This window comes from Pseudomonas sp. GW821-FHT11G12, assembly GCF_058808055.1.
Genome location: NZ_JBXARH010000014.1, coordinates 1 through 94,537 on the forward strand (window position 1 = coordinate 1; position 94,537 = coordinate 94,537).

The following is a 94,537-nucleotide window of genomic DNA, read 5'->3' on the forward strand; positions in this document are numbered from 1 at the left end:
CCGGCGAACAAGACGCGCACCACTTTCAAGACCCTGAGCTCGATGGGCGGCGGTGGCTTCAACGAACTGCGCATCGAGGACAAGAAAGGTCAGGAACAGATCTTCCTCCACGCCCAGCGCGACTGGGACGAGAACATCGAACACGACCAGAAGATCCGCGTCGGCAACGAACGCCACGACGTCGTGGAAAAGAACAGCTACACGGAATTCAAGGCCGAAGAACACCACACCGTTTACGAAGACCGCAAAGTCGAAGCACGGGCCAACGACCACCTGACCGTGGGCGTGAACCAGCACATCAAGATCGGCACCGGGCAATTCATCGACGCCGGGCAGGAAATTCACCTGAGCAGCGGCATGAAGGTGGTGCTGGAGGCCGGGGCCGAGCTGACGCTGGTCGGCGGTGGCAGCTTCATCAAGATCGACGGCGGCGGCGTGACCATGAGCGGGCCGGCGATCAACATCAACTCCGGCGGTGGACCGGGGAGCGGCACGGGTGCGGCGCCGTTGATGCCGGGGCCGTTGAAGCAGGCGGATGCGGATAAGCCAGGCATGCTTTTGCAGCAGCGTCTGCGTGAAAATGTGCCCATTGTTGAACTGTGCCAAAAACCCAAAGGTGGGACGCCAATGGAATGCCCATTGACAGATTGCCCCTGCAGGAAAGCCTTGATGGCGGGAGCATAGACATGAGTATTTCGGTATTGCTGGAACGCACGGACGACCTATTGGAAAAACTCTACCAACAGTTGCCCGATCCTAATCCAACCCTTTTGTTCGATTCGACTGAGCTGCAAGCGTACTCGGAACAAAGTCCGATCTGGCTCCCTCCCACCTCCAGCTCAATCATCCTTGAGTTAATGCGCCAGGAGCCTACTGAATGGCCGGGGCTAATCATTGAAAGTCACGCCACAGAAGAGGTGTTGCTGGAGCATCTGCGACACATTTTGTTCGTGCATTTCGACACGGAACGTAGAGGGGTGCTTCGCTATTCAAATCCGACGACAGCCAGCTATTTTTTTACGATCGATAACGAAAACACTTCCTGCCTCTGGATGGGACCGATTTCCGGGTTAAGTTGGTTTGGCGGTACCTGGTTTGATCTGGGACATAACCAGCTTCGCTGGTTCAACTCGCAGGCTCCAAACGCCCAACACTGGACCAAACCGGATGATCAGAAAACCTTACATCTGAGCTCAATGCATGAGCAGGCACTTCAGCGGCAACAGAAGGAACATTTCCTTTATCTGTGGTGGCAACGCCAGAGTGATCTCTCACTGACTGACGCCTCACGCTTTCTGGACGAGGGTATGCAATACGGTTTTGTGGAACCCGACGAGCTAAACAATTACCTGACATTGCGCGCAAGTTATTCAGACAAAAAACTGCCTACCATTTCCCCCGATGGTAGCGCCGAGGAGCGCCTGGAGCGTTTACGCCAGCATCTGACCAGTCATCTCAAGGACAAGGAGCTCAGGACATGAGCAAACCCGTTGGAAGCCTGAGTTCCGGCCCGGCCTGCGAAGCCGCAAAAGTAATCGTTCAGGTAATCGGCAAGGATCACCCTTCCGACCAGAAAGTCGTGCTTTGCAATGCTGCCAATCAGGTTCAAAAAGCTCAAATTGAATCTCTTGAAAAAGAAATCTGCAGCAGTGTTCTGCACGTCTGGGACTGCTCTGGGCAACCCAAGCGACGACTTTGGCTGGAAATCGCGTCGACACAAGGCAACCCCATCCGCTTGCCTTTGTTCTCTGACGTTCGTTCGACACCGCGTCAAGAGGACGAACAATGGAATCAACTTGTACCAATACTTCCTTTCGTCCCACTTCCCGGATCGAAGACTCCTTACGACCACGGCACACCGGTGCTCGCTCGACCAGGCTTCGTCTACATATTTTTCGAGAGCAAACTGTGGCGCGAACTGGAAGTTCGTATTGTGGACGGCACAACAACTTTTCACGACGTGGAAGTCGCCCGCTTTCGTCTGGGCAAAACGTTCAGGCCCGGGGCACGTAAAAGTACTGGGGTGGCACTGGAGGATATCTGGATCCCGGCGTCCTGGAACAATAAACCGGCTCAAGTCCAGTTGTGTTTTTCCGAAATACAACTGCCCGCAATTCGATTGCAACGCCTGGAGGAAGATAGCCAATTGCGTAGTCAGCGCTGCAAAAGCTTTCGGAATCTGACGTGCTCGAACAAAGAGTTCAAAAAACGATACACAAGCAAGCCTGATGGCAAGGCGATGCTCGAAGCCTATTCCAACTTCAACGTACGCGACTACACCAACCAAACCAACTGGAGCAAGGCCAACGTCACCAGACTTGAGCTTGAGGGGAGCTGTTTCCCGGTTAGCGTGGCCGCACCTCAACGGCCTCGAGAGCCAGGTTTCGAATGGCTTTTTGATCAACCGGCTTGTTACCTGTGTGACCTCACCGGGCAATTTCCAGTGACGGCAAAGCAGAATGCAGACACGTTTCTCCAGGCATGCACCAAAGGCACCTCCGAAAGAAATGAGCCGGTGCTGCGCACAGAGCTTCTGGAGTTGGATGCCGTTGCCCACTCACTGGCAACATCCATGCTTGCTGCAAAAAAAAACGGCACGGAAGATAAACTCGCTGACCCTTGGCAAGCCCGTGACAATACTGCGGATGCACTGACAAAGGCACGACAGCGGCAACTTTGCGGCGTGTTGCTTGAGGATCCACGCTACCGGCTCCGTCATTTGAAAAGTCGTGTGGAAACCCACCATGACCTATTGAAACTCTTTGCCCTTCGGGCAGCACAGCAAGCCAATCACGCCAGTGCCCTGGTTATACAGCAATTGGTCGTGCCCCATAGCTTGCAAGGCAGCACCAATCCCCTCCATGCAAGCCTGGAAAATATTGGCGAAAAAGGAAAACAGAGTATCAACCGCTGCACGGCTGTTCTGGAGCGGGCCATGGTCTGGCAGCACATGACTAGTGCACATAAGTTGCTCACCGAAAACCTTGAAAAGGACATTACGCAGCAAGCACTCGCCGATCACTTGAGTACAGATGGCTTCGAATATTTATCAGCGATGGTCGTCATCTGTCAGACCGTTGCTGCCGTTGCGGCCCCTCCTTCACGCCTTGACCCATTGGCGCCCAGCGGTGACCTCGTCGATGCCATAAGCGGTGTCAGCCTTTACAGTGCCAAAGCCACGTCCGGCCAGGAATGGCTGTCTAAATTGGCGGTCACTCCTGAAATGCCTCTACATCGGATGCTTTGGCCCAAGCACGAGATGGAGCAAGTCTGCAAACCCTATGAAGTACCCGCCGAGGCGGCAAAAAACAAAGGTGACGGTTATTTCCGTGCCGGCGAGCTTGCAGCACTTGAAAATACGGCTTCTCCTGCGGAGAACCAGCAAGGCACGCTGGATGCGAGCATTGTGGAGAGCCTTCTGGCCGGAGCAAGTTTCAATAGTTTTCTGATCACCAGCGGTAAAAACGTCAACGGCGCACTGCTGAGCATTTATGACACGCTGCAAGGAGCCGTGAACGCTGCGTTTGCCGCCACCGAGCCTTTGAGTGCCGATCTGGATCAGGCTAGATCGGCTGCAGACGCAAGTCGTGTCGAGCAAGCCAGATCAAATGATCGGCTGGAACGCACGCGTGCCCGACTGGGCGCGCGCTCGCGTCCAGTCAACGTGAAACTGCACGCACAAGGAGTGCAACAGCTTCGCAGTATGCTGCCGACCACTTTCGGCGCGGCCTATTTCATGCGCCGTGCTCAAGTTACACAGACCTATTATCTTTTCGGAATGGAAGACCTTCCGTCCCGACAGTCTGTGCCCAGAACGTTTTATGGAGAGTTTCTGGACAAACGTGGAAACCTGCTAGGGAGTACTGATCGCGCCCGCATGACAGGAGCTGCTGTAGAAACCGCAGAGCATCTGGTGCTGGTGATTCCACGCAATCACAGTACGGCGCAACTTGTCGGTAGCATGAACAGACAACTTACAGCCGCCCAGCAGGCGGCCACGGCGAGCAATGCTGCTAACAGTCAAGTGACTCAAGCCAACACAGCCCTCGCCAACGCGATAGAACAACACAATGCCAGAAACAATGCCCTGGCCTTTCGGATACTCAACTCCCGCCCGTTTGCAATTGGTGTGTTGATGATCGAAATGTGGAACGTTAGCGTGGAGATACAGAGTAAAGAACAGAATATCCGCGAAAAAGGAAGCATTAGAACCGTAGGTGGTGTGGCGGGCGCTTATATCGATCTGATCATCGCAATGGAGGCTCTGACGGTAAAACTGGCGGGAAACCAATCTGCCCTCGCTGCCGCACGAACTACAATTTTCACGCTGTCAGATGAGACCGCAAAAAAACTGTTTGGCAAGGTGGTTGCCGAACGAATCACAAAAGCCGTCACCGCACGCTTGATTGCTCAATCGGTTTCCGGAACATTGTTTGCCGGACTCAGCCTTTATGATGCCTGGTATGCCTGGCAGTGGAATGACAATGCCATGTATGGTTATTTGCTGATGACAGGCGGCGCAATGGCCGGTGTCGCCGCCGGTCTGGTCAGCGCAACCCCCGTTCTGGGATTGACCCCTCTGGGGTGGCTGGCACTACTGCTGATCGGTGCTGGTGCAGGTGTGGTCATCCTTTCGAGTAATACGCCGCTGGCGGATTGGCTGTCGAATGGACCGTTCGGCTCCAGCCGAAGCGGGGCCACGCAACATCTTCAGGAACCCGCAGAAGCATTTTATCGCCTGATTGGGCTACTTGCAGGTGTCAGCATTGACGTTAGAAGCAACCCGCTTTTTGACGTCAACGCAAAACTGGATAACCAAAATCCAACGCCATATGACGTGAGGACTTCAAATACAGTAGTTCGTATAGAAAGCCGGCTGCCTGGTCTTTTGGGTAGCGTGGGTAGCATTGGTATTCAAGCTGAGTGCCGGATGAGAAAAAAAGAAATCTCATACGCCAGGTTTATGCCAATGACCACGCAAACCAGCATTCTGAATGAAATTCCACCTATCAAAGCGCAGCGTCCGTTCCCGGACTTTCTGGAGCTATATCTGGACACTCCGGAATCGACAGGATCTGCAATAAAAAAAGCCGTCGGATACGATCTGGCCGTTCGAGCACAATTCGTTCTTAAAACCGCCTCGGAAACACGCTACTTCCCGGCCCCCGGCGTAAAAGACCCCACACGTTATGGTCCGGAGTACGCGAAAGCGGACTTCGTCAAGACCAACCGGCCTTTCTGGGCTGACGAACAGACTAATAAGGCTAACTGATGCCAGCGCTCATGGAACCCTCCACCTATTACTCAAACAAAGCATACGACCCGCGTCGAATACCAAACCAGGTGGACGCATCCGTCCGCGGAACTCTGCATAAGTTGATCGGTACTCGGCTTCCTTGGGGAAATGCGCAAGAAGTAGTTCCAAGCAGCTTATTCCAAGATCCGACTCCCGAAACCCTGCGGTTTTGGGAGAAATGGGAATTGGAAAAAAATGAAATGAAAGTAAGCGATACCTATACGCCACGTCCGCTTGAAGATGTGGAGCTTCACATCAAGCATGACCATGAAGTGTTTCGCCATGCTCAATTGCCTTTTCGCTCGCAATTCTGGCTATTTCTAAAAAGTGCCGGGAAGTGGGCAACTATCATATTGATCCCCGTTTTGATACTGGCTCACATCACAGTGATGTCCGCGTCAGAACAGTCTGCCTGGGATTTCACAACCCATCTGTTTATCAGTTTTTATTCTTGGGCATTAGGTTTACCGCTCATCTGCTGGATGATAGGCCACATCGTCATCACCCGCTTTCCGACAATCTGGTTCCGCCCTCCCCAAGGCCCGAAGTGGGAATTTAACCGGCGTACGGGCGTGGTCAGAATCTTCAATTACAGGAACGCTGCCGATAAAAACGAAGCTGTCGAATTTGAAGCTCCTTTTACTGAGTTCGACGCTTACATCATCACCAGCCCTGACCGGCAGGGCTTGGCCATGAACAGTTTATCGCTGGTCCATCGCTATAACGGTGCCGGGATCAACTTCAACGACCTGATAACTCCAGACAACACGACCCAGCAACCCTGTGCGCTATGGGACTTCCTGCAGAACTACATGGATGTCAGCCGCCCGATACCCGACATACCGATGTTCGAAGCTTCACGTCACCTTGATCCTGTCTCGGTTGCACACGACAAAAAAAATGGACGTAAGCCCCGTTACTGGATTGACATGGCCGACAATGTTTTTAAAGAAAAACTCGCAGAATTACTGGCACGAATCGATGCCATCGATACATTCAGTCGATCCAACTTGATGTTGAATCATGTGAAATATATGGATTGACGTCAGTGAAACCTCAAAGCTGCCACTGCCCAAAGTCCGGATCTTTCAACCAGCCAAGGCCGAATTTGCATTGAAAATCTCCGGCGAGCGAATTCCTGACCTCGCCGGGGATGGAGCAAGCGCTACATAAAGAAAAAATGACAGATTTAATATCTAAAAAATAGATCTGTCACCTTTTTTCTAGTCACCTTTTTTCTATTGAGATAACCAATGAACGCCACCATGTTAAATTTTGAAAAGCCACCAGCACTGCCTCCGCAGCTACATTGGGAGCATGAAAAAGAACCAGCATTATTGGAATGGACAATCCGAGCAAGAAACTACAACACTTTTGTTGCCAATTTAATGTTTTTTGCCTGCCTAATCGCCATAACAGCAGCTTCATTTTTTATATATCAAAGCATGGACGATGATCCTGTTTTCAGTGCAACATTGACCTCTCTATTTTTCATTACAGTGGGCATTTCATTAATATCAATCACCCATCAAAAAATGAATTTCGCTTACCGTCTTACCCGGTCAGGGATAGAATATTGCAAGTGGAAGGACCTCCCCAAATATACTTTCACATTTCCCAAATGGTTCTCCGGAATAACAGCAATCGCTTTCATTCTGCTGGCCGTTATTGATCCTGCTTTTTTGATAGGTGCCCTGATAGGACCGGGCGGCATGGGCTTGACCTACCTCCTGCTGATCAACTCGAAAAACTACCAAGAAATGCACACCCAACATCACCACTACGCATACAGATGGGAAGACATCACCCAACTGGCTATCGCTACAAACAGAGAAGTCGTAGATTTAAAGTACAGCGTCATTCAAGACGGCGACAACCATAAAACGAACTGGAACCTGAACATTTTCTGCGGCAACAAACAAAAAAAAACTGTAGCCAACCTGATTAAACCCTATTTATCCAAAGACGTGCCCTTCATCACCGCCAAAGTCGATGTACCGCTAAGCACTGATTGACAAAAATGCAAGCAAAACGACAAGAAAACCACAAACAATGGAATTAAAAAAACACGACCCCTTCAGAAAAACCATTAAAAAATCATAAAAAGGTGACAGATTTATTTTATAGAATAATAAATTTGTCACCTTTTTAGTACAGAAAAGCCTTAAACCTTTCTACTCAAGAAAAATCTCATAACACAGAGCCAACTTTAGCAAGTCAGAATATCAACTTCTAAAAGTTACAGAACAAGTGAAATATTTGTTTCTAAAAATAGATCAGCTACCTTTTCCTCTGCACGCACCTCTGCTCCCCTTGGAGCCTCTGATGCTGGAATCTGCTACGCATGTCTGAAGCCCTTGTATCGGAGCCGTTCGATCCGAAAAAAACGAAACGCTACCGTGCCGGAGATATCGAGCACTTTCCCTTGGGCAGCACGACCTATCTGGCACCTTTGCCGTTGCCCACTGACTCAACGCCACACAGCCCTCACGTGAGTGATCTCAACGATACGTATCTGGATTTCGGTGGCGGCAAGCCTCAAGTGTTCTCCTGGCAAATGACACTGGGTGGGCCATTTACTGCTGCGCTCTTTATTGTTTTGGGTATTCCGCTGCTGGTCGGACTCATCGTTGCGACGAGCGGTTACGCATCGAAGGACGCTTTGGAGTTCAGCTCGGATCTTTTTATTGCTACTCGAGAGCCCGCCATCTGGATGTTTCTCTCCGGCCTGGGCATCGGTCTCACCGTGTGGTTTTACAACCACAGAAAATATACCAAAGTCATACCGACCCGTTTCAACCGCCAGCGCCGGGAAGTCTGCTTCATGCCAACGGGCGCCGAGGCGCCGGTCTTCGTCCCTTGGGAATCCCTTTGCGCCTGGGTCGTCCAGGCACAAGGCGCCAGCCAATACGGGGTACGTCGCCAGTACGGCATGGGTATGGGTTTTGACCATCAAGGACAATGGGTCAGTGTTGAATTCAGGTGCGGTGGGATGCCATTGGCGATTGCCCACTGGGAAGCCGTTCGCGCGTATATGGAATACGAAGTCCACGACCTCAAAAGCATTCAAGACCCCATGGATTTGCAAGGCCCCGATGATCCGCCCCACGAAGGCATGCACACCTTGCGCAATGCCCGAGCGCGTCTGCATCGCCGTATACGTGAAAAGGAAGTCGGTTGGATTTACGCCTTTTTCTGGTATCTCTACCACGCTATGACGTTCTGGACCTTGCCCAACCTTCTTGTCGAATGGGAAGTACGTCGAATCGCAAAAGTCGGGCGTAGAGCATTGCCTGATGCCATGCGCTCCTGGTCCGAGCCGCTGCCTGAAGAACAATGGGCAAAGCCTAGCGAAGACCTTATCCGTTTGAGCGAGGAAGTTCGAGCGCTCAAGCGGCGCACACCCCAACGAGCCATTACGGAGATCTTTGCCCTGGTTTATCTGAATAAGGGAAGTGGCAAGAAACGTGCGTAGTCATGCCACTCAAGACAACAGGGCTGCACTGATGCAGCCTTGACTCAATAACTTAGAGGGTCGCCACCCTCACCTGCCTCTCCAACTCCACCTTCAACCCCGGCTCCAGCTTCAACTGCTTCGCCAGCTCATCCAGATACGCCTTCTCCATAAAGTTCTCCTCATCCACCATCATCACGCTCGCCACGTACATCTCGGCAGCCATCTCCGGTGTGCTCGCAGCACGGGCGACGTCGGTGGGGTCGAGGGGTTTGTTGAGTTCGGCGTGAAGCCAGTGTTTGAGCTCCTGATCGTTGTCGAGCCGGGTGAATTCGCCTTCGATCAGTTGGCGTTCGCGGTCGTCGATGTGGCCATCGGCTTTGGCGGCGGCGACCAAGGCCTTGAGGATGGCCTGGCTGTGTTGTTCGACTTGCGCCGGTGGCAGGCGATCCAGGGTTTGCGGTTCGCTTTGCGGGGCGGTGCCTTTTTGGGCGTTCCAGTTGCCGTAAGCTTTGTAGGCGATCACGCCCAGTGCGGCGAGGCCGCCGTAGAGGGCGACTTTACCGCCAACCTTGCGGGCCTTTTTGCTGCCCAGCAGCAGGCCCATGGCGCCGGCCGCCAGGGCACCGCCGCCTGCGCCTGACAGCAAACCGCCAAGTGCGCCATTACTGGAAGATCCGCCCAGCAAGCCGCCCAAACCACCGGCAGCCGGTTTGTTCTGCGCCCCGCCCGCCTTGTTCTGCAGCAGATCCTGGCCGGACTTGAGGAGTTGATCGAGCAATCCACGGGTGTTCATGTTCTGCCTCCAAACAGGGGTTATCCGGATCAATAAGGCCCACAGCCTAGTTCGAAAGTGCCCGTCGTTTGGGTGCGAGTGTGCTTCCAGATGTTGCCTGGCTCACCGCGGCCCTTCGCGAAAATAGATATACACTCGAGGCAATCTATAAAAACCGCCCACCGGGTAAACCTTCCATGATGACCTTGCGTCAGATCCGCCACTTCATCGCCGTGGCCGAGACCGGCTCGATCTCCGCCGCCGCGCAGACCGCGTTCATTTCCCAATCGACCCTGACCCTGGCCATCCAGCAACTGGAGGAAGAAATCGGCGTCAGCCTGTTCAACCGCCACGCCAAGGGCATGACCCTTACCCATCAGGGCCACCAGTTCCTGCGCCAGGCGCACCTGATTCTGGCGACCGTGGACAACGCCAAACGCAGCCTGCAACAAAGTACCGATCAGGTCGCCGGGCAGTTGATCGTCGGCGTGACCAGTCTGGTGGCCGGTTATTACCTGGCGGATTTGCTGACCCGTTTCCAGCGTGCGTATCCCAACGTCGAGATCCGGGTGATGGAAGACGAGCGGCCATACATCGAGCATCTGCTGGTCAGCGGCGAGATCGATGTCGGGGTGTTGATCCTCTCCAACCTCGAAGACCGCCACGCCTTGCAGACCGAGGTGCTGACCCACTCGCCGCACCGTTTGTGGCTGCCGGCCCAGCATCCGCTGCTGGAGCACGACAGCATCAACCTCGCCGACGTCGCCCGGGAGCCGTTGATTCAACTGAACGTCGACGAGATGGATCGCAATGCCCAACGCCTTTGGCGCGGTGCCGGACTGCAACCGAAGATCACCCTCAGAACCGCGTCCACAGAGGCGGTGCGAAGTCTGGTCGCGGCCGGCTTGGGCGTGTCGATCCAGCCCGACATGACCTACCGCCCATGGTCGCTGGAAGGGGACATCATCGAAGCCCGACCAATTGCCGACCTCAACCAGACCCTCGACGTCGGTCTGGCCTGGCGCCGTGGCACCGCACGCCCTGCGCTGGTCGACCCGTTCCTGACTGTGGCCCGCGAACAGCCCCACGGCGGACGCAAGCCATCTATTTAATCGAATGCCACCTTCAGTATTTAGAATTTGTCGACCCCGGAGCCGCGCACTAGTCTTGCTGCATCTATAAGACGGTCGGCTCCCGGAACAGGGAGCAACATGGCCATACAAGAAAAGAGATCACGGAAAATGGCTGGCGCGCAGACCCACATGCACACCGCGTTGCTGATCGACGGCGAACTGGTCGCCGGGCAAGGATTTGTCGAACCTATCCTCAACCCGGCCACCGGTGAAGTCCTGACACAGATAGCCGAAGCCAGCACCGAGCAAGTCGAAGCCGCCATCCTCGCCGCCCACCGCGCCTTTGCCGAGTGGTCACGCACGACTCCGCAACAACGCTCCAACTTGCTGCTGGAAATCGCCAGCGCCGTCGAAAAACACGCCGATCACCTCGCCCGCCTCGAAGCCCTGAACTGCGGCAAGCCGCTGCATCTGGCGCGGCAGGACGATTTGACCGCAACGGTCGATGTGTTTCGCTTTTTCGCTGGCGCCGTGCGCTGCCAGACCGGCCAGCTCAGCGGCGAATACGTGCCGGGCTACACCAGCATGGTGCGCCGTGATCCGATTGGCGTCGTCGCTTCGATTGCGCCGTGGAACTACCCGATCATGATGGCCGCGTGGAAGATCGCCCCGGCCCTCGCCGCCGGCAATACGCTGGTGTTCAAGCCGTCCGAACACACGCCGTTGTCGATTCTGGCGCTGGCCCCGGCGCTGGCCGAAATCCTGCCGCGCGGGGTGATCAATATCGTCTGCGGTGGCGGCGAAGGCGTCGGCAGCCACTTGGTCGGCCACCCGAAAGTACGCATGGTGTCGCTGACTGGCGATATCGTCACCGGCCAGAAAATTCTCCAGGCCGCCGCCAAAACCCTCAAGCGCACGCACCTTGAACTCGGCGGCAAGGCCCCGGTGATCGTCTGCAATGACGCCGATCTCAAAGCCGTGGTCGAAGGCGTGCGCACTTATGGCTATTACAACGCCGGGCAGGATTGCACGGCGGCTTGCCGGATCTACGCCCAGGCAGGAATTCACGACAAATTGGTCGCCGAACTCGGCGCGGCGGTCAGCAGCCTGCGCTTCGCCGGCAAACGCGACGCCGACAACGAGATCGGCCCGCTGATCAGCACTCGCCAGCGCGACCGTGTGGCCAGTTTCGTCGAGCGCGCCCTCGGTCAGCCGCACATCGAACGAGTGACCGGTGCGGCAGTGCATTCCGGCGCCGGGTTCTTCTATCAGCCAACCCTGCTGGCGGGTTGCAAACAGAGCGATGAAATCGTCCAGCGCGAAGTGTTCGGCCCGGTGGTGACCGTGACCCGCTTCGACGAACTGGCGCAAGCGGTGGACTGGGCCAACGACTCGGAATACGGCCTCGCCTCGTCGGTGTGGACGCAGAACCTGGACAAAGCGATGCAGGTCGCCGCACGCCTGCAATACGGCTGCACCTGGATCAACAGTCATTTCATGCTGGTCAGCGAAATGCCCCACGGCGGCCTGAAACGCTCCGGCTACGGCAAAGACTTATCCAGCGATTCGCTACAGGACTACAGCGTGGTGCGGCACATCATGGCACGCCACGGCCAGCATCTCTGACTACGCTAATAACAAGCCGACCACGGCATGCTTCACCGCGTTCACAACTGCCCCGACCATAATTTAAAGAAGAGGGTTCACCATGTTCGTGCACAAGACCGCACTGCTCAGTGCAATCACCACGGCCCTGCTGGCCAGCGCTAGCCTGCAGGCCGCCGAGCCGCTGAAAGCCGTCGGCGCCGGCGAAGGCCAGCTGGATATCGTCGCCTGGCCCGGCTACATCGAACGCGGTGAAAGCGACAAGGCCTACGACTGGGTGACCGGTTTCGAGAAAGAAACCGGCTGCAAGGTGAACGTGAAAACCGCTGCCACGTCTGACGAAATGGTCAGCCTGATGGCCAAGGGCGGTTACGACCTGGTGACGGCGTCGGGCGATGCGTCGCTGCGGTTGATCGTCGGCAAGCGTGTGCAACCGATCAACACTGCGTTGATCCCGAACTGGAAAACCCTCGACCCACGCCTGAAAGACGCGCCGTGGTACGTGGTCAACAAGGAAACCTACGGCACCCCCTACCAGTGGGGCCCGAACGTGCTGATGTACAACACCAACGTGTTCAAGACCGCGCCGACCAGCTGGAACGTGGTGTTCGCCGAACAGAATCTGCCTGACGGCAAGTCGAACAAGGGCCGTGTGCAAGCCTACGACGGCCCGATCTACATCGCCGACGCGGCGCTCTACCTGAAATCCACCAAGCCTGAGCTGGGGATCAAGGATCCGTACCAGCTCACCGAAGATCAGTACAAAGCCGTGCTGGAACTGTTGCGCGCCCAGCAGAAGCTGATCCACCGCTACTGGCACGACACCACCGTGCAGATGAGCGATTTCAAGAACGAAGGCGTGGTCGCGTCCAGCGCCTGGCCGTATCAGGTCAACGGCCTGATCAACGACAAGCAACCGATCGCTTCGACCGTGCCGAAAGAAGGCGCCACCGGTTGGGCCGACACCACCATGCTGCACGCCGAGGCCAAGCACCCGAACTGCGCCTACAAGTGGATGGACTGGTCGCTGCAGCCGAAAGTCCAGGGTGATGTGGCGGCATGGTTCGGTTCGTTGCCGGCGGTTCCGGCTGCGTGTCAAGGCAGTGAGTTGCTCGGGGCCGAGGGTTGCAAGACCAACGGGTTTGATCAGTTCGACAAGATCGCTTTCTGGAAAACGCCGCAGGCTGAGGGTGGGAAGTTTGTGCCGTATAGCCGGTGGACGCAGGACTACATTGCGATTATGGGCGGTAGGTAGCACTCCGGAACGACGCGGTCTGCCCCCTTTCCCCCTCGCCCCCTTGGGGGAGAGGGCTGGGGTGAGGGGGTGGCTTTTGATCTTGCTCTTAATTTCAGGGCAAAGGCCGAAACCGCTGCCCTCACCCCCCGCCCTCTCCCGGAGGGAGAGGGAGCTAAAAGCAGATCGCGGCGTATCGGCCATATGAGTTAGCCAAAAACAATCGCATACACCGCCAAACGATCCAGCTTTTTCAGAAGTCCAGGCAGGGCCGCTGCGACGGCCCTCGCCTTTTTGGAGCACCGCACCATGACGCTTGCAGTCCAGTTCACCAACGTTTCCCGGCAGTTCGGCGAAGTGAAAGCCGTTGACCGGGTTTCCATCGATATCCAGGACGGCGAGTTCTTTTCCATGCTCGGCCCCTCCGGTTCGGGCAAGACCACGTGCCTGCGCCTGATCGCCGGGTTCGAACAACCGAGCGCTGGCTCGATCCGCATTCACGGCGCCGAAGCCGCCGGTTTGCCGCCCTATCAACGCGACGTCAACACGGTGTTTCAGGATTACGCGCTGTTCCCACACATGAACGTGCTGGACAACGTGGCCTACGGTTTGAAAGTCAAAGGCGTGAACAAGAACGAGCGCCACAAGCGCGCCGAAGAAGCGTTGGACATGGTCGCCCTCGGCGGCTACGGCGCCCGCAAACCGGTGCAGTTGTCCGGCGGTCAGCGTCAGCGTGTCGCCCTCGCCCGCGCGCTGGTCAATCGCCCGCGCGTGCTGTTGCTCGACGAACCGTTGGGCGCCCTCGATCTGAAGCTGCGCGAACAGATGCAGAGCGAACTGAAGAAGCTGCAACGCCAGCTCGGCATCACGTTCATCTTCGTCACTCACGACCAGACCGAGGCGCTGTCGATGTCCGACCGCGTGGCCGTGTTCAACAAGGGCCGCATCGAACAGGTCGACACCCCGCGCAATCTGTACATGAAACCCACCACCACGTTTGTCGCCGAGTTCGTCGGCACTTCGAACGTGATTCGCGGCGATCTGGCGCGACAGCTCAGCGGCCATCCACAGCCGTTTTCGATCCGCCCTGAACACGTGCGTTTCGCCGAAGGCCCGCTGGCCAGTCATGAAATCGAAGTCAGCGGCCTGCTCCATGACATCCAGTATCAGGGCAGCGCCACGCGCTATGAACTGACCCTGGAAAACGGCCAGACCCTGAGCATCAGCCACGCCAACAATCAGTGGATCGACAGCAGCGCGCAACACCAGACCGGTCAGCGCATCAACGCACGCTGGGCGCGGGAAGCGATGATTCCGCTGCACGACACCGTTGCGAGCGGGGTGTGACATGACCGCCCTCGCCCTCCCTCAATCGGCGCCGTTGCGCAGGTTTTCCAACCTGCTCTATCGCAAGCCGAACCTCTATCTGTCGATGCTGCTGGTGCCGCCGCTGCTGTGGTTCGGCGCGATCTATCTGGGGTCGCTGCTGGTGCTGCTGTGGCAAGGTTTCTACACCTTCGACGACTTCACCATGGCGGTCACACCCGACCTGACTCTGGCCAACTTTGCCGCACTGTTTCAACCGTCGAACTTCGACATCATCCTGCGCACCCTGAGCATGGCGGTCGTGGTGTCGATCGCCAGCGCCATCGTCGCGTTTCCGATTGCCTACTACATGGCGCGCTACACCACCGGCAAGACCAAGGCGTTTTTCTACATCGCGGTGATGATGCCGATGTGGGCCAGTTACATCGTCAAGGCCTACGCCTGGACGCTGCTGCTGGCCAAGGGCGGCGTCACGCAGTGGTTCGTTCAGCACCTGGGGCTGGAACCGGTTCTGCAATTCATTCTGGGGATTCCCGGGGTCGGCGGCAGCACCTTGTCGACCTCGCACCTGGGGCGGTTCATGGTGTTCGTCTACATCTGGCTGCCGTTCATGATCCTGCCGATCCAGGCTTCGCTGGAACGCTTGCCGCCATCGCTGCTGCAAGCCTCCGCCGACCTCGGGGCCAAACCGCGCCAGACCTTCATGCAGGTGATTCTGCCGCTGTCGGTGCCGGGCATTGCCGCCGGTTCGATCTTCACGTTTTCGCTGACCTTGGGCGACTTCATCGTGCCGCAACTGGTGGGCCCGCCGGGCTACTTCGTCGGCAGCATGGTCTACGCGCAACAAGGTGCAATCGGCAACATGCCAATGGCTGCGGCGTTCACGCTGGTGCCGATCGTGCTGATCGCCATTTACCTGTCCATCGTCAAACGACTGGGGGCCTTCGATGCACTCTGAAAAGGCCTCAATTGGCTTAAAAATCGCAGCCTGGGGCGGGCTGGTGTTTCTGCACTTCCCGATCCTGATCATCTTCCTCTACGCCTTCAACACCGAAGACGCAGCGTTCAGTTTTCCACCCAAAGGCTTCACGCTGCATTGGTTCAGCGTGGCGTTTTCGCGGCCGGACGTGCTGGAAGCGATCAAGCTGTCGCTGCAGATTGCGAGCATCGCCACGCTGATTGCCATGGTCCTCGGCACCCTCGCTTCGGCGGCGTTGTACCGCCGGGACTTCTTCGGCAAACAGGGCATTTCGCTGATGCTGATCCTGCCGATTGCGTTGCCGGGGATCATCACCGGGATCGCGCTGCTGGCGACCTTCAAGACACTGGGGATCGAGCCGGGGATGTTCACCATCATCGTCGGCCACGCGACCTTCTGCGTGGTGATCGTCTACAACAACGTCATCGCCCGTTTGCGCCGCACCTCCCACAGCCTGATCGAGGCGTCGATGGATCTCGGTGCCGACGGCTGGCAGACCTTCCGCTACATCATCCTGCCGAACCTCGGTTCGGCGTTGCTCGCCGGCGGCATGCTCGCGTTTGCGCTGTCGTTCGACGAAATCATCGTCACCACCTTCACCGCAGGCCATGAACGCACCTTGCCGCTGTGGCTGCTCAACCAACTGAGCCGCCCACGGGACGTGCCGGTGACCAACGTCGTGGCGATGCTGGTGATGTTGGTGACCATGCTGCCGATCCTCGGCGCCTACTACCTGACCCGGGGTGGCGAGAGCGTGGCCGGCAGCGGCGGTAAATGATTTCCCTGAACTTCCCCACCCTGAATTTGCAGTAGAAAGAGGACAACAACATGCAAACCAAACTCTTGATCAACGGCCAACTGGTCAACGGCGAAGGCCCGGCGCAACCGGTGCTCAACCCGGCGCGTGGCGAAGTGCTGGTGGAAATCAACGAGGCCAGCGAAGCCCAGGTCGATGCCGCCGTGCGCGCCGCCGACAGTGCCTTCGCCGAATGGTCGCAGACCACGCCGAAAGACCGTTCGCTGTTGCTGCTCAAACTCGCCGACACCATCGAAGCCCACGGCGAAGAACTGGCAAAACTGGAATCGGACAACTGCGGCAAACCCTACAGCGCTGCGCTGAACGACGAGATCCCGGCGATAGCCGACGTGTTCCGTTTCTTCGCCGGCGCCAGCCGTTGCATGAGCGGTTCGGCCGGCGGCGAATACCTGCCCGGCCACACCTCGATGATCCGCCGCGACCCGGTGGGCGTGATCGCCTCCATCGCGCCATGGAACTACCCGCTGATGATGGTCGCCTGGAAAATCGCCCCGGCCCTCGCCGCCGGTAATACCGTGGTGCTCAAGCCGTCGGAACAAACCCCTCTGACCGCGTTGCGTCTGGCCGAACTGGCGTCGGATATTTTCCCGGCCGGTGTGCTCAATCTGGTGTTCGGTCGTGGGCCGAGCGTGGGCAGTCCGCTGGTGACCCATCCGAAAGTACGCATGGTGTCGCTGACCGGCTCGATAGCCACCGGTTCGAACATCATTTCCAGCACCGCCGACAGCGTCAAACGCATGCACATGGAACTGGGCGGCAAGGCCCCGGTGATCATCTTCGACGACGCCGACATCGATGCAGCGGTTGAAGGCATCCGTACCTTCGGCTTCTACAACGCCGGCCAGGACTGCACCGCTGCGTGCCGGATCTACGCCCAGCAAGGCATCTACGACAAGTTCGTCGAGAAGCTCGGCGCGGCGGTCAGCAGCATCAAGTACGGCTTGCAGGATGATCCGTCGACCGAACTCGGGCCACTGATCACCGCCCAACATCGCGACCGCGTGGCCGGGTTTGTCGAACGCGCCGTGGCGCAACCGCACATCCGCCTGATCACCGGCGGCAAGGCTGTGGACGGCAACGGTTTCTTCTTCGAACCGACGGTGCTGGCCGACGCGCAGCAGGACGACGAAATCGTCCGCCGCGAAGTGTTCGGCCCGGTGGTGTCGGTGACCAAGTTCACCGATGAAGCCCAGGCGCTGGAGTGGGCCAACGATTCGGACTACGGCCTCGCGTCCTCGGTGTGGACGGCTGATGTAGGGCGCGCCCATCGCCTGTCCGCCCGTTTGCAGTACGGCTGCACCTGGGTGAATACGCACTTCATGCTTGTCAGCGAAATGCCTCATGGCGGTCAGAAACTGTCCGGCTACGGCAAGGACATGTCCATGTACGGGCTGGAGGACTACACCACGGTTCGGCATGTGATGTTCAAACACTAAAAGCATTCCCCCGGTTTCAAGGCAGAAACCGGTCATCCGCATCACCAGGCATTCAAAACAATAACTACCGATCCGGGCGGCGCTCACCAGGCCCCGCCACGGTTTCGGCCATCCGAAATCTGCCGATTTCACGGAGCAAACACACATGAGTGCATCACCCGATCTCTCAGCCGCCGTTGCCGACAGCGATGCCGAACAACTGCGCCAACTGGGCTACACCTCCAACTTCAACCGCAGCATGAGCCTGTGGGAAAACTTCGCGCTGGGCTTCACTTATCTGTCACCGGTCGTAGGGGTTTATACCCTGTTCGGCCTGTGCCTGGCCGCTGGCGGGCCGCCGATGTTCTGGGCCTATTTGCTGGTCGGTTGCGGTCAATTGCTGGTGTGCCTGATCTTCGGCGAAGTGGTGTCGCAGTTCCCGATTTCCGGTGGCGTTTATCCTTGGGCGCGGCGTCTGGTGGGCAAGAAATGGGCGTGGATGGTCGGCTGGATCTACTCCATCGCCCTGTGCGTGACCATCGCCGCCGTTGCGGTCGGCGCCGGCCCGTACCTCGCGGCCATGCTGGGTTTTGAGCCGAGCAACAACACCAACATCGTCATCGCCCTGGTGCTGACGCTGTTCGCCACGCTGGTGAATCTCAGCGGCACCAAGGTGCTGGCGCGGATCGCCATGTTCGGCTTCCTCTGCGAACTGGTGGGCGCGGTGATCGTCGGCGTGTACCTGCTGATTTTCGAGCGCCACCAACCGATCAGCGTGCTGTTCAACACTTTCGACATCAGTGTCGACGGCTCCTATCTTCCGGCGTTTCTCACCGCGTCGCTGGCGGGGATGTTCCTCTACTACGGCTTCGAGGCCTGCGGCGACGTGGCCGAAGAAACCCCGAACCCGAGCAAGAAAATCCCGGTGGCCATGCGCATGACCATCTACATCGGCGGCATCGCGGCGATGTTCGCTTGCCTGGCGCTGATCCTCGCCGTGCCGGACATGCAAGCGGTGATCAACGGCACCGACAAGGACCCGGTCACCACCATCCTCAACAACGCCTTCGGCCCGATCGGTTCGAAAGTGGTGATGGGCGTGGTGATGATTTCCTTCATCTCCTGCGTCATCAGCCTGCAAGCGGCGGCGAGTCGTCTGCTGTACTCCTACGCTCGCGATGAAATGGTCATCGGTAGCCGACTGCTGAAAAAGATTTCTCCTACGACCCAGGTGCCGGTTGCTGCGCTGTTCGTGTCCGGCGTCCTGCCCGGCCTGATCATCGCCCTCGGCTTCTTCCTGCAAGACGCCGTGGCCACCATCGTCAGCTTCGCCGCCATCGGCATCTACCTCGCGTTCCAGATGATCGTCCTCGCCGCCCTGTACGCCCGCAGCAAAGGCTGGAAACCGAGCGGCAAATTCACCCTCGGCGCCTGGGGCTGGCCGGTGAACATCGGCGCGCTGGTGTACGGCGTCGGCGCAATCATCAACATGGCCTGGCCACGCACGCCGGATGCGGCGTGGTACATCAATTACGCGATGGTGCTGAGCACGGCGATCGTGATTGGTCTGGGGTTGATTTACATGTGGATTGGCAAGCCGTATGACCACGGCAAAGCGCCGGCGGGAGACGCCTGGTCAATTTGATTTCGCAGTGCTTTTCGGCGAGATTACCCGTCGCGTCGAAAGGCACCGAATTCAAAATTTCAAGGAAGTCACACATGCAGATCAGCCAAGGGCAACGGTTGCCGTTATCAAAGATTCTTCAGGGACGCGCACTGACGCTCTCGATCAGGATCGACGCCGCGCAAGTGATCGACTTCGTCTGCTTCGGCGTCGATGCGCAAGGCAAGCTTTCGGATGACCGCTACATGGTCTTTTTCAATCAGCCGAGTACGCCCTGCGCCAGCATCAGGATCACCGATGGCGGCCGCTTCGCCATCAACCTCGATTCGCTCCCGGCATCGATCGAGCGTCTGGTGTTCACAGCCTCAATCGACGGCGCTGGCGCGATGAAGGACATTCGCGCCAGCAGCTTCGAAGTGCTCAGCCCGGTCGGCGAGACGCTTGCAACTTGCCCGTTCTCGGGGGCCGATTTCACTGGCGAGAAGGCGATCATGGTCGCCGATCTGTATCGCAAGGACGGTGAGTGGCGCATCGCGGCCAACCTGCAAGGTTATGCCGAAGGTCTGGATGCGCTGGTTCGACATTTTGGTGGTGAAATTGCTGAAGAATCACCACCGGCGCCGATATCAGCGAAGGTCTCTCTGGAGAAACGCGTCGGCGATGCTGCCCCGCAATTGGTCAGCCTGGCCAAGAAAGCGCAAGTCAGCCTGGAGAAAGCCAACCTCACTGAAACCAAAGCCCGCGTGGTGTTGGTGCTCGACGCAACCGGCTCGATGAACGGCCAGTATTCCCGTGGCCGGGTGCAGGAAGTGCTCAACCGGGTCATCCCGCTGGCCGTATCGTTCGATGAAGACGGCGAACTGGAATGCTGGGCATTCGCCGAGAAACCACTGCAACTCTCCCCCGTCACGCTCAGCAACTATGAGCGTTTCATCGACACCGACAGCCAAGGCTGGAAGAAATGGAATGTCGGCGGTCGCTTCAACGATGAACCGCGAGTCATCGAAAAAGTATTGGCATCGTTTCAGCAGTCCGATGAGCAGACGCCAATGTTCGTGATTTTCATCAGTGACGGCGGCGTGTCGAAAAACCGCGAAATTACCAAACTGATGGTAGACGCTGCCAAGCAGGGGATTTTCTGGCAGTTCGTCGGCATCGGCGGCTCCAACTACGGCATCCTGGAAAAGCTCGACACCCTGAGTGGACGTGTGGTCGACAACTGCGGCTTCTTCGCACTGGATGACTTGCACGACATCAGCGAAGAACAGCTGTACGACAAGTTGATGGCTGAATTCCCCTCCTGGCTCAAGGAAGCCAAAGCCAAAAACATCATTCGCTGATCGACGAAACGCTCAACACCTCAGGCACATCGCAAACGCGGTGTACTGCACGTTATCCACGGAATAGGGATCTCAATTGAATCAGTCACTCAAGCCCGGTGAAAACACCAATCTCAGCCTCGCCCAAGGGCGGGTCGTGGTTACGCACGCGGCAGGCGCCAATCTGGACGTCAATCTGACCGCGTTTCTGCTTAGCGACACCGGCAAGGTGCTGGATGACAGCGGCATGGTGTTCTTCAACGTTCCTGAACATCCGTCCGGCGCAGCTACGTTTGCAGCGCCGGTGGTTCAGGGAAGTGTGATCAGTCACAGCATCAGTTTCGATCTGGCGCGCCTGCCGGCCAACATCACGAAAGTTGCCATCACCCTGACGCAAGACGGCAGTGCCGGCGGGTTTGAAGCAGTCAAGGACCTGCGAGCCACGGTGATTGCCGGTGCTCAAGTACTGGAATTGGCTCCCGAGCCTTTCGCCAAAGAAACCGGGATCATCGTCCTCGATTTGTACGTGCGCAATGGCCAGTTCAAGGCGCGTTCGGTATGGCAGGGTTTCGCTTCGGGGTTGGCGGGGCTGTGTGGTTTGTACGGTGTTGAAGTCGAAGAACAAGCGCCACCTCCGCCACCGGCCAAAGCCGTCAGCATGCAAAAGTCGCTGATTACCCTCGACAAGGTCGGCAGCAGCCACAAGGTCTCGCTGGAAAAAGGCCCGTCCGCACCAAAAGTCATTCGCGTCAGTGCCACTTGGGTGGATAACGGTGACGACTGCGACAACGACGACCTCGATCTGCGCATCGGCATCCTGCGCCCTGATGGGCGGATGTCGATCATCCAGGCACCGGACAAACGTGGCGAGTTCGATCTCGATCCTTACGTGTTCCACACCGGCGATGTGATGAGCGCGAGCGCCGGCGAACCGGCGGTGGAGACCGTCGACATCAACCCGGCGATCTCGCAGCTCATGGGCGGTAAAGTGGCGCTGGTGTGCAGCGTGTACTCAGCGGTCGACAATGGTGCGGTGTCGGTGGCCTCGCTGAAACCGAAAATGCGCATGGAATACGGCAACCAGGTCGTCGAGTGCGCTTTCGAATTCCCCGAAGATCATGATGATGAGGATGAGGACTACAGCGACATGATCTACACCTATGTGATCGGTCTGATCGAAATCGACCAAGAGCACATCGTGCTCAGCCCGTCCGGCGCCACCTCCGAGTCTTGCAGCGAAGCCACGCCGTGGCTGACCCGCACCGGCGAAAAGCTCAAGCTCACAATGGATGGCCCCGAAGTGTTCAAGGGCGAGCCACTGCAAAACAGCGGTTCGAAACGCTACGTTTGAGCCAGCCACTCTGACTGCCCGCGCTGCAACTTTGCTCCGCGGGCATCACACTCAGTCCAGCACCGAGAGCTCCATTGGCAGCACCGGCGTAAAACGAGCTGAACGATCAAGCTTGACCCGTGCGCCGTACGCGTTGAGCGTGGCCGCCGGGTCAATTGCTTCCAACTGATCGAAGTCCAGTGAGTCCCACTGCGATCGTGTTACCAATGCGGAGATCACATAATGTTCTTCGCTCACACCGTTCGCGGCGTTATTACGCTGGATGTAGCCAGACGCCAATACCTTGTCGATCCCCGGTAGCAAAGCAAACACTTCGCCAATTACCCGAAACAGCGAGCCATGGCACAGCGCAACAAAGTCACGCCGCACCTGTGCATCTGTGCGGTTCTTGAATGTCAGCTTGCCATTGCCCCGCGCCTCCGCAACGCGCCGTGGCACGTCCCCCTCATCCGGTAGATCCACATCAAGTGCGACGCCGGTGACGTCCTGCGAGAACGCGTAAGTGACCTGAGTTTCCTTCGGCCAGGCAATTCCGCTCAACACGTAATTCAATGCCTTCTCCATCTGGGCACTAAAGCCGCGCGCGGCGAGCCGAAAGGTTTTTTCAATCTCGCCGCGCTCAAATTCGTGGGCATCCCGAGTCGCCTGCCAACGATTCAGATCCTCAACATATTGCCGCTGCGCTGCGTCCGCATCACGCGCCATCTTGCCACTGCGCAGCAACATTCGGTCCATCAGGCCTGGGGCTTTCTGCGCTGGTTGCTGCGGCTCCTCGATGGCAAACGGCGCGGGGATCAGCGGCATCGACCCAGGGCGCGGCGTGCTCAGGTGCACACCGAGGCAGTCTTCAAGATCGCGATTGATTTTTTCCGCGGCTTTCTCCAGTAACACCTGAATTGAGTCCGCACGCTCCGACTTCACACGCTTGATGATTGCGGGGGACAACTCGTTGTCATCCATGTCGGTAATCAGCAGCAAACCCTGGTCGCTGACCTTGACCTTCAACTGGCCAGCGTAATCGCCGGCGTTGCCAGTAGCCTGGGGATCAGCGGCACGCGACGGCCGATCAATGCGCTCGCGACAGGACAAGCCGGTACCGGGTAAACCGGCATTCAAGAAAGTGCCGTTGCGCGCCATGGTGATGCTCAGGCCGCGCGGGCCAATCGAGGTGCTGACGCCCGAACCGCTGATGTTGAGGCGAACGCCGGGAATGATCGTGATGCGTTTGGAGAAACGAAACCCCATGAACAGCTCCTTGATCCTGAAAGGCCGGGACATCTATCCCGGCCAGCGCTCTGCAGTTCAGGTTCGGCCGGCGATGTAGTCGTCGATCGAAGAGAACTGCCGGTTACGACACATCCAGCCAGAAAGGAAAACGAACGCCGTCGTTGCAAATACCGCCCATCCCCGGCGACGACGTGCGTCTTGCCGGGTACGTGCGCCGCCACACAGCAGCAACACCATCATCAGGAAATAAAAGGTCAGCAAGGCGATTTTGGCAAACAGCGAGAGCAGGAAAAACAGTGACACGCCATTGCTGCGGTAGGTTTGAATGATCACTTGCAGCGACATCAGGCCTGCCAGCACGCAAGCGGCAATCAGCGCGTAATTCTTCGGAATCTCCAGCCAGACGCTAAATACAAAATAAGACCCGATACCCAGAATCGGCGTGATGCTGGTGAAAAGCGCATCGGTGTAGTCCTGATAGATCGTCATCGAGCCTCGTCGGTGTAGCCAGATGCAGATCAGCAACAACACCGCCATGCAGAACAGGGCGATCTTCAGATACAGAACAGCCTGATGATTATCCTGCGCGTTACTGTTTGCCGGGACAGGACTTGCCACCGCTGGTACTTGAGCAGTCGGAGCAGGTACACGCGGTTCAGCACGTTTGATATCGCTGGTGGGTGCCGGTCTGGCGGACTGCGGTATCGCGCCGGAGAGTTGATTGAGTCGCTGCGACATTGATGTGCTCAGGCAACTTTCGGTTACGCAGTTATCGCGCAAGCGCAGCCATTCACGTTGCTCGATACGAACCTGATTACGGTTAGCCGCAGAATCCAGCGCACGCACGTATTGCGAGTTCAGCTGTTCATCGAGAAGACTCAGTGCAGTATCGGCACAAATGGATTTTTCCGCGAAGCTCACCGCTTTGGCGCAGTCGAAACTGGTGGCATGGGCGTGCAATGAAATAAATGCGAGCACCAGAGCAATACCGGTGCTTATGCTTGAGCGAGACATGATCGAGTCCTTTCTTGTTGTTTGTACTGCCCGACCAAGGGTCTGTGAACGACGCCTGAGTCGGGGGGAGAATGCGCTCGCCTCAAGTACCAGGTGATTGCAGGAAGGTAGTGCCGTTCCATGTGAATTTTTGCGTGCTTTCGACACTTGGGCAGCAGTTGGCATCGTCCGGACCGACGCTGAGCATTTTCACTGCGAGGGTTTGCGGCGCGATGACTTCAACGCTTTGCACACCTGATCCCACGACCAGTTTTGCGCGGTGAATCCAGCCCTGAGGTGTCGCGTAAAACGTCGCCAGCGACTGGAAGTAGCCATTGCCACCCCCCTGCCCTTCAAGGGTGTAAAGCACCACCGCGTCGTTGGTTCCGTCACCGTTCAGATCGGTCAAAATGATTTGTCGGGCGTCCTTGTACTCTTCACCGCCGTCCTGTGCGATTTCGCTGGCGATTTCACGGTCAATCGCAGCTTCGAGCAACGCGGTGACAGCAGCAACATCAGGTGCTGCCGGCGGAGTCTCTACAGGAGCTGCAGCGACAGGTTGTTCGGTGATTGCCTGGCGTTGCGCGACCGGATTGGAATCGCTGATCTTCTTCAGTACGGCAGCCTTGAGTGCCAGCATGTCCGATTCGAGAAATAGCTGGTTTCGCGTATCGCCGAACGGCTGAGCGTCGCCCAGTACCCAGCGAGCGAAGATTCCCGGACGTTTCTTTTCCTGGCGATCGACCAGGTCGTCGATCACTTCGTTGGCCGCTTTGGCAAAGCGTTCATAGCCATCCTGGCCAACGGCTTTGATCAACGTATCCTTCTCGCGCGCCACGTTTCTGCGAGCCAGTTCGAGCATGATGATGTTGGTGTCGACCAATTTGCTTTCGCATTCGTTGGTGTAGTTGCCGAAGCAATTCTGCCGGTATTCCTGAACAGCATTATTGGCTTTGAAGTCGTCGTAAGCGCCACAGCCTGACAAGGCTGCCAATACGCCAACCGCCATGACCCCGCGAAGCATTCCCATTGAAAAAATCCTTATCCGTGCTGCATCCTGCTGAACTGCCCGTTTGATCCGACGCAGTCGCGCTTGGCGAAATGGTTGTACATAAGTTCAATAACCAGCGAATTGCCGGTCCGTGGAAATTCTGCAGACAAGAAAAAGCCCCCGGCAAACGCCGGGGGCTCTCGCAACCCTTTCGGGTTAGCCGATGTTCACGCCGTGCTCTTTAGCCAACGGCGCCAGGCCGCCAGCGAAGCCCTGGCCGATGGCCTTGAACTTGAACTCTTCGCCGTTGCGATACAGCTCGCCGAAGATCATCGCGGTTTCGGTCGAGGCGTCTTCGCTCAGGTCGAAGCGTGCCAGCTCTTTACCGTCAGCCTTGTTGACGACGCGGATGTAGGCGTTTTGCACTTGGCCGAAGCTCTGCTTGCGCGCGTCCGAATCGTGGATGGTTACAGCGAATACCAGCTTCTTCACTGTTTGCGCCAGGCCGGTCAGTTTGACGGTGACTTGTTCGTCATCGCCATCGCCTGCACCCGACTTGTTGTCGCCCATGTGCTCGACCGAGCCATCAGCAGACTTTTTGTTGTTGTAGAAAATGAAGCTGTTGTCGTCGAGCACTTTGCCGGATTCGCCAACGATGAATATCGAAGCGTCGAGGTCGAATTCGGTGCCGTCGGTGACGCGTGGGTCCCAGCCCAGGCCAACGATAACTTCAGACAGGCCTGGAGCCTCTTTGGACAGGCTGACATTGCCACCCTTGCTCAGTGATACCGCCATGTTCAAATTCCTCTTGGTTGTGGTGAGTCAGGCCCTGAATTCAGGGCCTTGCAAATCGATTGGCAAGATGCCGAACCTTAGAAGTTCAGACCGAAAGAGTTGGCAACAGCCTTCAGGCCGCCAGCGTAACCCTGGCCAACAGCGCGGAATTTCCACTCGCCACCGTTGCGATACAGCTCAGCGAAAATCATCGCGGTTTCGGTGGAAGCGTCTTCAGCCAGGTCATAGCGAACGACTTCGGCGCTGGATACTTCGTTGACCACACGAATGAACGATCCACCGACCTGGCCAAAGCTTTGTTTGCGGGCTTCGGCGTCATGGATGGTTACGACAAACACGACTTTTTCGACGTCGGCCGGAACACGGCTCAGGTCAACTTTCAGCACTTCGTCGTCGCCGTCGCCAGCGCCTGTACGGTTGTCACCCGTGTGCTCAACCGAACCGTCCGCACTCTTCAACTGGTTGTAGAAAATGAAATCTGCGTCGCTGCGAACCTTGCCGCTGGCGCCTACCAGAAACGCGCTGGCGTCCAGGTCAAATTCCGCGCCGTCGGTAGCGCGCGGGTCCCAGCCCAGGCCAACCAGAATCCTGGTCAGGCTCGGGTCGGTTTTGGTAAGGGACAGGTTGCCACCTTTTTGAAGTGTCAAAGCCATCGGTACATCTCCTTGTGGTTGATGCTGCTACTCAATTGTTTTCGGTTTGGGTTTCTTCCTGACCCGGCAAGATCAGGCTCGCCACTACGCCGATTGCCAGGACCACCATGACAATCAACAAGCTGGTATTCGCGTCAATGGTGTAGCCGTGGTGGAACATGTGGTCGGTGGCGTTCAGGCCAAGTTTCACTGCGATGAAGAACAACAGTGCAATCACCGATTTTTCCAGATGGACCAGGTAGCGTTTCAGCGCTTCGAGCACGAAGTACATGGTTCGCAGGCCAAGAATCGCGAACAGCATCGCCGAGTAGACGATCAGCGGTTCACGGCTGACAGCGATCACTGCCGGCACCGAGTCGAACGCGAAGAGGATATCGGACACTTCCGCGACCACCAGGCACAGGAACAGCGGCGTGGCGAACAGCGTGCCTTTGGCGGCCAGGGTCATGCCCTGGTTTTCCGGCTTCTGCAGCTCACCTTCGAGCACCTTGCGGGTCACGAAGAAATTGTGGCCGTGCAGTTTTGGCCACACCGGGAACAGCTTCTGCGCGAAGCGATACGCCATGTGCTTGGAGTAGTCTTCTTCCTCGTCATCGTCCCCGCCGGCGCGCAACATCATCACGGCCGTCCACGCAACGATCACCGCGAAGACAATTTCCACCCACGGCCCGAAAGCCAGCAGGCCGGTGCCGATCGCGACGAACACGCCACGGAACACGATGGCGCCGATGATGCCCCAGTACAGAACGCGGTGACGCAGGCCATCCGGCACCTTGAACCAGGCGAAGATCGCCATGAAGACAAACAGGTTGTCGACACTCAGGACTTTTTCCAGCGCATAACCGGTGACGAACAGGCTGGCCACTTCAGGGCCGTGCTGCACGTACAGGAAACCTGCGAACGCCAGCGAAATCGCGATCCAGAATATCGACCAGATCGAGGCCTTCATCAGCGAAATAGGCTTACCTCCACGGTGCGTGACCATGTCCAGCAGCAGGGCGCCAAGCGCCAGCCCTACAAACACCGCCATGGTCAGCGGGGGAAATCCGATTTGCGTTTCCACAGGTACCGCTCCTTAAAGATCAAAATCAGCCGGGTTCAGACCCAGCTCGGCGCAGATCAAACGGCACGCCGCTTTTTCCTTGTCATCGAACGTGCCGTCCGATGCGCCGATGGAACAGGCAACACGCACCAACAGGCGAGCAGCACCCGGGTCGCTCTTGATCTTGCCGATGACTTTCAGTGCTTCCGCCTGACCGATCTGGAAGTCGAACTCGAACTTCTCGCAATGCGCCGAGAAGGACTTGATCACGTCTGCCGTGTTGAACACTTTCAATTCAGGCGAGATATTGATGAAGCCGATCATCTTCTGCTTTTCCGCCGAAGAGATATCGCCATCCGCTGCGGAGACGATGGCGCAGCTGGCCGTCATCGCTTCCATGAACTTCTGGTTCTTGAATTTACCGACTTCAGTTGTCAGTTTGTCGCGAGCCGCCGTCGCGTTTTCTTTAAGCCATGCGAGCATGTCAAATCTCCTTAAGGGGCGGGACCGGGAGGCCCCGCCATCCGTATTATTTCGAGCCGGCGCGCCAGCTCATGCCCCAGCCATAAGCCTTGTCGACTGCCGAATGACCACGATGGAAGTCGACGCGGCGCGAAACCTTCACCGCCCCGTCAACGTTCTCGAGCATGGCAATCGCACACATGCCTTCGCGGCCACCTTCTTCATTGAGGCGAACCTCGATGTCCGGCTGGCCGGGGATGTAGATGGTCACGATGCCGTCAGTCTCTTTCCAGTTCGGCGCGCCTTCGTAGATGAAGGCGAAGATCAGAATGCGTTTGACCTCGCCCCACTTCGCGCCGTTGATGTGCATCCACTCGCCACCGGCAACCGAGCCGGTGCGGTCATCGCCCTTGAGCTGGATGTATGGCGCGCCACTCAGGCTGCCGAAGCAGTTGCCCAAGGCCTGCACCACGCCCTTTTCGCCGTCCTGCAGTTCGTACAGGCAGCCAACGTCAAGGTCGACGGATTTGTTGCGGCTGAAGAAGCCACCGCCGCTGCCCTTGTTCCAGTTCAGGTTGACCTTGATTTCGCCGAAACCGCTGGCGGTTTTCTCCAGGCTGATCGACGAGCGAGTCTTGTCGAGCGTGATCTTGCTCAGACTGATCGTCGATTTCGCGGGCGCAGGCACCGGTGCCGGGGCTGGTGCAGGCGGAACGGGCGCAGGCGTCGGTGCAGCGGACGGAGCCGCGATTTCAACACCAAAATGCTTGGCCAGGGGTTCCAGACCGCCGTTGAAACCTTGCGCGACACAGCGGAATTTCCACTCACCCTGGCGACGATAAAACTCGCCAAGGATCAACGCAGTTTCCTTCATCCCGGCAGTTGGCAACTGAGCCTCGATGCCGCCCGAGACTGCCACGGACAAGTGCGAGACGCGCTCGAAACTGGCCTTGTTCTCATGGATCGTCGCCGACAGCGCGACTTTCTCGACCGCCGTTTCAAGACGACTCAGATCGACAGTGAATACCGCGCGCCCGGCTGTCGCCTCGGTCATCTGCAACACGCCGCCGAGCACACTGCTCTGGCCATAGAAGCACATGTCGCCATCGCCACGGACTTTACCCGAAGCGTTCAGGACGAAAGCCGACACATCAATGTCGACGCCCGGAATTGGCGTGTAGTTGATATCCACGCGAAGCTGGCCGCAGGCAACCGGCGCATTACCACCAGGTACGAGAGCGGCCATCAGCTCAGCGCCTGCACGGCCAGATTGACCAGGTCGTCAGCGGTTCGCCCACGAGTGGTTTCGCCGATGGCCTTGAATTCCCAATCGGAACCTTTGCGCGACAGGCTCGCCATCACGATGCCGGTATGACCGCCCTTCTCGGACAGGTTGAAACGCGCCAGTTCCGATTTGTTGCTGGCATTGACGATGCGGCAGTAGGCTTTTTCGACTTTGTCGAAGTTCTGCCCGGTGAAGCTGTTCACGGTGAAGATCAGATGCTTGACGGCGGCCGGCAGACGCGACAGATCAACGTGGATAGTTTCGTCATCACCATCGCCTTCACCGGTACGGTTGTCGCCAGAGTGCTGAATCGAACCGTCCTGCGACTTCAACTGACGGAACCAGACCAGGTCGATCACTTGCAGACTTTCGTCGAGCAGGATGCACGAAGCGTCCAGATCGATCTCTCCGCCGCTGCCCATCAGCTTGCCGAGAAAACCTGCTTTCACCGGGTCCCAACCCAGGCCAAGGCTGATGCGGGTCAACGCGCTGCCGGCCGTTTTTTCCAGAGAAATGCTTTGCTGTTTGCTCAGGGTAAGTGCCATCGTTACGCTCCTTGTTGATCGTCAGTGTTCACGTCGCGATCAGGTCTGATCGCGCTTTTTGCTGTCCGCAGACGTCCACGACGCCATGCCGGATGAAAGTGTCGCCAGTGCGCGTCTTGCGCCGCAGCGAGCAATTCGTGATCGCCACGGGTATCGCCCCAGGCTTTGAGGCGGTATTCAGTCAGCGGTCCATAGACCGCCTCCAGCCGCAGCACTTTGTTCTCGCAGCGGCAGTTGTTGCCGGATATACGTCCGGTCAATTTGCCGTCGATCACTTCAAGTTCGGTGCCGATCAGCTTGATACCCAAGCGATCCGCGAAAGGTTGCAGCACCAGCGCAGGCGACGCCGAGCACAGGGTCACCTGCGAACCGGCGGCGATCTCGCTGGCAATCGCCATCAAGCCTGTCGGGCGCATCAGCCTGGTCCAGAAAGCTGCGCAGTACTTCGCTGCCTGCTGGCTCACCCACTCCGCGTCCACGCCGCTGAGAAAGCGGCTGATCAACTGCGCCTTGAGTTCGTCGCGGCTCATGCGTCGGGCGAGGAATCGAATGCTCGGCAGCGCGAGTGTCAGCACACGCCGGGCGAACTCACGTTTGCCGAAGGCAAACTTCAAGAACGGTACAAAACTGTCATGGCGGGTCAGTGTGCCGTCGAAGTCAAAGACGCAGAGCACCTTTTTCCCCGGCTGGTCAGGGCCGGTATTTGCCTGAGTCATCGAATGGCCTCGGCTAGTCGAATGGGTGCTTCACCGTGGGCGGCATCGGTTTGGCGCACGCCATGCCATTCGGCGCGCTCAAGAATCTTCATCGCCCATTGGTAATGGGTCGCCGGTTCACACATCACATCGTTGTGCTTGAACACGGCCGGGGCCACGTCGCTGACGATCAACTTCGCACTGTTCAGGTCTTCGAGGCTGACTCGCAGCGCATCCTGAATGATGCTGATCTGGCTCGGGTGAATCGCGGTCTTGCCCACCAGACCGTGGGCGATGTCCAGTTCCAGCTCTTCACACAGCAGATTCGGCGTGGCGAGTTGTTCGAACACCGGCGCGGTCAGTGCAAAACCTTGCGACCCCATCACCCCGGCCAACATCGGAATCACGTAACCCATCGGCGTGTTGTACAGCGTGGTCGCCGGGTTACGCCGCAAGCCGAGGCTGCCCATCAGATCATTACCGCCAATACGCAGGGCGATGATCCGGTGATTCAGATTGGCCTTGAGCGCCTGACCCAACTCGAGCATCGCCACCGGACTGAACACCTCGACAGTTTCCAGAGTCGGCATCAGGAACAGCTCAGGACTGGTCACCGCCCGCTCCCAGGCGTCGAGGTTGCGCAGCGTCAGTTTCGGCATAACGAAGCCGTCGACGTGCTTCATCAACGGCCAGTCATTGAGTACCGCCGCCATCGCCGAATCACGCGGACGCACGAACAGCACCGGCCCCTCGGCAGGCCGCCCGCCGCGCTCATCTATTGCCGACAACAGGCAATGCAAGTTGCTCAACGCGGTGCTGACATCGATCTCGGCAACCGCGTCTTCGAGGCATACCACCAGCGAACGCAGTTCCGGCAGCTTGGTGGCGAACACCACATCCAGCAGATCGGCGCGCGTGGCCGGCATGTACAGCGTGGCACCCAAGGCGTAAGGAGAAAGCTTCTTCATCAGCTCACGCTCCGAATGATGGTCACGGCTCGGTACGGGCCGAGTGCGGCGCCGACTTCTTCGACGCAAACGCCAGCGCCTTCGGTGAGGTGCATCAGTAATTGCACATCACTGTCGTTGCGATCTCGCACCAGCACATGATCCGGCACCCGGCGTAGCACCGCGCGAGTGGCCTCGGCGATGCCCGGTTTGACCCGGTTCAGATTGCTGATATCGAAACGTGCAGCCAGCGACTCCACGACTTGCGTGGCGGCGGCTTGCAGCTTGGCACGCGTGTTGGCCGTCCACGGCACCGCAGCAGGCACCGGGCCCAGGGTTTTGCGCTGCTGCTCGATGTGCTCGATGAACTCGCGCGTCACATCGTGTTCAGTCAGGTGGTCGTAGACCACGCAGCCATGCAGCCCGCCATCAGCCGGCCAGATCGAACGCGACACCAGACCCGAGACGGTCGCGCCAAGGATGCCCGACGGAATCACCCAGTCTTCCGCCGAGGCCGCCAGCCAGGCTCGCCCGCAAGGGTCGGCCAGCACCACCAGACGCGGCTCCTCAGGGAATCGAGCATCGCCTTTGAGGCTGCGCTGAATTTCACCGGAGATCGCACCTTTGCCAGTCCAGCCGTCGACGAACACGATGTTTTGCGCGCCGTGGGCCTGAATGATCGCCTCAAGACCGATGAGGTCTATGCCGCGATCCCGCACGATGCTGATGCCGTAATGATGTGTCTCGCGGCCCATGTCGATCAGCGCCCGACGCAGCAGCACACCCAGCGGCAACCCGGCGCGGACAAACGACACCAGAACAATCGATGGGCCTGTGCAAGCGCCATTCAACGCCAGCGCCAGTGCCTGAACGTCGCTGGCCATGCGCACGCCATTCTGCGCGAGCGCTCTCTCGTACAGCGCTTTGTGCACAGGTGTCGGCGCGCTCTCGAAGCTGATCATCTCCGAGTAGTGCTTCTGCTGCGTCTGAATCAGCCGCTCTTTCTCTACGACGTCGGTCACCTCCATCTGCACCGGCTGGAGCAGGAAGTGCACGTCGTCCTGCAAATAGCTGCCGCTACCAACAGTCTTGAGGTCAGCGATGGACTCAGTCATTGAGCGCATGCCCCACAAACCTCGCCAGTTGGCTGCCGGACGGGGTTGCCCACAGGTGGCAGGCATCCATGAAACCGAGGTCGGTAATGCTGTCGCCGAAGCCCAGCACGGGTCGTTCACCGTTGACTTCACGGTCACGGCGCAACAGTTCCTCAACGGCCACGCGCTTCGACAGACCGGCGGGCAAAAAGGCCAGATTGTTGCTGTTGCCGTGGACGTGCATTCCCTCCAGCAAGCCGCGCGCCTGGACTTCAGCCAGCACGGTTTGCAGGACTTCGTCGTTGGATTCGTTGTGCTTGGTCACCACGTAGTGGCGCAGGTTTTCTTCTTCAACTACCCAGCCGCGCAGCGAAATGCCCAGCGCCTTGCCAATGGCCAGGGTCGCAGCGCTCAGATCGGGGAGCCGGTGTTGAAAGTCTGCCAGGACGACAGTCATGTGCGCCTGCCATTGCTCATCGATCTTGCCGTCGGCGCCGAGAATCACCCCGCCGTGCGAGCACACGGCGCCCTTGTCGAAAGGCAGTTTGACTCGGCTGAAAGCTTCGACACTGCGCGCAGTCACAGGCACGACGTCGGTCGAGGACAACAGCCACTCCACCAGAGTTTTCTGCACCGGGTTCATGTACCCGTTCGGTTGGCCTTCAATGTCAAAGGTCGCAGGATGGCGTGGCGTGCCTTCAGGCATTTTGCGCGCGGTCTGGAACAGCGTGTCATCAAGGTCGACCAAGGCCAGCGGACGATTACTGAGCATCGACAATCACCTCGGCGTTCAGGGCGGCAACCAGTTCGGCAGATACCGCCTGCGTCGGCGTTTCCGAGCAGATCAGCACGCGATCAAACTCCCCCGGGCGCACGTTGTAGAGAAAGTTCGGAATGCCCAGACCGTAATTGTCCGAGAACGACAATGCGTGACCGATGGCATGGCCCAGCGCGATCGGCGAACGGCTGGTCGAGCTGAAGTGCACGTCGGCACCGGCACGCTCCAGACGTTCGGCGAGCAGGAACGGACGCCAGACAAACTCGCTGGTGCCGACCACCAGCACTCGCTCGCCAGCCTTGATTTGCAGATCGGGGGCCAAGGTGTCTTCGACCTTGCGCACACCGAGCCGGCCCCAGTCGTTGTGTGCCGACAACGGCCACTCACCGGCGGCGACGGTGCCGACGGCCGGCATCTCCGGCAGCGGCGCTTCGAGGTCTTGATGGAAATCGTAGGAGCCTTGCAGTAACGAGACTTGATGAGCGGACTCGCCAATGGTGTTGCGCACCGCGTTGCTCGACCAGTCGGTCAGCACGCAGGTCACGACACGTTCGACCTGGGTCAGGCCCGAGTCGACCAAGGCGCGGTGCAAATTGATGAAGGTCTTGCCGGTGGAGGCTTCATCGTCTACCAGCACCAGCGAGCGCGCATTCAACATCATTTCGCGCACATCGGGATCGACCGGCAAGTGGATCAAATGGGCACTGGCGTGGCTGTGTTCTTCTTCGAAACGAGTGAACAGTTCGGTGCCGGTCGGGTGCCGTGTGCTGACCATGTACACCGTGTCAGGCCGGGTCGCGCTGAACGCGCGGTGCACGCCAGCACCGAGGCCAACGGCGGTCTCGGCCATGCCGATCACCAGCACCGGGCCGGGCAGATCCGCAGGGATCTGCGCCGCGAGGCTTGCGAAACTGCTATTCATTGCCGAGGGGCGTACCGGGATATGGCGGCCAAGCACTTTGGACACGAACAGGAACGCACGCTTGGGGTTACGGCGCTCGGCAAAGCCGAACAAAGCGTTCGGAGCGATGAGTGAATCATCTACTTTGACATCGAGTCGCCCGCGCATCAGTTGCGCACTGAGCGTTTGTGTAGCTGCGTTACTTTCCATGAGCAAAAATTCCTAAATGGCGCTGGGGTATTAACCGCGCGCCGGTACCAAATGTTTCAAATCAAGAGAAGTCAGAAATTTCGCGCTTCGACACGCCACATTGAAGCCTGGGCTTCACGCGCCAGTTCCGCTGTTGTGAAAGATTTGCCGACAGGGATCTTGCTGGCCTCGACGCGACAAGCGTCAAGGAATGAGAGGAGCAATGGCGCCTTGACCGCAAAATTCATGTTTTGCGCATCCGGCAGAGTTGAGGTCACCAGACCGACCACCGCACCCGAGGAGTCAAAAAGAGGGCTGCCACTGGAACCGGGCTGAATCGGGGCAGTAAACTGCAGCAGGCTCGAATCATTGTGCAGGCCAAACAGACCCGACACACCACCCTGCGTCACTTGCACGCCGCCGCCAGCGAACCCCGCAAGCGGGAATCCCAACGCCACAACGTTGTCGCCGAGGTCGCAGCCAAAACCTTCCTTGAACGCCACCGGTTTCAGCGGTGGGCAATCCAGCACTCGCAACAAAACGATGTCGTTGCGCCGATCGACCACAACGGGTTCGACACGGTAACGTCCTTCGAAGGAGGAGATATGAATTTCCTGCATGTCCTCGATGACGTGAGCACAGGTCAGGATGTGATTTCTCGAAACGGCAAAACCGGTGCCGGTCGCACTGCCGCGTCCGGATTCGGAAGGACTTGAGCGTCCCTTGGGATGGGCATCGTTGATATCGAGGCCGATTCGCCGGCCAAAAGCCGCCAGGCCATAAGCTGAACCTTCAGCCAGAGCCCGGAACTTCCATTGCTGATTGCGCGTGTAAAACTCGCCGATGATGATCGCCGATTCGCCGTTATCACGCAGATCGAGACTGTAATCGAGCTGGCCATCAACCTGAAAACGCAGGGTCTTCAGATCACTGACCGGACCAGCAGCAGAGAAGGTATAGACGATGATCAGCACACGATCGCTGCCTGACGGCAGTTCTGCCAGGTTCATCGCACAGCCGACCTTTTCCTGATCACCTTTCCACTCCATCCAGCCATGGGAGGTCTGGAACAGGGCGGGATCACCTGTCGGGCGGCGTTTCTCGTCAACCGGCAATATAGCGACTGCTGCATAGTCCCCGAAAGCCGAGGACTTACCGCATTCAAGAGTCCATTCACTCTGTGCGCTCGATATTACGGCATTTGCGCCAGGCGCCAGCACCATCATTCCCTGATCTCTCCTTGACTGCTAACGACCAGCTGCTTCACATGCAGCGCGGCAAATTGTAGCAAAAATAGATGTCGCTTTAATATCAGGATGCCACAGCCGCCACGGTCACGCCCTTGACCCGGACGTTCGCCCTCCAGACGGTCGCAGGCTCCGGCAAGCCCAACCGTCGAGCCGCGAAAATGCCCGGCAGGTTGGTCCCGGTCGCCCGGGTGTAACCGATGCCACCCGAGTATCGCGGGTTGATTTCCAGCAAATGCGGCTGGCCATCAGCGTCGTCGCGGGTCTGCACATTGACGATTCCGTCACAACCGAAATGCTCGGCAGCCTTGAGTGCCAACTCGACAGCCGGGCCCTCACGCTCGAAGGTCTGATGTACACCCGCCTTTCGACGACTGACGAACGCAACCGGACGGCCAGCTTCGCAGACCATGTCCACCGAACATTCGCTGCCGGCCATGTACGGCATCATCAGCATCGGTGCCGGAGCTTCGGCTTCGCAGTAAGCGCGCATATAAGTTTCAAAATTGGCTTCACGCGCATCCGGGTTGGCAAAACAGCGGAACGGATCGGTATCCGCCTTGAATCGCCAGAAACCCTGGCCATAAATACCGACCGCAGGCTTGACGCACACTTCGCCACTGGCGGAGAGGGTTTTGTAAGCAGCGAACATTTCTTCGGCATTCAATGCTGTGATCGCCGGGACACAAGCCAGGCCGACACGCTCTGCTTCGGCGGTGAATCGGCTCTTGTCGTCGACCATGTCGAAGGTCGCCATCGACGTACCGCCAGTCACCAATTCAAGACCCGCCTGTTCAAAGCGCGCCCGTTCGATCTCGAAAACATTACCGACGCGTCCAGCCAGAATCAGTTTGATGTTGTGCGCTACTGCAGTGGCGATGACCCAGTCGATACGCTCTTCATTGCCACTTGGCTCCGTAAAACTGACGTCGGCAAGCGACGTGATTTCAGGGCGATCCTGACGATGAGAGGCGAAGATTTTTACATCCGCCGGAAGTGCCTCGCGCGCGCCGATGATGACGTCACGCTGACTCGATTGCCCTTCTAGAAACCAGATCATTTGATACTCGCTGATTGATGCGCCCGCGCAATAGTAACTGGATGAATATCAACTGATGGCAGATTTGGGTCATCGGGCCGCAAAGTCGGCGCGCGAAGGCCTTGGGAAGTAGATTTGTTTTCGAGTTTTTACATGGGGGGTTGAATCAATTCGGGAGTTCACTCTTGATATTCTGCTGGCGAGCCAAACGGAGCGTCCACCAGCAATACATTTCCGCATGTGAAAATTACCGGGCTTCCCTGCCGGGGCAATGCTCACCTGGCCGAAAAACACACAAAAAAGGGGCAGACTCAACGCCTGCCCCTTATGCATTACACCCTCAAAACCGTGAAACGCTGTGCATCGCATCCACCAGATAGCGCATCGCAATCCGGTCACTTTCCGACAGTTCTCGGTAGCGCTCGACCAATTTGCGCTCTTCAGAGTTGAGCCGCTTCCTGCGTCTGCCTCCCAGGCACGGAAAGATTCCCAACATTTCGGTAATGCATTGCACCTTTGCCATGGACGATGTCCTTTTCCATTACTTCAGAATTTTTTTGAAACCGCCTCGCCCTGCTCCTGCAAGCAGCGATTTGAGCCCTGCCGGTCGGGTGGGTCGAGACCGGCCATACCCATAGAATAGAAATTAAATCGGCGCTGAAAAGCTGTTTTTAGAGTAATTAGTCGAAATAAGCAGTTATGCCCTGTAAATCAGAAAAGGCTGTGGGATAAGTAACCGTAACGTCTTGTTTCATTGAGAGGCTGTCGCCGTGCTATCAATGAATTTTGCAAAATCAGCGAACGGATTAAGCTAGCGGGCATCTGTTACTAGTCCGTAGCGTTTGGCCGAAGGCTTGTCCGAACCGTAATTTCTGATCCAGTACGTGCCAGGAACGGCGCGGGATTGTCCACGACAGGTTGTATCTATGCACCGCAGGAATTTGCTCAAAGCGTCCATGGCCATTGCGGCTTACACCGGCCTTTCCGCCTCCGGCCTGTTTGCCGCACGCGCCTGGGCCGCCTCTGGCGGTGCCGCCGACGGTGAAGCCCAGGCCTTCGACTTTGAAACGCTGAAGCGCCAGGCCAAGCAATTGGCCGGCAATGCCTATCAGGACACCAAACAGGTGCTGCCGCCGACACTGGCGACCATGACCCCGCAGAACTTCAACGCGATCCGCTACGACGGCGAGCATTCGCTGTGGAAGGAGAACAAGGGTCAGCTCGATGTGCAGTTTTTCCACGTCGGCATGGGTTTCCGCCAGCCGGTGCGCATGTACAGCGTCGATCCCAAGACCCGCACGGCCCGCGAGGTGCATTTCCGCCCTCAGCTGTTCAACTATGAAAACACCTCGGTCGACACCCAGCAGCTCAAGGGCGATCTGGGTTTTGCCGGCTTCAAGCTGTTCAAGGCGCCGGAGCTGGATCGGCATGACGTGGTGTCGTTCCTCGGCGCCAGCTACTTCCGCGCGGTGGATGCCACTGGCCAATATGGCCTCTCCGCCCGTGGCCTGGCCATCGACACCTACGCCAAGAAACGCGAAGAATTCCCCGACTTCACCAAGTTCTGGTTCGAGACCCCGGATCAGAACGCGACCCGCTTCGTGGTCTACGCCCTGCTCGACTCGCCGAGCGCGACCGGTGCCTATCGCTTCGACATCGATTGCCAAGCCGAGCGCGTGGTGATGGAAGTCGATGCCCACGTCAACGCCCGCACCGCCATCGAACAACTGGGCATCGCACCGATGACCAGCATGTTCAGTTGTGGCACCCACGAGCGCCGGATGTGCGACACCATCCATCCGCAAATCCATGACTCGGATCGTCTGGCCATGTGGCGTGGCAACGGCGAGTGGATCTGCCGTCCGTTGAACAACCCGGCGACCCTGCAATTCAACGCCTTCGCCGACACCGATCCGAAAGGTTTCGGCCTGGTACAGACCGACCACGAATTCGCCAACTACCAGGACACCGTCGACTGGTACAGCAAGCGCCCGAGCCTGTGGGTAGAGCCTACAACTGCATGGGGCGAAGGCTCTATCGATCTGCTGGAAATCCCTACAACCGGTGAAACCCTCGACAACATCGTCGCGTTCTGGACACCGAAGAAACCGGTAGCCGCCGGCGATTCGCTGAACTACGGCTACAAGCTCTACTGGAGCGCTCTGCCGCCGGTCGGCACGCCGCTGGCACGGGTGCATGCGACCCGTTCCGGCATGGGTGGATTCGTCGAAGGCTGGGCACCAGGCGAGCATTACCCGCCAGTCTGGGCCCGTCGTTTCGCCGTGGACTTCACCGGTGGCGGTCTGGATCGCCTGCCGCAGGGCACCGGAATCGAGCCGGTAGTCACCTGCTCCAACGGCAAGGTGCAGGACTTCAGCGTGCTGGTGCTGGATGACATCAAGGGTTACCGGATCCTGTTCGACTGGTACCCGACCAATGACAGCGTTGAACCGGTGGAACTGCGTCTGTTCATCCGCACCAACGACCGCACGCTGAGCGAGACCTGGTTGTACCAGTACTTCCCGCCGGCGCCGGACAAGCGCAAGTACCCTTGATGGCTTGAGCCGTCAGGCCAACGGGCAGTACAAGTGGATATCGTGGGGTTCCAGATCAAACAGTTCGGGATCCGGTTGTTCCAGCAACCGGCAACCCTGGCGCTGGTAGAACTCCACGGTATTGCGCGACTCGGTCGCCGAGACGTACAACGCCTCGGCGCCGATCTCCCGGCCATGGGCGCAGGCCAGGGCAAACAATCGCCCGCCCAGCCCCTGCCCACGCCAGGCGCGGCTGATGTGCAGGAACTTCAACTGCCGCATCTTCAGGCCCTGATTGTGAATAACCCGGTTATCCACAACCACTGCCGCCACCAGTGTCTCGCCATCGAAAATCCCGTGTAGCCAACCGCCGTTGCGCCAGCACTTTTCCAGTACCCGCGCATTCTCCTCCGCCTCCCCTTCGGGCCAGCCGCGCATGTCGAAACGCGCCGGATACAGAATCAGCTCACCGTTCTCTACGCGATAGCACTCCTCGACCAACTCACTGCGGTCGATCAGCGCCAGCAGCGGCAAGTCGAGTTCGGTCAGCTCTCGTTCGATCAACATTGCGATCCATTCCTTTGCAATTCAGGACGGCAGACAAGAAAAAACCCGCCGGTTCAATGGCGGGTTTTATAGGCTTTGTGACAGGTCGGAATCAATCCCGCAGATCAGACTCGTGAATCGGCTGATCCCGATGGGTCGCACGTTGATATTGCGCCGGCCACACCGCTTTGCGTCCGCCCAGATCATCGTCGGCGTGCAGCGGCCAGTACGGATCGCGCAGCAGCTCACGGGCGAGAAAGATGATGTCGGCCTGACAGGTCCGCAGGATGTGCTCGGCTTGCGCAGGCTCGGTAATCATTCCCACGGTGCCGGTGGCGATGCCTGACTCCTTGCGCACCCTTTCCGCGAAGCGGGTCTGATAACCCGGCCCCACCGGAATCTCCGCGTTCGCTGCGGTGCCACCCGACGATACGTCGATAAGATCCGCACCGAGGGTTTTCAGGCGTCGCGCCAGCTCCACGGTTTCATCGGGGTTCCAGCCATCTTCCACCCAATCGGTGGCCGACAGACGAACGAACACCGGCAGTTCTTCCGGCCAGACGGCACGTACCGCCTCGGTTACTTGCAACACCAGACGGATGCGGTTTTCGAATGAACCGCCGTACTGGTCGCGGCGCTGGTTGCTCAGCGGCGAAAGAAACTGGTGCAACAGATAACCATGCGCCGCATGCACCTCGACCACGCTGAAACCGGCTGTGAGCGCACGCTTGGCTGCGGCCACGAAATCCTGGATGACCTGGGCGATCTGCCCTTCATCAAGCTGTTTGGGTTGGGTATGTTGCGGGTCAAAGGCAATCGGTGAAGGCCCGACCGGCGTCCAGCCGCCGTCATCCGGTTTGACGCTGCCGTGCTTGCCGATCCACGGCCGATGAGTGCTGGCCTTGCGTCCGGCGTGGGCCAGTTGAATGCCGGCCACTGCGCCCTGCGCGTTGATGAAACGGGTGATGCGTTGCAGCGGTGCGATCTGTTCGTCGTTCCACAGGCCCAGGTCTTCGGCGGTGATCCGCCCGTCGGCCGTGATCGCCGTGGCTTCGGTAAATACCAGGCCCGCGCCCCCCACTGCACGGCTGCCGAGATGCACCAGATGCCAGTCGTTGGCCAGGCCATCGACACTTGAGTACTGGCACATTGGCGATACGGCGATGCGGTTGGGCAGGGTCAGTTGGCGAAGGGTAAAGGGTTCAAGCAGCAGACTCATGGGGCACCTCTCAAATCAGTGGGCAGGCTCCAGGGTTCTGTTTGAAAAGTCGACGAGTGACAGGAAAAAGGTGCAGCACCCGCCCCCGCGGGCAAAAAATTCGACAAGACGTCACAAGGCCAATCAAGCAGTGCTTAGAGCCTAGTCGACATCCGGGGATGAGGGAGGGTTCAGAAATGAAACAGCACAATTGAAGACACCTGCGCCCCTTCAGAAAGGGGCGCAAAGCCCTTAGCGCGGTTCGATGTGAGCAATCATCAGTTGCACGGTTTCATTGCCGCGAAACTCGTTGAGATCGAGCTTATAGGCCAGCTCGACCCATTTGATTGTCGGGTTCGGCCAGATATCGCGGTCAATGCCAAACGCGATGCCATCCAGTTTCACCGAACCGCATTCGCTCTTCAGCACCACTTTCAGGTGCCGCTCGCCGACCACCCGCTGCTCGACCAACTGGAACACGCCATGAAACAGCGGCTCCGGGAAATGCTGGCCCCAAGGCCCGGCATGACGCAGGGCACGAGCCAGTTCCAGATGAAACTCTTCAACAGCCAGGGTGCCGTCCGACAGCAGGCGGCCGGTCAGATCTTCTTCGCGAAGCTGCCTGCGCACTTCGGCGTCGAATGCCTCGGCGAACAACGGAAAATTCTCCTGCGGTAAGGTCAGGCCAGCTGCCATCGCGTGGCCACCGTACTTGCTGATCAGGTCCGGATGCTGCGCTGCCACCACGCTCAACGCATCGCGAATATGAAAGCCCTGGACCGAGCGCCCCGAGCCCTTGAGCAAACCGTCGCCAGCATCGGCGAAGGCGATGGTCGGGCGGAAATAACGCTCTTTCATCCGCGAGGCCAGAATGCCGATGACACCCTGGTGCCATTCCGGATCGAACAGGCAAAGGCCGAACGGCATAGACTCGACCGGCAAGTCCTTGAGCTGTGCCAGCGCTTCACGCTGCATGCCTTGCTCGATGGATTTGCGATCCTGGTTCATGCTGTCCAGTTGCGCCGCCATTTCCCGGGCCAGTTCTGCATTCTGGGTCAGCAGGCACTCAATCCCGAGGCTCATGTCATCCAGACGCCCCGCCGCGTTCAGGCGCGGGCCGACGATGAAACCGAGATCGGTAGAGGTAATGCGCGAAGCCTCGCGCTTGGCCACTTCAAGGATCGCCTTGATCCCCGGCCGCGCACGTCCGGCGCGAATTCGTTCCAGGCCCTGGTGCACCAGAATCCGGTTGTTGGCATCCAGCGGCACCACGTCGGCGACGCTGCCCAGCGCCACCAGATCCAGCAGTTCGCCGATGTTCGGTTGTGGCTTGCTCTCGTACCAGCCGAGGCTGCGCAGGCGTGCACGCAAGGCCATCAACACGTAGAAAATCACCCCGACCCCGGCCAGCGCCTTGCTCGGGAACTCGCAACCGGGCTGGTTCGGATTGACCAGCGCATCGGCTTGCGGCAGTTCATCGCCGGGCAAGTGGTGGTCGGTGATCAAGACCTTCAAACCGTGACGCTTCGCTGCCGCCACACCTTCGACGCTGGAAATACCGTTGTCGACGGTGATCAACAGTTGCGGCTCGCGGGTCATCGCGACTTCGACGATTTCCGGGGTCAGGCCGTAGCCGTATTCGAAGCGGTTCGGCACCAGATAATCGACATGTGCCGCGCCCAGCAGGCGCAGGCCAAGCACGCCCACGGTGCTGGCCGTCGCGCCGTCGGCGTCGAAGTCGCCGACGATCAGGATCCGCTGACGCTGCTCCAGCGCCGTCACCAGCAGATCCACCGCCGCATCGATCCCTTTGAGTTGCTGGAACGGAATCAGCCGCGCCAGGCTTTTGTCCAGCTCCGCCTCGGACTGCACGCCCCGCGCCGCGTACAGGCGGGTCAGCAACGGTGGCAGATCACCGAGAAACGGCAGAGTGGCGGGCAACGGGCGAGGATCGATACGCATGGGGTGACAGGAGCTTCTCTTGGGTACGTGGGATTTTTCGGGAGCGCTGCGGACTTAGCCGCGCTCGCCTTGCAGCCAGCTGAGCTGAACTTCGTGCTGACCACGGTCGTCGGTGACGAAGATCGTGCCTTCGCTGATCATCACGTCCCACTTGATGACGCGGGGCATGTCCTTGGCCAGGGTTTCCAGCACTTCCTGCGGGACAGCAGCGATGTTGACGTTCTTCAGGTTCTTGATCGCCGGGATCACCTTGCCTTCCCAGACGCGCAGGCTGCCGTAGGCCAGCAGGCTGGTGCGCTCGGTGCGACGGGAGCACCAGGTCAGGCGATCCGCATCCGGCTGGCCGACTTCGATCCAGTGCAGGACGCGATCATCCAGGCTCTTTTCCCACAGCGCAGGTTCATCCACGTCCGACAGACCACGACCGAACGACAGGTGCTCGTTGTACCAGAGCGCGTAGGCCAGCAGGCGCACGGTCATGCGTTCTTCGGTTTCCGAAGGGTGGCGGGCGATGGTCTGCTTCACGTTCTCGTAGACGCTGCGGTCGAGATCGGTGAGGTTCAGTTCGAATTTGTAGGTGGTGGACGGCTGGGCCATGAACGGGCTTCTTGATACGAGGAAAGTCGGCAAGTCTAACCGATGCTGTAGGCAATCCACGAATTGATGGCGATCAACCTTGCGCGACTGACAGCCGGCTATGTTAAAACGCTGTATCCGTTCAGCCTTGTCCTACAGGATCTCGCATGCCGTTCGCCAACAAACCGCTCAGCGGTCTGAAAGTCATCGAATTGGGTACATTGATTGCCGGGCCGTTTGCCTCGCGCATTTGCGGCGAGTTCGGTGCCGAAGTGATCAAGATCGAATCGCCGGACGGCGGTGATCCGCTGCGCAAGTGGCGCAAGCTGTATGAAGGTACTTCGTTGTGGTGGTTCGTCCAGGCACGCAACAAAAAGTCTCTGACGCTGAACCTGAAACACCCCGACGGTCTGGCGATCCTGAAAAAACTGCTGGGTGAAGCCGACATCCTGATCGAGAACTTCCGCCCAGGCGTCCTGGAAAAACTCGGCCTGAGCTGGGAAACCCTGCACGCACTGAATCCGAAACTGGTCATGGTGCGCCTGTCCGGTTTCGGCCAGACCGGGCCGATGAAGGATCAGCCAGGTTTCGGTGCGGTCGGCGAATCCATGGGCGGCCTGCGCTACATCACCGGTTTCGAAGACCGCCCGCCGGTGCGTACCGGAATTTCCATCGGCGATTCGATTGCCGCTCTGTGGGGTGTGATCGGCGCGTTGATGGCCCTGCGTCATCGCGAGGTCAACGGCGGGCTTGGCCAGGTCGTTGATGTGGCGCTCTACGAAGCGATCTTCGCCATGATGGAAAGCATGGTGCCGGAGTTCGATGTGTTCGGGTTCATTCGTGAACGCACCGGTAACATCATGCCGGGCATCACACCGTCGTCGATCCACACCAGCGCCGACGGCAAACATGTGCAGATCGGCGCCAACGGCGATGCGATCTTCAAGCGTTTCATGCTGATCATCGGCCGTGAAGATCTGGCCAATGACCCGGCGCTGGCCAGCAATGACGGGCGCGACACCCGCCGTGACGAGTTGTACGGGGTGATCGATCGTTGGGTCAATTCGCTGCCGCTGCAAACCGTGCTGGACCTGCTGAACCAGGCCGAAGTCCCGGCCAGCCGGATCTTCAGCGCCGAAGACATGTTCAACGATCCGCAGTACCTGGCCCGGGAAATGTTCCTGCAAGCCAAACTGCCGGACGGCAAACCCTTCAAGATGCCGGGCATCGTGCCGAAACTCTCTGATACACCCGGCACGTCCGAATGGGTCGGACCGCAGCTCGGTGAACACAATGCGCAGGTACTCCACGATCTTGGCTACGACGAGAAGCAGATCGCCCGGCTGCGCGAAGACGGAGCCATCTGAGCTGAAGCGCCGACCGGCCTCAGCCTCCAACCGCGCCCACCACTGGTGGACGTGGCGGCTGTTCGGCCTGCTTTTTCTGCTGATGCTTCCGGCCTGGGCGCAGGCGAAGCCGACGCTGATCTGGCTGCTGCGCGACCTGCCGCCGCTGACCATTTTCGAAGGCCCGAAAAAGGGCCAGGGCGTCATCGATCAACTGATGCCGATGCTGATTGCCGGCATGCCGCAATACGAACACACCTTGATGCGGGTCAACCGCGCCCGCGGCATCCAGATGCTCCATGAACACCCGTTCGCCTGTGATCCTTCGCTGATCTGGAACAAGGAGCGCGCGCAATGGATCGCGTTCTCCATCCCGGCATTTCGAGCGGTCAGCAATGGCCTGGTGGTGCGTCAGAAAGATCGCGAAGTGCTGGCGCCGTTCATTTCCGACGGTGAAGTCGATCTGTCCGCATTCCTGGCCAACAGCGACAGAAAAGTCGGCGTGGTGGCCGAGCGTAGTTATGGCGAATACATCGACGGCCTGCTCCGACAGGCACCGGGCGGCGCGCTGACACCGCATTACGGGAATGACGCGTTAAGCAGTCTGCTGTCGATGCAGCGGCTCGGGCGATTGCAGGTGGTGCTGGGTTACTGGCCGGAAATCCGTTATCAGGCGCGTCAGGCACAGATCGCTGAAGACGAGCTGGAGTTCTTCCCAATCCGCGGGTCAGGCAAGTACATTTCGGGCCACGTCGGCTGCACCGACACCACTCAGGGCCGGCAGGCGATCAGCGAAATCGATCAACTGTTGCGTACCCTGCCCCACGAACATCTCGACCAGCTCTACGCCGACTGGCTGGACCCTGAAAGGCGTCAGGACTATCTGGAGCAGGCGCGGATTTTCTTCCAGCAGCAGGCCACGCAGTAAATCCCGGACAAAAGAAACCCCGAGAAGTGGGGAGACGACTCGGGGTTAAACGTGGTCTTTATCAAAGACCCGTAGCAGCAAGCGACAAGCACCGGAGCACAATGCTTGATCCTGCTGCTATGGGGTCTGACTGACCCGGGTGCAGGAAGGTTCCCACAAAAGACAAATCAGTTTCAGAGACCCGGGTGCTTGTCGCGGGCAGCGTTGCGCAACGCTGCAATCACACAGGGCTCCAGCCGACCTTCGGCGATCAGGATGTCGCGATGCAAGCCATCGACCACATCCGTCAGTTGGCGCTTGTCGCTCAATTGCGCCCGATTGAATTCGCGCTCCACCATGATGGCACCACTGCCGTTCTTCAGTGTCACCAGGCATTCACCCTGCAGACCGCGAGGGGTCAGCGTCACCTGATACGGGCTCAGAGCCTCACCGAGCAATAGACTGATACTTTCCATCTCGATCTCCACTCAATAGTCCGAAAACACAGTGCCTGGGGCGTGTCCACAGTAAATGACCACCGGCCCGAGAAGAAAGTTCTGCATGTCGGCGGCCTCTCCCGGAGCGTCACCTGCCTGACGGAGCATGCAGGGTGAAGATGACAGAAAAATAACCAATGGCTTCAGACTGTGACCGGACGTCGGGGCGACGACAGATAGCTGTCGAGCAGATTGCGCATCAGCACGGCCGAAACCGGTGTGTGCAGGCGTCCCAGGAGCTTCATCCCTTCATCGCCAAGCAAAGGTTCCAGGTCGGCCTGTACGCTGGGCGCCACCACCCCCAACAGAATCAGCGCCCGCGCCTCTTGCCGGGCCACCAGATGCCTGATCAGCGCCACCCCCTCGCCACCCTTGAGTTGCGGATTGCAGATGGCGATATCGACAGTCCCGCGGCGCACCAGCGAACGTTTTGCCGCGCTCAGCGAAGGCGCGGTCAACACGTCATAGATACCGATGGCGTTGAGCATCTGGTGCAACGCCATCAACTGGAACGGGTTGGGTTCGAGAAGCAGGATTTTGAGCGAGCGCATTGGACGACCTCTGGAACGACAATCGCGGTTTCTCGCCGCAGTGGTTTGTCACTCTAGGGCAGTCGTCCTAAGCCTCCCATCAGAAAAGTAGCCACGCTTTATAGGACATTTCCCAACTTCACTGCGGACAACGACACCCGCTCTCGGTCCGCCGCTGGGTGATATCCGTCCAGCCACCCAATAAACCGCGCAGTTTTCCATCGACACCGTAAAAAGGCACCGTCCATTGATAGATGTGCCGGGAGCCACTCCTGAACAACAACTGTCGTTTGCTGAAGCGCGTCTTGCGTGTGCGCAGTTGCACCATGAACTCGTCATGCAGCATCAGTGAGGTGGCGGGCGGAAGCGCATCGAATTCATACAGCGTCCGTCCTTGCACTTGCTCGAAACGGACGCCCAGTGCTTCTTCATAGCTGCGGTTGCACATGATCAACCGTCCCTGCAGATCACGCACGAACACGGGGTCGGGCATCGCATCGATCAGTGCATGCTGAAAGGCCAGTTGATCGCCCAAGCCCTTTTCGGCTTCCCGGCGCTGTTTTATCTCGGTAGCAAGCCGACGATTCCAAAACAGCGAAAGCAGGCCCAATACCCCGAGCGCCCCCATCGCCCAGCATCCCCACTTGATCAGCTGCGCCCCGAACGACGGTGCCGGTGCAGGTGAAATACCGTCCAGCCACTTCACGCGCATGGCCCGCAACTCGGCGGCCGAAAAAGCACCGAGGGCCTTGTTGAGAATGCTCAGCAACTCAGGCAGGCCTTTGCGTACCGCCAGATGATCCGCCTCCCACTTGCCCTCGACCAGACCACCGACCTTGAGCAAGCCTGATGGAAACAGCTGCGCACCGATCTCGTTTTCAATCGTGGCGTAAGCCTCGCCACTCTCCACCAGCGCCCGGGCCTCGGCGTAGGTCTTGACCGAACGTATCTCGATCAAAGGGTGATCGCGTCGGATACAGTCCTCCAGCGCATGCCTGGCCGGCAACACCAGGACCCGTTTCTCCAGCTCGTCAAGCGACTGCACCGCCGGCAAACCTGCCCGCCCGACGAACACCCACCCCGCTCCTCCGAAGGCATGGCTGAAATCGAGGAACTGCCTGCGCTCCTCGTTCATGGCCAGTGTCGTACTCATGTCGGCGACGCCGCTTTCCAGGCGTTCCAGCATGTGGTTGGTGGAGAACGATTCCTGATGCACGAACTGCAAACCGGTCATGGCGCTGATGTGCTTGAGCACATCGTTGTTCAAGCCACTCCACTGACCGTGTTCGTCCTGAAACAGATACAACGGATATTGCACCGAGGCGACTGTCACCCTGGGGTTTTCACGAATCCACTGTCGCTCTTGCGCGTCCAGCTCGATGGGCTGGATATTCAACTCCATCCCTTCTGAATGCATCGTCAGATGAGCTGCCTCGGTCAATTGCAGAAACCCCGACAGCCCCAACAAAAACAACCAGCTCAGCGCTGGCCTCAATCCTGAATAAAACCGCATTGCCACATCCTTCGTCATCGACTCGCCCGTCCTTCGTGGGCGAAACCCGAGCAGTGTGGCATGCAAAAACAAGAAAGCCCGTCAGGAGACGGGCTTCAAAATGTGACAGCTTTCAGGGCTTAAAGCGGCTTGCCGCGATTGCCATGCTGGCTGACAAAGGCCTGCACGGCTTTCAGCTCGTTTGCCAGAACTGTGCAGCGCTCTTCTCTCTCAAACAAATCAGAAAGATGTGCAGGTAGTTCGAGAGCTTTTCCTACACCGGCTTTTTCCACGGCATCCGGGAACTTGACCGGATGCGCCGTGCCCAGGATCACCATCGGGATATCCAGGCTGCGACGGCATTCGCGTGCGGCTTTCACACCGATGGCCGTGTGCGGATCGAGCACCTCACCGGTCTGTTCGAAGACTTCGGCGATGGTTTCGCAGGTTTGCGCATCGTCCACGGCCAGCGAGTCGAACAGTTTGCGCGCCTCGGTCCAGCGTTCCTGTTCAACGCTGAAACCACCGCCCTGCTTGAACGAATCCATCAGACCGGCAATCGCCGCGCCGTTGCGACCGTGCAGGTCGAACAGCAGGCGTTCGAAGTTCGACGAGACCATGATGTCCATCGACGGCGACAGGGTGGCGTGCAGGGTTTCCTTGACGTACTGGTTGCCGCTCATGAAGCGGTGCAGGATGTCGTTGCGGTTGGTGGCGACGATCAACTGGTTGATCGGCAGACCCATGTTGCGCGCCAGGTAACCGGCGAAGATGTCGCCGAAGTTGCCGGTCGGCACCGAGAACGACACCGAACGTGCCGGGCCGCCCAATTGCAGCGCTGCGTGGAAGTAGTAAACGATCTGGGCCATGATCCGCGCCCAGTTGATCGAGTTCACCGCCACCAGACGCGTGCCCTTGAGGAAGCTCTGGTCGGCGAAGCTTGCCTTGACCATTTCCTGGCAGTCGTCGAAGTTGCCTTCGATGGCGATGTTGTGGATGTTCTCACCGAGGATGGTGGTCATCTGCCGACGCTGCACTTCGGACACACGGTTGTGCGGGTGCAGGATGAAGATGTCGACGTTTTCGCAATGCTTGCAGCCTTCGATGGCAGCCGAACCGGTATCACCGGAAGTTGCGCCGACGATCACCACGCGCTCGCCGCGCTTTTCCAGCACGTAGTCGAGCAAACGACCGAGCAGTTGCAGGGCGAAGTCCTTGAACGCCAGGGTCGGGCCGTGGAACAGCTCCAGCACCCATTCGTTGCCGTTCAGCTGACGCAGCGGCGCCACGGCGTTGTGCGAGAACACACCGTAGGTTTCTTCGAGGATCTTTTTGAAATCGGCGTCCGGAATGCTGCCGGTCACGAACGGGCGCATCACCCGGAAGGCCAGCTCGTGATACGGCAGGCCGGCCCAGGAAGCGATTTCTTCCTGGGTGAAACGTGGCAGGTTTTCCGGGACGTACAGACCGCCGTCGGTGGCGAGACCGGCCAGCAGGACGTCTTCGAAATTCAGGGCCGGTGCCTGGCCGCGGGTACTGATGTAACGCATGACTGACTCCAATGGACAGTGTTCGCAACACAGGGCCCGCAGGCGGGCCCTGTGAAGGAGATCAACTTAGTTCAAGTGCTCGACGCGGATCCGCACAACCGGACCGACCACGCCCGCCAGGGCTTCGAGGGCGGCGATCGCATCGTTGATGTGCTGTTCCAGCACGCGGTGGGTCAGCAAGATCATCGGCACCAGGCCGTCGTGCTCCTCGACTTCCTTCTGCATGATCGACTCGATGTTGATGCCGCGCTCCGACAGGATGCTCGCCACCTGAGCGAGTACGCCCGGATGGTCCTTGGCCTGAATGCGCAGGTAGTAGGCGCTTTCGCAGGCTTCGATCGGCAGGATCGGGTGGGCCGACAGCGAGTCCGGCTGGAAGGCCAGGTGCGGCACGCGGTTTTCCGGGTCGGAGGTCATGGCGCGAACCACGTCTACCAGATCCGCGATCACCGACGAAGCGGTCGGCTCCATGCCGGCGCCAGCGCCGTAGAACAGGGTCGAACCGGCAGCGTCACCGTTGACCATCACCGCGTTCATCACGCCGTTGACGTTGGCGATCAGGCGATCGGCCGGGATCAGCGTCGGGTGTACGCGCAACTCGATACCCGCGGCGGTGCTGCGTGCCACGCCCAGGTGCTTGATGCGGTAGCCCAGCGCTTCGGCGTAGTTCACGTCGGCGGTGGTCAGCTTGGTGATGCCTTCGGTGTAAGCCTTGTCGAACTGCAACGGAATACCGAACGCGATCGAAGCCAGGATCGTCAGCTTGTGCGCCGCGTCGATGCCTTCGACGTCGAACGTCGGATCGGCTTCGGCGTAGCCCAGCGCTTGCGCCTCGGCCAGCACGTCTTCGAAGGTGCGACCCTTCTCGCGCATTTCGGTGAGGATGAAGTTGCCGGTGCCGTTGATGATCCCGGCGACCCAGTTGATGCGGTTGGCGGACAGGCCTTCACGGATCGCCTTGATCACCGGAATGCCACCGGCTACCGCCGCTTCAAATGCCACGATCACGCCTTTCTCGCGTGCCTTGGCGAAAATTTCATTACCGTGAACGGCAATCAGAGCCTTGTTCGCGGTGACCACATGCTTGCCATTCTCGATGGCCTTGAGTACCAGCTCGCGGGCAACGGTGTAGCCGCCCATCAGCTCTATGACGATGTCGATCTCAGGGTTCGTGGCCACTTCGAAGACATCGTTGGTAATCGCAATACCGGTCGTCTGGAACTGAGGCTTTGGCGTGCGCATGGCAATTTGTGCCACTTCGATTCCACGCCCGGCACGACGAGCAATTTCCTCGGCGTTGCGCTGAAGTACGTTGAAGGTACCGCCACCGACGGTCCCTAACCCACAGATGCCTACTTTGACCGGTTTCACTGTGAACTCCCCATAAAACGGCCGACGCGAGGCCGGCCGTGAAAACAACCGCGCAATCGCGGCTCTCTATTGATGGCCCGGCCATGTTGCCGCCGGACCACGCTCGTCAGCGCCTGAACGTGACGATGCGAATTACTTCGCGCCCAGCGCCAGTTTGGCGACTTGTGGCGCAGGCTGGTAGCCCGGAATGACTTGTCCGTCAGCCAATACGATGGCCGGTGTGCCGTTCACGCCGATCGACTGACCGAGGGCGAACTGCTTGGAAACCGGGTTCTCGCACTTGGCAGCCTTGATTTCCTTGCCATCGACCATCTTGTCCATGGCCGCTTTCTTGTCTTTCGAGCACCACACAGCTTGCAGTTGCTCGTCACCCGGCGAACCCAGGCCCTGGCGCGGGAACGCCACGTAACGCACTTCGATGCCGCGCTTGTTCAGCTCCGGCACTTCGGCGTGCAGCTTGTGGCAGTACGGGCAAGTGGTGTCGGTGAAAACGGTGATGTGCGACTTGGTTTCGCCCACGGCCGGGTAAACCACGGTCTCGGCCACCGGGATCGCATTGATCAGTTTGGAAATGCCCAGGCGCTCGGTCTTCTCGGTCAGGTTGACCGGTTTGCCGTCCTTGAGCTGGAACATGTAGCCCTGAACGATGTACTGGCCGTCGGCGCTGGCGTAGAGCACGCGGCTGCCCTTGAGCTTGACTTCGTACAGGCCCGGCAGCGGGCTGGCGGTGATGGTGTCCACCGGCACGTCGAGCTGGAGGTTTTCCAGGCTCTGGCGGATGGCTTTGTCGGCCGCATCATCGGCGACGGCAAAGGTGCTGACCAACGCAATGGCTGCGGCGGCGAAAATCTGGGTCAGACGCATGAGAACTCCTGAAGGCGGACAAATGGAACGTTCAGAACGCCCGTGCCGGAACACCGGGTCATAACCGTCCATCGTGCAAACCGGCAAAGCCTACCACATAAGGTTCGCGTGACCGAATGCGCCTGTCGCAAGACAGCCAGCGCTCAGCCTCGAGGGTGATGCTTGGCATGCAGATCCTGCAACCGTGCCCGGGCGACGTGAGTGTAGATCTGCGTGGTCGACAGGTCGCTGTGGCCCAACAACATCTGCACCACCCGCAAGTCGGCGCCATGGTTGAGCAGGTGCGTGGCGAAAGCGTGACGCAGCGTATGGGGCGACAGCGATTTGCCGATGCCGGCGACCTTGGCCTGATGCTTGATGCGGTGCCAGAAGGTCTGGCGAGTCATCTGCTCGCCGCGCTGGCTGGGAAACAGCACATCGCTGGGGCGTCCGCCCAGCAACTCGCCGCGACCATCGCGCAGGTAATGCTCGACCCAGACAATCGCTTCCTCGCCCATCGGTACAAGGCGCTCTTTACTGCCCTTGCCCATTACCCTCAATACGCCCTGACGCAGGTTGACCTGCTCCAGGGTCAGACTGATCAGCTCGGTTACCCGCAAGCCGCAGGCGTAAAGGACTTCAAGCATGGCGCGGTCACGCTGGCCGATGGCTTCGCTCAAGTCTGGCGCCCTCAGCAACGCTTCAACGTCGGCTTCTGACAGGGATTTGGGCAACGGCCGACCGAGTTGCGGCATGTCGACGCGCAAGGTCGGATCGACCGAGATCAGTTTTTCCCGCAACAGGTAGCGATAAAAGCCACGTACACCCGAGAGGAATCGCGCGGTAGAACGGGGTTTGTAGTTCTGTTCCAGGCGCCAGGCCAGGTGATCGAGGATCAATTCACGACCGGCGTTGATCAGCTCGAGATTTTTCTCCTGCAACCAGCCGTTGAACAGTGCGAGATCACTGCGATAGGCGTCGCGGGTGTTGTCGGAAAGACCTTTTTCCAACCATAGGGCGTCGAGAAACTGGTCAATCAGCGGGTGGTCGATGGCGGGCATAAAAGCTCAGGCAAGGCAGAGATGGCGGACAGTCTTTCATAGCCCGCCCGTACACGGAACCTTCAGGCGGCAAAACCAGGCAGAACCGGTACCGGACGCTTGTCGTCGTCAATCGCGACGAAGCTGAACTGCCCGTGAATCGCCTTTTCGCGCCCGTCGCAGCTCATGCTTTCAACGAACACTTCCACCTCGACCTTGAGGCTGGTGTTGCCGACCTTGATCACCCGCCCGACCAGTTCGACGATGGAACCTGCGGGGATCGCGTGGTTGAAATCGATTCGGTCGGTCGACACGGTCACCAGTGGCAAGCGGCAGAAACGCGTAGCGGTGATAAACGACACTTCGTCCATCCAGGCGAGCGCAGTGCCGCCGAACAGGGTGTTGTGATGGTTGGTGGTCGGCGGGAAAACCGCCTTGGTCACGCGGGTCACCGAGAGTTCGGTGCGGCGTTCGATTTCGTGCTCACGAGATGTCATGGATACGGCCTGAAGCAATAGTGCTGTGGATAAATTGCGGACAACAAAAAAGCAGCCCGTAGGCTGCTTTTTTCTGCATCGGAAGCTGGACTTAAGCCAGTTTTTCCTTGATGCGAGCTGCTTTACCCGACAGGTCGCGCAGGTAGTACAGCTTGGCTTTACGTACGTCACCGCGACGTTTAACAGCCATGCTGTCGATCTGCGGGGAGTAGGTCTGGAAAGTACGTTCTACGCCAACACCGTTGGAGATTTTACGAACGGTGAACGCACTGTTCACGCCGCGGTTACGCTTGGCGATTACAACGCCTTCGAACGCTTGCAGACGGGAACGATCGCCTTCCTTCACTTTCACCTGAACGACAATGGTGTCGCCCGGGGCAAAGGTAGGGATTTCTTTGGTCATCTGCTCTGCTTCGAGTGCAAGGATGATTTTGTTGGTCATGCTGTGCTCCTAAGGTAAATCGTCGGATTTACCATCGATACGTTGTTAACTATCGTCCCGCTCGCGGATGTATTCCTCGAGCAGCTTCTTCTCTTCTCCAGAAAGCGAGCGGCTTTCCAGAAGATCGGCGCGTCGTTCATAGGTCCGACCAAGGGACTGCTGTAAACGCCAACGCCGGATGTGCGCGTGGTTGCCACTCAGCAACACGTCGGGTACACGCTGATCCGCATACACCTCAGGTCGGGTGTAGTGCGGGCAATCCAGCAGACCATCCGTAAAGGAATCTTCCTCGGCGGAGTCCGCATGCCCTAAAGCTCCAGGCAGCAGTCGTGTAACCGCATCGATCAGGACCATGGCCGGCAGCTCGCCGCCAGACAGTACATAGTCGCCAATCGACCACTCTTCATCGACATGAGCTTCAATAAAACGCTCGTCAATGCCTTCATAGCGACCGGCAATCAGGATCAGTGCATCCGATTTCGCCAGTTCGCGTACCGCCGACTGAGTCAGTTGACGGCCTTGGGGGGACAGGTAAATCACCTTCGCCGCCTCCCCGGCTGCTGCCTTGGCCTGAACCAGAGCATCTTCCAGGGGCTTGATCTTCATCACCATGCCCGGACCACCGCCAAACGGGCGATCGTCCACAGTGTGATGCCGATCCGTCGTGTAATCCCGCGGATTCCAACAGGTCAGCTGCAAGAGCCCCTGTTTGACCGCACGACTGGTGATGCCGTAGTCGCCAATGGCGGAAAACATCTCGGGAAACAAACTGATCACTTCTACGCGCAAGTTAGCCACGCTTAGAAGTCCGCGTCCCAATCCACCTTCATCTCGCCCGCTGCGAGGTCGACGGCCAACACGCATTGCTCCGTATAGGGCAACAGGCGTTCGCGATCATCCAGGCTGCCAGCGCAAGGCTTGACTACCATTACATCATTGGCGCCGGTTTCCAGAAGATGATCGATTTTCCCGAGCAATTGCCCAAGTGTGTCGATGACCTTCAGACCTTCCAGCTGGTACCAGTAGTACTCGCCTTCGGTCAATTCAGCGAACAGGTTGCGCGGCACGCAGATCTCATAACCGGCCAGAAGACGAGCTTCTTCACGATCATCAAGACCCTTGAGCTTTGCGACCAGGAACTTGTCGCTCCCGCGTCCACTGACCAGCTCGACCTGTTTGACATTGCCTTCGCGCTTGAGCGTCCAGGTTTTGTACTGCAACAGGTTTTCAGTCGGATCAGTAAAGGAATAAACCTTCACTTCGCCGCGAACGCCGTGAACAGAATAAATTTTGCCAATAACGATCAAATCATCGGCAACAGCAGGCGTCGCGTTCATATTGCTCAGGCCGCAGCCTTAGCCGATTCCTTCAACAACTGAGCAACGCGCTCAGAAGGTTGTGCACCAACGCTCAGCCAGTAGGCAACGCGCTCTTGGTTCACGGACAGACGGATTTCCTGACCACGGGCAACAGGGTTGAAGAAACCAACCTGTTCTTTGTGGGAACCGTCACGCGGGTTGCGGGAGTCGGTTACGGTCAGGTGGTAAAACGGGCGCTTTTTGGAGCCGCCAAGGGCAAGACGGATTGTTAGCATGTGAACATCGTTCCTGTAGTCGGTGCTGCAAATCTAAATGCACAGCGGGCATGGGTGCCCGAAAGGCCGCATATTCTAAGGAATATCCGGACTTTTGCAAATGACTTTTTCCGGCGCCTATGGCAGGCCGTGCAGATTTGCATATAGGGCCGTCGTTTAAAACGGCCGGTCAGCTCCCGCCGAGTGCGGGTTTGCTGTTGATCCCGCATCCTTGCGGGGTCTGCGCCGGTGCGACGACCGGCGCGGATTCTTTACATTTTCGGCATGCCGCCGCCGGGCAACATACCGCCCATGCCGCGCATCATTTTCGCCATTCCGCCCTTGGCGGAGAATTTCTTCATCATCTTCTGCATCTGCTTGTGCTGCTTGATCAAGCGACCGATGTCCTGCACCTGAGTGCCGGAACCCATGGCGATCCGGCGCTTGCGCGAACCGCTGATCAGCTCAGGGTCGCGGCGCTCGGCCGGGGTCATGGAGTTGATGATGGCTTCCATCTGTTTGAATTGCTTCTCTGCGGCGTTCTGGGCATTGCCCATCTGCGACAGGTTCACACCACCGATACTCGGCAGTTTGTCCATGAGGCCGCCGAGACCGCCCATGTTCTTCATCTGTTGCAACTGATCGCGGAAGTCTTCGAGGTCGAAGCCCTTGCCCTTCTTCAGTTTCTTGGCCAGTTTGTCGGCCTTGTCCTTGTCGAGGGTCGCTTCAGCCTGTTCGATCAGGCTGAGCACGTCGCCCATGCCGAGGATCCGCGAAGCGATACGCTCCGGGTGGAACGGCTCGAGGGCTTCGGTCTTCTCGCCCATACCGATGAACTTGATCGGCTTGCCGGTGATGGCACGAACGGACAGCGCGGCACCGCCACGGGCATCACCGTCGACCTTGGTCAGGATCACACCGGTCAGCGGCAGAGCGTCGCCGAAGGCCTTGGCCGTGTTGGCGGCGTCCTGACCGGTCATGGCGTCGACCACGAACAGGGTTTCGACCGGGTTGATCGCGGCGTGCAGCGCCTTGATCTCGCCCATCATCTCTTCGTCGATGTGCAGACGACCGGCGGTATCGACGATGACCACGTCGATGAATTTCAGTTTTGCTTCTTTAATAGCCGCGTTGGCGATGTCGACCGGCTTCTGGCTCAGGTCGGACGGGAAGAACGTCACGCCGATGTCGTTGGCCAGGGTTTCCAGCTGTTTGATCGCCGCAGGACGATAGACGTCCGCCGACACGACCATGACCGACTTCTTCTTGCGCTCTTTAAGGAAGCGCGCCAGCTTGCCGGCGGTAGTGGTTTTACCGGCACCCTGCAGACCGGCCATCAATACGACGGCTGGCGGCACGGCACTCAGGTTCAAATCTTCGTTGGCCGCGCCCATCAGGCTTTCGAGCTCGGCCTGGACGATCTTCACGAACGCCTGCCCCGGCGTCAGGCTGCGCGACACTTCGGTGCCGACAGCGCGCTCCTTGACCGAATTGACGAAGTCCTTGACCACCGGCAGGGCGACGTCGGCTTCGAGCAACGCCATGCGCACTTCGCGCAGGGTGTCTTTGATGTTGTCTTCGGTCAGCTTCGCCTTGCCAGTGACATGGCGCAGCGTCTGCGAGAGACGGTCGGTTAAGTTTTCAAACATTGCGCGATCCTTTCAGGCCCTGTGTAGACCGGGATAATGGCGGCCCAGACCGGAATCAACATGTGCTCGGCGAGCCTGCGGCGTGGGCAGGTCGCGGATTATAGCGAAGACTGCGTCTGGCGGACACCTCGCTGTCAGCTTGCCGGTCTTTCGTGCCATGGCGGTTCTATGCCAAACTCAGCGCCTTTCGGGCTTGCCTAACAGGATTTATGCTCCCCTTGTCACCGAGTTTGCTGACCACCCTCGCCGCCGCCCTTCTATATGCCGCTGCGACCCTCTATCAGGGCACCCGCCTGGCCACTGGCGCCAAGGCCAACAAGCGCCTGCTGGTCACGCTCGGCGTGCTCGCCGTGCTGGCCCACAGTGCCAGCCTGCTGACTCACCTGCTGACGCCGATCGGTCTGGGCCTGGACTTCTTCAGCGCTTCGAGCCTGATTGCCGCGGCAGTCATTGCCCTGACCCTGCTGGCCTGTTCGCGGATTCCGGTGGAAAACCTGCTGGTCCTGCTGTTCCCGCTGGGTGCGATCACCGTGTTGCTGGCGCAGTTCGCGCCAACCGGCACCGTGCAGATCATCGACGAAGAGCCGGGCATCCTCGCGCATATCCTGCTGTCGATCCTCGCCTACGGCATGTTCACCATCGCCGTGTTCCAGGCGTTGTTGCTGCTGGTGCAGGATCACCAGCTCAAGAACAAGCACCCATCCGGGCTGATCAAGAACTTCCCGCCGCTGCAAACCATGGAAAGCCTGCTGTTCGGCTTCCTCTGGGCCGGCTGGACGCTGCTGTCGCTGTCGCTGATTTCCGGCTGGCTGTTCGTCGAAAACCTGTTTGCCCAGCACCTGGTGCACAAGACCCTGCTGGCCTGCCTGGCCTGGGTCGTGTTCAGCGTGCTGTTGTGGGGCCGCAACCGCCTGGGCTGGCGCGGCCACAAAGCGATCCGCTGGACCCTCGCCGGTTTCTGCCTGCTGATGTTGGCGTATTTCGGCAGCAAACTGGTCCGTGAATACATCCTGCACATCTGACGGGCGGCATAAATGGACGGTTTGCCCATAGGGCCGATGCTCGCGGTATTTGTCCTGCTGATTCTCTGGTCGGGATTGTTTACCGCCATCGAAGTCGCGCAACAGCATCTGCTGGCGCAACGCACCGCGTCACGCGCCAATGACAAACCTTTGGCCAAACTCAGCTTCCCGCTCGACAGCCTGATCCTGTGCAACACCCTGTGCCGCGCTCTCGCAGTGGTGCTTGCCACGCTGCTGGCGATTTTCCTCTGTGAAGAAAACGGGCCCTGGGCAGCCTGCCTGGGTGCCGGCGCCGTATTGCTGGTGTTTTCCGACTATTTTCCGCGCACCCTCGCCCAACGTTATCCGGACGCCGTGCTGTCATTCGGCAATTCGTTGCTGTCTGTGCCGCTGAAAGTGATCTATCCGCTCGCATGGCTGCTGAGCAGCATCAGTGGTTTGCTGTTGCGTCCGCTGGTGCGCAAACCTCAGGTCGTGCAGCAGAGCGAAGACGACGTCCCAGCCGATCGCCATGACGACCCGGAGCATTCGTCTCGCCCGCACCCGGTTTCCGGCATCCATGCGCTGGACAACATCACGGTCAACGACATCCTGGTGCCTCGCAGTGACGTCGACGGCATCAATCTTGATGACCCGATCGAAGAAATCATCGAGCAATTGCGCCACAACAAGCGCACGCGCCTGCCGGTTTTCCACAGCGACATCAACCAGGTCGAGGCCGTCCTCAACACCCGGCAGATCCGCCACTTGCTGGACAATCACGCCCTGACCCGCGAAGCGCTCCTCGCCGCCAGCTACGAGCCGTATTTCGTACCGGAAAGCACGCCACTGCAACTGCAGCTGCTGAACTTCCACAAGCAGCAGCGGCGCCTGGGCATGGTGGTGGACGAGTACGGCGAAGTGTTGGGGATCGTCACCCTGGAAGACATTCTCGAAGAAATCGTTGGCGAATTCGAAAGCGAGCACAGCCTCGACAACCCGCATATTCATCCGCAGGCCGATGGTCGCATGGTGATCGACGGCGCCGCCTCGATCCGCGAGCTGAACAAATGTCTGGGCTGGCACCTGCCCAGCGACGGCCCCCGGACTCTCAACGGTCTGGTGACCGAAGCACTGGAAACCATTCCGGAAAGCGCGGTCTGCCTGAAGATCGGGCGCTATCGCCTGGAGATCCTCGAAACCGAGGAGAACCGCGTAAGCAAAGTGCTCATCTGGCACACCAGCTCGGCACCGGCACTCACACCCGTCCGCTAGCTCGCCCCTTGTTCAATCGTTAGCCACCTTCCTATAATCGGGGCGCTTACCCAAGCCCCGCCGAACCGCGTGCTTACCCCGCACCCGACTGGTTCCGGCAGGTTCATCGCCGCTTTCCGCATCACACCGACGACTGTTCCTACTCGAAACAGCGCTCGTGCCCAATCCCATATCCCTGGGTGTTCGACCATAATAATTCGCTCCAACGGAGCTCATGACTGTCAGGGATCACCGCATGACGACCAGTACCGCTTACAGCGACACCGCGCCTGCCCAACCGACCAACTCCGCCACCCGCGTGGCTACCGCGAGTTTCATCGGCACGGCCATCGAGTTCTACGATTTTTACGTCTACGCCACTGCTGCTGCACTGGTGATCGGGCCGGTATTCTTTCCGCAGACATCCGGCACAGCGCAGATGCTCTCGGCATTCCTCACTTTCGGTATCGCGTTCCTCGCCCGCCCGCTGGGTTCGGCATTGTTTGGTCACTTCGGCGACCGTATCGGACGCAAATCAACACTGGTGGCTTCCCTGCTGCTGATGGGTGTCTGCACCACGCTGATCGGCGTGCTGCCGGGTTACGACAGCATCGGGGCGTGGGCGCCGATCCTGTTGTGTGTGCTGCGCTTCGGCCAGGGCCTGGGATTGGGTGGCGAATGGGGCGGCGCGGCGCTGCTGGCGACCGAAAACGCACCGAAAGGCAAACGCGCGTGGTTCGGCATGTTCCCGCAGTTGGGCCCTTCGATCGGTTTTCTGGCGGCCAACGGCCTGTTCCTGACCTTGGCCATGACGCTCAATGACGAACAGTTCCGCAGTTGGGGCTGGCGGATTCCGTTCCTGCTCAGCGCAGTGCTGGTGATGGTCGGGCTGTATGTGCGCCTCAAACTTCACGAAACGCCAGTGTTCGCCAACGCCATCGCCCGTCAGGAGCGGGTTAAAGTGCCGCTGGTCGAGCTGTTCAGCCAATACTGGGCACCGACGCTGCTGGGTGCCGCCGCCATGGTGGTGTGCTACGCGCTGTTCTACATCTCGACGGTGTTTTCCCTGAGCTACGGCGTGTCGACGCTGGGCTACAGCCGCGAGACATTCCTCGGGCTGCTGTGCTTCGCTGTGCTGTTCATGGCGGCCGCCACGCCGTTGTCAGCCTGGGCAAGCGATCGTTACGGGCGCAAACCGGTGCTGATCGTCGGTGGTGTGCTGGCGATTCTTTCCGGATTTCTGATGGAGCCGTTACTGACTCAGGGCTCGACCTGGGGCGTGGCGCTGTTCCTGTGCATCGAGCTGTTCCTGATGGGTGTGACGTTCGCCCCGATGGGCGCCCTGCTGCCGGAACTGTTCCCGACGCACGTCCGCTATACCGGCGCATCGGCGGCCTACAACCTCGGCGGGATTGTCGGGGCCTCGGCGGCACCGTTCTTCGCGCAGAAACTGGTGGCGATGGGTGGTTTGAGTTATGTCGGCGGGTATGTGTCTGCGGCCGCGGTGCTCAGCTTGATCGCTGTGCTGTGCCTGAAGGAAACGCGCCATAACGACCTGAATCAGGTGTCATAAGCGCAATGATCGCTCCCGCACGGGCGGGAGCGATCAGATAGCGAGATTACAGCTCTACAACGACCGCCTGAGAAGCACGGGTCGCCTTGGCACGAGCGGCCTCGATCGACTCGTCACGCGCCAGGGCCACGCCCATGCGACGCTGGCCATTGACCTCAGGCTTGCCGAACAGACGCAGCGCGGTATCCGGCTCGCTCAGTGCAGCGCCGAGGTTGGCGAATGCGGTCTGGGTCGACTGACCTTCCACCAGAATCACCGCCGAAGCCGATGGGCCGAACTGACGGATCAGCGGCACCGGCAGGCCGAGAATCGCGCGGGCGTGCAGGGCGAACTGCGACAGGTCCTGGGAAATCAGGGTCACCAGACCGGTGTCGTGCGGGCGCGGCGACACTTCGCTGAACCACACCTGATCGCCCTTGATGAACAATTCGACGCCAAACAGGCCACGACCACCCAAGGCTTCAGTTACCGCTTTGGCAACGCGCTCGGATTCAGCCAGTGCAATCGGGCTCATGGCCTGTGGCTGCCAGGATTCCTGGTAGTCGCCTTTCTCCTGACGGTGGCCGACCGGCGCACAGAACGTGGTGCCGCCGATATGACGAACGGTCAGCAGGGTGATTTCGTAGTCGAAATCGATGAAACCTTCGATGATCACCCGACCTTTGCCAGCGCGACCGCCCTCTTGCGCGTAATCCCAGGCTTTCTGCACGTCATCGACGCTGCGCAGCAGGCTCTGGCCCTTGCCCGACGAACTCATCACCGGTTTGACGACGCACGGGAAACCCAGGTCTTCAACGGCTTTGCTGTAGTCCTCGAAGGTATCGGCGAAGTGGTACGGCGAAGTCGGCAGATCCAGTTCTTCGGCGGCCAGACGACGGATCCCTTCGCGGTTCATGGTCAGTTGAGCGGCGCGAGCAGTCGGGATCACGGTGAAGCCTTCGGCTTCCAGCTCGACCAGGGTAGCGGTGGCGATGGCTTCGATTTCCGGCACGATGAAGTGCGGCTTCTCGGCTTCGATCACCGCACGCAGGGCTGCGCCATCAAGCATGTTGATCACGTGGCTGCGATGAGCAACCTGCATGGCCGGCGCATTGGCGTAACGGTCAACGGCGATCACTTCAACGCCCAGGCGTTGCAGCTCGATCACCACTTCCTTGCCCAACTCACCACAGCCACACAGCAATACGCGGGTCGCGGTCGGCGACAATGGAGTTCCGATACGGGTCATCTCAGGTCCTCAAAGAAGCGGATCATCGAGGAAAGCAACGCCAGACGCGCTTTCCATGGGGAGAAAGCGCGGCATTTTACATGAACCTGAGGGTTTGGCTTCAGCCGGCGACAGCCTGTTTACGCTCGCGCCAGGCCATGATCAGCCAGACGGCGGTGACACCGGCGAACTTCGAGGCCAGAGCAGTGATGATCACCGGTGGCGTCAGCAGGTCGATCATGCCGAAAAAGATGAAGGTATCGAGGGGAATGCTCAGCGCCGAACTGATCCACAGGCGGTCACGCAACGGCCGCTTGGTGACGGTGAACACCAGCCAGTCGATGCACTCGGACACCGCGAACGCCGTGGCGCTGGCCAGCGCAATCGATGGATCGGAGGTGACATAGGACAGCACCAGCGCCGCCAGCATCGCCGCAATCGCACCGTGGCCGAACCGAATCTGCACCATGTCGCGCAACACGAACACCAGCCCGCCCCAGGCTGACCAGATGATGTCCAGGTGCGGCGCGGTGGAGAAGGCGAAGTTGATCAGCACGACGCTGCTGATGTAGGCGATGAGGAAAATCATGGGCGTGACCTGTCAATTTGGCGCACAGGTTACTTCAGCCCTTCGAGGACGCCAATCAAATCGGCTATTGCCCAGGCGTTTTGCCGATCATCCAGACCAGCCCACTAGACTTCGCCCGCTCATGACACAACCCCAGCACCGCCCGCCGCTCGTCGTTGGTCATCCGGCTCCAGCGGGTGATTTCCTCGACCGTGCGCTGGCAACCGGTGCAAATGTCATCGTCATCCAACGCGCAAATATTCACGCAGGGCGAGGCCACCGGCCGCTCAACCGTATTCATTCTTCCTGCTCGACCAGATCGCGCGCATAGCGCTGCGAGTTATGTACATAGTGGGCGGCGCTGGCTTCGAGCATCTTCTTTTGTTGTTCGGTCAGCTCACGCACCACTTTGCCCGGCGAGCCCATCACCAGCGAACCGTCGGGAATTTCCTTGCCTTCGCCAATCAGCGAATTGGCGCCAATGATGCAGTTTTTGCCGATCTTCGCGCCGTTGAGGATGACCGCGTTGATGCCGATCAGGCTGTAGTCGCCGACCGTGCAGCCGTGGAGCATGGCGTTGTGGCCGATGGTCACGCCGGTGCCGATGGTCAGCGGATAGCCCATGTCGGTGTGCATCACGGTGCCGTCCTGCACGTTGCTGTTCTTGCCGATCAGGATCAGTTCGTTGTCGCCGCGCAACACGGCGTTGAACCAGACGTTGGCACCCTCTTCCAATCTGACCTTGCCCACCAGCACGGCATTGGGGGCGACCCAGCTCTGCGGATGGGTCTCGACACGGGCGTCGCCCAGGCGGTATTTCATCTTGTTTTCCTCAGGGCTCACGTTGGCTGGCCATTCGAACGATGGCTTCAGGTGTTGATAAAGCTTTTAGGCGGTCGATGCAGGCTGATTTTGGCGTCATAGAGCAGGTTGATCAACTCGACGATCATGATCGCCGTCAGCCCCCAGATCTTGTATTCGCCATAACGATAGCTCGGCACGTACCAACTGCGACCCTGATAGTCGATGCGGTGGGTGTGTTCGCGCGGATCCTTGCGGAAGAACTCCAGCGGCACACTGAACACCGCAGCGATCTCGGCATCATTGGCCTGGTATTCGACGAAATCGGGAATCACCCCGACATACGGTGTGACCTTGATGCCATGCAGGGAGATCAACGGGCTGAGCGGACCGATCACTTCGACCAGGCCGGGCGGCAGGCCGATTTCTTCTTCGGCTTCACGCAGCGCGGTGAAGATCAGGTCCGGATCCTCCGGATCCCGTCGACCGCCGGGAAAGGCGACTTCGCCACCGTGGGTCGAGAGCCCGCTGGCGCGCAAGGTCAGGACAAGCTCGGGTTCGTCACTGCGAGTAATCGGCACCAGGACGGCGGCCTCGGGGAAACGCGTGTCGGTCTCCAGCGTGCGCGGCGTGTGATTGCTTACCCGGTGCAGTAGCTCGTCCAGCATAAGTGTTCTCGATCTGTGCCTTGCCCTGCATCATGCACCAATCAATGCGACCGCCCAAGCCCCGGACAAGGGTCATGTCGCGAAACGACAACTTGCCGACTGACACCGCTGCACGCCAAGATAGGCGCAGCATTCAGGAACCCCAGCATGAAATTTTGCAGCCAGTGCGGCAACCCGGTGACCCAGCGCATTCCCGAAGGCGACTCGCGGCTGCGATTTGTCTGCGACAGCTGTCAGACCATTCACTACCAGAACCCCAATATCGTGGCCGGATGCGTGGCGACCTGGGGCAGCAAAGTCCTGCTCTGCCGCCGTGCCATCGAGCCGCGTCTCGGTTACTGGACGCTGCCCGCCGGTTTCATGGAGAACGGCGAGACCATCGAGCAGGCCGCCATCCGCGAAACCGCCGAGGAAGCCTGCGCCCGGGTGCGTAACCTGAGCATCTACACCCTGATCGACGTGCCGCATATCAGCCAGGTGCATGTGTTCTTTCGCGCAGAGCTGGCGGACCTGGATTTTTCCGCCGGCCCCGAGAGCCTCGAAGTGCAACTGTTCGACGAAGCGCAGATTCCGTGGGACGAGCTGGCTTTCCGCACGGTGGGCCGTACCTTAGAATGCTTCTTCGCTGACCGCCGCGCCGAGACTTACCCGGTGCGCTCGGAATCGATCCCGCCGCTCGCTCAACCGGCCATCACTTGATTTCAGCGCCAGCCGGCCGATAACCCGCGTGCGCAGCCCGCGACAGCGCCTGCATAAGATCTATAAATAAATTATCTGCATCACCTTCTGGGGAATCGTTTCAATGCGCTGGTTGCTTGCCCTGTTTTGCCTGTCGTTCGTCACCGTCTCCCAAGCGTCGTTCGTGACCACCGTGACGCCTTCGAACACCCCGCTCATCGAAAAAATACTGGTGCTCAAGTCGGCTCATCAACTGCAGTTGATCGCCGATGGCAAGCCGCTCAAGAGCTATCGCATTTCCCTGGGCAAGGGCGCGAAAAAAGGCCCGAAACTGATTGAAGGCGACAAACGCACACCTGAAGGTTTCTATTGGATCGACTGGCGCAAGACCAGCGACAAATTCAACCTGTCGATGCACATCTCCTACCCGAACATCAGCGACTCCGCCCGCGCCCGGCGCGAAGGCGTCGAGCCTGGCGGCATGATCATGATCCACGGCACGCCGGATTCCGAAGACAACCCGGAAAACCTGTTCCACACCCTGGACTGGACCGACGGCTGCATCGCCATGCGCAACGTCGACATGCGCGAAGTCTGGAACCTGGTGCCAGACGGCACGATGATCGAAATCCGCCCCTGATTCTGTCACCAGGGCGCCTGCTCTCTCCGGGCCGCGAAGCGGCCCTTCCCTCTGACCATTGGTCGCCCGCAAAAAATAAATTCAAAAGATCGCAGCCTGCGGCAACGTCTGAACGGTGATACCACTTTCACCCGCCAGAACTGCCGCAGACTGCGATCTTTTGCATTCCAGAGCCCACCTCTAATACCACTTGAAACCACCCACCCTGAAACACCCGATTCCAAAGGACTACAGGCCTTTCCGCTGCGTTGACATGGTATGCAAGTGGTATTAGTTTTCGTCGAAACAGCGAGCGACAACAATCCAATATCAGCTCCGGAAATGCCTGCATGAATGATCTACACGCCCTGCGCCCTGACGACTCCCAGCCGACGCCGCTGTACCTGCAACTGGCGCGCAACCTGGAAGCAGCGATCCATGCCGGCCAGTGGAAAGCCGAACAGGCGATGCCGTCGGAGCGCAATCTCAGCGAAATGCTGGGGATTTCCCGGGTCACCGCCCGCAAGGCGCTGGAAGTCCTGCTCGATCAAGGTTTGATCCGCCGCCTGCAAGGTTCCGGCACCTTCATCACCCCACGCCTTGAACAACCGCTGTCGCGCCTGTCGGGTTTCAGCGAAATGCTCCGTCTCAAGGGCTTCGTGCCCAGCTCGCAATGGCTGGAGCGGGAAATCACCCTGCCAACCCACGAAGAACTGATCCGCCTCGGCCTGTCGCCGAACGACAAGGTCGCGCGCATGAAACGCCTGCGCAAAGCCGACGACACGGTGATGGCCATCGAGATGAGCACCCTGCCCGCCTCGATCATGCCCAAGCCACAAGTGGTGGGCGATTCACTCTACGAACACCTCGACAGCATCGGCAAACCGATCGTGCGCGCCTTGCAGCACATCCAGGCGATCAACGCCTCGGACGAGTTCGCCGCGCTGGTCGGCATCGCCCCCGGCACCGCGATGCTGCTGATGACCCGGGTCGGCTATCTGGAAGACAACACGCCGATCGAAGTCACCGACACCTATTGCCGCAACGACTACTACGACTTTGTTGCAGAGCTTCGCCGCTGATCAGCAGCCAGGCCAAACGAGAGAAGCGAAATGTCCGAAGACAACATCCTTACCGCTGACGGCTGGATTCGCGGCCGGCTGATCCACGAACACGGCAGAGTCGTGTCCATCGAAGGCGTGCCTTGCGATCCGACGGACAACGACCTGCCTTATCTGCTGCCGGGCTTCATCGATCTGCACGTCCACGGCGGTGGCGGCAAGGACATCATGGAAGGCACCAGCGCCTTCGAGACCATCACCAAGACCCACGTGCGTTTCGGCACCACCTCGCTGCTGGCCACCACGATGACCGCGCCGAGTGCCGAGATCTCCAGCGTGCTCAAGGATGTCGGCGAATTCTGCGAGCAGCGTCCCAAAGGCGCCGCCCGGGTCCTCGGTGTTCACCTCGAAGGTCCGTACATCAATCCCGGCAAACTCGGCGCGCAACCGAACTTTGCCCACACCGCGCTGATGGCCGAAGTCGAAGAGTATCTGGCACTCGCGCCGATCCGGGTGATCACCATCGCCCCGGAAATCGCCGGCCACGACGGCTTGATTCGTGAACTGAGCCGCCGTGGCATCCGCATGCAGATCGGCCACACCCTCGGCAGTTACGAGGAAGGTGTCGCCGCCCTCGAAGCCGGCGCCACCAGTTTCACGCACTTGTACAACGCCATGAGCCCGCTGCATCACCGCGAACCGGGCATCGTCGGCGCCGCCCTCGCCCACGCCAAATTCGCCGAGTTGATCCCGGACTTGCTGCACGTGCACCCCGGTGCGATCCGCGTGGCCCTGCGCTCGATTCCTTGCCTGTATTGCGTCACCGATTCGACCGCCGCCGCCGGCATGCCCGACGGCGAGTACAAGCTCGGCAGCCACACCGTCACCAAATGCCTGGGCGGCGTGCGCCTGCCGGACGGCACGCTGGCCGGCAGCACCCTGACCATGGATCAGGCTTTGCGCAATCTGGTGAAGATCGGTCTGCCGATCGCCGAAGCCTCGCAACGTCTTTCGCAATTCCCCGCCGACTACCTCGGCATCACCGAACGCGGGCGCCTGCAACCGGGCGCCTGGGCCGACTGCGTGCGGCTGGATCGCTCACTCACACTGACCGCCGTCATGGTCGAAGGAGAAGACATTGACTTCAAAAATGCTTGAGGAGGCGCTGTCCTCGTTCGAGGCCGTGCAAGCCCAACTGCAACAGCTCGATGGCTCGATGATCGAGATCGCCGGGCGCCTGCGCCGTCAGCCGCCGCAAGTGGCGATGACCGTCGCCCGTGGCAGTTCCGATCATGCGGCGAGCTACTTCGCCTACCTGACCATGCAGCAACTGGGCATTCCAGTGGCGTCGCTGCCGATGTCGGTGGTGACCATGCAACAGGCGCCGTTGAAAGTCAGCGGTCAGGTCGCGTTCGCGTTTTCCCAGTCGGGCCAGAGCCCGGATCTGGTCAACAGCCTGCGTCTGCTGCGCAAGCGCGGTGCCCTGAGCGTGTCGATGGTCAACGCCGCCGACTCGCCGCTGGAGGCCGCGTGTGAATTCAGCCTGCCGCTGCTGGCCGGCACCGAAAGCAGCGTCGCCGCGACCAAGAGCTTCATTGCCACCCTCAGCGCCAGCGCCCGTCTGATCGCGCACTGGAAAGAAGACAGCGAATTGCTGGAAGCGCACAACGCCTTGCCCGAAGGCTTGCGCGACGCCGCGCAACAGGACTGGAGCCTGGCCATCGACGCCCTGCGCGATTGCGAGCGACTGATGGTGATCGGCCGTGGCGCCGGTTTCGCCATCGCCCAGGAAGCCGCGCTGAAATTCAAGGAAACCTCGGCGATCCAGGCCGAAGCCTTCAGCAGCGCCGAAGTCCGTCACGGCCCGATGGCCCTGATCGACGAACACTATCCGCTGCTGGTGTTCGCCCCGCGCGGTGCCGAACAGGCCGGTCTGCTGAGCCTGGCGGCCGAAATGCGCCAACGCGGCGCCCGCGTGCTGCTGGCCGCACCGGATGACGTGAGCGAACGCGACCTGACCTTGAGCCGCGCGGAGCATCCGGCGCTCGACCCGATCCTGGCAATCCAGAGTTTCTACGTGATGGCGGCCGGTCTGGCCGTGGCCCGTGGCATGGACCCGGATCAGCCGCGACACCTGAGCAAAGTCACTCGTACGCACTGAGTCCGAACCGAACGTTTTCCTGATGAGACCGAGCCATGCACAACAACAATAAAGAGCTGACTTTAAGCGCCCCGCTCAGCGGCCCGGTGCTCACGCTCGCCAAAGTTCCGGACGCGGTGTTCGCCAGCGGCGCGATGGGCGACGGCATTGCCATCGATCCGCTGAACGACACCTTGTATTCGCCCTGCGCCGGGGTGGTGATCCACGTTGCCCGCACCGGCCACGCGCTGACCGTGCGTGCCGACAACGGCGCGGAAATCCTCCTGCACCTGGGACTCGACACGGTCGAGTTGCAGGGCGAAGGTTTCTCGATGCTGGTCAAGGAAGGCACTCGGGTCAGCAGTGGCCAGCCGTTGCTGCGCTATGACCTGGACAAGGTCGGCCGCCAGTGCAAAAGCCTGGTCAGCCTGTTGATCCTGACCAACAGCCAGGACTTTCAGGCGCGTCCCATCACCCTGAAAACGGTGAAGGTTGGCGAACCGCTGCTGCACATAGTTGCTCGTCACAGCACGGCGACGAATGCAGAAGAAACCGGCGGCCCTGAAGTTCACGGTCACGTGCAGGTCGCCCATCGCGGTGGCCTGCATGCACGCCCGGCCGCGTTGATCCGCCAGACCGCGCAAGGTTTCAAGAGCCAGTCACAGCTGCATTTCGCCGGCAAATCGGCGCCGTGCAACAGCCTCATCGGCTTGATGGGCCTGGCGATTGGCGAGCAGGACGAAGTGCAAGTCAGCTGCCAGGGTTCCGATGCGCAAGCAGCACTGCAAGCCTTGCTCAACGCACTGGCCACCGCCCTGCCCGACGACCACCACGCTGCCGCGCCGGTTGTTTCTGCACCACGCAATCGCCCGGCCGAGGCCGGCGTGTTGCACGGCGTGTGCGCCGCACCGGGTCTGGTCGGCGGGCCGCTGTTTCGCTTGAACGCGATCAGCCTGCCGGCGGACGCTGGCAATCATCAGCCCGAGCAACAATTGCAGATCCTCGACGCAGCATTGAATCAGGTTCGCAGCGAAATCAACGGCACCCTCGCCCAGGCGAAAAAACAGCGTAATGCCGACGAAGAAGCGATCTTCGCCGCGCATCTGGCATTGCTGGAAGACCCAGCACTACTAGATGCCGCGCAGCAATCGATCGAAACCGGCATCGCGGCGACTCACGCCTGGAGCCAATCCATCGATGTGCAATGCGAGGTGCTGCAAAACACCGGCAGCGCACTGCTGGCCGAGCGTGCCAACGATCTGCGCGACTTGAAACAACGGGTGCTGCGTGCCCTGCTCGGCGAAGCCTGGCATTACGACGTGCCGGCCGGCGCCATCGTCGCCGCTCACGAACTGACGCCTTCGGACTTGCTGCAACTGAGCGCGCAAGGTGTCGCCGGGTTGTGCATGGCCGAAGGTGGCGCGACATCCCACGTGGCCATTCTGGCCCGGGGCAAAGGCCTGCCGTGCATGGTCGCACTGGGCTCGGCGCTACTGGATCAAGCGCAAGGTCAATCTGTGGTCCTCGACGCCGACGGCGGGCGCCTCGAACTGACGCCAAATGGCGAAAGACTGGCCGAAGTCCGGCAAGCCCAGATCGACCGCCAACAACGTCGCGAAGCCCAGCAAGCCCAGGCCCATCTGCCGGCGGAAACCCGCAACGGCGTGGCCATCGAAGTGGTCGCCAACGTCGCCTCCAGCCATGAAGCAGCAGACGCGTTTGCCAATGGCGCCGATGGCGTCGGCCTGTTGCGCACCGAGTTCCTGTTCGTCGATCGCCACACCGCGCCGGACGTCGAAGAACAGCGCACCGCCTACCAAGCGGTGATCGATGCCATGGGCGACAAGTCGGTGATCATCCGCACCATCGATGTCGGTGGCGACAAACAACTCGATTACCTGCCGCTGCCAGTGGAAGCCAACCCGGTTTTGGGTCTGCGCGGTATTCGTCTGGCTCAGGCCCGCCCGGAAATCCTCGATCAGCAACTGCGCGCCCTGCTGCAAGTCAGCCCGTTGCAGCGCTGCCGGATCCTGCTGCCGATGGTCACCGAAGTCGACGAACTGCTGCACATCCGCCAACGGGTCGATGCGCTGTGCCTGGAACTGGGCATCAGCCTACGTCCGGAAATCGGTGTGATGATCGAAGTCCCGGCCGCCGCATTGCAGGCCGAACAACTGGCCGAACACGCCGACTTCCTGTCCATTGGCACCAACGACCTGTCGCAATACACCCTGGCCATGGACCGCGACCACGCCGGCCTCGCCGCACGGGTCGATGCCTTGCACCCGGCACTGCTGCGCCTGATCGCCATGACCTGCGAAGGCGCGGCGGTGCATAAACGTTGGGTCGGCGTGTGCGGCGCCCTGGCTTCCGATCCGCTGGCGACGCCGGTGTTGATCGGCCTGGGCGTGACCGAACTGTCGGTGAGCCCGGTGCAAATTGGTGAAATCAAGGATCGCGTGCGCCAGGTGCACGAAGCCGAATGCCAACGCCTCGCCCGGGACTTGCTCAAGCTGAGCAGCGCCGCCGCGGTGCGTCATGCCTGTCATCAACATTGGCCTCTGCGCTAACAAAAACAACAAGGACAAACGCCATGTACCAACTCTTCATCGAAGGCCTGCAACGCCTCGGCCGAGCGCTGATGCTGCCGATCGCGATCCTGCCGATCGCCGGCCTGCTGCTGCGCCTGGGCGACACCGACCTCCTGAACATCGCGATCATCCACGACGCCGGCCAGGTGATCTTCGCCAACCTGGCGATGATCTTCGCCATCGGCATCGCGGTCGGTTTCGCCAAGGACAACAACGGCACCGCCGGCCTCGCCGGGGTGATCGGTTACCTGGTGATGATCTCCACGCTGAAGGTACTCGACGCCAGCATCAACATGGGCATGCTCGCCGGGATCGTCAGTGGCCTGATGGCCGGTGCGCTGTACAACCGCTTCAAGGACATCAAGTTGCCGGAGTATCTGGCATTCTTCGGCGGCCGGCGTTTCGTACCGATCGTCACCGGTTTTGCGGCGGTGGGTCTGGGCGTGATATTCGGCTACATCTGGCCGCCGATCCAGCACGGCATCAACAGCTTCGGCAGCCTGATGATGGAAAGCGGCAGCTTCGGCGCCTTCGTCTTCGGTGTATTCAACCGCCTGCTGATCGTCACCGGCCTGCACCACATCCTCAACAACATGGCGTGGTTCGTGTTCGGCAACTTCACCGACCCGACCACCGGCGCCCTGGTCACCGGCGACCTGTCGCGTTACTTCGCTGGCGATCCGAAGGGCGGCCAGTTCATGACCGGCATGTTCCCGATGATGATCTTCGGCCTGCCCGCGGCGTGCCTGGCGATGTACCGCAACGCCCTGCCGGAACGACGCAAAGTGATGGGCGGGATCTTCCTGTCGATGGCGCTGACCTCGTTCTTGACCGGGGTAACCGAACCGATCGAATTCGCCTTCATGTTCCTCGCACCGCTGCTGTATCTGGTGCATGCGCTGCTGACCGGGCTGTCGATGGCGATCACCAATGCGCTGAACATTCATCTGGGTTTCACCTTCTCCGGTGGCTTCATCGACATGGTGCTCGGTTGGGGCAAGTCCACCAATGGCTGGCTGGTGATCCCGGTGGGCCTCGCTTATGCGGTCATCTATTACGCGGTGTTCGATTTCTGTATCCGTCGCTTCAACCTGAAGACGCCGGGGCGTGAAGACGTCGCCACCGCCGACAAAGCGGTTCTGACCGAAAACGAACGCGCCGGGGCTTACATCAAGGCACTCGGTGGTGCGGAGAATCTGGTCACTGTCGGCGCATGCACCACGCGGCTGCGACTGGAAATGGTCGATCGCAACAAAGCTTCGGATGCGGATTTGAAAGCGTTGGGCGCGATGGCCGTTGTGCGTCCGGGCAAGGGCGGGAGTTTGCAGGTGGTTGTCGGGCCGATGGCCGACAGCATTGCTGATGAGATTCGCTTGGCGATGCCCGCGTTGGGGCGTGCTTTGGTGACGGCGCCTGTCGCAATCATCGAAACCAGTGAGCCCGTAACGGTCGCCACACCGCTGGCACAGCAATGGCTGGCAGCCCTGGGCGGCAGCGACAACGTGCTGCAACTTGATTGCATCGCCATGAGCCGTATTCGCCTGCAACTGGCCGATGGCAAGGTGCTGTCGGAAAGCCGATTGAAAGAGCTCGGATGTTTGGGTGTGAGCGCGCTGGAAGATGGTGTTTGGCACTTGCTGGTGGGCGAGCGGGCGCAAAGCTTGAGTGCGGCGTTGGAGGGGTTGGTTAATCGGAGTGAGGTGAGTGCGAAGGTTTAGGGCGACCAGTGAATCGCTGGGTGGGGGGTGATTTGACGCATCTTTATTGGACTCCGAATCCAGCCCTCACCCTAACCCTCTCCCGGAGGGAGAGGGGACTGATCGCAGTGTTTATACGAACTACACCGACCTGGAATATCGAGGCGAACTCAGATCTTAAAACACCAAAAAACAGCTTCTCACCACTCAAAACGATGAGCGTTAGCTCGAGTACCGCTTTTGACGTGCCGGCCCCATCGGAAGGCTGAGTGGAGGGATTTATCCGGGGGTGGGAGCGCAGCGACCGTTCGACGAAGTCGAACACATCGAGAGGAGGTGCAGCGAAGCAAACCGTAGGCGATGCCCCCGGATGAATCCCGTAACGAAGGAACCCCGAGCCCCAGCGAGGGGCCGTACGCCGGGGCCCAGCGTTTTGCTTACTTTTGGGCGTCTGCAAAAGTGAGTCGCTGTAAGAGCGAAACCGTCAGCGGCAGCACCCGAAGCAACGGATATTCACTCAATCTCAAACCCCAAAAACCAAAAAACCCGCTGAAATCACTCTCAGCGGGTTTTCTGTTCAAACGGCAAGGAAGATCAAAAATCCTCCAACCGCCAAACCTCATAAGCCGGCGTCTCGTAAGGATGGCTAGCCTTCAAAGCCCCCACCACCCCACGAATCAACTCATCGCCAACAACAAGCTCAACCTTCCACTCCTCGAGCCGCTCAACCCGCCCCGCCTCACCAATGAACGGCTGACTCCCGTCCAAAGGCCGAAACTGACCAGATCCAAGCACCTGCCAAGCACAGTGGTCATAGTCACCGATCCGCCCACCACCGGCAGCGAATACAGCGTCCTTGACCACCTCGACATGACTGTCGGGAACAAAAAAAGCGAGCTTGTACACAGCGCTTAGTTCACCCACACACGAGCGTTACGGAACATACGCATCCAAGGAGCGTCTTCGTTCCACTCTTCCGAACGCCACGAGTTCTGCACAGCGCGGAACACACGCTCCGGGTGCGGCATCATGATCGTTACGCGACCGTCGCGGCTGGTGAGGCCGGTGATCCCGCGCGGCGAGCCGTTCGGGTTGGCCGGGTAGGCTTCGGTGACCTTGCCGTGGTTGTCGACGAAACGCATCGCCACGCAACCGGACAGATCGGCTTCCAGCAGTGCCTCTTCGCTTTCGAATTCGGCATGACCTTCACCGTGAGCGATGGCGATCGGCATGCGCGAACCGGCCATGCCCTGCAGGAAGATCGAGTTCGATTCCTGAACCTGAACCATCGCCACGCGCGCTTCGAACTGCTCGGAGCGGTTGCGCACGAAGTGCGGCCAGAACTCGCTGCCCGGGATCAGTTCGTGGAGGTTGGACATCATCTGGCAACCGTTGCACACGCCGAGGGTGAAGCTGTCGTTACGCTCGAAGAAGCCCTGGAACGCATCGCGGGCACGGCTGTTGAACAGTGCGGACTTGGCCCAGCCTTCACCGGCGCCGAGTACGTCGCCGTAGGAGAAACCACCGCAGGCCACCAGACCTTTGAACTCGTTCAGGTCGACACGGCCGGCCAGAATGTCGCTCATGTGCACGTCGATCGCGTTGAAACCGGCGCGGTCGAACGCGGCCGCCATTTCCACCTGACCGTTGACGCCCTGCTCACGCAGCACGGCAACCTGTGGGCGGATGCCTTTCTTGATGTAAGGCGCGGCGATGTCCTGGTTGACGTCGTAGCTGAGCTTGACGCTCAGGCCCGGATTGTCCTCTACCAGCAGGACGTCGAATTCCTGCTGGGCGCAGTCGGCGTTGTCGCGCAGACGCTGGATCTGATAGCTGGTCTCGGCCCACTGACGTTGCAGCAGACGACGCTGACCTTCGAACACGGTGTCACCGTTGAAGGTGATGTTGATCTGGCCGTTGTTGATCGGCTGACCGATCACCGAAACGCAATCGCCCAGACCGGCCGCGCTGAATTGCGCGAGGATGTCCGGCGTGGCGTCCTGGCGAACCTGGATCACGGCACCCAGTTCTTCGTTGAACAGGATGGCGGCGATTTCAGCGGAGCTTTCGGCAACGCTGTCCAGGTTCAGGCTCAGACCGCAGTGGCCGGCGAAGGCCATTTCCACCACGGAGGTCAGCAGACCACCGTCGGAACGGTCGTGGTACGCCAGCAGGTGACCGTCGGCGTTGAGGCCCTGGATCACCGCGAAGAAGGCTTTCAGGTCTTCGGCGTCGTCGACGTCCGGAGCCTGCTTGCCGAGCTTGCCGTGAACCTGAGCGAGGATCGAGGCGCCCATGCGGTTCTGGCCACGACCGAGGTCGATCAGGATCAGATCGGTGGTGCCTTTGTCCATGCGCAGTTCCGGGGTCAGGGTCTGACGGATGTCAGCCACTGGCGCGAAACCGGTCACGATCAGGGACATCGGCGAGGTGACGGTCTTGTCTTCGCCGTTGTCGTTCCAGCGGGTGGCCATGGACATCGAGTCCTTGCCCACCGGAATGGTGATGCCCAGCTCAGGGCACAGTTCCATACCGACCGCTTTCACGGTGTCGTACAGACGCGCGTCTTCGCCTGGGTGGCCGGCAGCGGACATCCAGTTCGCCGACAGTTTGATGTCGGAGAGCTTGTTGATGCGCGAAGCGGCAATGTTGGTCAGGGTTTCGCCGATGGCCATGCGGCCCGACGCCGGAGCGTCCAGCAGCGCCAGCGGAGTGCGCTCGCCCATCGCCATCGCTTCACCGGTGTAGACGTCGAAACTGGTGGCGGTGACGGCCACATCGGCCACCGGAACCTGCCATGGGCCGACCATTTGGTCACGGGCCACGAGACCGGTGATGGTGCGGTCGCCGATGGTGATCAGGAAGCTTTTGCTCGCCACGGCCGGGTGGTGCAGGACGCGTTCGATGCTTTCGCTGATGTCGAGGTTCGACGGATCGAAGTCATCGCCCAGCTCGGCTTCGCGCACCACCGAACGGTGCATGCGCGGTGCCTTGCCCAGCAACACTTCCAGTGGCATGTCCACCGGGTTGTTGCCGAAGTGGCTGTCGGTCACGGTCAGTTGCGGCTCGGCGGTGGCTTCACCGACAACGGCAAACGGGCAACGCTCACGTTCACAGATGGCCTTGAAGCGCTCGAAGTCGGCCGGGCCGACTGCCAGAACGTAACGTTCCTGGGATTCGTTGGACCAGATTTCGTGCGGGGCCATGCCCGGCTCGTCGTTTGGAATGTTGCGCAGTTCGAAACGGCCACCGCGGTCGCCGTCGTTGACCAGTTCCGGGAAGGCGTTGGACAGACCGCCCGCACCCACGTCGTGGATGAAGCTGATCGGGTTCTTGTCGCCCAGTTGCCAGCAACGGTCGATGACTTCCTGGCAGCGACGCTCCATTTCAGGGTTTTCACGCTGAACCGAAGCGAAGTCCAGATCTGCCGAGCTGGTGCCGGTAGCCATCGAAGAAGCGGCACCGCCGCCCAGACCGATCAGCATCGCCGGGCCGCCGAGAACGATCAGCTTCGAGCCGACCAGAATCTCGCCTTTCTTGACGTGCTCTTCACGGATGTTGCCCATGCCGCCAGCCAGCATGATCGGCTTGTGGTAACCGCGAACTTCGTCACCGTGCGGGGTGGTGATCGATTGTTCGAAGGTACGGAAGTAACCGGTCAGGGCCGGACGACCGAATTCGTTGTTGAACGCAGCGCCGCCCAGCGGGCCTTCGATCATGATGTCCAGCGCGGTAACGATGCGCTCAGGCTTGCCGTACGGTACTTCCCACGGCTGTTCGAAGCCCGGGATCTGCAGGTTCGACACGGTGAAACCGGTCAGGCCGGCCTTCGGCTTGGCGCCACGGCCGGTCGCGCCTTCGTCGCGGATCTCGCCACCGGAACCGGTAGATGCGCCCGGGAACGGTGCGATCGCGGTCGGGTGGTTGTGGGTTTCAACCTTCATCAGGATGTGCACCGGCTCCTGCACCGCGCCGTACTGGCGGGTTTCCGGATCCGGGAAGAAGCGGCCGGCGACGTTGCCGACGATCACCGAAGCGTTGTCCTTATAAGCGGACAGCACGCCTTCGCTGTGCATCTGATAGGTGTTCTTGATCATGCCGAACAGGCTTTTTTCCTGGCTCTCGCCGTCAATATCCCAACTGGCGTTGAAGATCTTGTGGCGGCAGTGCTCGGAGTTGGCCTGGGCGAACATCATCAGTTCGATGTCGTGCGGGTTGCGCTTGAGACCGTTGAAGGCGTTGACCAGGTAATCGATCTCGTCTTCGGCCAGGGCCAGGCCCAGCTCGACGTTGGCCTTTTCCAGCGCGGCGCGACCACCGCCGAGGATATCGATGGCGGTCAGCGGCTTCGGTTCGGCGTGGCTGAACAGACCGGCGGCCTGCTCGAGGTTGGCCAGAACGATCTGCGTCATGCGGTCATGCAGTACATCGGCAATCTGCTGTGCTTCGGCTTCGCTGAACTGACCGGCCACGTAGAACGCGATGCCGCGCTCCAGGCGCTGGATCTTGCTCAGGCCGCAGTTGCGGGCGATGTCGCTGGCCTTGCTCGACCATGGCGAGATGGTGCCGAAACGCGGCAACACCAGGAACAGACGACCGGTCGGCTCTTGAACCGGAACGCTTGGACCGTACTTCAGAAGGCGCGCAAGCACCTGCTGTTCGTCGCCGGTCAGGACGCCGGTGACTTCGGCGAAGTGAGCGAATTCAGCATACAAGCCACTGACAGCCGAAACCTTCTGGCTCAGTTGCTCAAGGAGTTTGCTGTGGCGAAAGGCAGAAAGGGCAGGAGCGCCGCGCAGGATCAACATCTTCGGGACAGCCTCGGGAAGGGGTGTGCTTTGAGGCCGTGCATTCTAGCCTAAACCGCCCTCAACATCACCCGAAACGCTACGCACGGTTGCACCCGGATGTCGAGTGGTGTTCTTGCCTCGAAGGTCAAATTTATCGGGTGTTGGAACGCGGGTTATTTTTTCTGTCACAAAATGCCTTTCGGGCCCATTCCTGCGGGGTTTCGAGCGGTTTTGTGATCCCTAGCAGACAAGCCCTCGACTGTCGAGATATGGCGCCCGTTGTCCTTTGCGTATACTGCGCACATGTTTTCCCCAACGGCTTTGCGTCCGCGGTACGCCAAATGGCTGATCGCAACCGGACTCTTCCTGATGCTCAGTGGCTGTGTTGATAAACCCAACACCCTCGAGCGCGTAAAGGAGGATGGTGTGCTGCGGGTGATCACCCGTAACAGCCCCGCCACCTACTTTCAGGATCGCAGCGGCGAAACCGGCTTCGAATACGAGCTGGTGAAGCGCTTCGCCGACGATTTGGGGGTGGAGCTGAAGATCGAGACCGCCGACAACCTCGACGACCTGTTCGACCAGGTCGGCAAACCCAACGGTCCGGTACTGGCCGCCGCCGGCCTGGTCAGCAGCGATCAGCGCAAGAAGCAGGTTCGGTTCTCCCACGCCTATCTCGAAGTCACCCCGCAGATCATCTATCGCAACGGTCAGTCCCGCCCGACCGACGCCAGTGAACTGGTCGGCAAGAAGATCATGGTGCTCAAGGGCAGCACCCACGCCGAGCAACTCGCCGAGCTGAAACAGAAATATCCCGGGATCGAATACGAAGAATCCGACGCCGTTGAAGTAGTCGACCTGCTGCGCATGGTCGATGAAGGCCAGATCGACCTGACCCTGGTCGACTCCAACGAAGTGGCGATGAACCAGGTGTACTTCACCAATATCCGCGTGGCCTTCGACCTCGGCGATGCGCGCAGCCAGAGCTGGGCAGTGGCCGCCGGTGAAGACAACAGCCTGCTCAACGAGATCAACAGTTATCTGGACAAGGTGCAGAAGAACGGCACCCTGCAACGCCTGAAAGACCGCTACTACGGCCACGTCGACGTCCTCGGTTACATGGGCGCCACGACCTTCGCCCAGCATTTGCAGCAGCGGTTGCCCAAATACGAACAGCACTTCAAGACTTACGCCAAGAAAGAGAAAGTCGACTGGCGCCTGCTCGCGGCCATCGGTTATCAGGAATCGCTGTGGCAACCGGCCGTCACTTCGAAGACCGGCGTGCGCGGCCTGATGATGCTGACCCAGAACACCGCCCAGGCCATGGGCGTGTCCAACCGCCTCGATCCGAAGCAGAGCATCATGGGCGGCGCGAAGTACCTGGCTTACATGAAGGATCAACTCGACGACTCGATCCAGGAGCCGGATCGTACGTGGTTTGCACTGGCCGCCTACAACGTTGGCAGCGGCCACCTGGATGACGCGCGCAAACTGGCGTCCCGGGAAGGCCTGAACCCGGACAAGTGGCTGGATGTGAAGAAGATGCTGCCGCGCCTGTCGCAGAAGCAGTGGTACAGCAAGACCCGCTATGGCTACGCCCGTGGCGGCGAACCGGTGCATTTCGTGGCCAACATCCGTCGCTACTACGACATCCTGACCTGGGTGACCCAGCCGCAACTCGAGGGCGATCAGGTCGCCGAAGGCAATCTGCATGTGCCGGGGATCGACAAATCCAAGCCGGCGCAGGAAAACCCGCCGCTCTGATAAATACTGTGGGAGCGAGCCCCCACAGGATCTGCGCTGACGCTTAGGCCTTTGCAGCCGCCAGGATCAGCGCCTTCATCTCCGACACTGCCGACTTGAAGCCGACGAACAACGCATGCGCCACCAGCGCATGACCAATGTTCAGTTCGTTGATGCCCTTGATCGCCGCCACAGCTTCAACGTTGTGGTAGTGCAGACCGTGACCGGCATTGACGATCAGGCCCTGGGCCAGACCGAATGCCACGCCGTCCGCCACACGCTTGAGCTCTTCAGCCACTTCGGTCGGTGTTTCGGCATCGGCGTAGCGCCCGGTGTGCAGCTCGATGGCCGGTGCGCCGACTCGTTTCGAAGCAGCGATCTGCCGCTCGTCAGCGTCGATGAACAGCGACACTTCGCTGCCGATCTTCGACAGACGCTCCACCGCTGCCCTGATGCGCTCTTCCTGCCCCGCCACGTCCAGACCGCCTTCGGTGGTCAGTTCCTGACGCGTCTCCGGCACCAGACAGATGTGGGCCGGACGGATGCGCTCGGCGAACGCCATCATTTCTTCGGTGACGCCCATTTCGAAGTTCATGCGGGTTTGCAGCACATCCTTGAGCAACAGTACGTCGCGCTCCTGAATGTGGCGACGGTCCTCGCGCAGGTGCACGGTGATGCCGTCGGCGCCCGCCTCTTCCGCGTCCAGCGCGGCCTTGACCGGATCCGGATAGCGCGTGCCCCGAGCCTGACGCAGGGTGGCGACGTGGTCGATGTTCACGCCAAGAAGAATGCGATTGCTGGTGGTCACGGATGCGCTCCTGAAGGGAAAGATTCGGCGCACAGCATACACGGTGAAGGGTCTGTTGACGTCTGGGCGCGGCGGCGACGGGATGCTCACTGAGCACAGGGCAAGGCGCGAGGAACGAAGTTTGGTTTCCCCAAATGAGTTCCGAGCAACGCAGCCCTGGGCGCAGTGAGCGCCCGTCGTGCCGTGCCCAGACGTCAACAGACCCTTAGGGCTTTCGAAACAGCTCGCGACTGACCAAGGGACGACCGCCAAGATGAACTGCAAGTGCCTGACGCATCAAGCGTTTGGCAGCGGACAATGCGCCGGGCGCAGACCAGTCCGCTTCGGCCATGGCCAGCAGCTCGGTGCCGTTGAACAGACCGGGTTGCAGCAGGTAGACCCGCTCTAGCCCGGCATCCACCTGCAAGCGATAGAGGCCGTCCGGAGCAATGGGCTCGTCATTGATGTCGGTATTCAGGGAGAAGCCGTAACCGAGGTCGTCAAGCAGGCGCCATTCGAAGGAACGCAGCAACGGTTCCAGTGGCCGGCCTTCAGCCAAGGCCAGCAAGGTGGCCGCGTAATGATCGAACACCGCGGGGTGCGGGTCTTCGGCTGGCAGCAGGCGGATCAGCAACTCGTTGAGATAGAGGCCGCTGAACAGCGCCTCGCCGACCATCCACGTCGCATTGCCGGCACTTTCCATTCGCCCGACATTCTTCAACTCACCCTTGCCACGGAATTCCACTTCCAGCGGCACGAACGGACGCGCCAGCGTCCCGGCCTTGCCCCGCGCGCTGCGCAACACCGCCCGCAGCCGACCTTGCGGCGTGAGGAAGTCCACCAACGCGCTGGTTTCGCGATAGGCGCGGGAGTGCAGGACGTAGGCGGGTTGGGCGGGAGGCGTTTGAGACATGGATTTCTCGTTGAGGGAAACGCGGTTTTACTCATCACCCAAAACCAATGTGGGAGCGAGCTTGCTCGCGAAAGCGGTGCAACAATCAACATCAATGCTGAATGTTACATCGTCTTCGCGAGCACGCTCGCTCCCACAATGGATCGATGTAATGCCAGACGCTTTACAGGTCGCCGTAACCCAGCGAACGCAGCGCACGCTCGTCGTCGGACCAGCCGCCCTTCACCTTCACCCACAGGTTGAGCATGATCTTGGAGTCGAACAGCAGCTCCATGTCCTTGCGCGCTTCGGTGCCGATGCGCTTGATGCGCTCGCCCTTGTCGCCAATGATGATTTTCTTCTGGCCGTCACGCTCGACGAGGATCAGCGCGTGGATGTGCAGAGTCTTGCCCTGTTGCTTGAACTCTTCGATTTCCACGGTGATCTGGTACGGCAGCTCGGCGCCCATCTGGCGCATGATTTTCTCGCGCACCAGTTCGGCGGCGAGGAAACGGCTGCTGCGGTCGGTGATCTGGTCTTCCGGGAAGAAGTGATCGTTCTCCGGCAGATGGTCAGCGATGACCTTTTCCAGTGCATCGAGGTTATGCCCGTGCTGCGCCGAGATCGGAATGATCTGCGCATTCGGCAGCTGTTCCTGCAACCAGGACAGGTGCGGCATCAGCTCGGCCTTGTCCTCGATGCGGTCGGTCTTGTTCAGCGCGACGATCAGCGGGCCGGTCACGTATTGCACACGCTCCAGCACCATCTGGTCTTCTTCGGTCCACTTGGTGCGGTCGACCACGAAGATCACCACGTCGACGTCTTTCAACGCCGCCGAAGCGGTCTTGTTCATGTAACGGTTCAGGGCCTTTTCGCCACCCTTGTGCATGCCCGGGGTGTCGACGTAGATCGCCTGCACGTCGCCCTCGGTCTTGATCCCGAGCATGTTGTGGCGAGTGGTCTGTGGCTTGCGCGAAGTGATCGCGAGCTTCTGGCCGAGGATGTGGTTCAGCAGCGTGGACTTGCCCACGTTGGGACGGCCGACGATGGCAACATAGCCACAGCGAGTTGCGTTTGTATCAGTCATTGCCATTCTCCACACCCAGGGCAATCAGTGCTGCGGCGGCCGCTACCTGTTCGGCAATGCGACGGCTCACGCCCTGACCCCGGCTTTTTTCATTCAATAGGACAACTTCGCACTCGACGAAGAACGTACGGCAGTGCGGCTCACCCTGGATATCCACCACTTCATAGCGTGGCAGGTCGCAACCGCGCGATTGCAGGAATTCCTGCAGGCGGGTCTTCGGATCCTTGTTGGTGTCGACCAGTGTCAGACCTTCGAACTCGCCAGCCAGCCAGGCCAGAACGCGCTCGCGGGCGACTTCCATGCCGGCGTCGAGGTAGATCGCGCCGATCAGCGCTTCGAGGGCATCGGCCAGAATCGATTCGCGACGGAAACCGCCGCTTTTCAGCTCACCGGAACCCAGGCGCAGGTATTCGCCCAGATCGAAACCACGGGCCAATACCGCCAGGGTCTCACCTTTCACCAGACGTGCACGCAAACGCGACAACTGGCCTTCGCGGGCCAGCGGGAAGCGGTCGAAGAGTGCCTCGCCGGCGACGAAGTTGAGGATCGCATCGCCGAGGAATTCCAGACGCTCGTTGTTGCGTCCGGCAAAGCTGCGGTGCGTGAGGGCCAGGACCATCAGTTCCTGGTCCTTGAAGGTGTAACCGAGCTGACGCTCGAGACGGCTTAGAGAAACGCTCACGGTTTACCCACGCTGAGTTCGTGGCTGGATTCCACTGCCATCGCCGGGATACGGCGCAGGCCTGGGACAATTAACGCTGTGTTCAAAAATGACGTCCTGAATATCGTGGCTTCATGCCCCGGAGCCGGTTGTGCCGACGCCAGAAATGCATTCGGCGCTGTGGTCAACAGCGCCGTGATTGTTTACTTGATCAGGCCGACCCGCGAGAAATTCGGCAGGTGGCTGAGTTTCGGTTCCGGCCAGCTCATCCAGACCGCGAAGGCCTTGCCGACGATGTTCTGGTCGGGAACCATGCCCAGCAGATCCTTGGGAATGTTCGGATCATCCCAGTAGCGACTGTCGTTCGAGTTGTCGCGGTTGTCGCCCATCATGAAGTAGTGCCCGGCCGGCACGGTCCAGGTATGGTCCGGCGTGGCGCGGTAGCGGCTCATTTCCTTGCGGATCAGGTGCTCGGCGGCGCCGAGTTTTTCCTTGTAGAGCTCAGCGCTGCCAAGGGTGCCCGGTTCGGAACCGACCAGTTGCTCGGCAATCGACTCGCCATTGACGAACAGACGCTTGTCGGCGGTGTAACGCACCGTGTCACCCGGCAGACCCACCACACGCTTGATGTAGTTGACGTTCGGGTCGCTCGGGTAGCGGAACACCATCACATCGCCGCGTTGCGGATCACCGACTTCGATGACTTTCTTGTCGATCACCGGCAGGCGGATCCCGTAAGAAAACTTGTTCACCAGAATGAAGTCGCCAACGTCCAGGGTCGGCTTCATCGAACCGGACGGAATCTGGAACGGCTCCACCAGGAACGAACGCAGCACCAGCACGATGAACAGCACCGGAAAGAACGACTTGCCGTATTCGACCAGCAGCGGTTCCTTGTTCAGCTTCTCGACCACCACCACGTCAGGCTGGCTGACGCTGCCCTGATAGGAAGTGATGGCGGCGCGCCGACGCGGTGCCAGGATCAACAGATCGAGCAACGCCAACAGGCCGCAGACGAACACGGCGATAACCAGCAACAGCGGGAAATTTAGTGACATAGGACCTGACTATTCCAACCTGAGCACGGCGAGGAAGGCTTCTTGTGGAATTTCCACGTTGCCGACCTGCTTCATGCGTTTCTTACCGGCCTTTTGCTTCTCGAGCAGTTTCTTCTTACGGCTGACGTCACCGCCGTAGCATTTGGCCAATACGTTCTTTCTGAGCGCCTTGACGGTTGTCCGGGCGACGATCTGACCGCCAATGGCAGCCTGGATGGCCACGTCGAACATCTGACGAGGAATCAGTTCTTTCATCTTCTCGGTCAACTGGCGACCTTTGAAGTGCGAATTGTCACGGTGCACGATCAGCGCCAGGGCGTCGACCTTGTCGCCGTTGATCAGCACGTCCAGCTTCACCAGATTAGCCGATTGGTAACGATCGAAATGGTAATCCAGCGAAGCATAGCCGCGGCTGGTGGATTTCAGACGGTCGAAGAAGTCCAGGACCACTTCGTTCATCGGCAGGTCGTAGGTCACCTGGACCTGGTTGCCGAGGAACAGCATGTCGACCTGCACACCGCGTTTTTCGATGCACAGGGTGATGACGTTGCCCAGGTGCTCCTGCGGTACCAGGATGTTGGCACGCACGATTGGCTCGCGCATGTCTTCGATCGCGGACACGTCCGGCAGCTTCGACGGGTTGTCGACGTAAATCGTTTCACCGGTTTTCAGCACCAGTTCGAAGATTACGGTCGGTGCCGTGGTGATCAGGTCCAGGTCGTATTCGCGCTCCAGGCGCTCCTGGATGATCTCCATGTGCAGCATGCCGAGGAAGCCGCAACGGAAGCCGAAGCCCAGGGCGTCGGAGCTTTCCGGGGTGTACTGCAGCGACGAGTCGTTCAGGGTCAGCTTCTGCAGCGCTTCGCGGAAGTCCTCGAAGTCGTCGGAGCTGACCGGGAACAGACCGGCGTAAACCTGTGGCTGAATGCGTTTGAAACCCGGCAGTACCGGAACATCCGGCGTCGAGCTCAAGGTCAGGGTGTCACCGACCGGTGCACCGTGAATGTCCTTGATGCTGGCGATGATGAAGCCCACTTCGCCGGCCTTCAGGTCTGCGGTGGCGGTGTGTTTCGGGTTGAAAACACCGACGCTGTCGACCAGGTGGACCTTGCCGGTGGATTTCACCAGGATCTTGTCGCCCTTCTTCACGCGGCCATGACGCACGCGCACCAGGGAGACAACGCCCAGGTAGTTGTCGAACCAGGAGTCGATGATCAACGCTTGCAGCGGATCTTCGATGTTGCCGGTCGGCGCAGGAATGGTCGCGACCAGACGCTCGAGCACTTCGTCGACACCCAGGCCGGTCTTGGCGCTGCAGGTGACGGCGTCGGTGGCGTCGATGCCGATGATCTTCTCGATCTCGTCCTTGACGCGGTCGGGCTCGGCCTGCGGCAGGTCGATCTTGTTCAGTACCGGCATGACCTCGAGGCCCTGCTCGATGGCGGTGTAGCAGTTGGCCACGGACTGGGCTTCAACGCCCTGACCCGCGTCGACCACCAGCAAGGCACCTTCACACGCGGCCAGGGAACGGCTGACTTCGTAGGTGAAGTCGACGTGGCCCGGGGTGTCAATGAAGTTCAGCTGGTAGGTGACGCCGTCTTTGGCTTTGTAATAGAGGGTAACGCTGTGGGCCTTGATGGTGATCCCGCGTTCGCGCTCCAGATCCATGGAATCCAGTACCTGGGCTTCCATTTCACGCTCGGCCAGGCCACCGCACATCTGGATGAAACGGTCAGCCAGCGTCGACTTGCCATGGTCAATGTGGGCGATGATGGAGAAATTGCGGATATGACTCAAATCACTCACGGATCAACACTCAAAAAGGCTGCAGGCTTGGCCCGCCGAAAAATAGCCGGGAATTGTACCTGATACACGGCGCAAGCGTCACGTTCGCCTGTCACCCGGATTGCATGCAAAAACGCCCCGGTCTTGCGACCGGGGCGTTTTCAAGGCTGGAGCAAGGGTGAAACCTTGTTCATCAACCGGCTCGACGCAGCAACCAGACACCCGCCAGGGCACAGACGCCTGCCGGCACCAGCACTGCGAACAGCGGCGAGAAGCCAAATACCAGACTGGACGGACCGAGCAGATCCTGGACGATGCGGAAGGTGAACCCCACCAGCACACCGGTAAACACCCGCTGACCGAGGGTTACCGAGCGCAGCGGGCCGAAAATGAAGGAGATCGCCATCAGCACCAGCGCGGCAGTCACCAGCGGCTGCAACACCTTGACCCAAAAGGCCAGCCAGTAACGGCCGTTGCTCAGACCTTGATCGGCCAGGTAGTGGATGTAACCCCACAGCCCGGTAATCGACAGCGCTTCCGGTGCCATGACCACGGTGTTCAGCAGTTGCGGGCTGATGGACACATCCCAGTCTTCGGTCGGCTTGTTGACGACTTCGGTGCTGCGCTCATGGAACAACGTGGTGGTCACGTCGGTAAGCTGCCAGCGAGTGCCATCGAACTCGGCGCGCTTGGCGAAGCTCGAGCTCAGCAGGTGGCGTTCCTTGTCGAAGTGATAGCGGGTCACACCATACAACAGGCCATCGGGTTGCACGGCGTTGATATGGATGAATTCCTCGCCCTGACGGTGCCACATACCGTGCTTGGCGCTTTGCGCGTCGCCACTGCCTTGAGCCAGCGAACGATTGGCCTGAGCCATGCTCTCGGTAGCCGGCGCAACGTACTCGCCGATCAGCACGCCGGCCAGCATCAGCACCAGCATCGGCTTCATGACCGCCCAGACGATGCGCCCGATGGACACACCCGCCGCACGCATCACCGTCAGCTCACTGCTGCTCGCCAGGCTGCCGAGGCCGATCAGACAGCCGATCAGTGCTGCCATCGGCAACATGTCATAGAGCCGGCGCGGTGCGGTCAGCAGTACAAAACTCAACACATCAGCCAAGGTGTAGGTATCGCTGACGTCGCTCATCTCGTCGATGAAGGCAAACAATGTCGCCAGGCCAAGGATGATCGCCAGCACGGCGATGATCGCCATGAACACGCTGCTGCCGATGTAGCGGTCGAGTTTAACCACGAGCCACCTCCAGCGCAGCGCTGCGACGGCTGGCCATTTTCAGGCGCAGCGGTTCCCAGTACAGCAGGCCGATACCGATGACCAGGAAGATCCCGTGTACCCACCACAGACCCAGGCTCGCCGGGATCTTGCCTTTTTCGAGGGCGCCGCGAGCGGCAATCAGGATGGTCAGGTAAGCCATATAAAGAAGAATCGCCGGCAGCAACTTGAGGAAGCGCCCCTGGCGCGGATTGACCCGCGACAGCGGCACCGCCATCAGAGTCACGATAAATACCAGCAGCGGCAGCGACAGGCGCCATTGCAGTTCGGTCTTGGCGCGGATGTCATCACTGGCCATCAGGGTCGACGTCGGCATGGCGTCACGGTCGGTGACTTCCTCGCTGACATCGGGCTTGGGCAGCAGAACACCATAGGTTTCGTAGTGGATGGCGCGGTAGTTGGCCAGTCCCGGGCTGCCGTCGTAGCGGTAGCCGTTGTGCAGGATCAGGTAACGGTTGCCGTCAGGACGGACTTCCTGCCGGCCTTTCTCGGCCACCAGCACGGAAATCCCGCGATCCGCCTGGTTGGCACCGAGGTTTTTCTGCGAGATGAACACGCTGCCCAGGTTGACCCGGTCGTCGCTCAGGTTTTCGGTGTAGGTCACCCGCGTGCCATCGCGCAACGCCTGGAAGCGGCCCGGCTCAAGGGTGTCGAATTCGGTCAGGGCGTCCTGCTTGTTCAGCAGCAGCTGGAACTGGTTGGCACCTTGCGGGGCCAGACTCAGGCTCAGCCATGCCACCACCAGTGCCACCAGCGTGGCCGGGAACAGGGTCATGCGGAACAGGCGCTGCTGGCTCATGCCAGTGGCCGACAGCACGGTCATTTCGCTTTCCAGATACAACCGGCCGTACGCCAGCAGGATCCCGAGGAACAGACCCAGCGGCAGAATCAACTGCATGAAGCCCGGCAGACGGTAGCCCATGATCAGGAACAGCGATCCCGGATCGAGCTGGCCCGCAGCGGCCTGGGCAAGGTATTTGATGAAGCGACCGCTCATGATGATGACCAGCAGCACGGCACTCACCGCACTCAGGGTCAACAGGACTTCGCGGGACAGATAACGGAAGACGATCAAACCAGACACTCCAGGGTTGTCAGGCTAAGGCGGCCAAACAAGCAAACGTATCGACAGGCCCGCCAGGCAGAGCCGTCGAAAAAAGATGCGGCATTATCCTGTGATTGAGCGCGCCTGTCACTGCGCACACTCACGCAAGCGTGCAATCGGTTGAAGATCGTTCCGAGGAGGGTTGTCAGGCGCAGGGAGCGAGGTTCAAACTGCGGCCCTTGTCGCAGGCGCTGGCCTGCGCCTTTTCTCTCTATAAGCAGGCGACTGCGGACACCGCCGAACGCCTGCGTGTTGACCATTCATTCAGGGATCCGGACATGGAACTGGTTGTAAAAAGCGTTAGCCCAGAAACGTTGAAAACCGCCACCCTGGTGGTTGCCGTCGGTGAAGGCCGCAAACTCGGCGTCGCCGCCAAGCAGGTCGACGAACTGAGCGGCGGCGCCATCAGCGCTGTCCTCAAGCGTGGCGACCTGGCCGGCAAAGTCGGGCAGAGCCTGTTGCTGCACAGCCTGCCGAACCTGAAAGCCGAGCGCGTGCTGCTGGTCGGCGTGGGCAAGGATGAAGAACTGGGCGACCGCCCGTTCCGCAAGATCGTTGCCGGCATCCTCAACACCCTCAAGGGCCTGGGCGGCAGCGATGCCGTGCTGGCGCTGGATGAAATCATCGTCAAGGGCCGTGACAGCTACGGCAAGACTCGCCTGTTGGCCGAAACCCTGGTCGACGGCGAATACACCTTCGACCAGTTCAAGAGCCAGAAAGCCGAGCCGCGCGCTCTGAAGAAAATCACCCTGCTGACCATCAAGGCCGCTCAAGCCGAAGTGCAACGCGCCGTGAATCACGCCACCGCGATCGCCAACGGCATGGCGTTCACCCGCAACCTGGGCAACCTGCCGCCGAACATCTGCCACCCGACCTTCCTCGGCGAGCAAGCCAAGGACCTGGGCAAAGAGTTCAAGGATCTGAAAGTCGAAGTGCTCGACGAGAAGAAAATCAAATCCCTGGGCATGGGTTCGTTCTACGCCGTCGGTCAGGGCAGCGCCCAGCCACCGCGTCTGATCGTCATGCAATACAACGGCGGCAAGAAATCCGAGAAGCCGTACGCACTGGTCGGTAAAGGCATCACCTTCGACACCGGCGGCATCAGCCTGAAACCGGGCGCCGGCATGGACGAAATGAAGTACGACATGGGCGGCGCCGCCAGCGTGTTCGGTACCCTGCGCGCCGTGCTGGAACTGAAGTTGCCGATCAACCTGGTGTGCATCCTGGCCTGCGCCGAGAACATGCCGAGCGGCACCGCTTCGCGTCCGGGCGACATCGTGACCACCATGAGCGGCCAGACCGTGGAAATCCTCAACACCGACGCCGAAGGCCGTCTGGTGCTGTGCGACGCACTGACCTACTCCGAGCGCTTCAAGCCGCAAGCGGTGATCGACATCGCCACCCTGACCGGTGCCTGCGTGGTTGCCCTGGGTGCGCACACCTCCGGCCTGCTGGGCAATAACGACGAACTGATCGGCCAACTGCTGAGCGCCGGCAAGGCTGCCGACGACCGCGCCTGGCAACTGCCGCTGTTCGATGAGTACCAGGAGCAACTGGACAGCCCGTTCGCCGACATCGCCAACATTGGCGGGCCGAAGGCCGGCACCATCACCGCCGCGTGCTTCCTGTCGCGCTTCACCAAGAACCTGAACTGGGCGCACCTGGACATCGCAGGCACCGCGTGGACCAGCGGCGGCAAGGACAAGGGCGCCACCGGCCGTCCGGTTCCACTGCTGACCCAGTACCTGCTGGATCGCGCCAAAGCCTGAAACCGATGACTGCGAGCGGCGTCTCTTAAGAGGGACGCCGCTTTCAGCTCAGGAACCGCAATGACCAAAGTCGACTTCTACATCCTGCCCAGTGCCGATCCTTCGGCGCGTCTGGATTTTGCCTGCAAGCTCACCGAGAAAGCCTGGCGCATGGGCCACCGCATCTACCTGCATTGCAGCGATGCCGCCCAACGCGAAGACCTCGATGCGCGACTGTGGGCGTTCAAGGGCGAAACCTTCGTGCCCCATGGCCCGGCCGAGAGCGAACCGGAAGGTTTGATCGTGCTTGGATTGGGCGATGACTGCGGCCAGCATCAGGACTTGCTCGTCAACCTCGACCTGAAGGTCCCGGCCTTCGCCAACAAGTTCGCCCGAGTGGCGGAAGTGGTGGTGGAAGATCCGGCGATCCGTGCGGCTGCGCGGGAGAGTTTCCGTTTCTACCGGGAACAGGGCTATCCTCTGCAAGACCACCGTTTACAGCGACTCTGAGTACGCCGATGGACACTCCAAAACCGCTGCAAAAACCCGCGCACTTGCTGGATGACCTCGAGTCGATCCGCCAGTTGCTGGGCGATGACAACCTGCAACCGCCGCTTTTGACCGATACGGTCGATGATGGTGAACAGGAACAGATTCCGATGCTGTTCGACTCGGTCGCCACTGAGCCACCCGCCGTCGAACCGCCACCCGCTACCGTCGAGAAACCCGCCACCGCGCCCGTCGCACCTGTGGACAAAGGCCCCGACGCGCTGCTGCACCTGGACAGCGAACTGCGCGCCGCTGCGCAACTGATCATGCAAGACGTGATCGATGACTTCGCCCCGCACATCGAAACCGAAATCAAACGTCGCCTCGAGGCACGGATGGAACGGCTTCTGAGCCAGTACGAATAATCGACGGTGGGAGCCGTCGCACGGTTGCTCCCACTTTTAGATCCCCACCCGGCCCGCCCCGCTCGCCCTGCGCCCCATGCCCCGCTATACTTCCCGGCTTTTCCTGAATAAATGCCAATAGGGTCCCGCCGCGCATGGATAAGACCTACCAGCCGCACGCCATTGAAACTTCCTGGTACAACACCTGGGAGTCCGAGAACTACTTCGCCCCGCAAGGCGCGGGCGACTCCTACACCATCATGATCCCGCCGCCGAACGTCACCGGCAGCCTGCACATGGGTCACGGTTTCAACAACGCGATCATGGACGCCCTGATCCGTTTCCGCCGCATGCAGGGTCGCAACACCCTGTGGCAACCGGGCACCGACCACGCCGGTATCGCCACGCAGATGCTGGTGGAGCGTCAACTCGAAGCCCAGGGCCAGAATCGCCACGATCTGGGCCGCGAAAAATTCCTCGAGAAAGTCTGGGAGTGGAAGGAACAGTCCGGCGGCAACATCAGCCGTCAGATTCGCCGCCTCGGCTCGTCCGTGGACTGGAGCCGCGAGCGCTTCACCATGGACGACGGCCTCTCGGAAGCCGTTAAAGAAGCGTTCGTGCGCCTGCACGAAGACGGTCTGATCTATCGCGGCAAGCGCCTGGTCAACTGGGACACCAAGCTGCACACAGCGATTTCCGACCTCGAAGTGGAAAACCACGACGAGAAAGGTTTCCTGTGGAACCTGAAATACCCGCTGGCCGACGGTGCGAAAACCGCTGAAGGCAACGATTTCCTGATCGTCGCGACCACCCGTCCGGAAACCATGCTCGGCGACTCCGCCGTCGCGGTAAACCCGAACGACGAGCGCTACAAAGCCCTGATCGGCAAATTTGTCGAGCTGCCGCTGGTCGGCCGCCGCATTCCGATCATCGCCGACGATTACTGCGACCCTGAATTCGGCACCGGCTGCGTGAAAATCACCCCGGCCCACGATTTCAACGACTACGAAGTCGGCAAGCGCCACAACCTGCCGCTGCTGAACATCTTCGACAAGAACGCCAACGTGCTGCCGGCAGCACAGGTGTTCAACCTCGACGGCACGCTGAACGACAGCATCGACGGCAAGATTCCGGCCGAGTACGCCGGTCTCGAGCGTTTCGAAGCGCGCAAGCAGATCGTGGCTGCGTTCGACGCCGCCGGCCTGCTGGTCAGCGTCGACGACCACAACCTGAAAGTGCCGAAAGGAGACCGCTCCGGCACCGTCATCGAGCCGTGGCTGACCGACCAGTGGTACGTGTCCACCAAGCCGCTGGCCGAGCCTGCGATTGCTGCCGTTGAAGACGGCCGTATCCAGTTCGTGCCGAAGCAGTACGAAAACATGTACTTCTCGTGGATGCGCGACATCCAGGACTGGTGCATCAGCCGTCAGCTGTGGTGGGGCCACCGGATTCCGGCCTGGTACGACGAGTCGGGCAAGGTCTACGTCGGCCGTGACGAAGCCGAAGTACGTGCCAAGCACAACCTCGGCCCGGACGTTGCGCTGCAACAGGACAACGACGTTCTCGACACCTGGTTCAGTTCGGGCCTGTGGACCTTCTCCACCCTGGGCTGGCCGGAAAAGACCGAGTTCCTGAAGAAATTCCACTCCACCGACGTTCTGGTCACCGGTTTCGACATCATTTTCTTCTGGGTCGCCCGGATGATCATGCTGACCATGCACCTGATCAAGAACGAGGACGGCACGCCGCAGGTTCCGTTCAAGACCGTTTACGTGCACGGTCTGGTGCGTGATGGCCAGGGCCAGAAGATGTCCAAGTCCAAGGGCAACGTTCTGGACCCGCTGGACATCATCGACGGTATCGAGCTCGAAACCCTGGTGCAGAAACGCACCTCCGGTCTGATGCAGCCAAAACTGGCGAAGAAGATCGAGAAGCAGACCCGCGACGAGTTCGCCGACGGCATCGCCAGCTACGGCACCGACGCCCTGCGCTTCACGTTCTGCTCGCTGGCGTCCACCGGTCGCGACATCAAGTTCGACATGGGCCGCGTCGAAGGCTATCGCAACTTCTGCAACAAGATCTGGAACGCTGCGCGCTATGTTTTGGACAAGGGCGAAGACTGCGGCCAGAACGGCGAAGCCTACGAGCTGTCGCTGGCGGATCGCTGGATCATCTCGCAACTGCAACGCACCGAAGCCGAAGTGACCCGCCAACTGGATCAGTTCCGTTTCGACCTGGCGGCACAAGCGCTGTACGAGTTCATCTGGAACCAGTACTGCGACTGGTACCTGGAATTGTCCAAGCCTGTGCTGTGGGACGAAAACGCGCCGGTCGAGCGTCAGCGCGGCACTCGCCGCACGCTGGTTCGCGTACTGGAAGTGGCGCTGCGCCTGGCGCATCCGTTCATGCCGTTCATCACTGAAGAAATCTGGCAGCGCATCGCGCCGCTGGCCGGCATTCAGGGCAAGACGATCATGCTGCAAGCCTGGCCGGTGGCCAACGAAGAGCGCATCGATCCGGCAGCCGAAGACGACATCGAATGGCTCAAGGGCCTGATGCTCGGCACGCGGAACATCCGTGGCGAAATGAACATCGGCCCGGGCAAACCGCTGCCGATCTACCTGAAAAACGTCACCGCTGAAGACCAGCGCCGCCTGACCGAGAACGAAGCGCTGCTGAAGAAGCTGGCGCGTCTGGAATCGATCACCGTACTGGCGGCCGGCGAAGAAGCGCCACTGTCCGCCACCGCACTGGTTGGCGAGATGGAAGTGCTGGTGCCGATGGCCGGTCTGATCGACAAGAACGCCGAACTGGCGCGTCTGGACAAGGAAATCCTGCGTCTGCAGGGCGAAGTCCAGCGTGTCGGCGGCAAGCTGTCCAACGCCGGTTTCGTTGACAAGGCTCCGGCCGAAGTCATCGAGAAGGAACGCGCCAAGCTGGCCGAGGCCGAACAAGCCCTGGGCAAACTGGCCGAGCAGCACGCGCGGATTGCCAGCCTGTAACGGCAAATCGCACTGAAAAAGGGAGGCCATGCGGCCTCCCTTTTTTGTGCCCGGTGTCCCGTCCTGAATAAGGTTTACACCTTCTGATCTATTTTCAGGAGGACGTAATGGAGGCGGCTAAAAGGCGTAG

Annotated in this window: 84 protein-coding genes; 34 read left to right on the forward strand and 50 right to left on the reverse strand. The window is 59.7% G+C overall.

Annotated elements, in window-relative coordinates; all coding sequences use genetic code 11:
- The 6 genes from AC1RR7_RS29285 to AC1RR7_RS29310 form a co-directional block, all read left to right on the forward strand.
- The coding region (locus tag AC1RR7_RS29285) for a bacteriophage T4 gp5 trimerization domain-containing protein (protein ID WP_493158885.1) at positions 1-684 on the forward strand (684 nt) is incomplete at its 5' end.
- A 2-nt stretch (positions 685-686) separates the two neighbouring features.
- Complete coding sequence (locus AC1RR7_RS29290; protein WP_493158886.1) at positions 687-1,481, forward strand: DUF4123 domain-containing protein; 795 nt, start codon at positions 687-689, stop codon at positions 1,479-1,481.
- Positions 1,478-5,272 (forward strand): hypothetical protein, encoded by a 3,795-nt coding sequence (locus AC1RR7_RS29295; protein ID WP_493158887.1) that lies wholly within the window; start codon positions 1,478-1,480, stop codon positions 5,270-5,272. The genes AC1RR7_RS29290 and AC1RR7_RS29295 overlap by 4 nt, the downstream gene beginning before the upstream one ends.
- A gap of 11 nt (positions 5,273-5,283) precedes the next feature.
- A complete protein-coding gene (locus AC1RR7_RS29300; RefSeq protein WP_493158888.1) occupies positions 5,284-6,339 on the forward strand; it encodes a hypothetical protein in 1,056 nt (351 codons plus the stop codon).
- A gap of 222 nt (positions 6,340-6,561) precedes the next feature.
- The gene (locus AC1RR7_RS29305) at positions 6,562-7,311 is read left to right on the forward strand and encodes a hypothetical protein (RefSeq protein ID WP_493158906.1); all 750 of its coding nucleotides are present in this window, start codon (positions 6,562-6,564) and stop codon (positions 7,309-7,311) included.
- A gap of 329 nt (positions 7,312-7,640) precedes the next feature.
- The gene (locus AC1RR7_RS29310) at positions 7,641-8,771 is read left to right on the forward strand and encodes a hypothetical protein (protein ID WP_493065340.1); all 1,131 of its coding nucleotides are present in this window, start codon (positions 7,641-7,643) and stop codon (positions 8,769-8,771) included.
- A gap of 52 nt (positions 8,772-8,823) precedes the next feature.
- Here AC1RR7_RS29310 and AC1RR7_RS29315 read toward each other — a convergent pair whose 3' ends face one another.
- Entirely contained in the window at positions 8,824-9,546 is a 723-nt protein-coding gene (locus AC1RR7_RS29315; protein ID WP_493158889.1) for a tellurite resistance TerB family protein, read from the reverse strand.
- A 176-nt stretch (positions 9,547-9,722) separates the two neighbouring features.
- Here AC1RR7_RS29315 and AC1RR7_RS29320 point away from each other — a divergent pair, with 176 nt between their 5' ends.
- The 10 genes from AC1RR7_RS29320 (at position 9,723) to AC1RR7_RS29365 (ending at position 22,268) form a co-directional block, all read left to right on the forward strand.
- Complete coding sequence (locus tag AC1RR7_RS29320; RefSeq protein WP_007954670.1) at positions 9,723-10,637, forward strand: LysR family transcriptional regulator; 915 nt, start codon at positions 9,723-9,725, stop codon at positions 10,635-10,637.
- Between the two features lie 99 nt (positions 10,638-10,736).
- Positions 10,737-12,224 carry a gamma-aminobutyraldehyde dehydrogenase gene (locus tag AC1RR7_RS29325; RefSeq protein ID WP_096819316.1) on the forward strand — a complete coding sequence of 496 codons (1,488 nt, stop codon included), beginning with the start codon at positions 10,737-10,739 and terminating at the stop codon, positions 12,222-12,224.
- 82 nt (positions 12,225-12,306) lie between these two features.
- Entirely contained in the window at positions 12,307-13,458 is a 1,152-nt protein-coding gene (gene ydcS / locus AC1RR7_RS29330; protein ID WP_096819315.1) for a putative ABC transporter substrate-binding protein YdcS, read from the forward strand.
- Positions 13,459-13,746: 288 nt separating this feature from the next.
- Positions 13,747-14,784, forward strand: coding sequence for an ABC transporter ATP-binding protein (locus AC1RR7_RS29335; protein ID WP_493158890.1), 1,038 nt, complete (start codon positions 13,747-13,749; stop codon positions 14,782-14,784).
- Position 14,785: 1 nt separating this feature from the next.
- Positions 14,786-15,721 carry an ABC transporter permease gene (locus tag AC1RR7_RS29340; RefSeq protein ID WP_493158891.1) on the forward strand — a complete coding sequence of 312 codons (936 nt, stop codon included), beginning with the start codon at positions 14,786-14,788 and terminating at the stop codon, positions 15,719-15,721.
- Positions 15,711-16,520: an ABC transporter permease gene (locus AC1RR7_RS29345; protein WP_096819312.1), complete on the forward strand. Its 810-nt coding sequence runs from the start codon at positions 15,711-15,713 to the stop codon at positions 16,518-16,520. The genes AC1RR7_RS29340 and AC1RR7_RS29345 overlap by 11 nt, the downstream gene beginning before the upstream one ends.
- A 50-nt stretch (positions 16,521-16,570) precedes the next feature.
- Positions 16,571-17,995: a gamma-aminobutyraldehyde dehydrogenase gene (locus AC1RR7_RS29350; protein ID WP_096819310.1), complete on the forward strand. Its 1,425-nt coding sequence runs from the start codon at positions 16,571-16,573 to the stop codon at positions 17,993-17,995.
- Between the two features lie 145 nt (positions 17,996-18,140).
- Entirely contained in the window at positions 18,141-19,619 is a 1,479-nt protein-coding gene (locus AC1RR7_RS29355) for an APC family permease (protein WP_493158892.1), read from the forward strand.
- A gap of 74 nt (positions 19,620-19,693) precedes the next feature.
- Positions 19,694-20,938, forward strand: coding sequence for a VWA domain-containing protein (locus AC1RR7_RS29360; protein ID WP_493158893.1), 1,245 nt, complete (start codon positions 19,694-19,696; stop codon positions 20,936-20,938).
- 76 nt (positions 20,939-21,014) lie between these two features.
- Positions 21,015-22,268, forward strand: coding sequence for a TerD family protein (locus tag AC1RR7_RS29365; protein ID WP_493158894.1), 1,254 nt, complete (start codon positions 21,015-21,017; stop codon positions 22,266-22,268).
- A gap of 51 nt (positions 22,269-22,319) precedes the next feature.
- Here the strand turns inward: AC1RR7_RS29365 and AC1RR7_RS29370 are convergent, their stop codons facing one another.
- The 17 genes from AC1RR7_RS29370 to AC1RR7_RS29450 form a co-directional block, all read right to left on the reverse strand.
- The gene (locus AC1RR7_RS29370) at positions 22,320-23,513 is read right to left on the reverse strand and encodes a DUF4236 domain-containing protein (protein ID WP_192559878.1); all 1,194 of its coding nucleotides are present in this window, start codon (positions 23,511-23,513) and stop codon (positions 22,320-22,322) included.
- A 57-nt stretch (positions 23,514-23,570) separates the two neighbouring features.
- Positions 23,571-24,509 (reverse strand): lysozyme inhibitor LprI family protein, encoded by a 939-nt coding sequence (locus tag AC1RR7_RS29375; protein ID WP_493158895.1) that lies wholly within the window; start codon positions 24,507-24,509, stop codon positions 23,571-23,573.
- Between the two features lie 82 nt (positions 24,510-24,591).
- Positions 24,592-25,518, reverse strand: coding sequence for an LppP/LprE family lipoprotein (locus AC1RR7_RS29380; protein WP_102650843.1), 927 nt, complete (start codon positions 25,516-25,518; stop codon positions 24,592-24,594).
- Positions 25,519-25,695: 177 nt separating this feature from the next.
- Entirely contained in the window at positions 25,696-26,274 is a 579-nt protein-coding gene (locus AC1RR7_RS29385) for a TerD family protein (RefSeq protein ID WP_096819296.1), read from the reverse strand.
- Between the two features lie 77 nt (positions 26,275-26,351).
- Positions 26,352-26,927, reverse strand: a complete 576-nt coding sequence (locus tag AC1RR7_RS29390) for a TerD family protein (RefSeq protein WP_096819294.1) — start codon at positions 26,925-26,927, stop codon at positions 26,352-26,354.
- 31 nt (positions 26,928-26,958) lie between these two features.
- Positions 26,959-27,957, reverse strand: coding sequence for a TerC/Alx family metal homeostasis membrane protein (locus AC1RR7_RS29395; protein ID WP_493158907.1), 999 nt, complete (start codon positions 27,955-27,957; stop codon positions 26,959-26,961).
- 45 nt (positions 27,958-28,002) lie between these two features.
- Positions 28,003-28,452, reverse strand: coding sequence for a tellurite resistance TerB family protein (locus AC1RR7_RS29400; RefSeq protein ID WP_273539525.1), 450 nt, complete (start codon positions 28,450-28,452; stop codon positions 28,003-28,005).
- A gap of 46 nt (positions 28,453-28,498) precedes the next feature.
- Positions 28,499-29,677: a TerD family protein gene (locus AC1RR7_RS29405; protein ID WP_096819290.1), complete on the reverse strand. Its 1,179-nt coding sequence runs from the start codon at positions 29,675-29,677 to the stop codon at positions 28,499-28,501.
- Positions 29,677-30,261 carry a TerD family protein gene (locus AC1RR7_RS29410; protein WP_096819288.1) on the reverse strand — a complete coding sequence of 195 codons (585 nt, stop codon included), beginning with the start codon at positions 30,259-30,261 and terminating at the stop codon, positions 29,677-29,679. Before AC1RR7_RS29410 ends, AC1RR7_RS29405 begins: the two co-directional genes overlap by 1 nt.
- A 2-nt stretch (positions 30,262-30,263) precedes the next feature.
- Positions 30,264-30,977, reverse strand: coding sequence for an HAD family hydrolase (locus AC1RR7_RS29415; protein ID WP_493158896.1), 714 nt, complete (start codon positions 30,975-30,977; stop codon positions 30,264-30,266).
- The gene (locus AC1RR7_RS29420) at positions 30,974-31,924 is read right to left on the reverse strand and encodes an HpcH/HpaI aldolase/citrate lyase family protein (RefSeq protein ID WP_493158897.1); all 951 of its coding nucleotides are present in this window, start codon (positions 31,922-31,924) and stop codon (positions 30,974-30,976) included. The genes AC1RR7_RS29415 and AC1RR7_RS29420 overlap by 4 nt, the downstream gene beginning before the upstream one ends.
- Complete coding sequence (locus AC1RR7_RS29425; protein WP_102619544.1) at positions 31,924-33,018, reverse strand: cysteine protease StiP family protein; 1,095 nt, start codon at positions 33,016-33,018, stop codon at positions 31,924-31,926. Before AC1RR7_RS29425 ends, AC1RR7_RS29420 begins: the two co-directional genes overlap by 1 nt.
- Positions 33,011-33,769 (reverse strand): HAD family hydrolase, encoded by a 759-nt coding sequence (locus AC1RR7_RS29430; protein WP_102619543.1) that lies wholly within the window; start codon positions 33,767-33,769, stop codon positions 33,011-33,013. The genes AC1RR7_RS29425 and AC1RR7_RS29430 overlap by 8 nt, the downstream gene beginning before the upstream one ends.
- Entirely contained in the window at positions 33,759-34,886 is a 1,128-nt protein-coding gene (locus tag AC1RR7_RS29435) for a phosphoribosyltransferase domain-containing protein (RefSeq protein WP_102619542.1), read from the reverse strand. The genes AC1RR7_RS29430 and AC1RR7_RS29435 overlap by 11 nt, the downstream gene beginning before the upstream one ends.
- A gap of 71 nt (positions 34,887-34,957) precedes the next feature.
- A complete protein-coding gene (locus AC1RR7_RS29440; RefSeq protein ID WP_102619541.1) occupies positions 34,958-36,091 on the reverse strand; it encodes a trypsin-like peptidase domain-containing protein in 1,134 nt (377 codons plus the stop codon).
- A gap of 85 nt (positions 36,092-36,176) precedes the next feature.
- Complete coding sequence (locus tag AC1RR7_RS29445) at positions 36,177-37,172, reverse strand: ATP-grasp domain-containing protein (RefSeq protein WP_192559872.1); 996 nt, start codon at positions 37,170-37,172, stop codon at positions 36,177-36,179.
- A gap of 319 nt (positions 37,173-37,491) precedes the next feature.
- Positions 37,492-37,674: a hypothetical protein gene (locus AC1RR7_RS29450; protein WP_096819275.1), complete on the reverse strand. Its 183-nt coding sequence runs from the start codon at positions 37,672-37,674 to the stop codon at positions 37,492-37,494.
- Positions 37,675-38,077: 403 nt separating this feature from the next.
- Between AC1RR7_RS29450 and AC1RR7_RS29455 the strand changes: the two genes are divergently transcribed.
- Positions 38,078-39,706, forward strand: coding sequence for a glucan biosynthesis protein D (locus AC1RR7_RS29455; protein ID WP_102619539.1), 1,629 nt, complete (start codon positions 38,078-38,080; stop codon positions 39,704-39,706).
- 12 nt (positions 39,707-39,718) lie between these two features.
- Here AC1RR7_RS29455 and AC1RR7_RS29460 read toward each other — a convergent pair whose 3' ends face one another.
- The 4 genes from AC1RR7_RS29460 to AC1RR7_RS29475 all read right to left on the reverse strand — a co-directional run bounded on the left by AC1RR7_RS29460 (position 39,719) and on the right by AC1RR7_RS29475 (position 43,988).
- Positions 39,719-40,252, reverse strand: a complete 534-nt coding sequence (locus AC1RR7_RS29460; RefSeq protein ID WP_493158898.1) for a GNAT family N-acetyltransferase — start codon at positions 40,250-40,252, stop codon at positions 39,719-39,721.
- Positions 40,253-40,343: 91 nt separating this feature from the next.
- Positions 40,344-41,450 carry an NADH:flavin oxidoreductase/NADH oxidase gene (locus AC1RR7_RS29465; protein WP_493158899.1) on the reverse strand — a complete coding sequence of 369 codons (1,107 nt, stop codon included), beginning with the start codon at positions 41,448-41,450 and terminating at the stop codon, positions 40,344-40,346.
- A 231-nt stretch (positions 41,451-41,681) separates the two neighbouring features.
- Positions 41,682-43,391 carry a single-stranded-DNA-specific exonuclease RecJ gene (gene recJ / locus AC1RR7_RS29470; protein WP_493158900.1) on the reverse strand — a complete coding sequence of 570 codons (1,710 nt, stop codon included), beginning with the start codon at positions 43,389-43,391 and terminating at the stop codon, positions 41,682-41,684.
- A 54-nt stretch (positions 43,392-43,445) separates the two neighbouring features.
- On the reverse strand, positions 43,446-43,988 hold the full coding sequence (locus AC1RR7_RS29475; protein WP_096819266.1) for a YaeQ family protein: 543 nt from the start codon (positions 43,986-43,988) through the stop codon (positions 43,446-43,448).
- A gap of 146 nt (positions 43,989-44,134) precedes the next feature.
- Here AC1RR7_RS29475 and AC1RR7_RS29480 point away from each other — a divergent pair, with 146 nt between their 5' ends.
- The gene (locus AC1RR7_RS29480) at positions 44,135-45,334 is read left to right on the forward strand and encodes a CaiB/BaiF CoA transferase family protein (RefSeq protein WP_096819264.1); all 1,200 of its coding nucleotides are present in this window, start codon (positions 44,135-44,137) and stop codon (positions 45,332-45,334) included.
- Positions 45,261-46,241: a TIGR02285 family protein gene (locus tag AC1RR7_RS29485; protein WP_173861389.1), complete on the forward strand. Its 981-nt coding sequence runs from the start codon at positions 45,261-45,263 to the stop codon at positions 46,239-46,241. Before AC1RR7_RS29480 ends, AC1RR7_RS29485 begins: the two co-directional genes overlap by 74 nt.
- Positions 46,242-46,414: 173 nt before the next feature.
- Here AC1RR7_RS29485 and AC1RR7_RS29490 read toward each other — a convergent pair whose 3' ends face one another.
- The 13 genes from AC1RR7_RS29490 to ffh all read right to left on the reverse strand — a co-directional run bounded on the left by AC1RR7_RS29490 (position 46,415) and on the right by ffh (position 57,704).
- Positions 46,415-46,696 carry a DUF3509 domain-containing protein gene (locus tag AC1RR7_RS29490; protein WP_085729753.1) on the reverse strand — a complete coding sequence of 94 codons (282 nt, stop codon included), beginning with the start codon at positions 46,694-46,696 and terminating at the stop codon, positions 46,415-46,417.
- A 164-nt stretch (positions 46,697-46,860) separates the two neighbouring features.
- The gene (locus AC1RR7_RS29495) at positions 46,861-47,268 is read right to left on the reverse strand and encodes a response regulator (RefSeq protein WP_493158901.1); all 408 of its coding nucleotides are present in this window, start codon (positions 47,266-47,268) and stop codon (positions 46,861-46,863) included.
- Between the two features lie 118 nt (positions 47,269-47,386).
- Positions 47,387-48,760 (reverse strand): transporter substrate-binding domain-containing protein, encoded by a 1,374-nt coding sequence (locus AC1RR7_RS29500; protein WP_493158902.1) that lies wholly within the window; start codon positions 48,758-48,760, stop codon positions 47,387-47,389.
- 119 nt (positions 48,761-48,879) lie between these two features.
- Positions 48,880-50,289 carry a threonine synthase gene (gene thrC, locus AC1RR7_RS29505; RefSeq protein ID WP_096819256.1) on the reverse strand — a complete coding sequence of 470 codons (1,410 nt, stop codon included), beginning with the start codon at positions 50,287-50,289 and terminating at the stop codon, positions 48,880-48,882.
- 66 nt (positions 50,290-50,355) lie between these two features.
- Positions 50,356-51,660, reverse strand: coding sequence for a homoserine dehydrogenase (locus AC1RR7_RS29510; protein WP_018926703.1), 1,305 nt, complete (start codon positions 51,658-51,660; stop codon positions 50,356-50,358).
- Positions 51,661-51,792: 132 nt separating this feature from the next.
- Entirely contained in the window at positions 51,793-52,524 is a 732-nt protein-coding gene (gene dsbC, locus AC1RR7_RS29515) for a bifunctional protein-disulfide isomerase/oxidoreductase DsbC (RefSeq protein ID WP_007954633.1), read from the reverse strand.
- A gap of 143 nt (positions 52,525-52,667) precedes the next feature.
- Positions 52,668-53,564: a site-specific tyrosine recombinase XerD gene (gene xerD / locus AC1RR7_RS29520; RefSeq protein ID WP_493158903.1), complete on the reverse strand. Its 897-nt coding sequence runs from the start codon at positions 53,562-53,564 to the stop codon at positions 52,668-52,670.
- A gap of 62 nt (positions 53,565-53,626) precedes the next feature.
- The gene (locus AC1RR7_RS29525) at positions 53,627-54,040 is read right to left on the reverse strand and encodes an acyl-CoA thioesterase (protein ID WP_102619531.1); all 414 of its coding nucleotides are present in this window, start codon (positions 54,038-54,040) and stop codon (positions 53,627-53,629) included.
- A 91-nt stretch (positions 54,041-54,131) separates the two neighbouring features.
- Complete coding sequence (gene rplS, locus AC1RR7_RS29530) at positions 54,132-54,482, reverse strand: 50S ribosomal protein L19 (protein ID WP_003175895.1); 351 nt, start codon at positions 54,480-54,482, stop codon at positions 54,132-54,134.
- 45 nt (positions 54,483-54,527) lie between these two features.
- Entirely contained in the window at positions 54,528-55,280 is a 753-nt protein-coding gene (gene trmD, locus AC1RR7_RS29535) for a tRNA (guanosine(37)-N1)-methyltransferase TrmD (protein ID WP_096819250.1), read from the reverse strand.
- Positions 55,281-55,282: 2 nt separating this feature from the next.
- Positions 55,283-55,819: a ribosome maturation factor RimM gene (gene rimM, locus AC1RR7_RS29540; RefSeq protein ID WP_085688896.1), complete on the reverse strand. Its 537-nt coding sequence runs from the start codon at positions 55,817-55,819 to the stop codon at positions 55,283-55,285.
- Positions 55,820-55,824: 5 nt separating this feature from the next.
- Positions 55,825-56,076 carry a 30S ribosomal protein S16 gene (rpsP, locus tag AC1RR7_RS29545; RefSeq protein WP_003185073.1) on the reverse strand — a complete coding sequence of 84 codons (252 nt, stop codon included), beginning with the start codon at positions 56,074-56,076 and terminating at the stop codon, positions 55,825-55,827.
- 251 nt (positions 56,077-56,327) lie between these two features.
- Complete coding sequence (gene ffh / locus AC1RR7_RS29550) at positions 56,328-57,704, reverse strand: signal recognition particle protein (protein ID WP_096819246.1); 1,377 nt, start codon at positions 57,702-57,704, stop codon at positions 56,328-56,330.
- A gap of 209 nt (positions 57,705-57,913) precedes the next feature.
- Between ffh and AC1RR7_RS29555 the strand changes: the two genes are divergently transcribed.
- From AC1RR7_RS29555 to AC1RR7_RS29565, 3 genes are all read left to right on the forward strand, one after another.
- Positions 57,914-58,726 (forward strand): cytochrome C assembly family protein, encoded by an 813-nt coding sequence (locus AC1RR7_RS29555; protein ID WP_096819244.1) that lies wholly within the window; start codon positions 57,914-57,916, stop codon positions 58,724-58,726.
- 12 nt (positions 58,727-58,738) lie between these two features.
- Positions 58,739-59,980 (forward strand): transporter associated domain-containing protein, encoded by a 1,242-nt coding sequence (locus AC1RR7_RS29560; RefSeq protein WP_493158904.1) that lies wholly within the window; start codon positions 58,739-58,741, stop codon positions 59,978-59,980.
- Positions 59,981-60,215: 235 nt separating this feature from the next.
- Positions 60,216-61,532 (forward strand): MFS transporter, encoded by a 1,317-nt coding sequence (locus tag AC1RR7_RS29565; protein WP_102619526.1) that lies wholly within the window; start codon positions 60,216-60,218, stop codon positions 61,530-61,532.
- A 46-nt stretch (positions 61,533-61,578) separates the two neighbouring features.
- On the opposite strand, the gene purT is transcribed toward AC1RR7_RS29565, so the two are convergent.
- The 5 genes from purT to AC1RR7_RS29590 all read right to left on the reverse strand — a co-directional run bounded on the left by purT (position 61,579) and on the right by AC1RR7_RS29590 (position 64,776).
- Positions 61,579-62,760, reverse strand: a complete 1,182-nt coding sequence (gene purT / locus AC1RR7_RS29570; RefSeq protein WP_102619525.1) for a formate-dependent phosphoribosylglycinamide formyltransferase — start codon at positions 62,758-62,760, stop codon at positions 61,579-61,581.
- Positions 62,761-62,860: 100 nt separating this feature from the next.
- Entirely contained in the window at positions 62,861-63,328 is a 468-nt protein-coding gene (locus AC1RR7_RS29575) for a preQ0 transporter (RefSeq protein ID WP_096819236.1), read from the reverse strand.
- A 64-nt stretch (positions 63,329-63,392) separates the two neighbouring features.
- Entirely contained in the window at positions 63,393-63,608 is a 216-nt protein-coding gene (locus AC1RR7_RS29580; protein ID WP_096819234.1) for a DUF1289 domain-containing protein, read from the reverse strand.
- Entirely contained in the window at positions 63,605-64,129 is a 525-nt protein-coding gene (locus AC1RR7_RS29585) for a gamma carbonic anhydrase family protein (RefSeq protein WP_011332606.1), read from the reverse strand. The genes AC1RR7_RS29580 and AC1RR7_RS29585 overlap by 4 nt, the downstream gene beginning before the upstream one ends.
- 47 nt (positions 64,130-64,176) lie before the next feature.
- Positions 64,177-64,776: a CoA pyrophosphatase gene (locus AC1RR7_RS29590; protein WP_085711654.1), complete on the reverse strand. Its 600-nt coding sequence runs from the start codon at positions 64,774-64,776 to the stop codon at positions 64,177-64,179.
- A 147-nt stretch (positions 64,777-64,923) separates the two neighbouring features.
- Here AC1RR7_RS29590 and AC1RR7_RS29595 point away from each other — a divergent pair, with 147 nt between their 5' ends.
- The 7 genes from AC1RR7_RS29595 (at position 64,924) to nagE (ending at position 73,583) form a co-directional block, all read left to right on the forward strand.
- Positions 64,924-65,475, forward strand: coding sequence for an NUDIX hydrolase (locus AC1RR7_RS29595; RefSeq protein ID WP_096819233.1), 552 nt, complete (start codon positions 64,924-64,926; stop codon positions 65,473-65,475).
- 103 nt (positions 65,476-65,578) lie between these two features.
- A complete protein-coding gene (locus AC1RR7_RS29600; RefSeq protein WP_096819231.1) occupies positions 65,579-66,094 on the forward strand; it encodes a L,D-transpeptidase family protein in 516 nt (171 codons plus the stop codon).
- Between the two features lie 329 nt (positions 66,095-66,423).
- On the forward strand, positions 66,424-67,155 hold the full coding sequence (locus AC1RR7_RS29605; RefSeq protein ID WP_007954613.1) for a GntR family transcriptional regulator: 732 nt from the start codon (positions 66,424-66,426) through the stop codon (positions 67,153-67,155).
- A gap of 30 nt (positions 67,156-67,185) precedes the next feature.
- Positions 67,186-68,292, forward strand: coding sequence for an N-acetylglucosamine-6-phosphate deacetylase (nagA, locus tag AC1RR7_RS29610; protein ID WP_493158905.1), 1,107 nt, complete (start codon positions 67,186-67,188; stop codon positions 68,290-68,292).
- On the forward strand, positions 68,273-69,295 hold the full coding sequence (locus tag AC1RR7_RS29615; protein ID WP_096819227.1) for an SIS domain-containing protein: 1,023 nt from the start codon (positions 68,273-68,275) through the stop codon (positions 69,293-69,295). Before nagA ends, AC1RR7_RS29615 begins: the two co-directional genes overlap by 20 nt.
- Positions 69,296-69,330: 35 nt before the next feature.
- Positions 69,331-71,844 (forward strand): phosphoenolpyruvate--protein phosphotransferase, encoded by a 2,514-nt coding sequence (gene ptsP / locus AC1RR7_RS29620; protein WP_273536217.1) that lies wholly within the window; start codon positions 69,331-69,333, stop codon positions 71,842-71,844.
- Between the two features lie 23 nt (positions 71,845-71,867).
- Positions 71,868-73,583: an N-acetylglucosamine-specific PTS transporter subunit IIBC gene (gene nagE / locus AC1RR7_RS29625; RefSeq protein ID WP_273536216.1), complete on the forward strand. Its 1,716-nt coding sequence runs from the start codon at positions 71,868-71,870 to the stop codon at positions 73,581-73,583.
- Between the two features lie 573 nt (positions 73,584-74,156).
- On the opposite strand, the gene AC1RR7_RS29630 is transcribed toward nagE, so the two are convergent.
- Complete coding sequence (locus tag AC1RR7_RS29630) at positions 74,157-74,468, reverse strand: Nif3-like dinuclear metal center hexameric protein (protein ID WP_273536214.1); 312 nt, start codon at positions 74,466-74,468, stop codon at positions 74,157-74,159.
- A 5-nt stretch (positions 74,469-74,473) separates the two neighbouring features.
- On the reverse strand, positions 74,474-78,370 hold the full coding sequence (gene purL / locus AC1RR7_RS29635; protein WP_273536210.1) for a phosphoribosylformylglycinamidine synthase: 3,897 nt from the start codon (positions 78,368-78,370) through the stop codon (positions 74,474-74,476).
- 285 nt (positions 78,371-78,655) lie between these two features.
- Here purL and mltF point away from each other — a divergent pair, with 285 nt between their 5' ends.
- Positions 78,656-80,116, forward strand: coding sequence for a membrane-bound lytic murein transglycosylase MltF (mltF, locus tag AC1RR7_RS29640; protein WP_096819217.1), 1,461 nt, complete (start codon positions 78,656-78,658; stop codon positions 80,114-80,116).
- A 43-nt stretch (positions 80,117-80,159) separates the two neighbouring features.
- Here mltF and pdxJ read toward each other — a convergent pair whose 3' ends face one another.
- The 8 genes from pdxJ to lptF form a co-directional block, all read right to left on the reverse strand.
- On the reverse strand, positions 80,160-80,903 hold the full coding sequence (gene pdxJ / locus AC1RR7_RS29645; protein ID WP_007957371.1) for a pyridoxine 5'-phosphate synthase: 744 nt from the start codon (positions 80,901-80,903) through the stop codon (positions 80,160-80,162).
- 205 nt (positions 80,904-81,108) lie between these two features.
- Positions 81,109-81,795 (reverse strand): DNA repair protein RecO, encoded by a 687-nt coding sequence (gene recO, locus AC1RR7_RS29650; RefSeq protein WP_085729730.1) that lies wholly within the window; start codon positions 81,793-81,795, stop codon positions 81,109-81,111.
- 163 nt (positions 81,796-81,958) lie between these two features.
- On the reverse strand, positions 81,959-82,861 hold the full coding sequence (era, locus tag AC1RR7_RS29655) for a GTPase Era (protein WP_003221935.1): 903 nt from the start codon (positions 82,859-82,861) through the stop codon (positions 81,959-81,961).
- The gene (rnc, locus tag AC1RR7_RS29660) at positions 82,854-83,543 is read right to left on the reverse strand and encodes a ribonuclease III (protein ID WP_096819215.1); all 690 of its coding nucleotides are present in this window, start codon (positions 83,541-83,543) and stop codon (positions 82,854-82,856) included. The genes era and rnc overlap by 8 nt, the downstream gene beginning before the upstream one ends.
- Positions 83,544-83,725: 182 nt before the next feature.
- Positions 83,726-84,580, reverse strand: coding sequence for a signal peptidase I (lepB, locus tag AC1RR7_RS29665; protein ID WP_096819213.1), 855 nt, complete (start codon positions 84,578-84,580; stop codon positions 83,726-83,728).
- A 9-nt stretch (positions 84,581-84,589) separates the two neighbouring features.
- Positions 84,590-86,386, reverse strand: a complete 1,797-nt coding sequence (gene lepA, locus AC1RR7_RS29670; RefSeq protein ID WP_085608162.1) for a translation elongation factor 4 — start codon at positions 86,384-86,386, stop codon at positions 84,590-84,592.
- Between the two features lie 172 nt (positions 86,387-86,558).
- Positions 86,559-87,620, reverse strand: coding sequence for an LPS export ABC transporter permease LptG (gene lptG, locus AC1RR7_RS29675; RefSeq protein WP_096819211.1), 1,062 nt, complete (start codon positions 87,618-87,620; stop codon positions 86,559-86,561).
- The gene (gene lptF / locus AC1RR7_RS29680) at positions 87,613-88,734 is read right to left on the reverse strand and encodes an LPS export ABC transporter permease LptF (RefSeq protein WP_096819209.1); all 1,122 of its coding nucleotides are present in this window, start codon (positions 88,732-88,734) and stop codon (positions 87,613-87,615) included. The genes lptG and lptF overlap by 8 nt, the downstream gene beginning before the upstream one ends.
- 308 nt (positions 88,735-89,042) lie before the next feature.
- On the opposite strand from lptF, the gene AC1RR7_RS29685 reads away from it, so the two are divergent.
- The 4 genes from AC1RR7_RS29685 to AC1RR7_RS29700 all read left to right on the forward strand — a co-directional run bounded on the left by AC1RR7_RS29685 (position 89,043) and on the right by AC1RR7_RS29700 (position 94,407).
- Positions 89,043-90,533, forward strand: a complete 1,491-nt coding sequence (locus AC1RR7_RS29685) for a leucyl aminopeptidase (RefSeq protein WP_096819207.1) — start codon at positions 89,043-89,045, stop codon at positions 90,531-90,533.
- A gap of 60 nt (positions 90,534-90,593) precedes the next feature.
- Positions 90,594-91,022 carry a DNA polymerase III subunit chi gene (locus AC1RR7_RS29690; protein WP_096819206.1) on the forward strand — a complete coding sequence of 143 codons (429 nt, stop codon included), beginning with the start codon at positions 90,594-90,596 and terminating at the stop codon, positions 91,020-91,022.
- 8 nt (positions 91,023-91,030) lie between these two features.
- On the forward strand, positions 91,031-91,426 hold the full coding sequence (locus tag AC1RR7_RS29695; RefSeq protein ID WP_102619518.1) for a DNA polymerase III subunit chi: 396 nt from the start codon (positions 91,031-91,033) through the stop codon (positions 91,424-91,426).
- A 134-nt stretch (positions 91,427-91,560) separates the two neighbouring features.
- A complete protein-coding gene (locus tag AC1RR7_RS29700; protein WP_096819202.1) occupies positions 91,561-94,407 on the forward strand; it encodes a valine--tRNA ligase in 2,847 nt (948 codons plus the stop codon).
- The last annotated feature ends 130 nt before the right edge of the window (positions 94,408-94,537 follow it).

Excerpts from the sequence above, each read along its gene's own strand:
- AC1RR7_RS29290 (WP_493158886.1), top strand. The coding sequence starts at position 687 with ATGAGTATTTCGGTATTGCTGGAACGCACGGACGACCTATTGGAAAAA.
- AC1RR7_RS29295 (WP_493158887.1), top strand. The coding sequence starts at position 1,478 with ATGAGCAAACCCGTTGGAAGCCTGAGTTCCGGCCCGGCCTGCGAAGCC.
- AC1RR7_RS29300 (WP_493158888.1), top strand. The coding sequence starts at position 5,284 with ATGGAACCCTCCACCTATTACTCAAACAAAGCATACGACCCGCGTCGA.
- AC1RR7_RS29305 (WP_493158906.1), top strand. The coding sequence starts at position 6,562 with ATGTTAAATTTTGAAAAGCCACCAGCACTGCCTCCGCAGCTACATTGG.
- AC1RR7_RS29310 (WP_493065340.1), top strand. The coding sequence starts at position 7,641 with ATGTCTGAAGCCCTTGTATCGGAGCCGTTCGATCCGAAAAAAACGAAA.
- AC1RR7_RS29315 (WP_493158889.1), bottom strand. The coding sequence starts at position 9,546 with ATGAACACCCGTGGATTGCTCGATCAACTCCTCAAGTCCGGCCAGGAT.
- AC1RR7_RS29320 (WP_007954670.1), top strand. The coding sequence starts at position 9,723 with ATGATGACCTTGCGTCAGATCCGCCACTTCATCGCCGTGGCCGAGACC.
- AC1RR7_RS29325 (WP_096819316.1), top strand. The coding sequence starts at position 10,737 with ATGGCCATACAAGAAAAGAGATCACGGAAAATGGCTGGCGCGCAGACC.
- ydcS (WP_096819315.1), top strand. The coding sequence starts at position 12,307 with ATGTTCGTGCACAAGACCGCACTGCTCAGTGCAATCACCACGGCCCTG.
- AC1RR7_RS29335 (WP_493158890.1), top strand. The coding sequence starts at position 13,747 with ATGACGCTTGCAGTCCAGTTCACCAACGTTTCCCGGCAGTTCGGCGAA.
- AC1RR7_RS29340 (WP_493158891.1), top strand. The coding sequence starts at position 14,786 with ATGACCGCCCTCGCCCTCCCTCAATCGGCGCCGTTGCGCAGGTTTTCC.
- AC1RR7_RS29345 (WP_096819312.1), top strand. The coding sequence starts at position 15,711 with ATGCACTCTGAAAAGGCCTCAATTGGCTTAAAAATCGCAGCCTGGGGC.
- AC1RR7_RS29350 (WP_096819310.1), top strand. The coding sequence starts at position 16,571 with ATGCAAACCAAACTCTTGATCAACGGCCAACTGGTCAACGGCGAAGGC.
- AC1RR7_RS29355 (WP_493158892.1), top strand. The coding sequence starts at position 18,141 with ATGAGTGCATCACCCGATCTCTCAGCCGCCGTTGCCGACAGCGATGCC.
- AC1RR7_RS29360 (WP_493158893.1), top strand. The coding sequence starts at position 19,694 with ATGCAGATCAGCCAAGGGCAACGGTTGCCGTTATCAAAGATTCTTCAG.
- AC1RR7_RS29370 (WP_192559878.1), bottom strand. The coding sequence starts at position 23,513 with ATGGGGTTTCGTTTCTCCAAACGCATCACGATCATTCCCGGCGTTCGC.
- AC1RR7_RS29375 (WP_493158895.1), bottom strand. The coding sequence starts at position 24,509 with ATGTCTCGCTCAAGCATAAGCACCGGTATTGCTCTGGTGCTCGCATTT.
- AC1RR7_RS29380 (WP_102650843.1), bottom strand. The coding sequence starts at position 25,518 with ATGGGAATGCTTCGCGGGGTCATGGCGGTTGGCGTATTGGCAGCCTTG.
- AC1RR7_RS29385 (WP_096819296.1), bottom strand. The coding sequence starts at position 26,274 with ATGGCGGTATCACTGAGCAAGGGTGGCAATGTCAGCCTGTCCAAAGAG.
- AC1RR7_RS29390 (WP_096819294.1), bottom strand. The coding sequence starts at position 26,927 with ATGGCTTTGACACTTCAAAAAGGTGGCAACCTGTCCCTTACCAAAACC.
- AC1RR7_RS29395 (WP_493158907.1), bottom strand. The coding sequence starts at position 27,957 with ATGGCGGTGTTTGTAGGGCTGGCGCTTGGCGCCCTGCTGCTGGACATG.
- AC1RR7_RS29400 (WP_273539525.1), bottom strand. The coding sequence starts at position 28,452 with ATGCTCGCATGGCTTAAAGAAAACGCGACGGCGGCTCGCGACAAACTG.
- AC1RR7_RS29405 (WP_096819290.1), bottom strand. The coding sequence starts at position 29,677 with ATGGCCGCTCTCGTACCTGGTGGTAATGCGCCGGTTGCCTGCGGCCAG.
- AC1RR7_RS29410 (WP_096819288.1), bottom strand. The coding sequence starts at position 30,261 with ATGGCACTTACCCTGAGCAAACAGCAAAGCATTTCTCTGGAAAAAACG.
- AC1RR7_RS29415 (WP_493158896.1), bottom strand. The coding sequence starts at position 30,977 with ATGACTCAGGCAAATACCGGCCCTGACCAGCCGGGGAAAAAGGTGCTC.
- AC1RR7_RS29420 (WP_493158897.1), bottom strand. The coding sequence starts at position 31,924 with ATGAAGAAGCTTTCTCCTTACGCCTTGGGTGCCACGCTGTACATGCCG.
- AC1RR7_RS29425 (WP_102619544.1), bottom strand. The coding sequence starts at position 33,018 with ATGACTGAGTCCATCGCTGACCTCAAGACTGTTGGTAGCGGCAGCTAT.
- AC1RR7_RS29430 (WP_102619543.1), bottom strand. The coding sequence starts at position 33,769 with ATGCTCAGTAATCGTCCGCTGGCCTTGGTCGACCTTGATGACACGCTG.
- AC1RR7_RS29435 (WP_102619542.1), bottom strand. The coding sequence starts at position 34,886 with ATGGAAAGTAACGCAGCTACACAAACGCTCAGTGCGCAACTGATGCGC.
- AC1RR7_RS29440 (WP_102619541.1), bottom strand. The coding sequence starts at position 36,091 with ATGATGGTGCTGGCGCCTGGCGCAAATGCCGTAATATCGAGCGCACAG.
- AC1RR7_RS29445 (WP_192559872.1), bottom strand. The coding sequence starts at position 37,172 with ATGATCTGGTTTCTAGAAGGGCAATCGAGTCAGCGTGACGTCATCATC.
- AC1RR7_RS29450 (WP_096819275.1), bottom strand. The coding sequence starts at position 37,674 with ATGGCAAAGGTGCAATGCATTACCGAAATGTTGGGAATCTTTCCGTGC.
- AC1RR7_RS29455 (WP_102619539.1), top strand. The coding sequence starts at position 38,078 with ATGCACCGCAGGAATTTGCTCAAAGCGTCCATGGCCATTGCGGCTTAC.
- AC1RR7_RS29460 (WP_493158898.1), bottom strand. The coding sequence starts at position 40,252 with ATGTTGATCGAACGAGAGCTGACCGAACTCGACTTGCCGCTGCTGGCG.
- AC1RR7_RS29465 (WP_493158899.1), bottom strand. The coding sequence starts at position 41,450 with ATGAGTCTGCTGCTTGAACCCTTTACCCTTCGCCAACTGACCCTGCCC.
- recJ (WP_493158900.1), bottom strand. The coding sequence starts at position 43,391 with ATGCGTATCGATCCTCGCCCGTTGCCCGCCACTCTGCCGTTTCTCGGT.
- AC1RR7_RS29475 (WP_096819266.1), bottom strand. The coding sequence starts at position 43,988 with ATGGCCCAGCCGTCCACCACCTACAAATTCGAACTGAACCTCACCGAT.
- AC1RR7_RS29480 (WP_096819264.1), top strand. The coding sequence starts at position 44,135 with ATGCCGTTCGCCAACAAACCGCTCAGCGGTCTGAAAGTCATCGAATTG.
- AC1RR7_RS29485 (WP_173861389.1), top strand. The coding sequence starts at position 45,261 with ATGCGCAGGTACTCCACGATCTTGGCTACGACGAGAAGCAGATCGCCC.
- AC1RR7_RS29490 (WP_085729753.1), bottom strand. The coding sequence starts at position 46,696 with ATGGAAAGTATCAGTCTATTGCTCGGTGAGGCTCTGAGCCCGTATCAG.
- AC1RR7_RS29495 (WP_493158901.1), bottom strand. The coding sequence starts at position 47,268 with ATGCGCTCGCTCAAAATCCTGCTTCTCGAACCCAACCCGTTCCAGTTG.
- AC1RR7_RS29500 (WP_493158902.1), bottom strand. The coding sequence starts at position 48,760 with ATGCGGTTTTATTCAGGATTGAGGCCAGCGCTGAGCTGGTTGTTTTTG.
- thrC (WP_096819256.1), bottom strand. The coding sequence starts at position 50,289 with ATGCGTTACATCAGTACCCGCGGCCAGGCACCGGCCCTGAATTTCGAA.
- dsbC (WP_007954633.1), bottom strand. The coding sequence starts at position 52,524 with ATGCGTCTGACCCAGATTTTCGCCGCCGCAGCCATTGCGTTGGTCAGC.
- xerD (WP_493158903.1), bottom strand. The coding sequence starts at position 53,564 with ATGCCCGCCATCGACCACCCGCTGATTGACCAGTTTCTCGACGCCCTA.
- AC1RR7_RS29525 (WP_102619531.1), bottom strand. The coding sequence starts at position 54,040 with ATGACATCTCGTGAGCACGAAATCGAACGCCGCACCGAACTCTCGGTG.
- rplS (WP_003175895.1), bottom strand. The coding sequence starts at position 54,482 with ATGACCAACAAAATCATCCTTGCACTCGAAGCAGAGCAGATGACCAAA.
- rimM (WP_085688896.1), bottom strand. The coding sequence starts at position 55,819 with ATGAACGCGACGCCTGCTGTTGCCGATGATTTGATCGTTATTGGCAAA.
- rpsP (WP_003185073.1), bottom strand. The coding sequence starts at position 56,076 with ATGCTAACAATCCGTCTTGCCCTTGGCGGCTCCAAAAAGCGCCCGTTT.
- ffh (WP_096819246.1), bottom strand. The coding sequence starts at position 57,704 with ATGTTTGAAAACTTAACCGACCGTCTCTCGCAGACGCTGCGCCATGTC.
- AC1RR7_RS29555 (WP_096819244.1), top strand. The coding sequence starts at position 57,914 with ATGCTCCCCTTGTCACCGAGTTTGCTGACCACCCTCGCCGCCGCCCTT.
- AC1RR7_RS29560 (WP_493158904.1), top strand. The coding sequence starts at position 58,739 with ATGGACGGTTTGCCCATAGGGCCGATGCTCGCGGTATTTGTCCTGCTG.
- AC1RR7_RS29565 (WP_102619526.1), top strand. The coding sequence starts at position 60,216 with ATGACGACCAGTACCGCTTACAGCGACACCGCGCCTGCCCAACCGACC.
- purT (WP_102619525.1), bottom strand. The coding sequence starts at position 62,760 with ATGACCCGTATCGGAACTCCATTGTCGCCGACCGCGACCCGCGTATTG.
- AC1RR7_RS29575 (WP_096819236.1), bottom strand. The coding sequence starts at position 63,328 with ATGATTTTCCTCATCGCCTACATCAGCAGCGTCGTGCTGATCAACTTC.
- AC1RR7_RS29580 (WP_096819234.1), bottom strand. The coding sequence starts at position 63,608 with ATGAATACGGTTGAGCGGCCGGTGGCCTCGCCCTGCGTGAATATTTGC.
- AC1RR7_RS29585 (WP_011332606.1), bottom strand. The coding sequence starts at position 64,129 with ATGAAATACCGCCTGGGCGACGCCCGTGTCGAGACCCATCCGCAGAGC.
- AC1RR7_RS29590 (WP_085711654.1), bottom strand. The coding sequence starts at position 64,776 with ATGCTGGACGAGCTACTGCACCGGGTAAGCAATCACACGCCGCGCACG.
- AC1RR7_RS29595 (WP_096819233.1), top strand. The coding sequence starts at position 64,924 with ATGAAATTTTGCAGCCAGTGCGGCAACCCGGTGACCCAGCGCATTCCC.
- AC1RR7_RS29600 (WP_096819231.1), top strand. The coding sequence starts at position 65,579 with ATGCGCTGGTTGCTTGCCCTGTTTTGCCTGTCGTTCGTCACCGTCTCC.
- AC1RR7_RS29605 (WP_007954613.1), top strand. The coding sequence starts at position 66,424 with ATGAATGATCTACACGCCCTGCGCCCTGACGACTCCCAGCCGACGCCG.
- nagA (WP_493158905.1), top strand. The coding sequence starts at position 67,186 with ATGTCCGAAGACAACATCCTTACCGCTGACGGCTGGATTCGCGGCCGG.
- ptsP (WP_273536217.1), top strand. The coding sequence starts at position 69,331 with ATGCACAACAACAATAAAGAGCTGACTTTAAGCGCCCCGCTCAGCGGC.
- nagE (WP_273536216.1), top strand. The coding sequence starts at position 71,868 with ATGTACCAACTCTTCATCGAAGGCCTGCAACGCCTCGGCCGAGCGCTG.
- purL (WP_273536210.1), bottom strand. The coding sequence starts at position 78,370 with ATGTTGATCCTGCGCGGCGCTCCTGCCCTTTCTGCCTTTCGCCACAGC.
- mltF (WP_096819217.1), top strand. The coding sequence starts at position 78,656 with ATGTTTTCCCCAACGGCTTTGCGTCCGCGGTACGCCAAATGGCTGATC.
- recO (WP_085729730.1), bottom strand. The coding sequence starts at position 81,795 with ATGTCTCAAACGCCTCCCGCCCAACCCGCCTACGTCCTGCACTCCCGC.
- era (WP_003221935.1), bottom strand. The coding sequence starts at position 82,861 with ATGACTGATACAAACGCAACTCGCTGTGGCTATGTTGCCATCGTCGGC.
- lepB (WP_096819213.1), bottom strand. The coding sequence starts at position 84,580 with ATGTCACTAAATTTCCCGCTGTTGCTGGTTATCGCCGTGTTCGTCTGC.
- AC1RR7_RS29685 (WP_096819207.1), top strand. The coding sequence starts at position 89,043 with ATGGAACTGGTTGTAAAAAGCGTTAGCCCAGAAACGTTGAAAACCGCC.
- AC1RR7_RS29690 (WP_096819206.1), top strand. The coding sequence starts at position 90,594 with ATGACCAAAGTCGACTTCTACATCCTGCCCAGTGCCGATCCTTCGGCG.
- AC1RR7_RS29695 (WP_102619518.1), top strand. The coding sequence starts at position 91,031 with ATGGACACTCCAAAACCGCTGCAAAAACCCGCGCACTTGCTGGATGAC.
- AC1RR7_RS29700 (WP_096819202.1), top strand. The coding sequence starts at position 91,561 with ATGGATAAGACCTACCAGCCGCACGCCATTGAAACTTCCTGGTACAAC.